Origin of the sequence: Sphingobacterium hungaricum (genome assembly GCF_015210005.1) — a bacterium.
Lineage (GTDB): Bacteria > Bacteroidota > Bacteroidia > Sphingobacteriales > Sphingobacteriaceae > Sphingobacterium > Sphingobacterium hungaricum.
Genome location: NZ_MU158698.1, coordinates 2,149,008 through 2,264,350 on the forward strand (window position 1 = coordinate 2,149,008; position 115,343 = coordinate 2,264,350).

Genomic DNA, 115,343 nt, shown 5'->3' on the forward strand with positions numbered 1-115,343 from the left:
ATCACGATTTGGAATTGCCTATCATGAACAGATAGCCTATATAAATACAACAGCCGCAAAATCCGTTAGCCAAGGAACGGCGATCGTGGGCATCGCTTTACTGTCTATCTCTTCTCTATTTATTTTATTTGTTTTTACATTTTTATATGCTTTCTTTATTTTGATTTACAGAGGACATATCGTTCGTTTTTTATTATTATTGAATAAAGAAAAAGACCACAGCATTGTTTGGGATATCGTACATCAGGTACAATATGTCGTTAAAAAGTACATTATCGGTTTGTTTATCCAAATGTTCTTGGTCGCTACGCTAACCTTTATTGCATTGTCAATAATCGGAGTAAAATACAGCTTGCTGCTTTCTATCATTACGGGTGTGTTTAATATTCTTCCTTACATCGGCATTTTTATTTCCGTCCTGATAATTTCTTTAATCACCCTGGCGACATCTTCATTGACCAATGTGGTATTTGTCGTCATCGCATTAATTGTCATTCATTTAATTGATAGCAATTTTATTGTCCCAAAAATTGTTGGATCCAAAGTGCAGGTAAATTCATTGTTTGCCATGATGGCGATTATTGTTGGAGAAATGCTTTGGGGAATATCAGGCATGTTCTTAGCGATTCCGATTCTGGCTGTATTGAAAATTATTTTCGACCGGATTACAGAATTGAAGGCCTGGGGATTTCTGTTAGGAGAGGAGGATAAGAAGGATGCTCCTTATAAAAATTTGCTGGAGCTCTTGACCAAACGGAAATGATGGTTTAGGAAATTGACGACCTAGAACATCAATAAAAAAGGCTTTTAAAATAAATTAAAAGCCTTTTTGTTTTCAAATTGATACTTCTATCACACTTTGATTTCAACTTCAACACCTGAAGGTAATTCAAGTTTCATTAAAGCGTCAACAGTCTTCGAGTTAGAAGAGTAGATATCCAATAAACGTTTGTACGCACATAATTGAAATTGCTCACGCGCTTTCTTGTTTACGTGTGGTGAACGTAATACGGTGTAAATTTTCTTCTCAGAAGGCAATGGAATAGGTCCACTAACTACTGCACCCGTAGGTTTTACAGTTTTTACGATTTTCTCAGCTGATTTGTCAACTAAATTGTAATCGTAAGATTTCAATTTGATTCTGATTCTTTGGCTCATGTTATTTATTTAATTATAATAGCCTTCCGTTAGAGCTATTCACAACGGAAGACTGGATTTGTTTTTTATACTTTACCTTTTGCTTTAGCGATAACGTCTTCTTGAACGTTACGAGGTGCTTCAGCATAATGATCAAACTCCATTGTCGAAGTTGCACGGCCTGAAGTGATCGTACGTAATTGTGTTACGTAACCAAACATTTCAGAAAGTGGAACCAATGCTTTGATTACTTGAGCTCCGTTACGAGAATCAAGACCTTGCATCAAACCACGACGACGGTTTAAGTCACCCATTACATCACCCATGTTTTCTTCTGGTGTAAGCACTTCTACCTTCATGATTGGCTCCATTAATACTGGATTACATTTAGGCAATGCTTCGCGGTATGCCATACGAGCAGCTAATTCGAAAGATAATGAATCTGAATCGACTGCGTGGAATGATCCGTCAATTAAACGAACTTTCATTCCTGATAATGGATAACCAGCTAAAACACCATTGTTCATTGAACCTTCAAAACCTTTACCAACTGAAGGGATGTACTCTTTAGGAATAGATCCACCGACAATTTCGTTTACGAATTGAAGAGGTGATTTTGTTAAATCGTAATCAGCATCTGCTGGAGAAATAACAACTTTGATGTCTGCAAATTTACCACGACCACCTGATTGTTTTTTGTAAACTTCACGGTGTTCTGTAGTTCCTGTGATAGACTCCTTGTATGCTACTTGAGGAGCTCCTTGGTTAACTTCTACTTTGAACTCACGACGTAAACGGTCGATTAAGATTTCTAAGTGAAGCTCGCCCATTCCTGAAATTACTGTTTGACCAGTTTCTTCATCTGATTTTACAACGAATGTAGGATCTTCTTCTGATAATTTACCTAAAGCAATACCTAATTTATCTACGTCAGCTTGAGTTTTAGGCTCAATTGCTAAACCGATAACTGGCTCTGGGAAATTCATGGATTCTAAAACGATAGGGTTTTTTTCATCACATAAAGTATCTCCAGTTTTGATATCTTTAAATCCAACTACTGCACCAATATCTCCAGCCTCGATGAAAGGGATAGGATTTTGTTTGTTAGCGTGCATTTGGAAGATACGAGAAATACGTTCTTTATTTCCTGAACGTGTGTTCAATACGTAAGAACCTGCATCTAATTTACCTGAGTAAGCACGGATAAAACACAAACGACCTACAAAAGGGTCAGTAGCGATTTTAAATCCTAAAGCTGCAAATGGCTCTTTTACATCTGGTTTACGGATGATTTCAGCACCAGTGTCAGGGTTAGTACCTTTAACACCTTCTGAATCCATTGGAGAAGGCAATAATTCCATTACCAAATCCAACATTGTTTGTACACCTTTATTTTTGAAAGAAGAACCACAAACCATAGGAACGATTGAGTTATCCAAAACTGCTTTACGCAAAGCATCAAGGATTTCGCGCTCTGTTAAAGAATCTGGATCATCAAAGAATTTCTCCATTAATGATTCGTCATAACCAGCTACTGCTTCTAATAATTTCTCGCGGTATTCAGCTACTTCTTCTAACATATCTTCTGGAATAGGAACTTCTGTAAAAGTCATTCCTTTATCTTCTTCATTCCAAACGATACCTCTGTTATTGATTAAATCAACAACACCTTTGAACGAATCTTCAGCACCGATAGGCAATTGCAAAGCAACTGCATCAGAACCTAACATTTCTTTAACTTGTTTAACAACTTTCAAGAAGTCAGCGCCAGAACGGTCCATTTTGTTAACGAAACCTAAGCGAGGAACATTGTAGTTGTCAGCTAGGCGCCAGTTAGTCTCTGACTGAGGCTCAACACCATCAACTGCAGAAAATAAGAATACTAATCCGTCTAATACGCGTAATGAACGATTTACCTCAACCGTGAAATCCACGTGTCCAGGAGTATCGATTACGTTAACTTGGTATTTGTTGTTACGGTAGTTCCAGAAAACAGTTGTAGCAGCAGAAGTAATCGTGATACCACGTTCTGCTTCTTGCTCCATCCAGTCCATCGTAGAAGCTCCTTCGTGAACCTCACCAATTTTGTGATTAACACCTGAATAGTATAAAATACGCTCAGTTGTTGTTGTTTTACCAGCATCGATATGCGCTGCGATACCGATATTTCTAGTGAATTTTAAGTCTCTTGACATACTATTTTTAAGCAATTAGCCAAAATTGGCTTTGTTTTAAAGTTTTTTTAAATAAATATACCGACTTAGTGGAAAGAAATAATCTAGCCTCTAGCGTCGGTATAGTCATTTTATTTGTTCACGATTAGAATCTGAAGTGAGAGAACGCTTTGTTAGCTTCCGCCATTTTATGCGTATCTTCTTTCTTCTTAACAGCAGCACCTTCACCTTTAGAAGCTGAAATGATTTCTCCTGCTAATTTCTCGAACATAGTTTTTTCTCCACGTCTGCGTGAATATGAAATTAACCATTTCATACCTAAAGCAATTTTACGCTCAGGACGTACTTCCATTGGAACTTGAAAGTTAGCACCACCAACACGACGAGATTTAACCTCTACAGCTGGCATTACATTATTCAAAGCTTTTTTCCAAGTTTCGATACCGTTTTCGCTTGTTTTTTGCTCTACTAATTCAATCGCATTGTAAAAAATATCATAAGCTGTAGATTTTTTACCATCATACATCATGTTATTTACAAAACGTGTTACCTGAGTGTCGTTAAACTTTGGATCAGGTAAAATGATTCTCTTTTTTGGTTTTGATTTTCTCATTTCTCTTTCCTCCGTTTACTTATTTCTTTTTACCTTTTGCTGGAGCTGCAGCTGCTTGTCCTGGTTTAGGACGCTTAGTTCCATATTTCGAACGACGTTGGTTACGACCAGCTACACCTGAAGTATCTAATGCACCACGGATAATGTGGTAACGAACTCCTGGTAAATCTTTCACACGACCACCACGAATCAATACGATCGAGTGCTCTTGTAAGTTGTGACCTTCACCTGGGATATACGCATTCACCTCTTTACCGTTTGTTAAACGTACACGAGCTACTTTACGCATTGCTGAGTTTGGTTTTTTAGGGGTAGTAGTATATACACGTGTACATACACCTCTTCGCTGTGGACATGAGTCCAACGCTGGTGACTTACTCTTATCAACCAGAGCTACTCTACCTTTTCTAACTAATTGTTGAATAGTAGGCATTTACCTGTTTTGTTTTTTAATTTATGTAAATTAATTTTTGAACCGCAAAGATAGTAAGAATATTTTGAATAATAAATAGTTAGCTATAAAATGTTTTTCGATTTCGAATTATTTTACAAAGCAAATTAGACGCTAGATTTGCTAATCTTCGGTTAAACTGCGCCAAGCTCAAGATTTTGAATGTCTAATTGCTGTCAAAGATTTTAAAATTAATTAATTCCTGATATTATTAGCTATATTTAATTAACGTAAAATATATACATAAATCCTCAAAATCATGAGCTATCTAACTTCCATTCAAAAGCTCTTTTTATATTATAAAAAATTAGCGGATAACACACTTGTTCAACTGAACGATGAACAATTATTTTGGCAATACAATACAGAAAGCAATAGCATTGCTGTTTTGCTGCAGCATGTCTCAGGAAATATGCTTTCTAGGTTTACAGATTTCCTGTCAACCGACGGCGAGAAGGACTGGCGCGACCGAGATGCGGAATTTGAAATGAAAGATCGGGACAGTTCGCGCATTATTGCCAAATGGGAAAACTCTTGGGAAGTTTTATTCGAAAATCTGGCACAATTGAAAGATGAAGATCTAGAAAAGATCGTTTACATACGCAATGAAGGGCATACAGTGACCGAAGCGATCAATCGGCAATTGATGCATTATCCTTACCATATCGGGCAGATCGTGATGCTGGGCAAAATGCTCACGGCTGCGAATTGGCGGACGCTTTCCATTCCAAAAGGTGCTTCAAAGAATTATAACGATGAAAAATTTGCGCAAGAGCCCCATTTTGCTTTATTTACCGATGAAATGCTTCGGCATTTGGACGGTTAGCTAAACAAACAGCCTTTGAAATTTTTCAAAGGCTGTTTTTATTTTCTTAACTACGAGCTTGGGTATCTCTTAAAAGCCCTAACGATTACCTTCCCATCTACAACATAACTAAGCTTCAGGATTTTTTCATTCAAAGTCAAGATAGTAAACTCAACATCTTCATAGTCGTTAGTTACCTCATTGTATTGAAAATCTTCAATCGTTAATTTATTGTTGATCTCATCTAACTCAAAGTCAAATGTTTTTGATGAGGTTGTATAGTTGCACATTGGAGCATTGTAATATTCGATTAATTCGCCATTTGCTTGAAAAGTGAATTTATGATACAATACACAAGCATCTTCAATTCTTTGAAAGGATTCAAATGTTGAATTTTCCGGATTGACTTCAGGATTTGGATCGTTCGTGTCTATTTGCCAAGAATTCAATAAATGAGTATTATCAATAAGATTTATTTCAGATTTACTGCAAGCAGACAAAACAGACAATACCGCAATGAAAATAAGATTCAGCGCCAGTTTCATAATTTGTCGTTTTAAATTTTAACTGAAACGATTAAATGGGTAATTATGAGACAGTGGCGATGAAATTTTTTAATAAATTAAATCACCACTTAATTTTTTTACAGTTAACTCATTAAGGTAAAATCAATCTGTCTTTTCTCCAGATCTACTTTCTTCACTATGATTTGGACCTCATCGCCCAATTGATATTTCTTTTTTGTTCGCTGTCCGATAATGGCGAAGTTCTTTTCGTCCAAGGTGTAGAAATCATCCGTGATGTCTCGCAAGCGAACCATTCCTTCACATTTATTCTCTTCAATTTCTACATACATTCCCCATTCGGTTACGCCCGAAACAATTCCTTTATATTCGACCCCGATTTGATCCTGAAGATATTCAGCTTGTTTGTATTTAATGGATGCGCGCTCTGCTTCAGCGGCTTTTTTCTCTTTTTGGGAAGAATGCTCAGACATTTTTTCATAATGCTCCGCATTGACGTTTTTGCCTCCATCTAAGTAAAATTGCAGCAATCGGTGCACCATCACATCCGGATAGCGTCGGATAGGAGAGGTGAAGTGGGTGTAATAATCAAATGCTAAACCATAATGGCTTGTGGCTTTCGTCGTGTAAATAGCTTTCGCCATCGAACGCACAGCTAGCGAAGTCAATAAGTTCTGCTCTTTGCTGCCTTCGATTTTGGTCATTAAGGCATTCAACGATTTTGCGGTTTCTTTATCCGTTTTAATGGTCAATTTATGTCCAAAACGAGATGCAAATTGTGAAAATGTAGTCAACGATTCTGGTTTTGGTGTATCATGGAAACGATAGACAAAAGTTAATTTGTTTTTGCCTTTTTCTTTCTTACCGATAAATTCGGCAACTTTCCGGTTAGCCAAAAGCATGAAATCTTCAATCAATTTGTGCGCATCTTTTCTGACTTTGGTGTATACGCCAATCGGTTTGCCCGTATCATCTAGCTGAAATTTGACTTCTTCGCTTTCAAAACTAATGGCGCCGTTCTTAAATTTCTTCTCACGAAGTAAGTAAGCAAGCTCGTTTAGCTTCAAAATTTCGTCCGAAAATTCTCCCGCTTTATTTTCTATGATTTCCTGAACTTCCTCATACGCAAATCTCCTGTCGGAATGAATGACCGTACGGCCAAACCATTCGCTATGCACATTTGCTTTCTCATCCATTTCAAAGACCGCTGAGAAGCATAATTTATCTTCGTTGGGCCTCAATGAGCAGACGCCATTCGACAGGCGCTCAGGCAACATCGGTATTACGCGATCTACAAGGTAAACTGAAGTCGCGCGGTCGTAAGCCTCGCGGTCCAATGCGGTGTCTGGGATTACATAATGAGAAACGTCTGCGATATGCACCCCAATTTCATAATTGCCATTGTCCAATTTTTTAAAGGATAGGGCATCATCAAAATCTTTCGCATCGAAAGGGTCAATCGTGAAGGTAAGGATATCTCTAAAGTCACGTCTGTTTTTCAGGTCCGCTGCTTGCACTTGTTCTGGAATTGCGTTCGCTTCTTCCTCAACATCTTTAGGGAACGATAAAGGGAAACCGAAATCTGCTAGGATAGCATTCATCTCGGTGTTGTTTTCGCCTTTCTTTCCTAGGACGCTTTTTACAGTTCCGATAGGGTTTTTCGCATTCTTCGGCCATTCCAAAATGGAAACTAGAACCTTCTCGCCATTCTTCGCGCCGTTCAGATTATTCAGTGGAATAAAGATGTCGTGCTGCATCTTTCTGTCGTCGGGAAGAAAGAAAGCATAAGATGACGAAATGTCAATTGTGCCGGTGAAATCTGTTTTCGCTCGCTGTACGATTTCCACAACTTCGCCTTCTCTCTTCCTTCCGCTTTTGCGTTCGTAAACGTGCACTTTGACGATGTCATTATGTAGCGCTTGGCGCAGCTTTCTAGGAGCGACAAAAATGTCATTCTCAAGTTCGTCTTCTGGGACAATATAAGCCGAGCCGTCAGCTGTCATGTCTACTTTTCCAATGACATAAACATTGAGTTTTTTGAGCTTAAATTTTCCTTTTTCGGGTTGCTCAAACAAGCCTTCTTTGGAGGCCTCGTTTAACACATCCGCAACCGCAACTTTCGTTTCATTGTCTTGGATATTCAGCTTCGCTGAAACTTGTTTGTAGTTTAAAGGTTGGTTGTCATTTTTCTCAAATACATCGACGATGAGTTTGGTTAAAACTTCTTTATATGGATTCTCTTTTTTTTCTTTCATGTGTTTATTTCTAATCTGTTTTTCAAAATCCAATCTGTCCGGTATAGTAGGGAAGAGGTTGCAGATTTCGAATCGGGCAAAAGGATAATTTATCTGTTTTGCGTTACTGCAAGATACTGAAATTATATGGGAATCTTGGAAGCAAGTCTGCAAGGATTTGAAAAATTCAAGCCGAGATTTATTGAAGTAAGTTTTTATTTATTTTAGCATCTATAAATAGCTAATTAATAATTTTTTATGCTTAGTATTTGCTAAAATATTTTTTCTTGTGATTTGTTAAATTGCTGTAAATCAGCATTGATTTAAAATTTATAAAAATTTGAACGTTTTTGCTAAAATTATTTATCTACTTCTAAAATTTAATTTGTAATTGTAAATTGTTAATAAACAGATTTATATTTTTCATTTTGCTAACTTTTAGCCTGTGAAAAATTTGTTTATTTAGCCATGAATTTGGATTCATTCTACAGTCTATTTTGCAAAAATGATTTTAAGGGATGAAATCGATAATATGTTGGTATGGGACAAATTTAATCTAAATTCTCACACTTATCGCATAAGCCTACCGCATTTACTGCAACTTCCTGAAGCTTGAAATTGGAAGGGATCTTGATTGTTGGAAGGCTAATTTCCTCCAGGCAAAAGATGCTATTGCAGGATGAACAAATGAAGTGAGCGTGCTGGTCATGGTGGTGATCTTGGGAACAATTTGTAGAACAAAGCGCATACGTTGCGGTACCATTCAAGTCAAAAATTTTATGCAGAATTCCTTTTTCTTCGAAGTTTGCAAGAATCCTGTAGAGCGTCACGCGGTCAATTTCAGTGCCAACAACCTTCTCCAATTCGGGTTGAGAAATGGCCGTTTGCTTGGCATTGATTAAGTCCAAAACCCGAAGTCTGGGTTGAGTCACTTTTAATTTATTTTCGCGCAATACACCTGAAAAGTCAGGTGTTGATTCGGTCTTATTCATGCCTAAAAGTACGCATTATTTTAGGCATAAAAAAGCCCTTTCCGACCAAGGGCTGAAAAGGGCTTTTACTGTATGTTTTTCTATTTATTTACCAGCTGCTTTTGCGTGGTCAGCCAAGAAAGTTGCCAATCCGCTATCCGTTAATGGATGTTTTAAAAGAGCTAAAATTGCTGATAATGGACCTGTCATTACGTCAGCTCCAATCTTCGCGCAACCCAAAATATGAGAGCTGTTACGAACAGATGCCGCTAAGATTTGCGTAGTAAAACCGTAGTTATCGTAGATCAATCTGATCTCTTCAATCAGCCCCAAACCATCTACAGAGATGTCGTCCAAACGACCGATAAATGGAGAAACATAAGTCGCTCCCGCCTTCGCAGCAAGCAATGCTTGACCTGCAGAGAACACAAGCGTGCAGTTTGTTTTAATTCCTTTTTTACTGAAATATTTTATTGCTTTGATACCGTCTTTAATCATCGGAACCTTCACAACAATCTTGTCATCTAACGCAGCTAATGCTTCACCTTCTTTAATCATGTTTTCATAATCCGTTGCGATAACTTCAGCACTTACATCCCCATCAACAATTTCACAGATCGCTTTGTAATGATTAATTACTTTTTCATCACCGCTAATGCCTTCTTTGGCCATTAAGCTTGGGTTTGTTGTTACGCCATCCAATACGCCAAGGTCTTGCGCTTCGCGAATTTGATCCAGATTCGCTGTATCAATAAAAAATTTCATCGTTTAATTATAAGGTTTTGTGTATATTAATTTAATGAAAACTAAATTTCTGTTTTGCTGTTACAAATGTAGGTATATTATCTTCAACATAAAATTTTAACTCAATTTCAAGAACAAGTCTGCACAGACTTTCGTATAATGAATATATTTAGATCCTTAGAATACCCAAATTTCAGATTACATACCATCGGCCAATCCATATCGCTCTTAGGAACATGGATGCAGCGCGTAGCCATCAGTTGGCTAGTCTATCAATTAACAGATTCCGTTTTCCTACTTGGTTTAGTGACGTTTATTTCGCTGTTGCCTTCTTTAGTTTTATCACCTTTTATCGGCAGTTTTGTCGACAAGCATAAGAAATATAAGCTTGTGCTCATCACGCAAGTATTGCTGATGATACAGGCGGGCGTGTTGACGTTAGTAGTTTATTTGAACTATGAGACGGTTATTATATTAGCGATTTTGGGTTTTATTCAAGGTGTCATTAATGCATATGACGTCGTTGGAAGGCAGGCTTTGCTGGTTTCTTTGGTCGACAATAAGAAGGATCTTCCCAATGCCATTGCGTTAAACTCTTCCGTTTTTAACGCTGCGCGAATGGTAGGGCCTGCGATTGGAGGTGTCTTGCTAAGTAAATATGGCGAGGCCACCTGTTTCTTTTTAAATTTTGTGAGCTACTTTGCGGTCATTACGACCCTGTTATTGATGAATGTGAAGGAAAAACCGATTCCAAATCTAGGCGGTGATAATTGGGACGGTTTTGTTGAAGGGTTTAAGTATCTAAAACGTTCGCCACATATTGCCTCGCTTATTATCTTGATGACGATGTCCAGTTTGTTTGTGATTCCTTATACTTCCTTGCTTCCAGCGATTGCAAAAGATTTGTTTAATGGAAATGAAGCAACTTTTTCCTGGTTCGAAAGTGCTGCCGGTTTGGGAGCCATGATCGGAGCAATCAACATGGCGCGCCTGAAATCTGGGGATAATTTGCGATACCGGGTGTTATTTGCGTCCTTATTAATGGGGATTGCGTTATTACTTTTGGCATTTTCGCATTACCTTCTTTCAGCGCTATTTTTTACGATATGTGTTTCATTTGCAATGATGATGCAGAATTCATCCATCAACACCTATATCCAAACTCACGCTGTTCCGGCTTACCGTGCGCGGACAATGAGTTATTATGTAATGGCATTTCAAGGAGTTTTTCCAGTCGGAAGTTTATTGATTGGTGGAATTGCTGAAATGATTGGCCTTAAGCATACTCTATATGTGATGGGGACTATTGGCGTCCTGATCTCCATCTCATACTATACGTACTTGCGGCTCCATATCCACCGAAAACTATTTAAGTTTTAATTTTCGGTTCGTTAGGGTTAAGGTTTTCTTTTTGTAATCAATTACCGCACCATATTGGCGAAGGATATCACCTCCCAATACGCCAACTACGGGGCTAAAGTTCATCTGATTGTATGCGTAATTGATCGTGCTTAAATCCAAAACAGCCGTCAGGTGATTTTTGATCAGCCAATTTTCCAACCTCAATTCAGGGATTTTCAGCATAAAACTCTCCATGCTATTTGTTCCCAATCCTGTCGAAATAATGTTGGTGGATTCGAAATCTTCATCTTGGATTCCAGCTTCGATTAATGTGTTTTTGTCCAAAACCGTTTTTGATGCTCCTGTATCCAAAACCATTTTAAATGTTTTGTCTAACAGATGAACATCAACAAGAATATGGAAACCATCACCCTCGAGGTTGATGATTTCCAATGGAATTTTTTGCATAAAATATGAATATGATAAACTAAAGAATGTTGCTCTCCGTTAAGACATCATTCATTTTACGAACAGCATTTGCGCTTTCAGCGAAAAGAGCTTGTTCATCGTCCGAAAGTTCTAAAGGAACTATGCGGTCCCATCCTTTATTGTTTATAATTACTGGAACGCCTAAGTTGATATTTTCTTGTCCGAATTCACCTTCCAGATAGACGGAGGCCGTGAACAATTTATTTTGATTGAGTACGATGCTTTCTACTACCGCTGCTGTAGCTGCTCCAGGTGCATACCAAGCTGAAGTACCGATTAAGGCCGTCAAAGTAGCTCCGCCGACCATCGTTTTTTTAACAATGTCTGCTTTCTCATCAGCGTCTAAAAAATTCTTGACAGGAATGCTGTTCCATGTTGCATGTTCGATTAAAGGAATCATCGTTGTATCGCCATGGCCACCAACAACAATTGCGTTTAAATCGTTTGCTGAAGCATTTAATTTACTTGCAAGCTGGTATTTAAATCGGGCTGAATCCAATGTTCCTCCCATTCCGATGATTCTATTTTTTGGTAGTCCGCTTGATTTTAATGCTAAATAAGTCATGGTGTCCATTGGATTGGAAACTACGACAATAATGATATCTGGCGAATGTTTAACTAGATTTTCGACAACAGATTTGACGATATTCGCGTTGGTGCCAATCAGTTCTTCTCTCGTCATTCCTGGTTTTCTAGGAATTCCGGAAGTAATCACTGCAACAGCAGAACCAGCGGTATGTTCATAAGAATTGGTCACTCCGGTGATTTTCGAATCAAAACCCAGAAGCGCTGCGGTTTGCATCATATCTTGTGCTTTACCTTCAGCTACGCCTTCTTTAATATCCAGAAGAACGATTTCTTCTACAATATTTCTTCTGACTAAATTATCTGCAGTGGTAGCACCAACTGCACCTGCTCCAATTACACTTATTTTCATCTTATCAATTTTAGGTATGCTGTTTAAAATGTAGCCTAAATATAGCAAAAAATTTAAGCATTAAGGTTTTTTAACTTGGATATGAGATTTCAGATAGGAGATTTGAGAAGTAAAACTTAATTTATTTTAGCTTTCTAAACTCTCATAACTTCCTTCAGCTCCAAATTAAAATGGATAACCAATTGCTAAGTTAAATACAAGGTTATCTCTTCTCCAATTTGAATTGCCGAAATCAATTTTATTGAAAACCCAACGGTCGGATTTTGCATTGTAAGGAACTCGGAAAGGAATTGCTAAATCCGTTCTTAAGATTAAGAACGATAAGTCAAATCGTAATCCTAAACCACCGCCAACAGCTAATTCGCTTAAGAAATCTTTGGAAATCTGGCCTCCTGGTTTATTTGGATCTGCATTTTGCAACCAAACATTTCCTGCATCAATAAATGCGGCCCAATGAAAGATTCCTGCAATTTTAGCGCGGTATTCTGTATTTAATTCTAATTTCAAATCTCCTGTTTGGTCAGCAAAGAAATTATCTTCTCCCAGATTCTCTGGCATTGACGAACCCGGACCTACCGCACGAGCTCTAAATGCGCGAAGACCATTCGGGCCTCCCGTAAAATACTGTTTCAAATAGGGTAGGGCTCTTGAATTTCCGTACGAATAACTTGTTCCGACCATAATCCTCGACGCAAGCTGGGCGTCAGGCCCCAGTTTTAGATAATGCCTAAAATCACCTTCCAATTTCACAAATTGAGAATATGCGGTATTAAAAACCCTTTTAATATTTCCTTCTTTATAATCTGCTCCTTGAATCAATCCCAATACGTTACCAGATAAATTTATTCCTCCCTTAAAGTACATCGTATTTCGTTTACTCTGGTCCATGGTATTGGTGTAGGTGTAATTGTAATTCGGGCCAAAAGTAAAAGTGGTATCGACGATATGGCGCAATGTTGGAACAGTATCCATTTGCGCTTGGTACTCTGCCGTAATGTTTCTAGGGCGCGCATAAATAATTTCTGCCAGCGCTAAATCATGTTGCTTACGGTCATTTTCTTTCCAATTGTAGCCATAATTGAATGAGAGCGAATTTAATGTATAAGCCGTTCGGCGATTTAAAAATTCATACCCAACTTTGGTATAGGTTTTAGGAATATAGCGATCTCCGGTTTGCCAATTGAATGGAGCAATCAGGCGTGGCCATACAATTCCGACCTCTGCTCCATAACGGAGGTAGCTGGAATTCAAATTCACGCTACCGCCTGTTTGAGTTTCGTATCCTCCAAAAACGGAAACAGTAAAAGTTTCTGCACCTTTGAAAGCATTTCTCAATTGCCAATTGACTGTTGCCTCCGTTCCATTGTAAACACTCGCAGTTTTTCCGATCACCTCAAAACGCAGATTCTTTTTCTGCAATGGCGTCAAGTAATAATAGATATCCATCGTGTTAGTAGAATCTGGATTATCTTCAAATGTGTTTTTCACAAACTTAAAGGCATTTAGATTTACTAAATGGTTAATCGTTAAGTTGTGGTCATGACGATTATATAACTCGCCTCGCTGAAAGAAAATATGGTTTTTAATGACTTTCTTTCTGAATGTGTTTTCTGGATCGATAATGTATAGTTGGTCATCATACAATTCCAATTGTCGTGGATTCGCACGTCTGTAGCCTGAACCCGTTAATTGATAATTCGGATATACGTAGATGTTCCCGATTTTCTGAGGTTCCTTAGCCTTTGCGGCAGTTTCTTTTTTAACCGTCAGATACATATCGACCTTGTGATTTCCAATAGTTGAATCCACTTCGATCAACAGATCATCTGGACTAAAGTAGTAGTAGCCTTGATCTTTCAGGTAATTATCGATGCGATCCCGTTCGTTCAAAATATTATCTAAGCTGTAATTTTTTCCGACAGCCAATAATGTTCCATCGCGCGTTTTAAGGATGTCTTTTCCCAAAGCTTTGGTGCTATCGACATCAAACTTAACGGATCCGATGCGGTATATTTTTCCTGGATAAGCATCATATTTTACTTTAGCGAACTTTCCATCAATGATGGTATCCGATAATACGCTCGCGTTAAAAAAACCAATATTTTCTAAACGATTTCTAACGATGTTTTCGTTGTATTCGCGGTTTACGTCACTTAAAAGCACCGGTTTCTCACCTTGTTTTTTGAGCCAGTTTTTGATAAAATTCTTTGTCGTATCAGGACCGCCACCTAAATTGTAGAATCCTAATTTATACCGCCAGCCCAATAATTTCTTATTTGGTTTTGGCATAAGCAATTCCTCCAGATTCCCTTCAAATGTTTTCTTGCGCTCTTTGTCCAAGGTGTCATTTTGTATTTCTACAATCCCTTCATCATACAAATGCTCGCCTTCAGCAAGATACTTCGTGCTGTTACAACTTGCAACTAAGAGCAAAGCGATAGGAATCAAAATACTGTATTTTACGTTATGATTCATTTTCTCTCCTTTCTTGTTCTTCATTCCGAATTGCTTTATTTGATGTATCTCGATCTGTTGTCGAAGGAGATGGATTATTTGTTGTCGAGTCTTGTTGCTGTTGCTTCAATTCTTCCTTTTTTCTTTCTTCCAAGCGTTTTCTGTATTCTGGACTATGGATCATTAAGCTATCGCGAATCACCTCACGGATGCTATCGCGGTAAACAGAATCTGTTTCCATACGTTCCGTGTCGAAACGTCTTCTGAATTGTTTGCTATCCACATTGTAATATTGTTCCAAAGCTTTTGAATTCATGAACAATTCCTTGAATTTGTCATAATTCATGTTGACTACAAAACCTAATCCTGTTTCGACAAACTGACCCATTAAAGTCGCTTGGTATTGATTTTTACGATAGACGCGCGCGATGTAACGACCGTCTTGCGATAATTGATAATCTAAGGAGATATCGCCCGCAATGTTGTTCGTTTGTTCGCCCGGACGTGCATTTCCTTCAACTTCGAAGTTCGATCCAATCGTGATTTTCAATCGGTCATCAAATAGCATTTTGGAAATACCGACATTTAAGTCTGTTCTATTTTGCGCTGTTCCGGTTAAGTAATCTTGTTCAGAATTTAAATTGAAATCCAATTCAACACCTTTCACTAAGTTCGAAGCCAAGTTGTTCAATTGACTCGTCAAGAACGAGCTAATTTGACCGCGGACAATCCCTTCGGCACCAGCACCTCCAGATAAACTTTCAAATGGATTCGCGGCCATAAATCTTCCCAGAACAATCAATGAAAAGACTTGCTTATTTAATTCTGCCGGATCTTCGCGCAAAGCAGAAAGTGCAATGTTTACTTTGCTCACGACATCTTGAGAAACCAAAGCGCTATTTTCATCCAAATCAATATCGAATGTAATCTCAGGTTTGAAGAGTTCACCGCTCAACATCAGCTTCACGTCAAATGGAATGCGCTGTTTATACAAATTCTGGCTTTCTGCACCAATTTGATTTTGTACAAGTTCTAGTGTCGCAAACTTGCCAGAATATAATGCCGTAATATCCAATCGGGCATCCAATGGATCTCCGTTCCAGGTAATTGTACTTCCTTTCTGGAAACCAAAATCTTTCGTCACCCCGCTGAATGTAAATGAGAAATCTCCTTTTTCAACCGTGAATGTTCCTGACATCGTAATTTTTTGACTTGCGTCAATTGTCGTGTTGATTTCTGCAATACCTTGAATATTCAATGCATTATTTGTTCCTTCATCCAAAATTACTTTAAACTTCGCTTCGCGATTGGTGGTTAGGTTCAATGCGATATCAAAACCAGACAAAGCCTCGCTAGCTGTAGTCATGGAATCTAACTTTGCAAAAACATTGTTGGATAATGTATCGCTTTTGTCAACAAATACAACGACACCATCTCGCTGAGCCACACCAGGATTTTCATTTGGAACAATAAATACAAAATCTGTATTTTCATTTGCAGTGACATTTCCGTCAATCGAAGGCTTGTTTAAATCACCACCGATGCGCAGGTTCGACGTCACATACATTTTTCCGAAGAACAAATCATTGTCCTCTCGTGTAGAATTGACGACTGCAAAATTATCAGTTGTCAGATTCAGCCCAAAAGCAAAATCCGTGTAGGTAGTTGTCTTGATTGTTCCATTTAGCTTCGCTAAATTTCCTCGAGGGTCTTTAATTTCAAATTGCCTGAATTGAATACCTTGATCGTTGAAATAAATCGATTGGTTATTCATTAAGAAGTCAGCGTTCAGCATTGACACATTCAAACGACCATTGTTGAATAGCAAACTTCCGTTAATCCTAGGTGCACTCGTAGTTCCAGTAATTTTCAGGCTTCCTGTAATATCTCCATCTGAATTTTGCAAGTTGCCCAAGCTGAATGCTTCAATAGTTTTCAAGCGCATTGGTTTTAAATCCAATGTAGCATCGATTTTTGCATCCTCGCCTGGAACCGAAATAAATTGACCAATTAGATTTACGTCATTTCCATTTTCGGTGATGCGCACATCCGCAGAAAATGTGTTTTCGGTTTCATTATTTACTTTGATGGCTACATTTCCGATCGTATCTGTTCCGAAGAAAAATTTGTCTATCGTTAAATCCGATACAAAAACTGGACTAGCATCCAAGCGACTGATGGTTGCGTTTCCATTGATTCCACCACCTAATTTTAAGGTTTCAGAATTCAACATTTCCGTCAGGGTTTCAATCCTAAAATTGTTGAAAATTAAATCGATAGGAGAGTTGGCTGTTGAATCCTGCGATTGGATCATCAGTTCCTGACCATCATGCGTTAATTTGAAATTGTTCGCTCGAATTCCATTCGTACCGAAGCTAATTTGGTTGTCTGGGACGATGTTCCAAGTATCATAATTCAGCATCAAGCCGTCTTCCTTCAAGCTTAATATGTAGTTATTATCAGCGACACGCATGTCAGCGCCAAGGTAGTAATTGTCTTTGCCTAATTTATCTTTGATCCATAAACCAAAATCTACATGATTCTCAATGACTGAACCACTGATGACCGTGTTGAGCAATTCGATGTTGCTGACTTTAATCCGTTTGATAAGGGATGAATAATACAGTGTGCTATCAACCGTGATAATATCCAAACCGACATTTTCAATTTCAGTTCCGCTATAAATTACCTTGGGTGCCAGTAGCTTGGCCATGATGCTTTTGTCTGCACTGTTGAAAGTTCCATCCAGCGTGATGTCTTGCATTTGTTCCAATTCCGGCAGGAAATTCCGAATAAATCGCGAATGATTCACGCGCGCCGAAAATTCAAATTGCTGAGGCGAATAGGTTTTTGCTTCCAAAGCTGTACCGCTCGGGTTGTAATACATGTGGATAATGTCTTCAATCGCCATCGGTAATTCGGCCAGTGTATACTTTCCAACCAAATGCGCATTCAAGAACTCAGAATCTAGCACAATCGTGTTTTTCGATGTGTCTGCTGTCGCGACTAATGAAACCGTATCCAACGAATATCGCTCATCGTTGAACGCAATCGATGAATTGCTGACGACAATCGATCCATTCAGAAAATTAAGGTCAGCTGTTTCAAAATCAGCATTGATCTTTCCGTGATAACGGAATTCATCATCCATCAACTTTAAGTTTTTCAGATTGACGCTGTCGATCATCAATTCCATGTTGACCTTTGGATATTGCTCTTTCATGTTTGCCGACAATTCCAAGTCGAAATCTATGTTTGGATCGGGGCTATTGATCGTTCCGGCGATATCGCCATTCGAAGCGGTTAAATCCAAGTTGATGTCATGGTACTGGTAGCCCAACGCATCCAAGCGATTTATTTTACCTTGAACATCAGCAACCATGGTCTTTGGATTCAATCCTTCCCCTTTGACATTGGCTTCCGCCGAAATAATTCCTAAAACAGAATCCTGATTTAGCAAATGGCCAAGGTTAAAGTCTGAAATCTGAACAAATGCATCGTAAGTCGTGTCTCTTGCGCCCATGTTCAAGTTTCCATTAACGACCGCATTTCCTTTTTCCGTAACTAATTTCAAATCTGCATTAAAACCAGATAATCCACCTTTAAAAGTTCCTGCAAGGCTGATCGAATTTGGAAGCTGAATGCTTTCTGGCAACATGGATTTTGCAATCAACTGATCCAAATCACGTTTGCTCGTGACCATTTTCTTTAAATTCAGGTCGATATTTAATTTATCGGGATCTGGAAGTCCTTTTATTTTTGCTGTCGCAATGATATGCGTATTCTGCAACGTTTTGAATTCAAATCTTGGAATGTTCAAGTCATTCAGGCTTCCTGAAATTTTGCTATCCACATAGAAACGTTTGTTCATCAAAGGTTTCATCACATCCATCGCTTGCAAATCCGGAGCAAAATAGTTGATATCGCTCATGTCGATGTAACTCTTAGCAATATTTGCCTCCACTTTTACAAGTTCTGGCTTTGTGCTCAGCACATCCAACGACGGATAGCTAACTTTGATGTAATCTTTGATGATTGATTTTGGCGTTTCCGCCAATAAGTTTTCAATAACTGCGCCTGTGTTTGTATAGACAAAATCAGCTTGCAATTTCTTGATCAGCAATCCTGAATGATCTTTAGCTGTTAAGTTTTTTAACGAACCCGAAATCGAATCCGAAGAATAATACAAGTCCTGAAGATTTCCTAAGAAATCCGTGATTTTGATATTTCCATAATCAAAGCCTTTCATGCGCGCTTGATTATCGTCTTTAAACCAAAGATTGGTTTTGTTGATTGCCACTTTATTTGCTGAAACAATCCAATTGACAGAAGAAGTACTTGTTGTATCCGATGCTGTCGCAGGTTCTGCTTTTTTGACCAGCTTTCCGAAAAGGATTTCAGAATCCGAACCATCCAACGCTAAATTGTTCAATCGAACGATTTCTTTGTTCAAGTCGAACTGTTCGATGTCTGCAACTAGGCTTTTAATATCAAATTTGGTTTTCATTGCCGATGAAGCATCTTCATAGCGGACAAAAATATTTTTTAGGTTCAGCGTTTCCATTCCGATATCGGGTAGAAGCGATGCGGTTTCCACACTTTCATCGGTAATTCCGAAATCCTCTGCTGTTGGCGTAGTTGCTTCAGTTGCCGGAGCCCATTGTTTGACTACCGCAGAAAGACCGTCGATATTGACTTTTGGCAAATCGAAAGCCATGTTATTTGTCAGGTCGAATTTCTTAATGCGCGTGTCGAGATGTTTTAAATTGATATCTGCAGAAGTTCCAATTACTTCATCGGAATACACAAAGCGGATGCGTTCGAGTAAAACATCTTTTATATCGAAAGTCAAGGCCGAAGAACTATCTGCAGTAGGGGCACTTTCTTCTTGCGAAGCAAATGCTTTAACGATGTAATCAAAATTAAAAGCGCCGTCGGGAAGCTTGCGATTGATTTTTGCGGTAATGCCTTCCAATTCAATCTCGTTAATCTCAACCGTGTTTTTTAATAACTTAAACATGTTGATGTCGACCAAAAGCTTTTCTCCAGCGATTAAGGTATCTTTGCTCTGGTCTTCAAAATAAATGTTTTCGAGAACCAATTTCTTTGGGAACGTAATGTTTACGTATCCGATATCCACAGGAGTGCCGATTTTATTTTCGAGATAAGTAGTTACTTTTCCAACTACATAATTTTGAACTGATGGAAGCCGTATAAGAAAGATAAGTAATAATAAAAGGGCTATTATTGAGCCCAAAATCCAAAGAATTGTTTTTAAAGCAATACGGCTAAATTTATTCAAACCTTAATAGTGTTTTTTTGTGTACCTCTAATTAACGTATAATAGGCTGAAATGTTTAAGTTAAATTCTAAAAATATTTCATATTAATACATTGCTAACAAAGATACTATTTGTTCCGTTTTTTGAAGAATTCTTCTTGCGAAGCGATTGATTATTAGCGTATCCGAGAATACTTCGTAACAGAAATTCCTAATTCTTTCCTAAATCCTGATTTATTCTTGTAAATCTGTATTTTTATCCAGCGTATGAAAGTGTTAATTATCGAAGACGAGCCGGCATTGCGAAGCACCATGCAAGATTTTTTACTGAACGAACATTTTGTTGTCGAATTGGCGGAAGATTATTATTCGGGATTGACAAAAATTACGAACTACGCTTACGATTGTATTTTATTGGATATCATGCTTCCCAATGGGAGCGGAATGGATTTATTAAAAGAACTGCGCGCGATAGGGAAGGATGATTCTGTGATTATCCTGTCGGCAAAGGATTCGGTCGAAGATAAAGTTATGGGCCTGGAACTTGGTGCCGATGATTATTTGGCGAAGCCATTTCATCTAGCGGAACTATTGGCTCGAATAAAATCGACAATTCGTCGCAAGAATGTACAGTTCGACCCAATGATTCGGTATAAAAATGTGAGCTTAAATACCGAAGACCGAGTGGTGTATGTTTCCGATGTGCCAATCAACCTTAATCGAAAGGAATTTGAGCTTATGCGTTATTTTATGAATAGGCCAGAGAAATTGATGCAGAAAACAACATTGGCCGAAGCTGTTTGGGGCGACCATATTGACCAAGCCGACCGATTGGATTTTATTTATTCGCAGATTAAAAACTTAAAGAAAAAGTTAAAAGATGCGGATGCTTTGGTGGATATCCAAGCGGTGTATGGGGTTGGCTATAAATTGATATAAATGCAGATTTCTCTAAAAAATTATACGTTACGTTACCTTATTCCAGGAATATTGCTGGTGATGGCTATATGGGCTTCCTTGTTTTATGCCTACATTCTGGATGAAGTCTATGACAATGTGGATGATGGATTGAAGAATCAGAAAATCGAAATCATTCGCGAAGCGTATGGAAATCCTGAACTCTTAGAAACCAAAGCTTTTGGAGTTAATCAATTTCGGATTGTACAAGTTGATGAAAAAGATTATTCGCCAGTGAATGTTTTTAGGAACGAATTTATTTACATGCCTTACGATGAAGAAGACGAACCTTATCGCATCTTAAAGACCGGTTTTTATGCCAAAGATGGCAAAACATATAGTCTAGAAATCCGTACGTCGACAGTCGAAGAAGATGATTTGATGCTGGACCTTGCGACGGCGTTGCTGGTGTTGTATATCGTGATTGTTTTAAGCATCTTTTTGATTAATCAATTTGTGCTTACGAAAGCCTATCGTCCTTTTCGCAAGATTCTGCAAAATTTGCAAGCCTATCGCTTTGGAGGTGTCAATAATCTGGCGAAGGTAGAATCGAATGTCATCGAATTTAATCAACTGAATACGGAAATCAATCAGATGATTCAACGAAATGAGGATGTATTTGCGGAGCAGAAGCGATTTATTGAAAATGCTTCGCATGAATTGCAAACGCCTCTAGCGATTACGATTAACCGACTGGATTTATTGATGGAAGATGAAGACTTGCCGGAAAAACATTTGGTTCAGCTGGCTGAAACAAAAGATGCCATCCATCGCATGGTAAACCTCAATAAATCCTTGCTTATGCTATCAAGAATAGAGAATCGGCAGTTTCAAGATGTTGAACAAATTTCTTTTAACGACAGTACGCGGGAAGTCATCAACGACTATGAAGACCTCATTGCTTTTAAACAGCTGGATTTGAGGCTGGAGTGCAAAGCTGATTTTTATGTCAGCATGAACCCAAATCTTGCTCAGGTATTGATATCAAATTTGCTCCGCAATGCAATTAAATACAATCATGCTGAAGGCGTAATAGCGATTGAGATTACGCAAGGCGAATGGAAGATTCGAAATTCTTCAACTGGGCTTCCTCTAAATGAAAAGTTTATTTTCCAGCGTTTTCATAAGCAATCTCAAGACGCTCTATCGAATGGATTGGGATTAGCCATTGTAAAATCGATTGTTGATTCCTATCCAGGATTGTCGATTGTTTATTCTTTCGAAAATAATTTTCATGTTTTTTCTTTAAACTTTAAAAATTCCTAAATCTTTCCCAATTCTGTCCTGACTTTTGTTGTATAAATTAAAAGAACAAGGATATGAAAACAGTAAGTAAAATTTTAACAGCCGGATTATTGGTTTTTGGATTGAACAGCGCACAAGCGCAAGATAAAATCATCAGATTCGAACAACTTCCTGCCAACGCACAATCTTTCGTGAAAGGTAATTTCTCTCAACAGGATGTCTCTTACGTTGCGGAAGAAAGAGAAAATTTAACCAAAGAATTTAAGGTTAGGTTAAAAAATGGAACGGAAATTGAGTTTGACGCAAAAGGAAATTGGAAAGAAGTAGACGGCGACCGTACGGCTATTCCAGCGAAGCTTGTCCCTGTTAAAATTCAGGACTATGTGAAGAAAAGTTTTCCTGAAACGCAAATCGTTAAAATCAAAAAATCTTCTCGATTGATAGAAGTTGAAATTTCAAATGATTTAGAGCTTGAATTTAATGCCAAAGGTGATTTCCTTCGCATAGATGACTAAAATAAGCACACAAATTTTAAATTAAAAAATATATAAAAAATGAAAAATCTATTATTAGCTATTCCCGTATTATTCGTTGCGTTATTCACTTCTTGTGAGAAAGAAAGCGTTGTCAGCGAAAATGAATTGCCTGCAACGGCTAAAACCTTCATCTCCACAAATTTTCCTTCTGCAAAAGTTTTGCGCGTAGAGAAACAAACTACAGCTTCGAGCAACGGCACCGAATATTCTGTTGACTTGGACAACCGCGTTGAAATTGATTTCGACAAAAACGGAAATTGGACAGATGTTGACGGAGAAGATAATGTTTCATTGCCAACAGGCTTTATCTTACCGGTTATTGTTACCTACATCGAAACTAATTACGCATCAACAACCATTAATGCTATCGAAAAAACAAGGGTAGGTTTTGAAGTTGATTTAGTGAATGGTTTGGATTTGGAATTCAACGCAAACGGTGAGTTTGTTCGCCTTGACCCATAATAAGCAATTCAAAATTAAAAAGTAAAAATTCAAAAAGATGTAAGTGCTTCGATTGGAAGCCCCCTAATCCATAGAGGAAGAACTTTTAGCTCGATACAATAAGAATGAGGCTGTATCAAAAGTAAAATTGAAGTTGGCTTTACAAAATAAAATTTGGCCATCAGATTAAGGTGACTGTTTACAAAGAAAAAACGGGCAATTTTCACATCGAAAATTGCCCGTTTTACTAACTTTAATCATTTGCTCAAAACTTAATTTGGCAAAAGATGTTCAAAATTGATTTATGATACAGCCTCATTTTTTTATCCCAAAAACTCACGCTGTTCGATAGCCTCCGCAGGGACACCCAGAATAGCACAACGGTTTTTTATTGTTGAATTTAAAATCTTCGCTGGCGCAAGGCTGTGACTTGTGCCTAAATAAAACACACGCGAAACGCGTGCGCTAGCAGAGGGAAATAACTTTGAAATTCGAGATAGCAAAGATTGCTCCGTAGGAGCAAAATATTTGTAGAAAAGAAGGCGCAATAATATCAGCGTGCCGTAGGTACGCAACAATTTTTCTGATTTTGTTGCGTACCTACGGCACGCATATATATATATTGACAATTTCTACAAACATTTAGCCTCTAACGAGGCTTTAAAATAAAACCCCCACTGGCGCAAGGCTATGACTTGTGCCTAGGAAAAAAAACACACGCGAAACGCGTGCGCTATCAGAGGGAAATAACTATGAAATTCGAGATATCAAAGATTGCTCCATAGGAGCAAAATATTTGTAGAAAAGAATGCGCAATTATATTAGCGTGCCGTAGGTACGCAACATTTTTTTTTGATTGTGTTGCGTGCCGTAGGCACGCATTTAATTTATATTGACGATTTCTACAAACATTCAGCCTCTAACGAGGCTTTAAAATAAAACCTCCGCTTGCGCAAGTCTCTGACTTGTGCCTAAGTAAAAACACACGCGAAACGCGTGCGCTAGCCGGGCTAACAGAGGATTAACAGCCAGAACTGTTTTTTACTTTTGAATTTTTACTTTTTACTTTGAAAGGTTTTTACACATGATTGAGTTTACTTTTTTTAGAACGTCACTTGATGATAATTTAATTTTGCTCCAATAAATAATCACAGCATCAACACCTTTGCAATTTAATTCATCATTTTTATCCAATACATAAAGTTCCCCTAAATCAAGGGGTATATTTTTATTAGATGCATTTTCTCTTATCATGTTGAAATAGTTTTTTTTCCCTCTATTTCCACTTAACATAATTATTATCTTATCTAGAAAATCAAATTGAGCAACATTATCTTTAAAAATGTAATTTAAAATCTCAACCTCATACTTATTTAAGCTATCAGATTCATCTAGGCCAGTTTTAGGAAGATTGACTATCAAGCTATCTGGTAATCTTACGGATGTATTCGATTGAGAAAATAAATTAATGTTTGTTACAAAAAACAGCATCAACGTTAGATAAAGTTTCATAAATCTTGATTTTTATAAAAATAGGGACTAATTCTTCTTCATAATTACAATTCTATCCTAAGATAAGATTTTTTTAAGTAGCTGTTTTAAATAGAACAGCCATTTATTATTTAAGCTTTTCGATAGCCTCCGAAGGGAGATATCGAACTATAGATAAACGGGATTTGCAATCCCGAATATATTTTAGCGGATTGCAAATCCGCTTTTATCATTGATTCTTGATGTCCCTTCGGAACATCAAGAATAGCGGAATATTTAGCCTCTAACGAGGCTTTAAAATAAAACCCTCCACTGGCGCAAGGCTGTGACTTGTGCCTAGGAAAAAAGCACACGCGAAACGCGTGCGCTAGCATAGGATTAACAGCCAGAACGGTTTTTTACTTTTGAATTTTTACTTTTTACTTTAAAAAGTTTTTTACTTTTGAATTTAAAGATTATAAGTATGAAAATTTTTGTAATAGCGTGTACACTCTTGGTTTTTGTTGGCTGTACATCATCCAATAAACCTGCTTCTACGACTACTGACGTTGCTTCGCAACAAGCTACAGCGCCGGCTTCCTCGGTAAATTCTCATGAGGAATCGACTCAAGGTTTACCAGAAAAGGCAACTTCATTGGTTAAAGAACATTTTGGTGCGCAAGAAATTAAAACGGTTCAGAAATTTAATGCACCTCGCCCAAGCGGAACTTTGTATGAAGTGAAGTTAGCAGACCAGACTGAATTGGATTTTGATATCAATGGTGAATGGATTGAAATCGATGGACATCAAGATAATCCGATTTCCATTTCTTACTTGAATCCTTCCATTCTAACTTATCTGACTACGAATTATCCTAATATTGGCGTTCTTACTGTCGAACGTACGCAGAAAGGATTTGAATTGGAGCTTGCTAACGATACAGATTTGTATTTTGATAGCAATGGCGTTTTCCAAAGAATGGAAAACTAAAAACAAAAAAGCTGAATGTAAAAATTCAGCTTTTTTGTTTCATCTATTTTAAGCGCTTATTTCTTTAAGTAAGCTTCAATTTCGCTTAAGCTCATTGCGTTTAGGCAATTCTCTTTTGTCAATCCACCTTTGCGGGCAACTTCAATTCCGAAATGCATGTCCCACAGTCCTTCCGTACGGTGCGCATCGGGATTGATGGAAAATAACACACCCTTGCTTACTGCATACCGATGCCAGCGCCAATCCATATCCAAGCGAAGCGGATTTGCATTGATTTCAATCACGACATTATTTTCTGCACAAGCGTCGATTACTTTTTTATAGTCAATTGGATAACCTGCTCTGGATAGCAACAAGCGTCCAGTTGGGTGACCAAGAATAGTTGTGTAAGGATTTTCTATGGCTTTAATCAATCGTGCAGTTGCCTTTTCTTCATCCATTTTCAGATTGCTGTGCACGGAACCCACCACAAAATCAAATTGGCTCAATAGCTCATCGGGATAATCCAAAGACCCATCAGATAAAATATCGGATTCTATGCCTTTTAAAATTTTAAATGGCGCGAGTTGTTGATTTAATTGGTCGATTTCTGTCCATTGCTGTTGAACGCGTTCTGAAGAAAGCCCATTCGCATACACCGCCGTTTTGCTGTGGTCACAGATTCCAAAATACTGCAATTTCAATTCGTTTTTGCAATAGTTAGCCATCTCCGACAGGGTATGAACTCCATCGCTGTAGGTCGAATGGTTATGTAAAGAGCCTTTTAAATCATCAAAGCGAATCAGTTCTGGCAATTTATGTTCTTTGGCCAAACCTAACTCATCGAAACCCTCGCGAAGTTCAGGTTCGATATAATCAAGACCTAGATAAGCGTAGCATTCTTTTTCAGTCGGAAAATTTGGAATCGGGTTTTGGATTTTTTGCAACTGCTCGATATGTGCTTCAGAACCAGTTCTGAACAATAGGTCGGTGCCAAAGGAATGAGGTTCGGAAGGATAAACCTGAAAAGAAAAATTGTTTTCATCTTTAAACGAAATAGAATTTTTAGTTTCCTCCAATTCCATTTCGTATTTCAGCTGAACTAACGCATTTTCTAATGCATCTCTACTGACATCGGCAATCAATTCAATCTGTTGCAAGACTTCTACTTTCCTTCTAAAATCTCCTGCAAAAGAAATTTGGGTTCCTGCCGGAAGCTGTTTAGTTAGAAACTCCAGCAAAGCATTCGCAGAAGGCAAAGCCCTCGCGTATAAAAACCAGCCTTCGCTTGCTGTCGCAAATTCAATTGCTTTTTTGATGTCCTCTTGAGTTTTATAGCCAAAACCTTTTGCGTCCTTCAATCGGTTTTCATTGCAGGCATAATACAATTCACCAACGGATTCAATATCCAAATCTTGCCATATTATCTTGATTTTCTTTGGCCCAAGGCCTTTGATTTTCATCATCTCCTGAATGCCGATTGGCGTTTTCTCCAAAAGTTCGGTCAATTCAGGGAAAGTTCCAGTCAGCATAATCTGTTGAACCTTTTCAGCAGTACTTTTGCCGATTCCAGGTTGCGCGCTCAATTCTTCGAAAGTCATATTCGCTATTGCGGAAGGAAGCTTTTCCAGTTTGAAACTAGCGCTGGCAATTCCTTTGACACGGAACGGATTTTCGTCGTAAAGTTCCATGAGCTGACTGCATAACTTAAATAACTTGGCGATTGCTTTATTGTCCATAAGAAAAATTGTATTCAATAAATTGAAGCGTAAAGTTACATAAATTGCTTAGCATTTACTTGCTCGATAGGGTTTGTGGTTGTAGAAAAGATAAGCTTATTGAAGGAAAATAGTACAATAATTAGTAATTGCTGTCGAGAATTTTATTACTTGTTTGTGAATCATTTAGTAAATTTATGAATAGTTAAAAGTAAAGGTAAAATGTAAATATTTCCAAATATGAAAATTTAGATTACGATGAAAAATACCTTTCATATGGTTGAAACTTCTTTAGAATATTATTTCGGCGATACCTCCAACAATTCTGTTGGTTTAATTTCTAAATTAGTGTAAATTAAGTGAGTATTATAAAATATAAAGTCAATTGGAACTCTTTTTTTAAATTAAAATAATTTTTTATGCCAAAACTGAGGTGTGTTTGCGATTATATAATTCCATTAGGAGAAATACCAAATGCTAATCAATAAATGATGATTTCAGATGTAGAATTGGAAAACTATACTTCGTATACGGATGCAGAGCAATTTTACATGGATTTGTACAAGGAGATGAAAATAGTAGTACACTGCTCAAATTGTGGAAGATTGCATATTTTTTACGATGGTTTTGATAAAGCTCAGGTTATTTACAAGTTAGAAGTAGAAAATAATAGTTGATTTGACATAGTGTAAAAGGTTTTGTCCATATCTTGAAAACACAAAAAAAGAGACCTTGTGAGTCTCTTTTTGATGTATACTAATAAATGAAAACTAATCTACTTCGGTAATCACTTTGTCCATAGGTTGCGGACGTTGGTATTTATTGATAATTAATCGAATACCACTGTTTTTTGTCAAGAATTTTATTGACCAGTTGACAAACGTGACCACTCTGTTTCTGAATCCGAAGATGGAGACCAAATGGACAAACATCCAAGTCATCCAAGCCAAAAATCCATTCATATGGAAACTTTTTAAATCCACTACAGCTCTGTTACGGCCAACAGTTGCCATCGAACCTTTGTCGAAATATTCGAAATCTTCGGATTCTTGAGCATTCATGTTGTTCATAATGTGCTGTGCAACATATTTTCCTTGCTGTTGCGCTGCTGGTGCAACACCTGGCAAACCACGAGGATATTTTTCGGTCATCATCGCTGCGACATCACCGATTGCATAGACATCCTGCATTCCGATTACTCGGCATTGGCCATCTGTCTGGATTCTGTTTCCGCGCTGAATAATTTCTTTATCCAATCCTTCTGGAAACTGCCCCATAACGCCAGCACCCCAAATAACTGTTTTAGTCGGAATACTTTCTCCGTTAGAAAGAGTAATCGTATTTCCGTCGTAATTGGTAACGGTTGTGTTTAAAACGATGTTGACACCCAATTCTTTTAGGTAACGTTCTGCATCGCGGGAAGATTTTTCAGAAAGAGCGCCCAACACTTTGCCCATCCCTTCAATCAGGTAGACATTCATTTCGTTGGAAGATAATTCTGGGTAATCTTTTTTCATCATGTGAAGCTGGATTTCAGCGATAGCGCCCGAAAGCTCTACACCTGTCGGCCCACCGCCAACCACAACGAAATTTAAATAACGTTCGCGGTCGCTCATGTTTTTGCGAAGCACGGCTTCTTCAAAGTTCTGCAACACGTAGCTTCGGATATTTTGAGCTTCCACAATATTCTTCATCGGTAGGGCATAACGTTCCACTTCTTTGTTTCCAAAGAAATTAGTCGTTGCTCCAGTCGCAATGATGAGGTAATCGTAGTCATAAGTGCCTACCGAAGTATGAACAAATTTATTTTCGTGGTCAATACGTTCAACCTCAGCCATTCTAAAACGGAAATTCTGCTGAGACTTAAACATTTTGCGCAAAGGAAAAGCAATGGAATCGGAAGCTAAAGTGCCTGTGGCAACTTGATACAGTAAAGGTTGGAATGTATGGTAATTGTTTCGGTCAATCAATAAAACTTCGACATCTCTGTCTTTCAGTTTACGCGCTAATTCAACTCCTCCAAATCCTCCACCAATTACGATAATTCTTTTGTAACTTCTTTCAGAACGATTTAATAACATGTGCTGTTTTTTTTATACTGCATTAATTAGTGCAAATATCCTAATTATAATCTATATGTACTAACAAATAGTTAGTATTTTTTCTCTCCTGTTAAGTTATTTTGCATCTTAAAATATAGTTAAGTGTTTGTTTTTCAGTTGTTTATTTGTGTATTTCTGTTTGTGTACTTTTTACACTATAAAATTAATTTATTGAAGACTTCCGCGAATTCTTACGGCGAGTCCATTATTTTCGTTTTTTAAGCGAATTTGGCAAGCCAAACGGCTGTCGTCTGTGACATCGGGCAAGGTATCTAACATATCCAATTCAATGTCTTCAGCTTCTGGAAGATTTTCGAATCCCGAAAGAACTTCCACATGACAAGTGGCGCATAAAGCCATTCCACCGCAGGTGGCCAAAATATCGTATTCTGATGCTTTCAATATTTCCATCAGGCTCAAATTCACATCCGTTGGCACTTCAAATTCCTGCGTTTTTCCATCCCGGTCTTCGACCGATATTGTGATTATATTATCCATATTTAAAAAGCGTTGACTCCATTGACTGTTGTGTATTTAAAACTGAGCTTCTGGTCAGGATACACATATTTAAACGCGCTTTGAACCATTAAAGCAGCCTCGTGGTAACCACATAAGATCAGTTTTAGTTTTCCCGGATAGGTATTGATGTCGCCGATCGCAAAGATTCGTTCGACATTTGTAGAATAATCAAATGTATCCACTACAATCGCATTTTTGTCAATGTTCAATCCCCAATCTGCGATAGGCCCTAATTTTGGGCTTAGCCCATACAAAGGAATAAAGTGTTCCGTGTCGATGACGACCGATTCTTTCTGTTTGTTTGTTAATTCGATTGCATTCAAAGAACCATTTCCTTGCAAAGCAACTAAATTGTGGGAAAGCAACAAGTTAATCTTTCCGGCCTGAGCCAATTGATAGACTTTCTCTGCGGAATCAGGAGCGCCTCGAAAACTATCGCTTCGATGCACCAACGTGACCTCCTTCGCAATATCGGCTAAGAAAACCGTCCAATCTAATGCGGAATCGCCACCGCCAGCTAAAACAATTTTTTTGTCTCTAAAATGTTCTGGATTTTTGACCATGTAATGCACATGCGCTTTTTCGAATTGCTCTAAATTTGCTAATTCAGGTTTTCTAGGTTCAAAACATCCAAGACCACCTGCGATCACAACAACTTGACAATGAATTAAAGTCCCATCCGAACCGACAACATGAAAGGAGCCATCTTCTTGTTTTCTTAATTCCTCAACTCGTTCGCCCAGAGAAAATGTTGCGTGAAACGGAGCAATCTGTTCCATCTGATTAGTTATCAATTCCTGAGCTTTGACAGTAGGGTAGCCCGGGATGTCATAAATGGGTTTGTGAGGATAAATTTCAGAAAGCTGACCGCCGACTTGAGGGAGTACGTCGATTAGGTGGCATCTCATTTTTAATAATCCTGCTTCAAAAACGGCAAATAAGCCAACTGGTCCTGCGCCTATAATGCATATATCTGTTGTGATCATGTTATTTTTGTTCTAAATTTTGATAAATCTTATTTAATATGCGAGTGAAATGTTCAAAATCCTCTTTCGTTAAATTTTCCCAAGCTTTTTCCCTGAATTTGGACACTGTTGGAGCAAGATCTTCTACTTTCTTTAGTCCCGCCTCAGTCAATTGCAAATGAAGACATCGTCGGTCAGAAGGATGTTCTATACGTTTAATGTAGTCTTTCTTAATGATTAAATCCACGATACGCGTCAATGTGGGTTGATCCTTGCCGCATTTATCTGCGAGTTCTTTTTGTGTTAAATCCGTGTTTTCGTACAAGGTCTTCAAAACGGCCCATTGATCAACTGTCAGATCGATTTCGTTCAATGAAAATGAAGCTTGTGCATATTGTTTTACGCGCCTCGCAGTTTGATCTAGAATTAACGAGTAATGGTTGAAATTTTCTTTTAGCATAACAATACTTAGTGTGACAAGTAAATTTACGCATTGTTTTCTGATTATCGAAATTGTCGGTATTAATTAACGTGAGTTCGGGATGAGAAAAAGTTTAAAATAGTTGGGATTTTAGACAAAAAAGGCTTGATTTTTGTACATAATTAGTTGACAACCAAATTATTACAATTATAAATCAAGCCCATGCTTAGAGATAAAGTTATTGAAATTTTCGTTAAGGTGGATGATTTCTGTAAAGAAATTCAGCCAATTTTGGAAGAAAAGCGAATCGAGGACAAAAAATTAGGTATGCGCAACCGTAAAACTGGACTTTGTCAAAGCGAAATGATCAGCCTTATGGTACTGTTCCATAACGGTCAGTTCACCAATCTGAAGTCTTTTTATGTACATTATGCTTTGCCGCATATGAAAGATCTGTTTCCCGGCCTAACAACTTATAACCGTTTTGTAGAACTGCAGCCCCGATGTGCCATGCTGTTTATGTTATTTGTAAAAATGCGCTGTTTGGGAAAAAGCAATGGCATCAATTTCATTGATTCAACGCACATCAAAGTGTGCCATAACAGAAGGATCCATCAGCATAAAGTTTTTAAAGATGTAGCCGAGCGTGGACAATGTTCAATTGGTTGGTTTTATGGCTTCAAGCTTCATTTGATAATCAATGACAAAGGGGATATTCTTTCATTTTACCTTACTAAGGGCAATGTAGACGACAGAAATCTAAAACATATGATGGATATGACCAAAGATATTTTCGGAAAACTGTATGGAGACAAAGGCTATATTTCTAAAGCAATGGCAGATATCCTTTGGGGAAATGGGGTCCAAATGGTAACAAAGCCAAGAAAAAATATGAAGGGAATGAACCTAAGCCAAACTGATAAAATTATGCTCAGAAAAAGAGCGATCATCGAGTGCGTGAATGATGAACTTAAGAATATTTGCAAATTGCAGCACACAAGACATCGCTCGGTAAACAACTTCTTGTTGAATATTTTAGGAGCTTTAGCGGCATACTCTTTTTTCCCTAAAAAGCCTTCTTTAAATATTCAGTTTGAGCAACAAGATAAACAATTATTCCTTGCTGCTTAAACCGAACTCACGTTAATTATTTATTATAAGACATAAAAAAAGCTTTGTAATTGTTTACAAAGCTTTCAATAGGTTTTAATCCTTTTATATTAGTAAATCCATTTGAATTTATAAGGCAATTCAGGAAGTTTCATTCGATCGGCCAAACGTAACAGACGATCAGGTAAGGACATTAAGTAATCACGCGCTTTTTCGCCTTTTTCATTTAAATTTCCAATTTGATCGATTTGCCAATCAGCATTTAATTCTTTTAATATCTGCACATAGTCAACTGCTGTGTAAACACCTAAACGTTGCGCAGCATCAGAAAAGTGTGAGAAAGCTTGCCCTTGAGGTTCGCCCGCTTCGCGCAATAAATGAGCCGGCATCACAATTTTTTTGCGCATCATATCTTCAAAAGCAATCATTACTTCACTAGGATCCACACGAAATGCATGTGTAATAAAAGACATATAAGCTTTTGCGTGACGAGCTTCGTCAGCGGCGATTACGCCACACATTTTTGCTAGCAGACGATCTCCATTATTTTTCGAAAGTGCAGCTACACGACGGTGAGAAACGTTAGTCGCTAATTCTTGAAAAGAGGTGTAAATAAAGTTCCGGTAAGGATCAGCACCGGTTCCGATATCGAAACCGTCTTTTATTAAATATTGTGTTGAGATTTCAAATTGACGCATGTTGATTCTTCCGGATAAGTATAAATACTTATTCAATAAATCGCCATGCCGATTTTCTTCTGCAGTCCACGCACGAACCCACCTCATCCATCCGCCTTGCTCATTGCGATCCACATCTTCAACCATTGTCAACCAAGATTCGTAAGTAGGCAATGCTTCTTCAGTAACGGTGTCACCGACCAAAACTGCAACAAGATCATACGGCAATTCGCGAGCACTCTCTTGCAACTCTTTTACTTCTTGAAAAAACGTGTCTCTGGAAGAATCTGGAAGAAAATCTGCAGGCTGCCACATATCCTCAACAGGTTTTAGGTATTCGCTCATTTCATTTAACATGAATGGCTCTAAGTATGTCATTACCTCTTTTCTGGATCCCTCAGGAATATTTAACGGTTTCTCTTGCATATCAACTACAAATGTAAAAAAAAGGGCTTAATAAAAAGTTTATATTTTGATAATACCAAATAAAATGCCAGTAATTAGCAAAGAATACAGAGAGTTGACTTGAATTCGTTTTTAATATTTTAACTTTGTAATTTAACAAAGGAATTAAAATTGAGTAATTACGATATAACACGTATCCGTTCGGATTTTCCTATCTTGAAAAGGGAAGTTAATGGTAAACCTTTGGTTTATTTGGACAATGGTGCGACGACACAAAAACCTAAGCAGGTCATCGACGCAATCGATCATTATTATGCAGATATGAATAGTAATGTGCATCGAGGTGTGCATTATCTAAGTCAGATCTCGACCGATGCATTTGAAGTGACGCGTCAAAAAGTAAAAGATTTTATTCATGCTGCGCAACTGCATGAAGTAATCATTACGTCAGGTACAACGCATGGAATTAATTTAATAGCCACTTGTTTTGGACAGGCTTTTATTCACGAAGGCGATGAAATTATTATCTCTGCGATGGAACATCACTCGAACATTGTTCCTTGGCAAATGCTATGCGATTTTAAAGGAGCTGTTTTGCGCGTGATTCCAATGGACGAACATGGAGAATTAGATCAAGCTGCTTATGCGAATCTTTTTAATGAACGCACGAAATTGGTTTCTTTCACCTATGTTTCCAATGCCTTAGGTACAATCAATCCAGTAAAGCAAATGATTGCGACAGCACATCAACACAATGTTCCTGTGGTTTTGGATGCTGCGCAAGCTGTTCAGCATATTAAAATCGATGTGCAGGATCTGGATGTAGATTTTATGGTGTTTTCTGGACATAAGATGTATGGACCAACTGGAGTAGGAGTTTTGTATGGAAAAGAAGCTTTGTTAAATGCATTGCCACCTTATCAAGGAGGAGGCGATATGATCAAAGAAGTGACTTTCGCAAAAACAACCTATAACGAATTGCCATTTAAATTCGAAGCAGGGACTCCGAATATTGAAGCCGGAATTTGTTTGGCCTTTGCAATTGATTACATCAATGAAATCGGCGTAGAAAATATTAAAGCATACGAAGATGAGTTGTTTGATTATGCGCATTCGCGCTTAAGAGAAATTCCCAATATCCGTTTTATCGGAACAGCTGAGAAGCGAAGTTCTGTGATTTCTTTTCTGATTGAAGGAACGCACCCGTATGATGTGGGCGTTATTTTGGATAAATTAGGAATCGCGGTTCGCACAGGACATCATTGTGCGCAACCGGTAATGGATCAATTCGGTATTCCCGGGACAATCCGTGCGAGTCTAGCACTTTACAACACAAAAGAAGATATTGATGCTTTGGTAAGTGGTTTGCAACGCGCGGCCAACATGCTACTATAATTATATGACGATCAACGAAACACAAGACGAACTTATAGAAGATTTTTCTTTCTACGAGGATTGGATGGAGAAGTACGAATACATTATTCAATTGGGCAAGGAACTTCCACTGATTGAAGAACAATATAAACAAGAGCAGTACATTATCAAAGGATGCCAATCCCGAGTATGGCTTCATCCGGAGTTTAAGGACGATAAAATTTATTTTACGGCTGATAGCGATGCGATCATTACAAAAGGGCTGGTGAGTTTAATGGTTAAAGTTCTTTCTGGCCATACTCCCAAAGAAATTGCGGAATCGGATTTATATTTTGTCAACCAAATTGGTTTGCAAGAACATCTTTCTCCTACACGCGCGAATGGATTGCTAAGCATGATCAAGCAAATGAAACTGTATGCGATCGCTTATTTGAATAAATAGCTAGACGGTAATGTTTTCTGCGAGGATAGGTTTCCCGTAGAAAATATTTGCCTTTTCCTCAAAATCGCTGGCTTGGTCTGTAGTGTAAAATTTGAGATTACACTGCTTGCTGCACAATTCTTCCACTTCAGGGTGGCGCTGTAAATATTCGACCAAACTATCTGCTACAATCTGCCCTTGAGAAATTATATTTATTCCGGCAGGAACAAATTCTTGAATCAACGGCAATAAAATAGGGTAGTGGGTACAGGCCAATAACAGGGTGTCAATAGCATTTGATTTTTCAAAAATCGCTTCGATATCTTTCTTTATGTAATATCTCGCGCCGTCTGAATCGATTTCATTATTTTCCACTAAAGGAACCCAAAATGGACAATCTTGTTGGAAGACTTCGACCTCTGGAGAAAACTTCTGAATTTCAATCGGGTAAGAATTTGACTTGACGGTTCCGGTTGTCGCAAGAATCCCTACTTTTTTTGTTTTGGTTAGAGAACCAATGATTTCAGTCGTTGGCCGGATAACACCTAGAACTTTTTTTCCGGGAGGTAGGTCATGTTGCTGGATGCTGCGCAATGCTTTTGCCGATGCGGTATTGCAAGCCAGAATGACCAAATTACAGCCCAAATCAAATAACTTGAATACACATTCTTTCGTGTATTCATAAACCGTTTGAAAAGATTTTGTTCCGTAAGGCACGCGAGCATTATCGCCTAAATAGATGTAATCGTATTGAGGCAATGCTTTTTGAATTTCTTTGAAAACGGTTAATCCGCCAAAACCTGAATCAAAAACGCCGATCGGACCAGCTGTCAATTTTTTATCCATAAAAAAAACGATGTACTGTTACGGTACATCGTTGTAAAATTACTTTAGAATAATGATTTATGCTAACAAATTTGGTTTTTCTTTGTAAGTCTTCCACAATAGCTCTCCAAACAAGGTGTTTGTCCAAGCAAACCAATGTCTAGTGAATTTTTTAGGATCATCTTTATGGAAAGATTCGTGCATAAAACCAGTATCACCATGCGTTTTCTTCAATGTTTGGATACAGTTCCTGATTTCATTATCATCATTTGACGTGAACGCACGCATAATGATAGACATTGGCCAAATCATATCGCGACCGATATGTGGACCGCCGATTCCTTCTGCCGCAGTTCCTTTATAGAAGAATGGATTTTTAGGTGACAACACATAATTACGAGTGCGTTGGTAAACCTCATCATTCACATTGATCGCATCCAAATAAGGCAAAGCCAAAAGACTTGGAACGTTCGCATCGTCCATCATTAAGTATGAACCATAGCCATCGACCTCAAACGCATAAATACGTCCGTGTTCAGGATGATCCACAATTCCATAACGATTTACAGCTGTCTCTACTTCAGTAGCCAAAGCTTCAAATTTCGTAGCTAATTCGTTGTTGTTCTTGACTTTTCTTAGAATTTCTGCAGATTGTCTTAAACTAACAACAGCGAAAAGGTTAGAAGGAATTAAAAATGGAAAAATACTGCAATCATCAGAAGGCCTGAAACTCGAAACGATCAATCCAACAGGATTAACAGGGTAACCATAACCATCAATTTGCAAGGTATCAGTTCCGCGAGGAGTCGTACGCTCAAATTTGTATGGACCTAAACTGTCTTTTCTTTGTTGCTCAACAAATGTCTTGTAAATATTTTTCTGAGATTCAACCCAAATATCATCAAATGGAGTTGTGTCATTTGTTTCTTTCCAATAAGCATACGCTAAACGGATTGGGTAACATAAAGAATCGATTTCCCACTTACGTTCATGCAAACCTGCTTTCATGTCTGTATGATCCGAAAACCATTCGCCTTCTTTCGTAGGATCGTTATAAAAAGCATTTGCATAAGGATCAATATTGATACACAGCGCTTGCTTGTTAATCAAGCCCAAAATCAAGTCTTGGATTTTTTTGTCTTTCTTCATGAAATGAAGGTACGGCCAAACCTGAGCACTGCTATCGCGTAGCCACATCGCATCGATATCGCCAGTGATTACATACGTTAATTTTTTATTGGCTGTAGATTCATCATACACAGTCGTATCTAATGTGTTTGGAAAACAATTGTTGAACAACCAGCCCAATTCTTTGTCTTTGACATTTTTTTGAAATTCTTTGATAACATCTTCAATTACTTTGCTTGAGAAATGTCGTTTGCTTTGTTCAACACGAACAGTCGGATATCCTAATTCGGCAAAAGATAATTTACTTGCCATCATTCCAGCGCCAATTAAAGCGGAGTTTTGAAGAAAAGTTCTACGTTTCATTCAGTTTATTGTCTATTTAGATTTAAAATTCTTACCAAGATACAATATTTATTTAAAACAAGGAAGAACTAAAATCGATTTAGCAATATGGACACGCATTTATGATAAGAAATATAATTTAAGTAATTTTGAAAAGTTTATTATTTAGGTATAGATATTGATGCTTGAATAAATTGTCATAAATAATTTAACATGCGTTCAAATTTCCGATTTTTTAAAATCTGTTTAACTTCTGTTTTAGTGCTTATCGCTAGCTTTTCAATTGCACAAGTTAAATATCAGCCTTATTCGTACCAATATTATCAAAAATTAAATAAAGATCTGTATTCTCCTGATACAAGATTGCACACTGCAGTAAAACCCATTCTGTTGAAAGATCAGTTATTAACGACCTCTGATTCCTTGCAAAATTTAAATCAAACTGAGTCTTCGAATTGGTTTATGCGCAAGCTTTTTAATGAACATTTGGTGGAAGTGAACAAAGAAGACCATAGTTTTTATTTGGATTTTCTTCCTGATTTTCAGATTGGGAAAGAGTTGATCGATGCGGATCGACGCACGACTTGGTTAAATACAAGAGGTTTTCAAGTCGGTCTAACAGTGAAAGATCGGTTTACTTTTTACGCCAATGCCTTTGAGAATCAAGCGATGTATCCAAGATATTTGGAAGAATACGTTGCTCGTAATGATCAGTCTTTAGGTCAGGGGAGCATCACTCAGCTTAAAAGTGGAACGTTGGATTGGATGTATGCTACGGCAAGCATGACCTATGATGTGGATGACTATTTGCAAGTCACCTTAGCTTACGATAAAAATCACATTGGAGATGGTTACCGTTCATTACTGCTTTCTGATTTTTCTTCTAATTACGCACAATTGAAGTTAACGGGTAAGATTGGAAATGTTCAATATACGTCCATTTGGGCTTACATGCTTGATCCTACAAATGCTAGAATCGCTGGCTTGGATACTTTAGGACGTTTTGGAGATGGCATAAAATGGGGAGCATTTCAATACCTAGATTATAATGTCACGAATAGACTTTCGGTTGGTTTTTTTCAATCAGTTATTTGGGCGAATCGCAATCAGGCCGGATATAGGGGCTTCGATTTTAATTATGCAAGTCCAATCATTTTCTTAAGACCTGTAGAATCTACCAATTCTACATCTCCGGATAAAATGTTCTTAGGATTAAATGCAAAATATAAGGTGCTTAGCAATGTGGCTGTGTATGGTCAATTTTTATTGGGCGAATTTACCGCTAAAGAATTTTTTGCTGGAAATGGTTACGTGCATAACAAATGGGGAACTCAATTGGGGGTAAGGGGATTTGATGCGTTTGGCGTTAAGAACTTGAATTTCTTAGGCGAATTCAATATGGTTAGGCCATATACGTATCAGCATTTTACATCAATTTCTAATTACAGTAATCATGGTGAGCCGTTGGCACATCCTAGAGGGGCTAATTTTAAAGAAGTATTGGGAATCGTGAATTATTCATGGAACCGATTTGATTTCTCTTTGCAAGGCGTATATAGTTTATATGGAACCGACCCTGAGGATGGAACAAATTATGGGGGGGATATTTTTCAATCCTACAGTACGTATCCTAATATGTACGGTAATTTTACTGGACAAGGAGTTCGCAACGACTTATATTACGGCGATTTGAAAGCGTCGTATGTTTTGAATCCAAAATATAACCTTCGTTTAGAAATGGGGTACACGCAACGTTACAATAGAACCGAAGGGCTTGCGACTCAAAAATCTGGAATCATCAACATTGGCTTACGTTCTACTTTTAGAAATTTCTATGGAGATATTTAATGAAATAGTATCTTTAAAGAAATCAACTTTATAAATAATGAAAAATATTCTAATTATAAATGGACCTAATCTGAATTTATTGGGGATCAGAGAAAAGTCAATTTATGGCGATCAAAGTTTTCAGGTTTATTTCGATTCATTGAAAGAGGATTTCGAAGAAAACGTGGAATTGAGTTATTTCCAAAGCAATATTGAAGGCGAAATCATTGATAAGATTCATGAGGTGGGTTTCGAATTTGATGGGATTGTGATCAATGCCGGAGCATACACGCATACTTCTGTTGCGATTGGCGACGCCATTGCTGCGGTGACAAGCCCTGTTGTTGAAGTGCATATTTCGAACGTTTACCAGCGAGAAGAATTTCGTCATCAATCATTCCTAGCTAAAAATTGCAAGGGAGTTATCTGCGGATTCGGATTGGAAAGTTACCGTTTGGGAATCTTGTCTTTTCTACGTTAATAATTTATTAATCAACCAAAACTTTTCTATTTGCAATCCTTGGGATTGCAAATCATTTTCTTTGACCTAACTATTGGCAGTTTTGCCCAACATTCGCCCTTAAAAATTTTATATGAAAAATCTTAAAATCCTAACCTTTGTCCTTCTTCAATTTTTTGTGCTTAGCAGTTTTGCGCAGACTTCGCTGCATATTGCAAGCTACAACATCAGAAACGATAACCAAGGCGATGCCGAAAAAGGCAATGGATGGAAATCCCGATTACCTGTTATTGCACAGCTGATCCAATTTAATGACTTTGATGTGTTTGGCGCGCAAGAAGTTTTAAATAATCAATTGAATGATTTGCTTCAGCATCTTCCTCAATATGCACATGTTGGTGTTGGACGCGACGATGGCAAAACCAAAGGTGAATACGCACCGATATTTTACAACAAAAATAGATTCAAGATTGTTCAAGAAGGAAATTTCTGGTTAAGTGAAACTACGGATAGACCAAATAAAGGATGGGATGCAGTTCTGCCTAGAATCTGTTCTTATGCAAAATTTGAAGAACTTGATAATGGAAAGACATTTTGGGTTTTCAACCTGCATTTAGACCATGTTGGAATCATTGCCCGTGAAAAAAGCTGTGAATTGGTTTTGTCCCAAATAAAGAAAATTGCTGGAAACGAAACTTCATTATTGATGGGTGACTTCAACGTGGATCAAAATAATAAGATTTACGAAATCTTGAATAAATCAGGCCTTCTGCATGATTCATACGAGATCTCTCCGTTAAAATATGCTTTGAATGGAACCTTTAATGCATTTGATCCGAACTTGATGACTGATTCAAGGATCGACCATATCTTCGTCACATCAAATGTGAAAGTTCAATCTTATGCAGTGTTGACGGATTCGTACCGCAGTCCGCAAGCTGTAGAAGCTGAAATCAAAAAGGGAGATTTTCCGAAAGAATTATCATTCAAAGATTATACAGCAAGATTGCCTTCCGATCATTTTCCTGTAGCAGTTAAAATCGAGATTCATTAATTTTTTAGCTTTGCTATCAAACAAAAGACGGATTGCATTGAAATGCAATCCGTCTTTTGTTTATTTTTTCTTTGTTACTTCTTTCGGTTTAGGTTTTCGAAAGATTAAATAAATTCCAACAGCTATAAATGGAATACTTAATAATTGTCCCATATTGTATTTCATGCCTTCTTCAAAAGCTTCTTGATTTTCTTTGAAGAATTCCAAAAAGAATCTAGCTGAGAATAGTAAAATAAAGAATAGTCCTAATAAAAATCCCGGTTTTGGTTTGTTGTTCTTAGAATAAACAGCCCAAAGAATCACAAAAATAATCAGGTAGGCAATGGCTTCGTACAGCTGAGCTGGATGGCGCGGAATAGCATCAATTTTTTTGAAGACTACTGCCCATGGCAAATCCGATGGCAAGCCAATGATTTCAGAGTTAAAGAAATTTCCTATACGAATAAAAGCGCCTGCAATTGGAACCACTAAAACCAGACGGTCTGCAATCCAGATAAAATCTGTTTTTGTTTTTCGGCAGAACAACCATAAAGCAGTTAGGATTCCGATTGCCCCACCATGACTTGCTAGACCTTGAAATCCAGTTAGCTCAAAATTTCCATTGACGATGCGGAATGGCAAAAACATTTCGAAGAAATGATTCTGGTAATAGTCCCATTCATAAAAAATACAATGCCCTAAGCGAGCGCCAATTAATGTTCCTAAAAATATATAAATACTTAATTGGTCCAAAAGCTCCTGTGATTTGCCCTCTTGTTTAAATACTTTAAGCATTAAAATATAAGAAACGACAAATGCTCCCAAGAAACACAAAGCATAATAACGAAGCCCAAAAGAACCTATTTTGAAAATCTCAGGATTGATATCCCAAGTTATAAAGTTTAGTAATGAATGCATAGTTTTTATTTTCGGTAGTAAATATAAAGCATTAATAGCAGAATCAAAATCGATTAGCCTAATTATTCAACGGCTCTTTTGTATTTTTGTATATTAGAGAAAATTAATTTAATACGCATTCCATGTCAGAAACAAAAAAAAGTAAAAAACATAAATCAGTAGTTACTAAAAAATCAGTTGAGTTTTTCGAAAAATACATTAACAATCCTTCGCCTACAGGTTTTGAATGGCAAGGACAGCGCCTTTGGTTAGATTATTTAAAGCCGTATGTTGACGAGACGTACATTGATAACTACGGAACTGCTGTAGGAATTATTAATCCAAAAGCCGAATACAAAGTCGTTATCGAAGCGCATGCTGATGAGATTTCTTGGTTTGTTAATTATATAACCAAAGATGGATTGATCTATGTGATCCGCAATGGAGGTTCTGACCATCAGATTGCGCCATCAAAACGCGTCAATATCCATACCGATAAAGGTTTGGTGAAAGCTGTTTTTGGCTGGCCCGCCATCCATACGCGCGCTGCGGAAAAAGAAGAAAGTCCTTCGATGAAAAATATCTTTTTGGATTGCGGATGCACCACAAAAGAAGAAGTCGAGGAGTTGGGAATTCATGTTGGATGTGTCGTGACTTACGAAGATGAATTTATGATTCTTAACGACCGCTATTATGTTGGCCGTGCCATGGACAATCGTGCTGGTGGTTTCATGATTGCTGAAGTTGCCCGTTTATTGAAAGAAAACAAAAAGAAATTGCCTTTCGGATTGTATGTGGTCAATTCGGTGCAGGAAGAAATTGGATTGAAGGGGGCGGAGATGATAGCCGACTACATCAAGCCAAATGTCGCCATCGTAACGGATGTTACGCATGACACCAATACGCCGATGATCAACAAAGTGACCCAAGGCGATCTATCATCTGGTAAAGGTCCTGTGATCAGTTATGCGCCTGCTGTACAAATCAATTTGAATAAATTGTTGATTCAGGTGGCAGAGAAAAATGATATTCCATTCCAAAGACAAGCAAGTTCTCGTTGGACAGGAACAGATACAGATGCATTCGCGTATTCAAACGGTGGAGTGCCTTCTGCGTTGATATCCTTGCCATTGCGTTACATGCATACCACGGTCGAAATGGTACACAAAGAAGATGTGGACAATGTAATTCGTCTGATATACGAAACGTTGTTAAACATTGAGAACAAGCAAGATTTTAGAACTTTTAATAAATAATTTAGAATAAAAAGAAATGGAAAACGGTGGAAATCCAAATAATTTGGAAGGACAAGAAATTAGCATCGAATTAAGCGAAGAAATGGCAGAAGGAACCTATTCCAATCTAGCTATCATTACACATTCCAATACGGAATTTGTAATTGATTTTGTTCGCGTGATGCCTGGGGTGCCGAAAGCTAAAGTCAAATCTCGTATCGTATTGACTCCCGAACATGCCATCCGCTTATTGAATGCGTTGCAGGAAAATGTGAAAAGGTATGAAGGTCAAAATGGCCCGATTGCTCCAAAAGATATTGCTTTTCCTTTAAACTTTGGAGGGCCTAAAGGAGAAGCATAATCTACCTTTTTTTAATCAACTTGTTTTGATCTGCTTTTGTTAAATAATCCTAGAACAAACGCAACAACTGCGAAGATCAAGATAATGTTAAACAAACCTTTTAGGGAGTAGAAAAAGATACCGATTCCCCAAGATGCTAAAAGAATAATGCCGAGTATAAATAGAAATTTGTACATAGTTTTTATTCTTACAAACAGAATGGAATGGGTTTTGTTTGAATTTTGGGGTTATTTTAAAGCTATTATTTTATATGGAGATACGAGAAAGAACATTAACAATTGAAGATTATAGAGATTTAAAAACTTCGATGGCAAAGGCTTACGCCGATGGCTCCGAGGTTTGGTCACGGGAAAATATTGAAGATTTAATTGAAATATTTCCCGAGGGACAGTTGTGTGTGGAAGTGGATGGACATGTTGTTGCTTGTGCTTTATCGTTAAAATTGGATTCCAAAAAGACGAATATTTTTGATTCCTATTACGAAATCATTGATGACGGTAAATTTACCAAACATGATGACGAAGGCGATACGCTGTATGGCATAGAAGTTTTCGTGCATCCAAAGCATCGTTCTTTGCGTTTGGGGCGACGTCTATACGATGCTCGAAAAGAATTGTGCGAACAGATGAACCTTAAAAGCATTATCGCTGGCGGTCGCATTCCGAATTACCACAATCACTCCGATAAAATGAGTCCGCGGGTCTATATTGAAAAAGTTAAGCGGAAAGAAATATTCGACCCTACGCTGACTTTTCAGCTGTCGAACGACTTTCACGTAAAGAAAATCTTGAAGCATTACCTGCCGGAAGATAAAGAATCGATGGAATTCGCAACTTTATTGGAGTGGAACAATATTTATTACGAACCGAATACACAGTCAATTTCGACGACAAAGAAAACAATCCGTATCGGAATTGTTCAATGGCAAATGCGTTTGTTCAAGGATATCGATGAATTCTACGATCAAATTGAGTTTTTTGTGGATGCAGTAAGTGATTACGGTTCGGACTTTGTCATGTTCCCCGAGTTCTTTAACACACCATTGATGAGCCCCTTCAATGATTTGCCGACGCGTACCGCAATGGAAAAATTAGCAGAGATGACTCCTGAAATTACGGCGAAGATTCAACAGTTTGCGGTGTCTTACAACGTCAACATTATTTCTGGGTCAATGCCTTTAATGGAGCGAGGCAAATTATACAATGTTTCTTATTTGTGCCATCGCAATGGAAAGCTCGATACATTCAAGAAAATCCACATCACGCCCAATGAATTTAAATATTATGGAATGGTGGGTGGAAATGAAGTAAAAGTATTTGATACGGATTGCGGAAAAGTTGGCCTGCTAATTTGTTACGATGTAGAGTTTCCAGAGTTGGGAAGAGTCTTAGCAGATCAAGGGATGCAGATTTTGTTCGTTCCTTTTATGACCGATACGCAAAATGGCTATATGCGCGTTCGCGCTTGTGCGCAAGCTAGAGCAATTGAAAACGAATGTTATGTAGCGATTGGCGGTTGCGTCGGGAATCTTCCTCGAGTAAATAATATGGATATTCAGTATTCACAATCTGCTGTGTTTACGCCTTCAGATTTTGCGTTTCCAAACAATGGAGTCAAAGCTGAGGCTACGCCGAATGCGGAGATGGTATTGATTGCTGACGTGGATTTATATGCGTTGCGCGATCTGCACGAATATGGAACTGTTAAGATCTTAAAAGATCGTCGAAAAGATCTATACGAAGTTGTTTTAAAGAATTAATTTTTTGAACAAAGAAAGAGGAGCAAAGAGTAAAGATTTAAATTTATCCTTACTCTTTACTCTTTAATCAATTAGTTTTGAACCAAGAACAACGATTTAAATTTATCCTTATTTCTTGTTCCTTATTCTTTGCTCTCTATTTTAGCTTTTCCTTCCATACCTGGAGATCCAGAATAAATCTGTCCTTGTGGAACACCGCGCAATCCGGCTGGAGCCATGCGCACCATTGAATAAATCTGCTGTACTTCCGAAGTTGGGTTTACGCGCAGTCCACCAGGTTGTATATCAATGTACAAATAGTTTTTTCCTTTTTTGTCAGTTGTTTGCGGAGCAATGCCATTCGCTGAATAGGTAAAGTTTACATCACCGCCATCACCATTTGGATTTGTTCTTGTTCCGTTAAACGCATCTTGGCCTTTGGCGATTACGTATAGCGAGCCAAGCTTTTGAATATTCATATCTATATCAAAATCCGACGCGTTATTCTGTCTTCCAATTCCATTGATAAATACACGGTTACCTAATTCAGCATACTTCACAACCAACTTAACATCTTTCTTTCCATAAAACTGAAGCGAAGAACGGTCTTTCATGATTAGCGTGTCGATATAGATTACTGCTGAAGAATCGCGCGTAGCACTGAAAACTTTCTTTTCTTTTTTGCCTAGCTCTAACTTTGATATATGCTGTGCATTGTCCTGAGCCTTTACTGCAGAAAAGCTAAGAGCGAATAAAAAAATCAATATATTTTTCATGTTATACAATTTTATAAAGAGTAGGACTTAAGTAAGTTACATAGGTTTAATCTGTTGAATATTTAACAATTAATTTTGCGGTTTTTTCTGAAGCTCCTGGCGAACCCAGCTTTTCTGCCAATATATCGTAGTTCTCCAAAACACTTTCTCGATGTTCTTTCTTATTGATCAAATCATCCAGTTCATCTGCAATATCCATGGTCGTACAATCATTTTGGATTAATTCCCTGACGGAAAGAAAACCGTTGATCAGATTCACTAACGAAATAAATTTGACTTTAATGACCGCTTTAGCAATCATGATCGAAAGCGGATTGGCTTTATAGACAACCACTTGAGGAACTTTTAAAATTCCAGTTTCTAATGTCGCAGTACCGCTTGTCACCACTGCTGCATCGGCGTTTTTCAGCAGATCATAAGTCTGGTTGAAAACCACCTTGATGGGAAGATCTCCCAAATACGATCGATAATAACTCTCATCAAAATTCGGAGCCCCGGCAACGACCAATTGGTGTCCAGGGAACAGATAATATAAACCCACCATTTCTGGCAATAGTTTATCAATCTCCATTTTGCGACTGCCTGGCAGTAATGCAATGATCGGTTTTTCATTCAGCCCATTATCAGCTCTGAAATTCGGATTGAATGTATACGCATCGATTGCATCAAGCAACGGATTACCTACATAATCGACTTCGTAATTATACTGTTTGTAAAAGTCAACTTCAAACGGCAGGATGCAGAATAAATGATCGACAATTTTTTTTATTTTATAAACACGTTTCTGGTTCCATGCCCACACTTTTGGAGAAATATAATAACAAACACGAATGCCATGCTGCTTCGCAAATGAAGCAATCTTCATATTAAATCCCGGAAAATCGATCAAGACCAGCGTGTCAGGTTTTTCCTTTAGGATATCCTGTTTGACAGTTTTTAAGTTTCGCGCAATAGAACGGATATTCATAACCACCTCCACAAAACCCATAAATGCCATCTGAGAAGTATGGATTAATGCTTTTTGATTCGCTTCTGCCTCCATTTGATCACCTCCAACAATGCGAAAACTCGCATCCGCATCCTCTTTTTTCAGTGCCTTAATCAGATTTGCCCCATGCAAATCCCCCGATGTTTCTCCTGCTATTAAGTAGTATTTCATTAATAATTCAAAATTCAAAAGTAAAAATTAAAAAAACCTTTATAGGTGTTACTTGCTTCGCTAGCGCATGAGTTTCTCATGTGCTTCTTTGCAAGTCAGCTCTGTAACTTTCATCAACCTCATCACTTCCATCACTACCTTTATCACTTTCTTCCAATTTCCATAAAGATACATAATCTATTAAATAGGATGCAAAACAAGAGCGGATTGCATAGTGAGCATGTGTTTTTATTTTAATTGCAGTATGGTCGCGTTAATCGAAATAAAAATCTCATATCTCACATCTCAAATCTAACATCTCATATCTCACATCTTATTTATGGAAATCCACTGCTTGCCGAATCCTATAGGTATAACCAATACATACGAAGATGGCCGAACTAAACCAAAAAACCGGAGGCGACAATGTTGCTAAAGGACGGAAAAAGAAAGATGCTGGAAAAGTTGATTTAACAGCAATGGTAGACTTAGCATTTTTGCTGATCACCTTTTTTATGCTGACAACTTCCTTGACAAAACCGCAGGCAATGGATGTTGCCATGCCGGATCGTGACAAAACCGACGTGCAAAGCACAATCGATGTTGCGGATAACCGCACCATTACGCTGTTGTTGGGTTCGGATAATAAGATACTTTGGTATTATGGCCAATTGGAAAAACCCATCTTTCCGACTGCAGTTGTAAACTATTCAAGGGATGGTCTGCGTAAAGTGATTACAGAAATGAAGGCCGAGGTGTTGAACAGAACGAAAGGTAAGGATTTGATTGTCCTGATTCGCCCAAGCGATAATTCCATTTCCCGCAACCTAGTTGATGCGCTGGATGAAATGAAAATCATGGATGTCAAGCGCTATATGATATCTAAAATCAATCAGAACGAAATTGCCCTGTTAAAAGATCATCAGCTGTATAGTGAATAAAAAAACTATGTTCTTTTGATGAAATAAGATAATGTTTTTCCGCTATTCAGGATTTTCCCAAAGATCATACTGAATTAAGGATAAAGGCGGATTTGTAATCCGCACTAGTATTCGGGATTATAAATCGGTATGCTAGCGCACGCGTTTCGCGTGTGCTTATATAAAATATAAAGCTTTTGCTTGGAGAATGCAATTTTACAGCCTCTTAGAGACTAAATGTTTGTAGAGATAGTTGGCTTCATTCATATTTCTAAGTGTTTGTGAAAGGCTATTTTCTGATGCTGACGCGTCTGGTAGTGCTGAATTTCGTTTCTTTTCTCAGTATTAGTTTCTGAACGTTTAGAGTGTGCCTTGGATTCTCTTTGCGCTCTGAATAGCTTTACGTCTACATTAATAAATAAATAGGAGGGTGTATACGCCTCCGTTTAACAATCTGTAATCCTTAATAAAATTTTAATTTCTCTTTAGGAAAAATAAATCTATTAAATTAATAATTTATATTATATTTGCACTTTATCACGGAAAACAGCAGTTAAATTCTAAGCATTAATTCAAAAGTCTTTTTAAGTTACGTCTAATAAGATCGTAGATACGGTGTGCGTCAATATGTTAGCATAAATTACTTTATTAAAATGAGATGAAAAGGGAATTACATCCGAACAACCCGCTTTTTCATTACGTTTCACCTGTAATGGAGGTTATTATCTTGGAATTCGAACAGGGAATTGCGACCACATCCGCTGTAGTCAAAGTCGAATCAGAAAATAATCAGGCGCAAGAATCATGGGAGGTTAAGCAGGAAAACAAAGGTATCCAATGGTAAACTCATTATATGTTTCTATATGAAAAGAAAATTAAATTTTGGAAGACTTGAAAGCAAATTATTAGTCATATTGGCTTTTCTATTTTGTTGGATATTTTTGCAATCCTGCAATAAGGATAGTTCAGTATCTGATTCTGTAACGCTTTCTGTGAAGCTTATTGGAGTTTCTAGTGATGATCAATCCCTTGGAGACAATGGAGTAGCCAAAACAGCATCAGTTTATGCATACCAGACGGTAAGTCAAATAAATGATGTTCAGTTTGCTTCCAGTCCATTTTCTGACCGATATGATTTTAATCTCACAGTAGCTAAAGACCAATTTGCGGAAATCGCTGGAAAGGAAACATTAAGTTTGTTAGGTAAAAATGTATCAACCAATTTGGCTGCGACTTTATCGCCATTAGGTACAAATGTGCATTACCGAATGGTGATTTATAAACATGATAACCCAAGTAACAGCAGTTCTGATGCGACTTATGTAGCCGATTATGAATATACTGCGGTTGGCGCTGTGGGTGGTAATCCTTCATTTTATTTAAATGACGGCGAATATTATACATTTATATTTTATTCAACAAATCAGACAGCAACACAGTCAATCAATGCCTCGCAAAAATTAAATAGTGCTACATTGCCTAATTTAGTTGGAGACCAGAATTTTATGTACCAGAGAATTACGCGATTATTATCCAAAGGGGATAATGTATTGGAAGTTGAATTAGTACATAAATTTACCGAAGTAACCATTAATTTGGACGCCTCTGACATCAGCGGAACCATCGAAAGTATTGGAACTATTACACTCCCTCATTACGCTCAGGCAAATGCAAACCTACTACAGGGGCGATTTCGTATGTGGGAACAGCGACAACAAAAGTTATTCCTTTTACTGTAGCAAGTAACAAAAAAACAGCTACAACCGGTTCAGTTAAAATCTGCCACCCAACAATTACTTCATTGAGTATCCCTTCGATGCGAATTGTCTCTCAAACCTCTGATAAGACAGCAACACCAGCCGCGATAACTGGGATTGCCATAAATCCAGGAATGAAATATACACTGAATGGAGCTATTGAACGAAAACCAATAGTGGTCGGCACTACGAGTTGGGCGCCCGCTAAATTAATGTATAACGGAGCGAGTACTACTAAGAAATACTATTTCGCCGCTGCGCAAAATTCGAGTAGTACTTATTGGAATCCATACACATTAGTTCCAACTACATCAAATGCAGCGAACCCGAAATATAGTGAAGCCACCGATCCTTGTACTTTGGTGACGACACATGGAGGGAATTGGATTTTACCTAGTGATGCGGATAGAATTACTTTAACAACATTAACAAACTCAAGTTCAACAAATAGTGTAAATTCAGACGGTATTACCTTGACGGGTTTTAGTGGAGTGTTTATAGGAACACCTACAGTTCCTACGGTTTCGACGCAAGTTGATAATTATTTTTTCATCTATAGAGCAGGATATGTTACCGGTACAGCGGCTCCAGTTACCAATGTAGGCCGTTATTGGACTAAAACTATACCAGATGGTACAGGCGCGTATCCATCTAATTCCTATAGGTATTTTAATGTGCAGGCTTCTCCAACAAAATCACTCAGTGAAGGTACCGGAGTTAGTGCAAGCTCAAATCTACATTACACAATTAGATGTGTAAAGCGAACATAGATAAGTCAATTTTAGAATCATAAAAGAAACGTATAAATTGTATAACTGTCAAGATATTGATCATGTCTAGGATGTTCCAAAGGAGCATCCCGTTTTTTTTTGGCTCAAAACATAAATCATTGTTCTTTATTCCTTAGTCTAAAATACTCTTCTATTCCCTAAGCTCCTTAAATAAAAATACCCCAATAGTCCACATATTAATGATCCGATCAGGATAGCAAATTTAGCTTCTTCGACAAATAAGGGGTCGGAGAATGAAAGCATGGAAATAAAAATGGACATTGTAAATCCAATCCCGCCTAATAACCCAACACCGAAGATGTGTTTCCATGTGGCTTTTGCAGGAAGTTGTGATAAACCTAATTTAATACATAGCCAGCATGTTCCGAAAATGCCAAATGATTTCCCTAACAATAATCCCAGCATAATCCCTAATCCCAAGGGCGAACTTAAGCCGCTGATCATTTCGGGATGAATCGTGATGTTGGTGTTAACCAAAGCGAAAAGTGGAATAATTAGAAAATTCACTGGTATGTTTAAGCCATGTTCTATTTTTTCTAGGGCTGATGTATTTGCATAAACTTTCGTTGGGATCGTCATTGCGACAAGCACACCAGCAATCGTTGCATGGATGCCTGAATGATGGATAAAATACCAAATAAAAATCCCTGGAATTAAATAGCACCAGATATTTCTGACGCCAAAGCGATTGAACAGAAAGAGCAAAGTCAAAATCGCACCCGCATAAATCAAATAATTATAATTTAATGATCCCGAATAGAATACGGCAATCACTAAAATAGCTAGAAGATCGTCGACGATTGCCAATGCCGCTAGGAAAATTTTTAAACTCGCGGGAACGCTTTTGCCGAGAATTGAAATCACAGCTAAGGCGAAAGCAATATCGGTTGCCATTGGGATTCCCCAACCATTGTTAGTCGGTTCGTTGTGGTTGAAAGAAATATAGATCAATGCCGGAACAATCGCGCCGCCCATTGCTGCAAAAATCGGAAGTGCCGCTTTTTTAGGGGACGATAATTCTCCCGTCAACAGTTCCTTTTTTATTTCTAAACCAACCAAAAGAAAAAAGACAGCCATCAAACCATCATCAATCCATTGCTTGAGTGTATAACTGAGATGAATACTGTTATTCTCGAATCCAATTTTGGTTCCCAATAGCTGATTGAATGCATCGGCAAGTGGACTGTTGGCAATGATTAAGGAGAGGATCACACAAATGCCCAATAAGATTCCGGCACCCGTGCTTGATTGTGTTAAATTTTGTACTCGTTGTTTGAATGTTGACATTTTTTCTCTAAAATTCAAGATTTATAAAAACTGTAAAGACGCACATGTATGCGTCTTTACCAATACTAATTTTAAAATTCGCGGAATATCTTTCAAATTCTCTTGCTTGAAATTTAGGCTTTATAATTAAACCATTTTATCATTTCTTTGAAACTTGCTTTCTTCCCATACATCAGGATTCCTACTCTGTAAATTCGCGCAGCGACCCAAGCTACGAAGATAAAGGTTGCGAAAAGAATAACAGCTGATGTGATTATTTCCCAAAGAGGAACGCCAAAAGGAATGCGAACAATCATTGCAATCGGAGAAGTGAATGGAATAAAACTTAACCAAGTTGCTAAAGTGCCATTTGGATCATCCGTTAAAACAGCAAACGATAAGGCATAAGTAATCAATAATGGCAATGTGATCGGCATTGTAAATTGATTGGCTTCGGTTTCAGAATCCACTGCCGAACCAACAGCAGCGAACAACGCGCTGTACAATAAATAACCGCCAATAAAAAATATCAAAAAGCAGGTAATAATTTCTGGAAAATTAATGGATTCTAAAGCCGTATTGAAATCAAAACCAGAGGATTGAGACACTTTTTCAACATCTTGAATAGGGGAGTTCTGTGTCATTTGAGCCGCCACATCTTCTTTGTTTATTAAAAATGTAGTAGCGACAGTCAATAGACCTGTGCTTAAGATAATCCACAGTAGAAATTGCGTAATCCCTACCATTCCTATCCCGACAATTTTGCCCATCATAAGCTGGAATGGTTTGACAGAAGAAATAATAACTTCGATAATTCGGCTGGTTTTTTCCTCGATCACGCCTCGCATCACCTGAACACCGTATAGAAATACAGCGAAATAAATGATTATACATAACACGAATGCAATCCCCATCGCAATTCCAGTTTGGCCATCTTTCTCTTCGCCAGTTGCCAACACTTCTTTGGAAGCAATAATCACATCTGAATTTACGCTTTTAATCGAGTCGGCATTAATGCCCATGCTTTTATACGCATTCGTTTTAATAATATCGCTGAGCTGATCACTTACTTTGCCTTGTATCGAGATATTTGGTTTGCCTGCTGAAAGAAATTCTATCTTACGGCTTTCGTAAAAATCTTTGGGAATGTACAGCAGGTTTGTATTTCCTTTGTCTTCGTTTTTAGGAAGAGCTGCAATTTCTTGTTGCAGGCTTTCGTTTGTGGTTACGAAAGTTAAATTTTTATTGTTTTCCAATTGATTTGCCACGGACCCCTGCTCATCAATCACGCGCACAAAAGCGTGTTTGTCTTCTTTACTTTTAATCGAAAAATAGATTACTGCAGCGTATCCGCCAATAAAAAGTATTGGAAAGATAAACGTGATCAGTAAAAAAGATTTCTTTTTAACCCGGCTTAAATACTCACGCTGTATAATTAATAAAATCTTATTCATAGGAAGGGGAGGTCGTTAAGTAATTAATGGAAGTAACTTGATGAATGAAAATATCGTGCATAGACGGGATAGTTTCAATAATCTGCTGGATATGGATCTGTGGAATCAAAGCCAAAAGCACATTGTTCAGCGAGGCTCCATCATGCAGTTTTATTTTAACCTTGGCATCTTCTCCAGGTTTATTCTCAACAATTTCAAATAGATCCGGAAAATTAAAAGCCGGCTCTTGTCCATCGAAAGCAGTGTAGTCAATCGTGAATGTATTCGTTTGGTATTGCTTTTTGATGTCTTTTACTGGGCCATCAAGGATTTTTTTCGATTTATTGATCAATGCGATATTGTCGCATAATTCTTCGACCGATTCCATTCGGTGTGTCGAATAGATAATTGTCGCGCCTTTTTGATTCAATTCTAAAATTTCATTTTGAATAATTTCTGCATTGACCGGGTCAAATCCAGAAAATGGTTCATCCAAGATAATCAGTTCTGGATCATGAATGACAGTAGCTACGAACTGAACTTTCTGTTGCATACCTTTACTCAAATCTTCGACTTTCTTATCCCACCAGGTTTCCATCTGCAATTTTTCAAACCAAAACTTGATCCGTTGTTTTGCATCCTGCTTACTTAAGCCTTTTAACTGAGCTAAATAAATCATCTGCTCGCCGATCTGCATCTTTTTATACAAACCACGTTCCTCAGGAAGATAACCGATGCGGTTAATGTGATCTTGGTTTAATGGCTGTCCATCAAATAAAATTTCTCCAGAATCTGGCGCAGTTATTTGGTTAATGATGCGGATTAATGATGTTTTTCCTGCACCATTTGGCCCTAATAATCCAAATATCTTTCCTGACGGAATAAAAATTGAAACATCATCCAATGCGCGATGGCTGGCATATTGTTTTACAATGTGACGAATATCTAACATGCTGCTAATTTAGTAGCCATAAAATAACAAAAAATATTTTGTACACGAGTTAAATAATCGCAATTCCTCGATTTATCTTAACTTTGTGCATGCTGATAAAAAATGCAGAATTTATTTGTAGCAATACAGAGGTAAGCAAATTACCAGAACCGTCGATTCCCGAATACGCTTTTATCGGGCGTTCGAATGTTGGGAAATCATCATTGATCAATTCAATTACAGGAAAAAAAGGTTTAGCAAAAACCTCGCAAAAACCTGGAAAAACACAGCTTATCAATCATTTTTTGATTGATAAAACTTGGTATATGGTCGATTTGCCAGGATATGGCTTTGCTGTAACCTCCAAAAAGAACCGCGCTGATTGGGAACGGTTTATCCGACGCTACCTGACACAGCGTGAAAACTTACAATGTGTATTCGTATTGGTTGATAGCCGACACGAACCTCAAAAGATAGATGTGGATTTTTGTTGCTGGTTAGGTGAAAAGGGATTGCCATTTATGCTGATTTTTACCAAAGCTGACAAACAGTCGGGCGTAAAATCGGACCAGAATATGGCGAAGTTTCGCAAAACCTTGTCTCAATGGTTTGAAGAAGTTCCTCCTACATTTTTGACCTCAGCTGAAAAGAAAGAAGGTGGGGATGCAATTATCGAAGTCATACGTGAAATCAATGCAAATTTTCAGAATCCACTAATACCTCAAGAACCGGAAGACGAAGAAGAATGAAGAAATACCTCTCTTTAGTTTTATTTGCCCATAGTATTTTTGCGCTTCCATTTGCTATTATCGGATTCTTCTTGGCATTAGATACAACGACAAATCAATTTAACTGGCTGTTGTTTGTGTTGATGCTGATTTGTATGGTGACCGCCAGAAATGCGGCGATGGCGTTTAATCGGTATTTGGATAGAGATATTGATGCGGCAAATCCGAGAACAGCGATACGGGACATTCCGGCAGGGAGAATATCAGCCAATCAGGCTTTGATCTTTACGATTATTAATTGTGCGATTTTCTGTATGGCGACTTATTTTATTAATCCGCTTTGTTTCGCGCTTTCTCCAATAGCGTTGTTTGTCGTTTTATTTTATTCATACACGAAAACGATTACACCTTTATGCCATTTGGTGCTGGGTTTGGGATTGGGACTTGCGCCGATTGGGGCTTATTTGGTCGTAACCGGAGCATTTAATATCATTCCTATATTTTATGGGTTGGCAGTTTTGACTTGGGTGAGCGGTTTTGATATTATTTATGCTTTGCAAGATGAAGAATTTGACAGAGAAAATGGACTGAATTCTATTCCTGCAAATTTTGGAGGAAAAAATGCATTGCGTATTTCTGAAGTACTGCATGTGCTGTCTTTTATCTTCGTTTTGTTGCCTGCCTTTTATATGGAAGTCGGGATTCTATATTATATAGGTGTGGCTTTTTATGGAGCATTATTAATTTATCAGCATCGCATTGTCAGCGTAGATGATTTATCTCGGGTGAATAGGGCATTTATGACGACGAACGGGGTGGCTTCCGTGATATTCGCCGTTTTTTACCTTTTGGATACTTGGTTAAAATAGAGGCATATTTTAAATTATTTGACTAAATATTGCGAATTTTATTGTCATTCCACTTTGAAATCCTAATATTTGCAGAAATCTTACTTTTAATTAATGGCAAAAAATTTACTGATAGTAGAGTCACCAGCGAAAGCTAAAACCATCGAAGGATATTTGGGGAGCGATTTCTTAGTGAAATCGAGTTATGGGCATATTCGGGATTTAGTCAAGACGGACGACGCCATTGATACGGCAAATAACTTTGAGCAGAAGTACGAAGTCCCATCGGATAAAAAAGCTGTTGTCAGCGAATTAAAGAAATTAGCAAAGGCGGCCGAGACGGTGTGGCTAGCGTCCGATGAGGACCGCGAGGGGGAAGCTATTTCCTGGCATTTGTACGAAACTTTAGGATTGAATGAAGGCAAAACAAAGCGTATTGTTTTTCATGAAATCACCAAACCTGCGATTTTAAAAGCCATTGAATCGCCAAGAAGTATAGATTATAATTTAGTAAATGCACAACAAGCACGCCGTGTATTGGATCGTTTGGTAGGTTTTGAATTGTCTCCGGTTTTATGGAGAAAAGTAAAACCATCGCTTTCGGCTGGTCGCGTGCAATCTGTCGCTGTTCGTCTTATTGTCGAACGAGAGCGAGAAATAAATAAATTTACTGCGGAAGCAGCTTTTAAGGTTGTTGCGATTTTTGGAACATCGGAGAATGGGAAAGAACAGTTTAAAGCTGAATTGCCCCAGCGCTTCAAAAAGAAAGAAGAAGCACAGAAATTTTTGTCGGATTGCATTGCGGCAGCATTTTCTATTGCTAGCTTAGAAAAGAAACCTGGAAAACGTACGCCTGCAGCTCCATTTACAACGTCAACATTGCAACAAGAAGCCAGTCGTAAATTGGGGTTCTCCGTTGCGAGGACAATGCAAGTTGCACAGCGTTTGTATGAAGCAGGACGTATAACCTATATGCGTACCGATTCTGTAAACTTGAGTGATACTGCGATTCAAGCAGCTGAAAAAGAAATCAACAAAGCTTACGGCGAAAAATACCATAAGCTTAGAAGATATAAAACCAAATCTGCGGGTGCTCAAGAAGCGCACGAGGCGATTCGCCCAACATATTTTTCTGATCACAGCATCGATGGAGATAATCCGGAAAAACGATTGTACGAATTGATTTGGAAAAGAGCGATTGCTTCGCAAATGAGTGAAGCGGAGTTTGAAAAAACAACAGCGAAGATTACTGTTTCTACACGTTCGGAAGAATTAGTAGCAACAGGAGAAATCATGACTTTTGATGGATTTTTGAAAGTCTATATGGAATCTTCGGATGACGATGATACAGATTTGTCGACCGACAACGATAGCGACAATGCTTTGTTGCCACCATTGCAAAAAGGACAAGATTTGTTCTTGCGGACGATGTCAGCAACTGAACGATTCTCAAGACCGCCTGCACGTTATACGGAGGCATCTCTGGTGAAGAAGCTGGAAGAATTGGGAATAGGTAGACCTTCTACTTATGCACCTACGATTTCTACCATTCAAAACCGAGGTTACGTTGTGAAGGAAGATCGCGATGGCAAAGAACGCCGTTTTGATGTTATCCTATTAGAGAAAGGTCAGGTTACCGAATCTACTAAAACAGAAATGACTGGTGCGGAACGCAATAAAATGTTCCCGACAGATATCGGTGTTTTGGTAAATGATTTTCTGGTTGAACATTTCAAAGATATTGTCGATTACCATTTTACTGCTTCAGTAGAAAAGGAATTTGATGAGATTGCTCAGGGAGAGAAAGAATGGACAAAAATGTTAAAGGATTTTTATGGTCCTTTTCATATTGATGTTCAAGATACGCTAGAAAATGCCGACCGGGCGACACATGAGCGCGATCTGGGCGTTGATCCGGCATCGGGCAAACCAGTTTCTGTGCGCGTAGGAAGATTTGGGCCTTTGGTTCAGATTGGCGCTGCGGATGATGAAGAAAAACCTCGATTTGCTTCGCTTCGAAAAGGTCAGATGATTGAAACGATTACTTTCGAAGAAGCGATGGACTTGTTCAATCTGCCGAAGAAAGTTGGTGAATTTGAAGATAAAGACATGACGGTAGCTATCGGACGTTTTGGTCCATACATTCGTCACGATTCTTCTTTTTATTCGTTGCCAAAAGGAGTTGATCCTTTGGATGTAACGAAAGATGAAGCAATTCAGATTATTCAGGAAAAAAGACAAAAGGACATTGATAAAGTGATTCGTGTATTTGAAGAGAATGCAGAAGCACAAATTGAAAATGGACGCTGGGGACCATTCGTTCGTTTTGGGAAACAAAACTTAAAGATTCCGAAAGGAACTGAAGTGGAGAAAATCACCTACGAAGATGTGTTGAAATGGGCTGAGGCAGATCCGAAAGCCAAATCAGCAAAAGGTGCAAAAGCATCGAAAAGTACAGCTAAGGCTGCGCCGAAAACAGCAAAAAAAACAACAGCACGTAAAACAGTTGCTAAAGCCAAAAAATAATTTTTATGAAGAAAGATCTTCCTGAAAATATTGTTCGTGAGATTTCGATTGCAGTTGTTCTGGAGTCTGAATCACCGACCGAAAAAAATTGGCATGTATATTTGGTCAATGAAAAATCTGAACCACTGAAAAATGTTTTCGTCACATCAAAAGGATATGGCGTAAAAGAAGGAAAAGATGTGAAAACGTCGACCCTGCGTCAATTTCTTGCTGATGTAGCTTCAAACTCTTTTATTAAGATCGAAGCGATCGACGAACAGGTTTTTGGATTAACGAATGAGTATTGGCTAAGTTATTACATTGACGAAGTCATTTATGATAAAAAATATATTTTCCTGCCGGAAAGTATTGTGGATAGCAATTTAGTACGGGTGCCTCTGGTGAATAAACCAGGTGTAGTTATAGGAGGAATGAATTAAAGATGGCGTCAAACAAAATCATTGCGATAGATGGCTTTTCCTCCTGCGGGAAAAGTACATTAGCCAAAGCGCTGGCAAAAAATCTCCACTTTGTATTTGTCGATAGCGGAGCCATGTATAGAGCGGTAACGCTTTATTTTATGCGCAATGGAGTTGACTTGCATAACCATGAGCAAGTTCAAGAAGCAATTGATGCAATCCATGTCGATTTGATTCCCAACGGAGAAACGACAAAAGTTTTACTAAATGATGAAGATGTTTCGGAAGCGATTCGCCAAATGGAGGTTTCGGAATATGTCAGCGAAGTGAGCGCGCTTTCTGAAGTTCGCAAAGCGATGGTTGCGCAGCAACAAAAATTAGGAAAAAGGCGCAACATTGTGATGGATGGACGGGACATCGGGACGACCGTATTTCCTCATGCAGATTTAAAAATATTTATGACCGCAAGTCCTGAAATCCGCGCTGAACGCCGCTTCAAAGAGTTGTCAGCGAAAGGTGAGCAGGTTACCATGGAGGAAGTTAAAACCAATTTAGCACATCGAGATCATATTGATAGTACTAGAACAGAGAGTCCTTTGCGCCAAGCCGAAGATGCTATTGTTTTGGACAATACAAGCCTGTCTCCTGAAGAACAGCTCCAATTTGTTTTAGATGAATTCCAAAAGATAAAATAATATCGGTTATACCATTTAAATTGTAATTTATTTGTTTTAAATTGGTATTTAAATATGCTTTTTATACTTTTAACTAGCAGCATGTAGATTCATATACATCAAAAAATTACAAATTTATGAACGGCACATTAATCGAAAAAGAAGAAATTACCAACTATAAAATAATTCCTGCAGCTCAAGACCATACCCAAGAATTGATGTCCAAACTTTTTTCGGCTCAGAGGTTAGGCAATGAATTTAAAGGAAAAACACGCATTGTATTTCAAACAGAAGATGGTCCAAAAATGATTGAAACAACTGTCTGGTCATTAACTGAGAAATATTTGCAGATTAAAGGTGGTGTTCTAATACCATTGAAAGCACTTTTGGAGGTAGAGTATTAGATTGAGTTTTGATACAATATTTCTCTGTTAAGTAATTAGATTCGCTTAATTTTAAGATTTATAGTTAGTGCTGTAGCTCTATTCATTTAATTTTATTTTTGTTAATTTTGGATAAAAGGATTTGTATGGAAGCTGAAATTTTAATATCGTATCCTGAATCACTTGCATTATCATTAAAAATGAATGATGCAGAATTCAAAAATGAAATAAAAACTTTATCCATCGTGAAATTGTACGAATTGGGTAAAATATCTTCTGGTATTTCAGCTCAATTATTAAATCTTTCTAGAATGGATTTTTTGGAGTTAATATCCAAATACAAAGTTTCGTATCTACAAGCCACTTCTGATGATGAGCTTGAATCAGATTTAAATAATGCCTAAGGTTGTTTCAAATACAACCCCTATTTTATCCCTGCTAAAAATTAGCAAGCTTCATTTACTTCATGACTTGTATGAAATCATTACTATACCAGAAGCAGTATTTTTAGAAATTGAGGCTGGTAAGCATTTAAAATCATACATTAATCTAGTAGAATTAAAATGGATAGAGATTAAGAAGATCAATAATCTGCAATCTTTAGATTTCTTTTTTGATTTGGATTATGGTGAAGCTGAAGTTTTGGTTCTAGCAAAAGAATTGGAGGCGGATTTAGTTATCTTAGATGAGAACTTAGGAAGACGTTATGCCCAACAGCTTGGATTGAATGTTACAGGAACTTTGGGAGTTCTACTAAAGGCTAAGCAAAGAAATCTTATTAAATCCGTTAGAGAATGTTTGCTCGAACTAATTGAAAACAATGTATGGATATCCCCAGCTATATGTGACAAGGTTTTACAGCTAGCAAATGAATAGTTTTTTACTCATAATAAAGTAAACCAATATCAGTAGCTAATAAACTGTTTTATGAAGATTTTAACTTTTTCTCTTGCTATCCTTGTGCTTTTGTTTTCTAGTTGCAAAAAATCAAACTCGGAAAGTGCTCCTCAACAATCTAAAGTTATCGTAGTTAAGAATGGTGTTCAATGGACAGAGACGAGAGCCACAGGGACTTTAAATACAAATAACCATATGGTTGCGATATCGATTACTCAAGATACAGAAACCTTCACATTCATTTTTCCAAAACCAATTGACACGGATGCTCAGAAAAAATTTGAAGCTTATTCATTGATTGTCCCTGCTATTGGTATGGCTTCAATCAGCGATTCATATCACCTTGACACTTCAAAATCAAATTCGCTTACTATTTTGGCTTTTGATTACATCACGAATCGCCTAGTTGGCAAATTTCAATTGAATCTAAAACAGGATGATAGCTATGTTGATGGCACAGCTAAATCATCCGTGTTTGAAGGAGAATTCGATATGAAATTTGACGAACAAGCATTATAAATGCTTGCTTAAATTTTCGCTTTCTTTTCGGCAGCTTCTTGATAATCTCCTTGGTCGGCATCCAACTTATTGTCTTCTTGCTGATGCTTCGCAATGGCTTCATATTGCAACTGAACAAATACAGGGAAGTGATCAGAATTGAAATTATCCATTCTTGTGATCTTGATTAATTTAAAATCCGAACTGCAGAACACATGATCCAGAGGGAAACGCATAAGCGGATATTTTGCATGGAAGGTATTGATAAATGCCCGTCCTCTTCTAGGATCCAATAATTCTGAAATTTTCAAAAATAACGTAGTTGTATAGCTCCAAGCCACATCGTTCAAATCCCCAAATACGATGACTGGAATTTTTGATTCTTTCGCTAAGTCTGCTACAAGCAACAATTCTTTATCGCGCTCAGTCGAACGTGGATTTTCATTCGGCACGGGAGGAGTCGGGTGTAAGCCATATAACTGAACCCATTTCCCATTGGGCAATTGAATTTTTGTATGTACTGACGGAATATCGTCTTCGACAAGGTATTTCACTTCAGAATCTTTCAGCGGTAGTTTGGAGAAAAATAGCATCCCGTAGGTGTTTTCTAAAGGAACTTTTATCGAGTGGGGGTAATCATTGTCGAGAGAAGCTACAGCTTTATTCCATCGCTCATTGGTTTCCAACAAAAACACAACATCTGGATTTGCTTTCGCAATGACATCCAGACAGCCTGAATGATTTTCGTTAAATTCATACACATTAGAAATAAACAATTTCAGCTGTTGGTCCGGTTTGATTCCTTTTGCTTGCAACACTTGCTTTTTCCATAAAGGTGTAAAAGGAAGGATTTGATAAATTAAATATGCGGAGCTCAGCAAGAGAGCGATTTTTAGAATTAATGAAAAGCTATTTTGCGGAGCAACATAAAACAAGAGCAACAAAGCTACTATGTGCAACACCAATTTTTGCATGCGAGGATACTCAAATACCCGAAATGTCCAATAATCATTTTTAATAAGAGGCAGAATGCTGATGATAAGAAGGAGGCAAGATAGAATGTATGTGAAAATAAGCATGTAGAGTAAACAATAATTTTGTTAAAATGTTTAAAGCAGTTCAAGTTGTATCAAACAAAAAACCTCTCCAAATTTGAAGAGGTTTTAAGTACCTAGGGCGGGAATCGAACCCGCACTCCCTTAACGGGAACAGGATTTTAAGTCCTGCGTGTCTACCAGTTCCACCACCTAGGCAGGTGATTGAGCGAAAGACGAGATTCGAACTCGCGACCCCAACCTTGGCAAGGTTGTGCTCTACCAACTGAGCTACTTTCGCTTGGTGTGGTGCAAATATAGAGAGAAAATGCAAATTTGGAAAATATTTGTTTAACATTTTTTTATTCTGAACTTAACCTTCTCACTTTGTGGTAAATAATTTCATAAAATTCATCTAATTCTTGTATTTCGGTATATTGGAGTTATTTTTGCATTGGTTTTAGGTAATTAATCGACAGACTATGAAATTAAAAATATACTATTTTCTATTCCTTATCCTTTTGACTAAAGCGGTTTCGGCCGATACGTATCCGGAGGTAATTTTTGATAATAGCCTGGTCAAGGGAAGTTATGCTAAAAGTCAGGTTACTTATTTTGGCAACAGTTGGGTCGAAAATGTCAATAGAAATCTCTTGGTTTCTGATACGCTGTTTTTTACGCCAGGTAACTCATTATCGCTGAAATACATTTCGAATCCAATCGGTCATTGGTCTGCGGAAGTTAAATATAGCCGTCAGAAATTTCATTATCGCGTCAGCAAATCAGATTTTTTGACTGTAAAAATATTTGTTCAATCAAATCATACCTCTGCTCAAGACCTTCCAAAAATTGCTTTGCAACAAGGAAGTCAAGAAAGCCAACGTTTATCATTAGTGCCCTATATTGACGATTTTCAGCACAACATGTGGATCAGCGTGCGCATTCCTGTCAAAGATTTTGTTAACCTTCAGTTTGAAAATCCCATTTCCGCAGTTGTGTTTTCGGAAAATAAAACCAGCATGAATACACACCATCTTTTTGTTGACCAAATTGAATTTTTGCCACAGAATTATTCCAACACTTTGTTGTCGTCGCCAGCTATTTTATCAAAAACTACTGCTTACGACCAACAAATCCATCTGCAATGGCAATTACCTTTGACGCCAAGTATTCGCTATATTAAAATCTATCGCTCGGATGACAATGTCACTTTCGACCCAGTAGCTATTCGTCCGATTTACATGCAAGGATCGTTGGATTATGTGCCCGAGCTCAATAAGACATATTACTATAAAATTGCGTGGGTCGATTATAACTACAAAGAATCTCCATTTTCTGCTGTTCAAGAGGTGAAAACAAAAGTGCTGAACAATGATCAGCTCTTGGATTTAATTCAATTCTCGCACATTAACTATTTTCTAGAAAATTACGACATCAATAGCGGAATGTACTTGCCTTACCGAATTAAAGATAAACCCATTGTTTCGCTGAAAGAAACCGGGTATGCGTTGCTTAGTATGATTGTAGGCGTGGAGAAAGGTTTTATTCCTAAAAGTACATTCGCGAATCGGATCAATCGGATTGCGAAATTTTTAGGAAATGCTCAAAATCGGTACGGAATTTTCCCGGCTTATTTTGATGGTAGGAAAGGACTTCCAGAATATGTTGACGATAAGCCAACTTATGACGTGCTGGCGACAACTTCGATTATTCAGGCATTGCTGTTAAGCAAGCAATATTTGAAAAAGGATGCGCAGGCTGATACGTCCTCATTTAAGCAAATCGATGAGCTATGGAACCAGATTGAATGGACGAAATTGACTGTAGATCACTCCAATGATGTGCTGAAAAGCGAATTGTCTGGTGTTTCTGATCAATTTAATCTGGGAAATCTTGGAGGAATTAATGAGAGCATGAATGCCTACATGCTGGCTATGGGTTCTACTTCGCAACCTTTGCCATTATCTGCTTATGAGAATGGCGTTAGGCATGTGTACGATAACAATTTTGCAGAACTGCATGTTCCCAGAGATTCTCTATCTCAAGCCTATTCATCGATTATCAAGAATTTAGAACTTAAGAAAGATAGTGCGAAAGTAGAAGCGATTAATGGTATTCCTGCTGTAGAATCGAACGGAAATCTATACGTGCTTTCGGATGAAATTACAGATTCAATAGCAAAGATTTCCATTTATAAGGACACAATTATGTATGGATTGGATTTAAAGTTCGGTGACTTGAATCGGAATTTATTAAAAGTGTATACGCCTTTTTTCACAATCAACCCAAATACAATTAAAGAAGGAAACCAAAACTATACGGAATTGCTGAATAACTTTACCAAAGCGATTAAACGCAGAGATAATGAAATAGGCGTCGGGACGACGAATTCAGAAATTTGGGGCTTTTACCAGCGCAGAGACAGCACGCAAAGTTTTAGGATCAATCCTGCCATTGGTGCGTCGTCCATGTTCTTGAATAAAGAATTGGGATTGAAAACGTTATTGGCGCTCTATAAAGAATACGCCGATGTATTATTTACGGAATACGGTTTCAGAGCCTATTTAGATTTGAGGAATTCAGATGTTTCGGATGAGTACATGGCATTGAACCAAGCTTCTGTTGCGATACTTATCGAAAATTCGCGTTCTGGACTGATATGGAATCTGTATAAGGAGATTCCTGAAATCAAAAAATTGGAAAGCAAATTATTTTCTGCGAAATAGAATTAGCAGTTTAATAGGTTAATTTAGCTCAATTCCCTATATTTACGGGAATTAATATTTCTTACAACCTTTGTTCAAACAAAATGAGACAACTAAATTTATTATTTATAGTATTCCTTTCATCAGCAGTATTGTTTTCTTGTAAACAAAAAGAATTGCAAGTCAAACCAGGCGCAGTAGTATCAAAAGATGGCACAGATGATGGATTGAAAAACGTAAAGACAGAATTTGATAATGCCACTAGAACAACTGAAGGGATCTCATTTACATTATCTTCTGATTTATTATTTCCAAGCAACTCATCGTATTTAACGGATAAGGCTAAAGGTGAATTAAGTAAATTGGCTAAACTATTGAACGAAGATAAAAGTAAGAAAATACGCGTAGACGGACATACGGACGCTACTGGAGCCGCTGATTACAACCTTTGGCTTTCAGATAAACGCGCTGCTTCGGTAAAGAAATTTTTAGAAGATTCTGGAGTTTCAGCTAGTCGCATTACCACGAAAGGTTTGGGATTGACAAAACCTATTGCTGATAACAAAACACCAGAAGGAAGACAGCAGAATCGTCGTGTTGAAGTCATTATTTTAAATTAATCAATTCAAAATATACTCTGAATAAGGAAGTCTTGAATAAAGGCTTCCTTATTTTTTTTTGTCTCGTTTCGAATGTGGAAAAGATGCTAGAATTATTCATTAAATTTGATATCTTCAAGAATTAAGGATAAGCATGTATATAGTATTTGATACAGAGACAACAGGATTACCGAAGCGGTGGGATGCGCCAATTTCTGATGTAGATAATTGGCCTAGATGTATTCAGATTGCTTGGCAGATCCATGATGAAATGGGCGAGATGATCGCTCATGAAGATTACTTGATTAAACCCGATGGGTTCAATATTCCCTACGATTCGGAGAAAATACACGGAATTTCTACGGCTTTGGCCGAAGAGCAAGGTATTCCTATTCAAGACGTACTAAACAAATTTAATCTGGCGCTTGCTCAGGCAAAATTTGTCGTCGGTCAAAACATTGGCTTTGACTTGAATATCATGGGGGCGGAGTTTTACCGCTATCAACAAGAAACAGCATTGGGCGATATGCCTATTCTGGATACCTGTACCGAAAAAACCGCAGAATTAGTAAAAATTCCGGGAGGTAGAGGCGGACGTTTTAAGTTGCCAACCTTGACCGAGTTGCACTCGTATTTATTTGGTGTTCCTTTTTCTGAAGCGCATAATGCGACTGCCGATGTGGAAGCGACTACGCGTTGTTTCCTTGAGCTGGTTCGCCGAGAGGAATTTTCTGCCACAGAATTGCAACAGGATTCAGGCTATTTTGTTGAGTTTAAGGAACACAATCCTTCGACTGTTGAACCTGTTGGTATACAACATGTCAATTTAAAAGCGGCTTCGGAATCTATTCGCAAAGAAACCGCACCGGCGGATGCGGGTAAGCAGGTTATTCCTACGGAATTATCGGAGGCATTAAAAGCTGCGCCATTTGCTCATTTGCACAATCATTCGCAGTTTTCTGTCCTTCAATCCACGATTTCAATTGCTGGACTGGTCGATGCTGCGGCAAAAAATAATATGCCTGCTGTCGCAATGACTGACCACGGCAACATGATGGGCGCTTTTCATTTTGTCAGCAAAGTTTTAAGCTACAACAAGGATCATGCGGATAATCCCATTAAACCGATTGTCGGATGTGAATTTTTCGTTTGCGATGACCGCAGAGATAAAACGCGCAAAGACAATGGATATCAGATTGTTTGTTTGGCTAAAAATAAAAATGGCTATCATAACCTAGCCAAAATGGCATCTAAAGCCTACACTGAAGGATTCTATTATGTTCCTCGGATTGACCGCTCGGTGATTGAAGAATACAAAGAAGACATTATCGTTTTGTCGGGAAATCTACAGGGAGAAGTTCCAAATAAATTATTAAACATTGGTGAAAATCAAGCTGAAGAAGCTTTAATCTGGTGGAAGGAGCAATTTGCTGGCGACTTTTACATCGAGCTTATGCGGCATGGTCAAGAGGATGAGAATCGGGTGAATGAGTCGCTTGTTCAGCTCGCGCGCAAGCACGATGTAAAGCTTATTGCTACCAACAATACGTATTATGTAAATCAGCAAGATGCGCATGCGCACGATATTTTATTGTGCGTTAAAGACGGAGAAAAACTTTCGACCCCTAAAGGCCGAGGAAGAGGTTTCCGTTTTGGTTTGCCTAATCAAGAATATTATTTTAAATCGTCGGAGCAAATGAAAAAAGCATTTGCCGACTTGCCCGATGCCATCATCAACATCGAAGAGATTTTGAATAAAATCGAAATTTATTCGCTGAACCGTGATGTGCTTCTTCCGAAGTTTGAGATTCCCGAGCAGTTTCTTTCTGCCGAAGATGAGGTTGATGGAGGAAAGCGAGGAGAGAATGCATTTTTAAAACACCTCACGTATGTTGGTGCTGAAAAACGCTATTCGGATTTAACCGATGACATCCGCGAACGGCTGGATTTTGAGCTTTCCGTTATTGAAAACACGGGATATCCAGGGTACTTCTTGATTGTTCAGGATTTTATTGCTGAAGCAAGAAATATGGGCGTTTCTGTTGGACCGGGACGTGGGTCTGCTGCGGGTTCCGCAGTGGCGTATTGTTTGGGGATTACCAATATTGACCCGATTGAATACGATTTGCTATTTGAGCGTTTCTTGAACCCCGACCGTGTTTCCATGCCCGATATTGATATTGACTTTGACGATGAGGGTCGTGGAAAGGTTATGGATTACGTAATCAATAAATATGGTGCTTCGCAAGTTGCGCAGATTATTACCTACGGAACCATGGCTGCCAAATCGTCGATTAAAGATACAGCACGTGTCTTGGAATTGCCTTTATCAGACGCGAATGAAATTGCGAAACTTATCCCGAATCTGAAATTGAGCAAGATTTTTCAGTTGGAAGAGAAGGCTTTAAAATCGGCTTTGCGTTCGGATGAGTTGGAAGCGGTCAATAAATTAAAGAATTTAGCAGATGGCGCAGGCTTAGAAGCTGAAACCATCAAACAAGCTCGAGTGCTTGAAGGTTCGATGCGAAATACAGGTATTCACGCCTGCGGTGTAATCATTACGCCGGATGACATTACAAACTTTGTTCCTGTTTCGCTGGCAAAAGATTCAGCCTTATATGTTACCCAGTTTGACAACTCGGTCGTAGAAAGTGCCGGCTTGCTGAAAATGGACTTTTTGGGGTTAAAAACATTAACACTGATTAAAGATACGGTGGCCAATGTCAAATTAAGCCACAATATCGAAATCAATCCGGACGAATTTCCGATTGATGACGTGCTGACCTATGAATTGTTCCAGCGCGGGGAAACGGTTGGGATATTCCAGTACGAATCTCCCGGTATGCAGAAGTACATGAAGGAATTAAAACCGACAGTATTTGCCGATTTAATTGCCATGAATGCGCTCTATCGTCCGGGACCAATGGATTATATTCCCAGTTTTGTTAAACGTAAGCACGGAATTGAACCCATTACCTACGATTTAGATGCTTGCGAAGAATACCTGAAAGAAACGTACGGAATTACGGTTTACCAAGAGCAAGTTATGCTTCTTTCGCAAAAGTTAGCAGGGTTTTCCAAAGGCGATGCCGACGTTTTGCGTAAAGCAATGGGTAAGAAGCAAAAAGATGTTTTGGATAAAATGAAACCGAAATTTGTGGCTCAAGCTGCGGAGAAGGGACATAATCCAAAAACATTGGAAAAAATCTGGACGGATTGGGAAGCCTTTGCGAGTTATGCATTTAATAAATCACACTCCACATGCTATGCATGGATTGCTTACCAAACTGCGTATTTAAAAGCACATTATCCGGCAGAATACATGGCTGCGGTTCTTTCCAATAACATGAACGACATTAAACAGGTAACATTTTTCATGGAAGAATGTCGCAGGATGGGTTTAGTGGTTTTGGGACCTGATGTCAACGAATCCCATTACAAGTTCACAGTAAATGACCAAGGTGCTATTCGTTTTGGAATTGGGGCTGTAAAAGGTGTTGGTGCTGGTGCAGTTGATACCATAGTACAAACTCGTGCAACTGGACCTTATAAGTCTATATTTGACTTCGCCAAGCGAATTGATTTGCGCGCAGCGAATAAAAAAGCATTTGAAAGTTTGGCTTATGCTGGTGGATTTGATGAGTTCAAGAATACGCATCGAGCTCAATATTTCAATGTGGACAACGATAACCTATCAGGAATCGAGAAAGCAGTTCGGTTTGCGCAGCGATTTAAAGAAAATGAAAATTCGGCTCAAGGAAGTCTTTTTGGTGGGGGCGGAGAGGCTACGGAATTGCCAGAACCGATTTTGTCACCCTGTCAACCTTGGGGCTTAATCGAAAAGTTAAAATATGAAAAGGATGTTATCGGAATTTACTTGACAAGCCATCCTTTGGATAATTTTAAATTTGAGCTTAAACATTTCTGCCAGAATACGCTGACAGATTTGAAGATGATTCAAAAGGTAAAGGCTCCTGAAGTGTCGAATGAAGTATTGCTGGATTTTAACCGAATCAAAAATAAAGAAGCGGTCATAGGTGGAATTATCGTTAGCGCGAGCCACCGGATTGCTAAAAATGGGAATCCATTTGGGTCTTTCGTGATTGAAGATTATGGGGACTCTTATGAAATCATGGCTTTTGGTGAGAATTACATCAAGAACAAAGATTACATGCAGGAAGGATATTTTGTTCAAATCCGGGGTTTGATTCAAGAACGCTTTAAGCAAATCGGAAATTGGGATTTTGAATTGAAGAATATCCAATTGCTTTCTGATTTAAAAGAAAAGCTTGCAAAATCTGTGATTTTAGAATATCCTTTGGAATTGCTGACGGATGACTTTGTGGAGCGTGTGGAAGAATTGGTTTCCAAAGCGCAGGAAGAAGGCAAACAAGCTTATTGTCAATTTAAATTTAAGATTTTTGATAATCAGGATCAATATGCGATTGAGATGCCTTGCAATAAACAGAAGCTGGTCTTGACCAATGAATTTTTGGATGGGATAGAGGAAATCGCTTACCTGTCATATAAATTAAATCGATAAGGTATCGATTATAATTACTGAGATATTAAAATCAGATTACAATTGATTTTTTATCTTTGTTAAACAAAAAGAGAAAATAAATATTTTTTAAATAAAAGTAATATGGCATTAGAAATCACAGACAGCAATTTTAATGAAGTAGTTTTAAATTCTGACAAACCAGTTTTAATTGACTTTTGGGCAGAATGGTGTGGTCCATGTCGCATGGTAGGACCAGTGGTTGACGAAATCGCTACCGAGTTTGAAGGACAAGCAGTTATTGGAAAAGTAAATGTGGATAACAATCCTGAAATTTCTGTAAAATACGGAATTCGCAATATCCCAGCTTTATTGTTTTTCAAAAATGGAGAAATTGTTGACAAGCAAATTGGTGCAGTTCCTAAATCAGTATTGATTGAGAAATTGACAAAACAATTGTAAGGTTTACCCTTAAACGAATTGAACCGCTTAAATAAAATTTAAGCGGTTTTTTTTTGAAGTAAAAAGGCTTTTAAAGTAAAAATTCAAAACCTTTTAAAGTAAAAATTAAAAAGTAAAAATTCAAAAATCCTTTCTGGGAGTTAGTAATTTCGCTAGCGCACGCGTTTCGCGTGTACTTAAATAAAATTACAAATTTGCTCCGTAGGAGCTACCGCTTTGTAGCATGTTAAAAAAATAATAGAGGCGTGCCGTAGGTACGCTCCCTTTCGGAATGGGGTAATGCCTACGGCACAATCTTTCTTAATGGAATTAGATGCTACAAAACGGTTGTGCCTACGGCACATTTAGATAGTATCGCAGAATTTATTTAGGAAGATATCAAAAACGTCATTTTAAAGCCTCGTAGAGGCTGAATATTTGTAGAATGATCGATTAGAATTAAAGGCGTGCCGTAGGTAAGCAACCGAATAGACAGATTGTTTTCAACTAATTGTTGCGAACCTACGGATCGCTGATTGCAGAATGTATTATTTGCTACAAATATTTTGCACCTACGGAGCAATGTTGAAAGATATGCTAGCGCCCGTGTTTCGCGTGTGCTTTATAAATAAGAACTTATTGCCAGCAGATAATACACCTTAAAGCCTCGTAGAGGCTGAATATTTGTAGAATGATTGATGGAATTAAAAGCGGTGACGTAGGTACGCAACCGAATAGACAAATTGTTTTCAAATAATTGTTGCGAACCTACGGATCGCTGATTGTAGACCATATTATTTGCTACAAATATTTTGCTCCAACGGAGCCATGTAAAAGAGGGCGCTAGCGCACGCGTTCCGCGTGTGTTTATTTAAATTGCAAATATGCTCCGTAGGAGCTACCGCTTTGTAGCGCGCAATAACCACAAACAATTGCGTGCCGTAGGTACGCACCTAAATTGTTGAGGCTTTACCTAAAGTACATTTTTCATATAATCCGCCCTATTATTCAAGATTGTAAATCCCGATTTATGTAAAGTTCTACATCTTCCTTCAGACGATATCGAAAAGCTACATCCAACCTAGAAAACAAATCCTTGCTCCTTATTCTTTACTCATTGATCCTAACATAAAAAAACCTGCAATCCGATTGCAGGTTTTTTTATGAATTGACTATTTATTAATTCGAGTAGCTTGTAACGACTTGGTCGATTTGCCATGCATCGTCTGCTAAAGTCATCGTTACATAATCTGTGCGTGTGAAGTTATCGTATTTCATCTGCACTTTTGCGATTGTGTAATTGCTGTCCGATTCTATAATTTGGTAGCTTGATGCACAGTTCTGAACGTATCCTTCTTGAGCGCTCAAGAATTTAACGACTTGTTTCTTGTTAAAGTTTTGCGTTTTCGAACCATTCATTCTGTGTTGGAAATGATCGGCGAAGATATATTCCCCCTGAGCGGTTTTTCCTAGAGTCGCTGTTTCGATATACGCATCGACTAAGTTGATGGCTTTGGTGATTTTAGCAGGACTTTCTTTTTCTGTTGCGAATGAAGTAAATGAGAAAGCCATTAGTACAGATGCTGTGATGATTTTGATTAGATTTTGCATGATGTTGAGTTTTTAATGTTGTTAATATTTTTTATTTGTTGTTATTTTCTGATTCAAAAGTAGCTCAGAATGCGCTCCTAGCATACAACAATTGGGTTAACGAACTTAAAAACTCGGTGAAAGGGATTATTTATTCGGTCAAATTATTTTGCTTGGATAAACCTGAATCGGTGAAACTCATGTTTAATGGCAAGAAGGAAAATCATTCGCTAAATGAATATGTTAAATAAGATTTTTTTGTATTTTGCATGTTCACATAATCAATCAACTATGAATCTATCCACAGGTGCTGACAAGAATCGGTGTTCATGGCTAATGCTGCTTTGTTTTTTAAGCTGCTCTTTAGTAAGTTTTGCCCAACCTAAGGCGACAATCAATGGCGATTTTCCAGATCCGACAACCATTTTTGCAAATGGAAAATACTATACTATTGGAACTTCTAGTGAGTGGGGACCCCATTTCCCAATTTATACTTCCGATGATTTAAGAAATTGGACACAGACAGGTTTTGTGTTTTCTTCAGCTCCTGAATGGACTCAATCTTCGTTTTGGGCACCAGAATATTTTTACAATGAAGGAATTTATTATGTGTATTATTCCGCAAAGCGAAAATCCGATGGCGTATCCTGCATTGGCGTAGCCACGTCCAAATATCCTGATCGGGATTTCGTAGATCATGGCGTGGTCGTTGATTATGGTACAGAATCCATTGACGCATACGTCGTCAAAGAAGGCAATCAGCTGTACATGACTTGGAAAGCTTATGGCTTAGACAAGCGTCCGATAGAATTAATTGCTAGCAAACTTTCTGCCGATGGATTTCGTTTAGAAGGCGAGCCATTTTCTTTGCTTCAAGATACTGCTCGTGTTGGGATTGAAGGGCAGGCTTTCGTTAAAAAGGACGGATACTATTACATGTTTTATTCAGCTGGTGCATGTTGTGGTGTGGGCTGTGATTACAATGTGCAGGCTGTTCGTTCTAAAACGATTCAAGGGCCTTACGAACGGGTAGGAGCACAAGTTCTGCTTGGGGAGAATGAGGACTGGAAATGCATGGGCCACGGTACTTTTGTTGATGGCAAAGATGGAAAGCTTTATTACCTATTTCATGGCTATAGCAAAATCGGTACGACCTATACAGGAAGGGAAGGACTGTTAGCCGAACTTCAATGGTCTGCGTCAGGCGAACCTTCTTTTGTATTTCTACCGTCTACACAATTAAATAAAGGACAAGATGTCCAATTCGATTTAAGTAAAAAATCAAAAACGAAGCCTTTTTTACAATGGGATTTTAGGTATTCTAAACCGAAGTACAGCTATACGGCTAATGGCTTGCAACTGGAAGGTACAACCGCTTCTGACAATCCAACTGGAATTGCAATGACTTTGCGTCCGACGAGCAAGGTGTATGAAGTAGGCACTTCCATCGATTTATCGAAAAGCAGCAATACCGCACAAAAAGGTGTTGTGATTTATGGGGACAAAGATCGCTCGATAGGACTTAGTGTGTTAGACAATACCATCCAGTTCTGGTTGGTGAAAGATGGAAAGAAGATGTTGATAAAAGAACAAGCGATTGCTGCCGGATTGAAGAAATTAGAAATCAAGCTAGAGTTGGCCGCGGATTTACAGGTTCGCGCTTATTATAAGGAATCATCGGATTGGGTGGAAGTTGTTCCTGCAGATGCGAAGCTTGCGAGCATCAATGGAATTTCCCCTTGGGATCGAAGTCCTCGCCCAGGAATTCATTTTGAAGGAAAAGAAACAGATAAGGCAGTATTCCAGAGCCTATACTTAATCAATAAATCATAAGCTTCTTTTTGATACATGAGTAAATATTTAATAAGCATTGAGCAGCTGCGGACTTCTTTTGCAGCGGGCTTACTGTTGCTGAGCTGTTTTTCGATTTCTTGCTCGACGCCTAAACAAGTAGCCTACGATCATGAATTGCAGCGACTGAAAACAGTATCCAAGCAAACTTTGGCTGCGAATGTCGATGAATTTAATGCGTATAAAGGAAGGCCAGAATCAGATGGACCATTTAATGCTTCGAATAATAAAGCATTCCTCGAAGAGAATATTCCTTTATTTCTAAGTTCTGATGAAGGAATGACCAAAGTGTACAATTACCGATGGTGGATGGTCAGCAAGCATTTGAAAGAATATGACGATCCTATCGACAAGCGCAAATATTGGGTCGTTACGGAGTTTTTTGGCGTAAAGCCTTGGGCATCATTGAGCGGAGCAATCACTTGTCCGGCCGGACATCAGTTCTATGATGTACGCTGGTTGCGGGATCCAAAGTTTTTAAGTTCCTATGCCGAGTATTTTATGAAGGGCTCAGCTTCCAAATTGGATCAGCGCGAGAACGGAAACTTCCTGACCTATTTAAGCCGTCCCGAAAGTCATCATTTCTCCAGCTGGATGATTGATGGAGTTGAAGCGCATTTGAAAATCCATCCAAATGCGAACTGGACAAAAGACCTGTTGCCTTGTATGGAAAAGCATCAACATGGATGGGACAGTCTGTTTACTGTTCACAATGCTGGAGCGAAAACAGCCGGCATGTACAAGATTTTAGATTTGTACGATGGAATGGAGTTTAGTCTTTCTGCTGTTTTAGGCTTGATTCAAAGCAAAGATGCCTATGCTATCTATACTCCAGAAAGCTGGAAAGAATACTATTTGGGATGGGAAACAACAAGCAAAGCGGCTGAAAGCAAACAAGCAAAAGATTTTCCTAAAGCGTTCCGAAAAGGATATCCCGATTATTATCTAGTCCGTCCTTCTGTCAATTCCTATGCTTACGCCAATACGCAATCGCTAGCCAATCTGTATAACTTAGATACCGAAAAGAATAGCAATCCAACCATTCAGCAAAAAATAAAGCTGTATGAATCAAAAGCGAAATCCATTCAGGAAAATCTCCTAAATGTTTTATGGAATGAAGAAGATCAATTTTTCAACACCTACAGTGCAGGAGATAATGAATTTGGCGTTGGAGATTATGAGGCGCATGTGCGTGAGTCGGTCGGATACACGCCTTGGTATTTCAATATGATTCCTTTTGAGGATCATCAAAAATATGAAAATGCATGGGCTATGTTTTCTTCGGAAAAAGGATTTTACAATGCGAAGGGGATGACCACGGCTGAAAGACAGCACCCCTATTACAACGAGCAGGCTTATGCTTGGAATGGACGTGGCTGGCCATTTCAAAACTCAATAGTCTATAAAGCATACGCAAATTATCTGCGAAATTACAAGAAAGAAATAAAGGATTCTGAACGGGAGCTCTTATTTGATTATATCCAAAAACTGGCGGATATGCATGGTTCGGATCAGCTGAATATCGGTGAATGGTATATTCCTAGCGATGGACAGACCTTCGGAGGCGAACAAGATTATTTCCATTCTACATTTCCGGATATTGTTATCGAAGATTTGTTAGGCTTTAAAGCTTCTCACGAGAATAAATTTACGTTAGAGCCTTTGTTGCCCGAAGATAAATGGGATCATTTTTATTTAGGAAACTTGCGTTATCACGGCCATGATGTGGATGTTATCTGGAAAAAGGATTGGGATACCAATAAGCCCGGAGATCAAAGCATGCTTTGTGTTTGGGTCAATAATAAATTGGTTAGCACAAGTCCGGAACTAAATGCTAAACTAAAAATTGATCTGCCGAAATAAGAGGTTTAGTCACGATATAAACTATGTTTTCATATTGAATAAGGTCATCCATTTTGGGATGACCTTATTCATTTAGTTTCTCCACTCGACAATATCTTCTGATAAACTGCTAAATAATTCTGACACATTCTCTCTTTGGAGAATTTATTTTCAACTTTTTGGCGGCAATTTCTTCGATCGATCGAGTCGATCTCTTTTATCCGTTCGATCGCTTCATCTACAGTATGGACAAGAAATCCATCTACAGCATCATCGATCAATTCAGGCATGCTTCCTTTAGCAAATGCGACTACGGGCGTTCCGCAAGCCATCGCTTCCACAACGGATAAGCCGAATGGTTCGCTGAAATGTATAGGATGCAGCAAACAGCTGGCATTCGCCAATAATTCGTTCCGTTTATCTTGTCCAACGCTGCCGATATAGTCTATCTCGCCTTGCTTCAAATAAGGTTCTACAGTATGTTTATAATAGTTTTCATCCTGAATAATCCCTGCAAGAATCAATCGTTTATTTAATGAGCGCGCAATTTCAACAGCTTCTTTTGTTCCTTTATCGGGATGTATGCGTCCATAGTAGAGCAAATAATCCTGAGGATCAGCATTAAAATGAAATTGATCGAGATCGATCCCATGATACACCGTATCGATATAATCCAGATCATCTACTCGGTCTGCATTGCTTATGGAAACGTAATGCGTACTGCCGTTGTACTTTTTATAAACCGGCAAAATCCTTTCCGACGAAATCCCATGAATAGTTGTCAGGAGTGGAGTTTTTACCAGTTTGGAATAGGATAGGGGCAAAAAATCAAATTGGTTATGGATAATATCAAATTGATCCGCATGCTCGAAACATTCCGAAATATGCAAGCATTCCCATACTTTCGCATCGATTGAACGATCCTCTTCATAGCCTGAAGGGCTAACAGATTTCAATGTTGCATGAGTCATTGAATTTGCTGTCGCAAATAACGTGACATCCATCCCGGCTTTTACCAATTCTTCCGTAAGTAGCGACGTGATTAATTCCCAAGGGCCATAGTGGATAGGTGGAGTGCGCCAGGCAATTGGCGAAAGCATTGCGATTTTCATACCTAATGAACCAAACCAAAGGGCATTTTGTTTTTGAGGATTAAGCCTGTGGCATGTTTAGAATTCAAAAAGCTGTTGATTGTCAGGTGCCATTAAGTATTTTGTTTTTTCTTAGCAGAAGCTCAAGCTATTTGTTATTTTTGAAACAGTCTTATTGATAGCAGGTTACTCTTAGAATTTAATTTGCTCTTAATGATTCGCTAAACTACAGCTAAGCCATAACCCCATGAAACAGCACTGCCTTTACATCGCCTTTGTATTTAGTTTTTTTCTTCAATCAGCCCATGCTCAGCTATTGAAACCTGGTTTCGATAAGGAAGAATACATCGAAACGCTAAAAATAAATCACAAAGTACATATTGCGCTGGATAAATGGAGCGAGAGCAAAACTGTCGCTGACCCTTCGTCCTTTAGATTTGAGTACCGTTCGCCGGTTGTTGCTTTTGATAATATCTGGGATCTGTGGATCCATAAAGACAAGTCGATAGCCTTGATTTCAGTACAGGGAAGCATTCAGACCGAAGCAAGCTTTTTGGCAAATCTGTATGCAGCCATGATTCCTGCAAAGGGAGAGCTCCAGCTTGATGATGATTTTCTATTTAAGTACAAACTGGCAGAACACCCAGATGCAGCGGTACAGGTAGGCTGGTTTGTCGCAATGGCTTATCTTTCCAAAACCATTGAAGCGAAGATTGATTCTTGCTATCAAGCGGGCATTAAAGATTTTATATTGACCGGACATAGCCAAGGCGGAGGGATTACCTACATGCTCAATGCCTATCTGGAAAATTTAAAACTCGATAATAAACTGCCACAGGATATCCGTTTCAAAACCTATTGCAGTGCAGGGCCAAAGCCTGGGAATTTATTTTTCGCTTATGATTATGAGAAAATGACCGATGGCGGATGGGCTTTCAACGTTGTCAATACAGCCGATTGGGTGCCTGATGTTCCTTTCTCTGTGCAGACAGTAGATGATTTTACGGCAGTCAATCCATTTCGCCATGCGAAATCAATGATCAAGAAACAGAAATTTCCGAAGAACATAGCCTTAAAAAGAGCTTACAATCAGCTGAGCAAACCTAGCCAAAGGGCACAGAAAAACTACGAAAAGTATTTAGGGAGAATGGTCTCTCAAGCCGTCCGTAAGCAGATTCCAAATTTCAGGTCCCCTGAATATGTCAAAAGCAATTACTACGTCCGTACCGGAACTACTAAAGTATTGTATGCAGATGAAGCTTATTTCAAGCTTTACAGCAATGACCCGAATAATCCAAATATCTGGCAGCATCATTTGCCCCTGCAGTATTTATATTTAGCAGAAAAGTTGCAAAGTGAAAATTAAAAAACTTTTCAAAGTAAAAAGTAAAAATTCAAAAGTAAAAAACCTTTCTGGCTGTTAATCATTTCGCTAGTTATGCTAGCGCACGCGTTTCGCGTGTGCTTTATAAATAACAATCCGCTATTCAGGATGTTCCGAAGTGTCATCCTGAATTCCTGATAAAAGCGGATTTGTAGTCCGCTCCGCTACTTCGGGATTAGAAATCCCGATTTATCCTAAGTTCGACATCTCCCTTCGGAAGATATCGAACAGCTTTGTTGCTATAGACCTCTTAAATTATATTTAACGCCAATATTTGTCCAAATGCCTGGCATCGGAACGGCACCAGATTCAATGTAAGTAACGTCAAAAATATTCTGAACATCTGCATAGACATGGAAGTTAGAAAAGGTATATCCCGCTCTAAAATCAGATAGAAAATATTCAGTAGACGATGCTCGTTCATTATAGCGATTCGCTGTGCTTAACAATAGGTTTTTATATTGAAAAGAAAGGTTCAAAATAGCCTGATGCTTTAAGTTTTCAGCCACATACCTAGAAATGAAATCTCCTGTCCGCTCAACAACTGATGGTTTTAAATAATTATAACCAAGATTAATGCTGTAATGCGTGTAGTCGTTGGTTGAGAATTTATACTTAAACGAGGTATTGATTCCATGAATTTTGTTGTTTCCAACATTCATGCTTTGGTACGTTGTACCAACCGTATTTATCCAATCAATAAAATCGGAAATATCGCGGTAGAAATAACCTGCCTGTACTTGGAAATTGTTTTTTGAATAAGATATAGCGGATTCTGCCTGCCATGCGTTTTCCGAAACAAGATCTGGGTTTCCAATGCTTGATTGCTGTATGTATAAATCCGTGAAAGTTGGGATGCGCTGGCTTGAACCAACATTGGCCATTAATTTCCAATCGTCGCTTAGCATGTATCCTAAATCAATTCCTGGAAAGACTTGCCAACCATACTGCGTGTTGTAGTTGATGTACGCGCCGACATTCAACAATAGGTTCTGAAACTTATCTGTTCTAAATTCTGTGTACGCCCCATAATTTTTGCGGTCATGGGCGCCCATGTTATTGCTGGCGATATTTTCGAATCGGGATTCAATGCCTAACCCAAAATCACCAAACCCAGTTTCATAACGGCTATTTAGTTCCATCGAAAACACATTGTTGTAGTGCAAGGATCTGTACAAGTCTAGGTTAGTTCGGATGTAGCGATAATCATCTTCGTTATATCGGTTGCTGATTCGAGGTGATAAATAGAAGTTTGGAGATAGTTGATGCGTACTCGAAATAGTTGCCAACAAAGTTTCGACGATTTCCTGAGCTTCTTTGTCATTTGGCGCTGCATAATACCCATTTGCACCGAAATCATTGTAAATGTAACCCACAGAACTACTGATTTTATTTAGCTCATTCAGATCCACATTTCCCTCATAATATAATTTGGTGTTTTTCGAGGCCGAATTGTATCGCTGTCCATTGGAAAACTCATGTGATGCATACAATTGATGGGTCTGGTTTTCTTTTTTCAATGTTCCGCCCAATTGATAGCCATTTCCGAAATAGATTCCGGATCTACCTTCTTCAGGTTCGACATCCTTAAAGGAAGTCCCCGCATAAGCATGCGCGATAATTGAATTGGAATCCACATCCTTGGTAATGATGTTGATGGCTCCTGTTAGTGCATTGATTCCATAGATCCGAGCGGCAGGGCCTCTCAATACTTCGATGCGCTCGATCGCATCTAAAGGAATTGGAATGTTCATGCTATGGTGTCCAGTCTGAGGGTCTGAAATTTTTACTCCATTTAATAGGATTAAAGTTTGGTCAAAACTTCCTCCATCGACGCTCACATCAGCTTGAGTGCCGAATGGACCGCGCTGACGTACATCAACACCGTTTAAAAACGATAAAACTTCGTTGATAGAACGAGCGGGCAATTTTGCGATTTCTTCTTTTGAGAGAATCTCAATGTTCCGTGTGGTTTTTTTAAATGGAATCTGCAGACGATTTTCTTTGATGAGAATTTCATCTATCGCGCTAGTATCTGAAACAGCAGTTTGAGCAAAAACAAAAAACGGTGCTGCCGACAGAACTACTAAAAAAAATTTTTTCATAAATTGATTTTTTGCTCGGCAAATCTATAAAATTTTCCGAATTAGAATTTTTAAATCATAAAAAACTTATTGCCACTCTTCTCTTCCCAATCTTTTTGTCTTTACATTTTCAGTACTATCCCTGACAAATGTATGTTGCGTATTCGCTTTAGAAAGTATGGGTTGACCAGCGTCTACCCATGCGGAAAACCACAATGAACTAACCATTAGAATGCTTTCTTTCATTCTTCGTTCAACCATTCCGTTTAAAGCTTCGTGGTAAGCGTTGCAATAAAAATCAGAATAGGTCCATTGGATTGATCCATTCAGATTGCTGTAGGATCTTTGTTGTGATTCGGGTATTTCCTTCGATAATTTCCTTTCCGTTTGCAGTACTTCATCAACTAGTTCGTTACTTTCTTTAACTATTTTCCAAGCCTGTTCCAAAGGATCGGTGATGTATATGGCTTTGCCAACCAATAGGTCGTAGGAGCCCACATAGAGCTGAGGCAATCGGCTTTCCCAGAATGCGTGGATGCCTATTTGTCCAGTTTCTTGACCGTTGTAATTCCGAGTGGTATGCAACGGAACATGCGCATCGGCGACGTAATGTCCCAAATCTGCAGAATATCGAATGATTTTGGAGGTATTCCTTTCGGAAAATGCGCGAACGAGATTTTGGTAAGTCAGATTGATTTGCCAAGGGACAATTCCGATAGCCAACAATTTTCGTTCTTCATATTTTTCAATGGCGTCAGACCAATGTATTGGGATTGAATCTACCGAGTCGGATTGGAAATCATCCAAATCGATATAGTGGCGGGGCGATTCATTCGTGTCACTGTAACACCTTTTGTCGGCATCAACCGCTCGTTCGGTAATTTCGTCGATATGTTCTTTGTAAAAAGCTGCTAATTCTTTGGGCAAAGAGTATACGGAATGGCGATTTATTAATTTGTGCGCAAAAAATCCCCATGACGATAAAAGAATTGTCGTCAAAAGCAATAAGCTGCTGATTATCAAATTTTTCATTCCTATTTGACTGTTACTAAAGTATAAAAAATGTTATAAATATGTGAATTCATCTAAAAGGTTTAGCTTGCATGTTTAAATTTTCGTTACTTTGTTTAAACCGTGTTTTAAATAAGGAATGAAAATACTTTATGCAGTTCAAGGTACCGGAAATGGACATTTATGCCGGGCAATCGATATTATTCCCTGTTTGCAGAAACATGGAGAGGTAGACGTGCTGGTCAGTGGAATTCAGGCAGATATCTGTTTGGATTTTGAGGTTAAATACCGTTTGCATGGCTTAAGTTTTATTTTTGGAAAATCAGGAGGGGTAGACCTATGGAGGACCTTTTTAAGCAGTACAGTCCGAAAATTTATTCAAGAAATCAATTCATTACCAGTTGAGCAATATGATTTGGTCATCAATGATTTTGAACCTATTTCTGCATGGGCATGTCAATCCAAAGACATTCCTTGCATTGGTTTAAGCCATCAGATAGGCGCTTTAGATCCATCGAGTCCAAAGCCAGAAGAAAGCGATATGCTTGGAAAGTTTATCATGAAAAATTATGCTCCTACCTCGAATTCGTATGGATTTCATTTCAAGTCTTATTCAGAAAAAATTTTCACGCCTGTTATCCGCCAATCAGTTCGTGAACTGACGCCGAGCGATCTAGGGCATTATACGGTTTATTTGCCTTCCTATGATGATGCTCATTTATTAAAACAACTTTCAAAATTTCCTGACGTGCAATGGGAGGTTTTTTCGAAGCATAACAAAAAGGCATTTTCGGTGAAGAATGTCTCCATTAACCCGATCAATAGCGACGCATTTATAAAAAGCATGGCTTCTGCTTCCGGAATTTTGTGCGGAGCAGGTTTTGAAACACCTGCAGAGGCGTTGTTCCTGAACAAAAAGTTAATGGTGATTCCCATGAAAAATCAATACGAGCAACATTTGAATGCAGCCTCACTGGAAGAGCTTGGGGTTCCAGTCGTTAAGAGCTTGAAAAAGAAATATGAATATGCAATTGAAGCTTGGCTAAATGGCAAAAGCCGAATTAAAGTTGATTTTCCAGACAATACGCAACAAATAATTGATAAAATAATACGTAAACACTCACCTAATGAAAAATCTATTTAAACTAATTTTTGTAAGTATCAGCACTTTTTCTTTTGCGCATGCGCAAGGTCTTCAAAACTCGGTTGATTCGGTTTCTTATGCTTTGGGTCAAGATATTGGCCGGTCATTGGTTGGTACTGGCGCGACGCTTAATGCAGAAGTTTTGTTGCAATCACTGAATGAAGCCATTTCTGGAAAGCCAAGTCTATTTAATGAGGAACAAAGCATGACCATTATTCAGACTGCAATGCGGAAAGCCTATGAAGAGAAAGCTGCGAAAGCAATAAAAGTCAATGAAGATTTTTTGGAGTCCAATAAAACAAAACCCAATATCGTCGTTACGCCAGAAGGCTTACAATATGAGGTTCTGGTTCAAGGAACTGGTGCTAATCCATTAGCGACTGATGAAGTGGAAGTTCATTATGAAGGAAAATTAATCGATGGAACGAAGTTCGATAGTTCTTACGACCGAAATGAACCTATTGTACTGACCTTAAACCGTGTCATTGAAGGCTGGAAAATTGGAATTCCATTAATGAAAGTAGGTTCGAAATACCGTTTTTATGTTCCTGCTAGTTTAGGTTATGGCGAACGCGCACAAGGTGAAATTCCTGCATTCAGCACCTTGATATTTGATGTTGAATTATTGAGTATCAAAGAAAAAGTAGATGAACCAGAATAAGCTAGGGAATTCTGACTTAAAGGTATCAGCAATCGGCTTTGGAGGAATGTCTTTGAAGCCGGCTAATAAATCGGAAAATCAGCGGATTCTTTCGGAAGCTCTGGATGTCGGCATCAATTATTTTGATACCGCGGATTTGTATGATCAGGGGGAGAATGAAGTCTTGTTGGGAGAAGCGTTAAAATCATACCGAAATGCTGTTTGCATCGCTACGAAAGTTGGGAATAAATGGCGTGAAGATGGTTCAACTTGGGATTGGAAAGCGTCTAAAAGTTATATTTTACAAGCTGTAGAAGATTCGCTAAAAAGACTAAACACAGACTACATCGACCTGTATCAATTGCACGGCGGAACTATCGAAGATCCAATTGATGAAATCATCGAAGCTTTTGAAACCTTAAAAAGTCAAGGTAAAATAAGGGAGTACGGTATTTCTTCTATCCGTCCAAATGTAATCAAAGAATACTTAAGCAAATCAAAGCTGACTTCGATCATGATGCAATATAGCCTGCTTGATAGACGTCCTGAAGAATATTTTGAACTGATCGATCAACATCACGTTTCAGTAATTTCACGCGGTGCTGTAGCCCAAGGACTCTTGATTGACAAACCTGCAAAAACGTATCTATCTTATGTTGAAAATGAGGTAAAGCAAGCGCAAAAGATTGTACATGATTTTGCGAAGCAACAGGAGGTTTCCGCTCAGAGTGTTAGCCTTGCTTATGTCTTAGCCCATTCTACAGTCGCCAGCGCTGTTGTTGGCATACGCACTACCGAACAGATGAAAGATTTGTCGAAAACAATTCAAGAATTAGATAATTTGAGTGCGCATGAACTGCTTGAACTTTCGAGCGCATTTAAAACCATTCAATACGCTGATCACCGTTAATCAAGAATTAGAAAAATATTTCTGTTTTATTTTTTCCAAATCTTCCGGCGTGTCGATCGCATCATTGGCGTGAGACGATATCGCTGTTTTGATTCTATAACCATTATCGATCCAGCGCAACTGTTCTAAAGATTCAGCCTCTTCTAAAATGGATTTCGGCAGTTGGATTAATTCCCGAAGCACTTCAGTTCTGTAGCCATAAATGCCAATGTGATTATAATAAGTCAGGTTATTCAACCATTCTTTTTTAGCATATCCTCTTAAAAAAGGAATGGCTTGTCTCGAGAAATAAACCGCCTCCAATGCATTATTTAAGACAACTTTAGGCTTGTTTTCATTAAATAAATCATCTTCTGTCAAGACTTGATGTACTAAAGTTGCAATTTGAGTAGATTGTTCTTCGAAACAAGAAGCTAATAATTCTATCTGTTGCGGATTAATGAAAGGCTCGTCGCCTTGGATATTAATAGCAATGTCAAATCCTGAGATTTTCGAAATCACTTCCCCACATCGATCCGTTCCTGATTGATGGTGTTTTTCGGTTAAAATCACATTTCCTGCAAAATTACGGACATGCTCAGCTATTCGTTCATCATCTGTTGCCACAATGACTTCATTCAGGCATGTCGCATGTTTAGCTTGATTGTACACACGCTTAATCATTGACATACCGCCGATATCCACCAATGGTTTTCCGGGGAAACGGGTAGAGTCGTAGCGAGCAGGAATTATTCCGATTATTTTCATGATTTAAAAATAAAAATTAATATCGATTTTTTACAACGGAATATGAAGTGCAAAAAAAATGCGCAGGGATTAACTGCGCATTTACTAAATAACTAAATGACTTTTAGCCTAAATAAGATTTTAAAATTTTACTGCGAGAAGTATGACGAAGACGTTGTAAAGCTTTGTCCTTAATTTGACGTACGCGCTCTCTCGTTAGGTTAAATTTCTCTCCGATTTCTTCTAACGATAATTGATGATTAGAACCTAAGCCAAAGAACAAAACGATAATTTCGCGTTCTCTTTCTGTCAATGTAGAAAGAGATCTTCTGATTTCTTCAGACAAAGATTCATCGATCAATGAACTATCCGTTTCAGGATCATGATTTTCAAGAACATCTAGCAACGTGTTTTCCTCACCTTGAACAAATGGCGCATCCATAGAAACATGTCTTCCGGAGTTACTTAAAGTATCCGACACTTTGTCTACTGTTGTTTCTAAGATATCAGCTAATTCTTCAGGAGAAGGTTCACGCTCATATTCTTGTTCTAATTTTGAAAAGGCTTTACTGATCTTGCTTAAAGAACCCACTTGATTCAACGGTAAGCGTACGATACGCGATTGTTCAGCGATAGCTTGTAAAATGGATTGACGAATCCACCATACAGCATAAGAAATGAATTTAAAACCTTTAGTTTCGTCAAAACGTTTCGCTGCTTTAATAAGGCCTAAATTACCTTCATTAATCAAGTCACCTAAGGTTAAACCTTGATTTTGATATTGTTTTGCTACCGAAACGACGAAACGTAAATTTGTTTTTGTCAGTTTTTCTAATGCTACTTGGTCACCCTCGCGGATACGTTGAGCTAAAATAACTTCTTCCTCTGCAGTAATTAAATCAACTTTACCAATCTCATGTAAATACTTATCAAGTGATTGTGATTCACGATTGGTTATCGATTGTGTAATTTTGAGTTGTCTCATCTATTATATAAATACCTTTCCCTGTAAAATGTTTGCAAATATATGATTTTTTTCTCTAGAAAATCTAATATTAGTGTAATTTGAATACTCATTATTAGATTGTTAAGGTAGATTTTGTAACTATAAGGTAACTACAAAAACTGTTCCAACATTTAATTTTTTGGTTTATTTATTTAATTAATAATATTTGCTTGTTTATTAAATCAGCATTGGTACAAATTAAGGATTTGAATTCAAATTAACAGAATAATCATTAAATTTAATTATGAAAGCTTTAACGTTGAAACAGCCCTTCGCTACCTTGATCTGTTTAGGGATAAAAGATGTTGAGAATAGGTCATGGCAAACGGCTTATCGAGGCAAATTATTAATCCACTCTTCGACGAAGCCGTATGGAAATTTAAAGGATTCGCTATTGATCGAAAAATATGACCACATCGATTTTGAATACGAAAAGCTTGACTCCATCGAATTTATAAATTCTGCTATTGTTGGGGAAGTCGAATTGATTGATATTGTTACAGACTCGACAAGCCCTTGGGCGCAGCAAGGCAAATATCATTGGCTATTAAAAGATCCATTGCTATACGAACATCCAATATTAAATGTTAAAGGACATTTAAATTTATGGAAATTTAACATGTAAAATAATTTACTTGCCAGAGTAAATTCTTAATTTTGAGACAATGTATCGAACATAATGCCCAGATGTTAGTAATACAGGTTGTAAAGAATCTACTAAAATAAGTTCTTCATGGATTTAATTATGAAACCCTGGCCATGGTATATTGGAGGCCTGCTTGTTGCCATCGTTATGCTAAGCTTGATCTTAGTTGGCAAAAATTTTGGATTTTCTTCTAACTTTCGAGTGATGTGCTCGGCGCTTGGCGCAGGAAAATATAGCAGTTTCTTTAATTTCAATTGGAAAAGCCAGCGTTGGAACCTGCTGTTTTTATTTGGTTCCATCTTAGGTGGTTTTATTTCTAAATATGCACTGTCTGATGGGCAATCTCCTGCTATTTCTTCCGAGACAGTTGCGCAGTTGCATGATTTAGGATTTTATAGTGCCGGCAATTCGTATTATCCGGTTGAATTATTTGATAATTTATCAACTTACAACGTGATTTTATTGGCAATAGGTGGTTTGCTTATCGGTTTTGGGACACGTTATGCCGGTGGATGTACTTCCGGGCACGCGATTTCAGGTTTAAGTGATTTACAATTGCCATCACTCATTGCGGTTATCGGCTTTTTTATCGGAGGCCTGATTATGACTCACGTATTGTTTCCTTTTATATTTTAACCATGAGAAACTTAACTTACATCTTCCTCGGGATTATTTTTGGCGTTGCCATGTACAAAGCAGAAGCGGCATCATGGTTTAGGATTTATGAAATGTTCAATTTTCAATCCATCCATATGTTTGGCTTTATCGGGACAGCTCTGCTGATCGGATTAATTGGAGTTCAATGGATCAAGCGAACTCATAAAAAAGATATCGATGGACATGCTATACAAATTGCGCCGAAGGAAAAATCGATCGCACGTTATTTATTTGGCGGAGTTCTGTTTGGCTTAGGTTGGGCATTAGTTGGCGCTTGCCCGGGACCTATTTTTGTTCTATTAGGAGCAGGTTTAGTACCAATGATTATTGTGATAGTTTTCGCTCTGATCGGGACATTTTTGTATGGAATTTTAAAAGATTATTTGCCTCATTAATAGGTAAATAATCTTTTAAACAACCAGAGAAGAATTCTTTAGCTCATTCGATAACCTCTTAGAAATTCCACAACTTCCATTTTCTTCTTGCCCTCTAATTGAAGATTTAGGATATGCAGAAAACCATCCTTTGCGGCAATTTTGATGAATGTTTTGCCATCAGATAAAATTGTTCCAGGTTCTACAGAAGGTGTTGCAATTTCTTTTGCTGTGGCATAAATTTTCAAGACTTTATTGTCAATGTAAGAAAAAGCAGCAGGATAGGGGCTTAATCCACGAATCAAATTGTACACATCATCAACGGGTCTGTTCCAGTCAATTTTACAATCCTCTCTAAATATTTTTGGTGCTTCTTTTAATTCTTGGCCTTGTTGCGCTTCCTCCTGAGGTATTGGCTTCAGCTGGTTTTGTTCAATCGCTTCGATTGTTTTTAGTAATGTTTCAGCACCGGCTTGCATCAATTCATCATGCAATTCGCCTGCGTTTTCATCTTCGCGAATCGATACTTCTTTAGAAAATAAAATATTTCCTGTATCGATTTTATGCTGCAGTAAAAACGTAGTGACACCCGTTTTTGTTTCGCCGTTAATTAGCACATGATTGATGGGCGCAGCTCCTCGATATTGTGGCAACAATGAAGCGTGTACATTAACCGTTCCCAAAGGAGGCATATTCCAAACCACTTCGGGCAACATGCGAAAAGCAACAATGATTTGTAAGTCTGCCTTGAAGGATTCAAGCGCAGCAAGAAATTCTGGATCTCTTAGCTTTTCAGGTTGCAGTACAGGAATGTTGTGCTGTACCGCATATTGCTTAACCGCAGATTCATGAAGTTTTTGCCCTCTTCCGGCAGGTTTATCGGGCGAAGTAACTACTGCGACGACTTCTTTATTTGATTTTAATAGGGCATCTAAGGACGCAACAGCAAAATCTGGTGTCCCCATAAAAATTATACGCATTCTCGAAAAATATGATGATTTGACACTAAATATTAAACCTTGTCAGCTGACAAATTTTATTAACTTTGCTAAGTTACAAATTTTATCATCTTGAATTTTCCGTTTTTTTTAGCAAAACGAATTACATTTGTTGGTCAGAGAACCTTCTCAAAATTGATCGTGAGAGTCACAATTGGAGCATTGACGCTGGCCATCATTGCAATTATTTTGTCAGTCGCGATTCTCAATGGTTTCAAGGGCGGAATAACGGATAAACAGCGTGGATTTTTTGGCGATGTCATTGTAACCAAATATGATTTAAACTCTTCTTACGAGAATACGCCTCTTGCTTTAGATTCTACAGAAATCAATGAAATCAAACAGCTTCCTAATGTTGTAAATCTTTATCCATTTGCAACCAAAGCAGGAATTATGAACGTGAATGGTGAAGTTGAAGGGGTTTTGCTGAAGGGAATCGACAAAGATTACGACCAAGAATATTTGTCCAAAACACTTTTAGAAGGCGATACAATTGATTTCATCCACGACGAGGATGCGGAAAATAAAATATTGTTATCCTCTTATCTGTGCAATCGCTTACACCTGAAAGTTGGCGATGAGTTCCTTATGTATTTTATCCAAGAGCCTATTCGGAAGCGTAAGTTTAAAATTCAGGGTGTCTATTCAACAAATTCGGATGAACTGGATAAAATTTATGTAATTGGTTCACTGAACTTAATTCGACGCTTGAATAATTTGGGGCCGAATGAAGCTGGAGGTTACGAGATTCGGATAAATAATTTTGCTTTATTGGATTCAACAACTCGCTTGGTTGATGAAACCTTACCGCTAGAATTAACAGCCACAAATGTCGTTGAACAATTGCCGGATATTTTCAATTGGCTAAATATGCTGGATATGAATGACAACATTATTTTTGCCTTGATGGTGATTGTCGCAGTCATCAATATGATTTCAGCTTTGTTAATCAGCATCTTAGAACGGTCGGCAATGATTGGAGTCTTGAAAGCATTGGGTATGGCCAACAAAGGCATCAAGAAAATATTTTTATACAATTCACTCTACTTAATCGGTTATGGATTGGTTTTGGGAAATGGAATTGCCTTGGCAATCTACCTTTTTCAACGCTCCACTCGTTTTTTTAAATTGGATCCATCGATTTATTACATCGAATACGTACCCATGTTTATTCATTGGTACGATGTCGTATTATTAAATGGCGCATTAATTGTGATTGCGCTGTTGACGATGTTTATTCCTTCGATGCTTATTTCGCGCATTTCTCCGATTAAAACCTTGCAATTCAAATAGCTGAAACATTATTAGAATCGTAATGTTTACTTTAAATTAGCTTCTTAATGATTTCCTAATTTTGAGAGGCCGTTTTATTATATTATATTGTCATAATAGTTAATAAGTTTCTAAAATTTTTGCATGCTTGAACATATACAAAAAGCTTTCGAAGCACCGATAACAAACCCAGTTTTGGCGTTTGCGCTAGTGCTTTTTATTATTTTGCTATCACCGATTTTACTTAGGCCAATTAAAGTCCCGGGCATTATCGGATTGATTATCTCTGGTGTAATCATCGGTCCTCATGGATTGAATTGGTTAGAACAGAATGCGGCCGTTCGTTTATTTTCTACGATTGGATTGCTCTACATTATGTTTATTGCGGGCATCGAATTGGATATGAATGAATTCCGGAAAACGAAAAACAAGAGTTTGCTTTTTGGATTTTTCACGTTTATTATCCCGATTTGTATTGGATTTCCAGTCTGTCATTATATCTTAGGCTACGACTTGTTGCCGAGTATTTTGATTGCCAGTATGTTTGCGACCCATACTTTGGTGAGTTATCCAATCGTTACAAGCTACGGGATTTCGAAAAATGAAGCTGTCGCGATCACGATTGGCGGGACGATTTTAACCGATACGGCGGTGTTGATTATTTTGGCGGTAATTACTGGTGCTTCGCAAGGAAATATCAATAGCCAGTTCTGGCTTACTTTGGCGCTCTCTTTTGCCGTTTTTCTATTCATTATGTTTGGCATCATTCCTCGTATTGCCAAATGGTTTTTCCAAAAGATTGAAAGTGAAAAAACGGCTCACTATATTTTCGTGTTAACCGTAGTTTTCTTTGCTGCATTTATGGCTGAAATGGCTGGATTAGAACCGATTATTGGTGCTTTCGTTGCAGGGTTGGCATTGAATAAACTAATTCCGCATTCGTCGGCTTTGATGAACCGAATTGAATTTATCGGGAATGCTATTTTTATTCCTTTCTTTTTGATTAGTGTAGGAATGATTGTGGATGTCAGTGTGTTATTTAAAGGGCCGATGGCAATTATTATTGCGGTGACATTGACCATTGTCGCGATTTCTGGAAAGTTCTTAGCTGCTTGGGCGACACAATTGTCTTTTAAATATTCAAAAAGTCAGCGAAATCTAATCTTTGGATTAAGCAACTCGCACGCTGCCGCGACCTTAGCAGTTATCATGGTGGGGTACAGCAACGGCATTATTGACGAAAATGTGCTGAACGGTACAATTATTTTGATCTTGATGACCTGTATTGTTGCATCGGTAGTGACAGAAAATGCGTCGAAAAAAATTGTTTTGGCGGGTGAACAGGATCATACAGGCGTAGAAGAAATTCAGGAGAAGGATGAGCAAATTATTATTCCAATTGCAAACATGGATACGATGGAGCCGATTTTGGATTTTGCAACTTTAATAAAATCGAAGAAATCACCATTTCCATTAAATATTTTGAGCGTCGTTCCCGACAATGACCAAGCTGAAAGAAATCTGGCAAATGCCAGAAAAAATTTAGATAATACTGCAAAATATGCATCAGGCTCAGAAACGGATGTAGAATTGATTTCCACAATCGATCATAACATCGCTGGGGGTATCAGCAGAACCGAACGCGAATTGGCTGCGAATTGCTTAATTCTCGGTTGGCCGAGTGCAACCTCATTTATCGATAAAATTGTTGGTGAAAAGGCTGAAAGTATCCTGAACCGCACAGATGCGAATTTGTTTATGTGTCGATTCAACAAGCCTTTTGTAACTCAAAAAAGCGTCATCATTTTTGTTCCACCTTTGGCGGAATCAGAATTAGGATTTGATTTTTGGATGGAGAAAATGATTTTGCTAGCAACAGAATTGTCCTTACCTATTCAATATGTCTGCAACCAGCGCACAGAGAAAGCCATAGTTGCCAACCTGGAAAGTTTGAAAACAAGCGTTCCTGTCACGTTCTCGAATTATGAAAATTGGGATAACATCAATGGACTGACTTCATTCTCTGACGATAATGCCATTTTGGTATTTGTTTCTGCAAGAGAAAGCGAAGTGTCTTATCGCGATTCATTGGATGGTTTGGCCAAACGCATCGGCAGGTATTATAAAAATCAAAATGTTATTCTTCTATTCCCGAGCCGGATTAAAAATCAGCACATTGACGAATACGAAGATGTTCAAACCGCACCTATCTTCAGAAAAATCAGTAAGGAAATAGGCAATATGTTTACTAAAGAAAAATAAAAAAGTATGGCTAAGATTACAATCGAAAATGCTGTTCTGCAAGTTCCGGAACACGCCACAATACCTTTTATTATCGGAGATGGTATTGGCCCTGATATTTGGAATGCCTCAGTTCGCGTTTTTGACAGCGCGATTGAAAAAGCTTATCAAGGAAAACGGAAAATTGAATGGAAAGAAGTTTTGGCTGGTGAAAAAGCATTTAATGAGACCGGAGAATGGTTGCCCGAGGAAACTTTAAATGTCTTGAAAGAATATTTGGTAGGAATTAAAGGGCCATTGACTACGCCAATTGGCGGTGGCATTCGCTCCTTAAATGTTGCTTTACGCAAAGAATTGGATTTGTACGTCTGCCAACGTCCCACGAAATGGTATGAAGGAGTTCCTTCGCCAGTAAAGCATCCTGAATATGTCGATATGATTGTCTTCCGCGAAAATACGGAAGATATTTATGCAGGAATTGAATTTGCTGCCGGGACACCGGAGGCTGAAAAAGTTCAGAATTATTTGAAGGAAAAATTGCATGTTGACTATAATTTCTCGGATACAACCGGTGTAGGTATAAAATTGGTGTCGGAGGAAGGTTCCAAACGCCTCGTCCGTTCAGCGATTGAACATGCGATAAAACACAATAAACCATCTGTAACGATTGTTCATAAAGGGAACATCATGAAGTTCACCGAAGGTGCATTTAAAAATTGGGGATTCGAAGTTGCTGAAAATGAATTTGCAGATCAAACCTATACTTGGGGGCAGTGGGAAAAAACAAAGAATTCTCAAGGACAGGAAGCGGCGAACAAAGAACAGAAAGAAGCTGAATTGGCCGGAAAAATCATTATCAAAGATGTGATTGCGGATAATTTCCTGCAACAGATTTTATTGAATCCTAGAGATTTTTCTGTAGTTGCGACATTAAACTTAAACGGAGATTATATTTCGGATGCTTTGGCTGCGATAGTGGGAGGGATTGGCATTGCTCCCGGAGCAAATATCAATTATAAAACTGGCCATGCTGTTTTCGAAGCAACGCATGGGACGGCACCGAGATTTGCGAATACAAATACAATGAATCCGTCTTCAGTTATTTTAAGTGGTGTAATGATGCTTGAATATATGGGATGGCAAGAAGCTGCTGATGCCATTGTTAATGGCTTGTCGCAAACCATTAAAGACAAGACAGTCACCGTAGATTTCTACAACTTAATGGATGACGCAACGCTTGTCAAAACGAGTGAATTTGCAGATTTTATTATCGAGAAATTGTAGCTTAAACAAGAATGGCGGAAATAACTAATTTCCGCCATTCTTGTTTTAATTGCTTAGGTAGCTAGCCTTTACAGTGATATTTGCTGTCTTCGCCCTAGACGTTGTATTGAATACGCCTCCGTAAGAAAAATCTTCATTATCGTTCTGGCCTGTGATTTGGAATATTCCTAAATCAGCTTTTACCAAACTTCCTAAACTTGTGCCTGCTTCAATCGCAATATTATCTGCTCGCTGACGTGCATTTGCCGATGCCTGAGAGATTAATTCTAATTTCAAGTCTTCCAGTTTGGAATAATAATAATTCGGATAATTCGAGGACAATTCAATTCCTTGAGAAATCAACGATGATATTTCACGAGATGCATTATCCACTTTGTCCAATTCTTTGGACTCTATGCTCACCGTTTGCATCAAATTATATCCGTTAAATACATTGGAACTGTTGCCTTGCTCGTTAGTCTGGTAGGTAAATTCGCGATTGATATTGATTGCTGTAAAAACAATTTCTTTTTCACTGATTCCCTTCTGCAACAAGAAATTCTTCACTAAATCCCTATCATTTTTCAGTTGTTCTGACGCTGACGTCAAATCCATGGATTTTCGGCTAAACGAAGCAGACCATTTTACAATATCAGATTCGAAATCTTTTTTCGCATTTCCGGTTACGTTTATGCTATTCGTGCTTCTGAATTTATACTTGTACGCATTTCCCAAAATGAAAGCAAAAATAATCAATGCAATTCCACCAATAAGAGCGATAAAGAGACCGTTGTATTTTGTATCATTCATAATTTTCAATTTCAATAACATATGCAAAACTCGTGCTACGTTTTAGCTAAAATTAATGAAAGCAAAAATCTACTGAAAACAACACTTTTCTAAGAGCCTATATATTTATTTTAATGCAAAAAAGTATCATTAAAAGATAGTAAGTTTCTAATAATGAAATATGTATAATCGTATATAAATTATTTGTTACAACAATAAACAGCTTTAATTTTTATTGATTAGTTTTGTTATTCAACATAAAAAAAAGACAGTATTTGTGGCATTAATATTTAAAGATGATCGACCAGTTGTTAGGCTAAGAGCGTTTCGCGCAATAGATGATCCTAAAACTTGTGAGCGCTTTATAGAGGGGCATGCTCATGTCTTAACGGCGATAGGAGTACAAAAAGTAACTTCTTCAAAAAATGATTGGATGTACAATCCAGCCGCATTTGTTTTAATTGTGGAATCTCTCGATGGAGAAAATGTGTATGGCGGCGCGAGGATTCACGTAGCTGGAGGATCGCAGCCTTTGCCGATCGAACAGGCTACAGGAAATATGGATCCTAAAATTTATGATCTCGTATGGGGTTATGCACAAGAAGGAACTGGAGAGGGATGCGGGTTGTGGAATTCGAGGGAAATTGCGGGATATGGAATAGGGAGTATATTTCTAACAAGAGCGGCCATTGCAATCGCACCTCAGATAGGAATAAAATCGTTGTTTGCCCTTTGTGCTCCATACACGATTAATCTAACCAAAAGTGTTGGTTACCGAATGGAAACTAGCGTAGGAAATAATGGAACTTTTTATTATCCCAAATTAGATTTACTTGCAACCACGATGATTCTGGACGATGTAAGCAATCTACAATTGGCCTCTGATGAAGATAGAAATGCAATACATGCGTTGCGTTCACATGGGGACGTTGTCCGAATAGAAGTTCTTCGTAATAAGGAGATCGAAATCCAATATAAGCTACAATTGGACAACATGGACAAATGGGATCTAAAGTCAATCATTGCCAATTCGAAGAAGGGTTCCAATGAGGGAGCTCAAATTAATGAAAATGATATTCCAATCTTGTAATACAGTAGTATGTCAGAAAGTATAGAAGTAAAGTTTCCTTATAGACCTGCATTTATTAGGGTGATAGACGAAAATGATAGGGAAGAACTGGTTAATCTAAAAAAAAATGAGGCTGTTTTTATTTATGACGAAATAGACCGTCAGATTAAAGAACTGATCAAATGCCGTTTTCCATCTTTTTCGGGCGATGAGCATGAGTATAAAGCGTTGTCTGAAGATATATTAGATGGACGTAGCACAGAAGAGTTTGGGGTTTGGGTTTATTATCCATGGCGAAAAACACTCGTGCATATTCTGGATGAAGAGGAGTTTGTGGAAGTAAGAACGAATCGAAATCAATTAAAGATAACAAAAGAAGAAAGTGCCGAACTTTCCAAGAAGAAAGTTGGAATTATAGGATTGTCCGTAGGCCAGTCTATTGCTTTGACGATGGCGATGGAGCGTACTTGCGGTTTATTGAGACTAGCGGATTTTGATGAGTTAGATCTTAGTAATTTAAATCGATTAAGGACCGGAGTCTTTAATTTATCTGTTCCTAAAGTGGTCATTGCAGCTAGAGAAATTGCTGAGATAGACCCTTTTTTGGCGATTGAAATTTTTCCTTTGGGTGTAAATACGGGAAATTATGCAGATTTTCTGAATGGAGATGGAAAATTGGATTTATTGGTTGAAGTTTGCGATAGTTTCGAAGTAAAATTGGAAAGCAGATTTAGAGCAAAAGAACTACAAATACCTGTGGTCATGGATACTAATGATCGTGGGATGTTGGATATCGAGCGATTTGATCTTGAACCTGAACGTCCCATTTTACATGGTCTGATAGAAGATTTGACCTTAGAAAAACTACCACAATTAAGTGGAGAAGAGAGGATGAGCTATTTGATGAAAATAGTGGATGCTGCTAAACTTTCAGATCGAATGAAACGTTCTCTGCCGGAAATAAGACGTACGATCAGTTCTTGGCCACAGCTAGCATCCGAAGTTGTGTTGGGGGGAGCGATAACGACGTCTGTTTCTCGAATGATCTTACTTGGAAATCAAGTGAAATCAGGTCGCTATTATTGCGATATTGAAGAATTGTTGAATAATAACTAGCTGATTAATTAAATCATCTATCTATGGGCTTTAAGTTTCTTTTCGTTTTCTTAATGACACTATCGTCTTTTCTAACTGTGCATGCAGCAGAAACGTATGAATTTGTTAAAGAGGACAAGACAGAATATATTGGACGGGATGTGTTCATCTTTAAAGATCCGTCCAACAAATTACGTTTTGAAGATATCTTGCAAATGCCTGATTCGTTTGTCCAAAGTGATCAGGTTGTACCAAATTTAGGAATCTCCAATGATAATAACTGGCTTCGTTTTCAGATTAAAAATCTTTCGGATGCTGAGCGTTTAGTCATCAATCTTTCGCACACCAATATAGACGAAGTTGTTTTTTATACGATAAAAAATAATGTTGTCGACAGCAGCAGCGTCCGTTCTGGAAGCGGTTTAAAAGACAGGGATTATCCACATCAATTGTTTCTTTTTGAAGTTGATTTGAAGAAGGGCGAAGAAGTAACTTGTTATTTTAAGCTTAAGAGTTTCACGCAGCTATCGGCTCCGATATCTGTCCATACGCCGAAAGGAATATTCGAAACGTTGCTCGAAATGGATGTTTTTTCTGCTCTGTATGTAGGGTTGATGCTGTCGATGATTTTGTACAATATTTTTTTGTATTTCTCTACAAATGAGTCGCATTATGTCATTTACGTCAATTACATTTTGTGGGTTACCGCCGCTCAACTTGCCGTTCTCGGACTTTTTGAACCAATTTTCGGTTTCGAAAACCAATGGATTTCAAGCAGGTTGTTGACGTTTACGGGTGCGATGTCGGGCATAGGTGCCATATTTTTTGTTAAATCATTTTTGCAAACATCATCTAGCGCTCCAAAGTTTGATAAATTATTGAACGTCTTTCTATTAGGTTATCTTGTCGCGATTGCGCTTTTGATCGCTGGATACATCATTCCTTCTTACAAGATGATCAACATTGTTGCTGGAGGAGGTTCAACTATTGTCTTATTATTGGCATTCAGGTTGTCCAGCCAAAAATTTCAGCAAACAAAATTTTTTCTACTTGCATGGTGTATATTTTTGATCAGTGTATTGATTTATGTATTGAAGGATTATGATGTGCTTCCTTATAACTTCTTTACGCTTCGTTCGGTTCAAATCGGTTCAGTAATTGAAGCAATCATACTTTCATTCGCCTTAGGCGATAAGATTAATATTTATCGAAGAGAAAAAGATGAGTCTCAAGCGCGTGAATTAATCAGTTCGCTGGAGAATGAACGATTGATCCGTGAACAGAATGTTATATTAGAACAAAAGGTTGAAGAAAGGACCTTAGAGTTAACAGAAACAAACGAATCATTGCAGACTACGTTAACGCACCTGAAAGAAGCGCAATCGCAACTTGTTGAATCCGAAAAAATGGCTTCATTGGGGCAGCTTACCGCTGGTGTTGCTCATGAAATAAATAACCCGATTAATTTTGTGACCTCAAATGTTGCCCCACTAAAACGAGATATTGCAATGATCTGGCAAACTTTAGAAGAAGTTGAGCGTTTAGCTTTTAACGAATCTTTGACAGTTCAAGAGAAATTAGAGCAGATTCGAGCATACAAGGAAGATATTGACATTGATTATTTAAAAATTGAAGTCGATTATTTATTAAAAGGAATGCATGATGGCGCACATCGCACAGCGGAAATTGTAAAGAGCCTCAGGGTATTTTCACGCGTTGATGAAGCAACCCTAAAATTTGCCGATGTAAATGAGGGTTTAGAGTCCACTTTAGTCATTTTAAGCAGCATGATTAAAGAAGGCGTTGAGGTAGATAAAAAATATGGAGATCTGCCAAAAATAGAATGCTACGCAGGAAAACTCAATCAAGTATTTATGAATATTTTGACAAACGCGGTGTTTGCCATCCATAAAAAATATGAATCTAAAGCTGGAGGAAAACTAGAAATCGAAACAGGGATGTATACGGATGAGGCATTCATATTTATTAAGATTGCGGACAATGGTATTGGAATTCCTAAAGAAGTGAGAGAAAAGATTTTTGAGCCATTTTTCACAACAAAAGATGTGGGCGAAGGAACTGGCCTCGGAATGTCGATTGCTTACAATACCATAGCCAAACATCATGGGAAGATTGTCGTAGAATCTGTAGTCGGGGAAGGAGCTACATTTACTTTGATTATTCCAATTCTTCAAAATAAGTAACAACAATTGTGTCCGAAATGATGCAATATAATTAACTTCGTTATGTATTTGGTATAAAATACCTATGACTATCAGAATATGCAGAAAGAATTAGAAATATTATATGTTGATGATGAAATAAACAATTTAATTGGATTCAAAGCCAATTTTAGATACGGTTATACGATTCATACGGCCACCAATACTGCGCAAGCGGAACAGATACTTTTGGCTAATCCAGATATCCGTATCATATTTTGTGATCAGCGCATGCCAGATGAATTAGGCGTCGATTTTTTGAACCGCATAAAGAAAGATTTTCCTCGTCCTATTCGAATTCTTCTAACTGCTTTTGCCGATATGGATACGGTCGTTGATGCGGTGAATAAAGGCCATATCTTTAGATTTGTTCGTAAGCCTTGGGTAGAAGAAGAAATCATTTCCTCAATTGAAGAAGCCGACAAATTCTACATGGCAAATTCATTGCTGGATATCCGAAATGAAGAATTGCAGAAAGCGTATGACGAATTGGATAAATTCGCTTACAGTGTCAGCCATGATCTCCGTGATCCGCTGACAGGCGTTCTTTCTGCAGTTAAACTTGCTTTAGAATTTGATCAGATAGAGCACATTCATAAGCTCTTGTCGTTAATGAAAGATTCGTTGACGCGCTTAGATGCGTATATCGACAGCCTTCGCGATTATTATTTATTGAGGCGCGGAGATTTGCTTTTATCGAATATTGAGTTTAATACGCTTTTCGAAAATATTTCTCAATTCTATAAAATGTACACGCAGAACAATCATGTTGAATTCGACATTCATGTGGAACAATTTCAGCTGTACAAAAATGATAAGGCTGTTCTCGAATTGATTTTGCACAACCTTCTTTCCAATGCATTTAAATATCAACGTCAGGATTACGATAAGCAGTTAGTCCGCTTATCGGTAAACGTTTCGAAAGACCATGCGACTATTGTTGTTCAAGATACAGGAATTGGTATTTCCGAAGATCACCTCGACGATATTTTTACGCTGTTTTTTAGAGGCAGCGATCAGGCGAAAGGTATGGGATTTGGTCTATACAATGTACAGAGCGCTTTGCTAAAATTGCAAGGAACCGTTGAGGTGAATTCTGAACTAGGTGTCGGAACAACATTTACAGTAGTTATTCCGAGCAAATAATAGGTATAGCTATAAACTGAGCAACTTAAGAAAGCAATTTTTGTCGAAGTAAAAACTCCAATTGCTCATTGGTGACTTCCAATTTGGAATAAGTCTCCATAATCGTTTTTCGTTCTGAATAAAGCTCATAAGCACGTTGAATGGTCTCGTCCAGCTCTTCTTCGCTCCAAGGCTTATTTAAGTAATGAAAGATTTTTCCTTTGTTTACAGCATCAACAACCGCTGCCATATCCGTATATCCAGTCAACAATATTCGCATTGGTTCAGGATTTATCTTTATGACCTCTTCCAAGAACTCTACGCCGGTCATTTCAGGCATGCGCTGATCCGTAATAATGATATCGATGGGATTGTCTTCAACAATCTTAAGCGCTGCAGATCCACTGATGGCTGTGAATACCTTATATTTAATACGAAATGTTGCCTTAAAAGAAACCAAATTATTCTCCTCGTCGTCGACATATAATATTGTGATTTTATTTTTCTTGCTCTCCATGAGTTCCACGTTTTGTTCTGAAAGGAAAATGTTCACCAAGTTACCAAAAGTCTTTTAAGATTAAAAGCACTTTTGCGTTTTATACTGTCGCAAATTTCCGTTTTAATGATTGGAATCTACAAAATGCAATTTATTATATTGGTTATGAGTCCCTTTTTTGTTGGGGATTTAATGTAACGATTCTGATGAATTTTAGCGTGTTTTGCTATTCAAGCTATTTTTATAAAGCATGAGCGAAAATATCAAATAATTAATTCATCGTTCTAAAAGTGCTTGGTGTTTGTCCAACACGTTGTTTGAACAAACGGGTAAAATGTTGTGGGTATTTAAAACCCAATTCGTAAGCTATTTCATTGATCGATTTATTCATGTCAAATATCTTGCTTTTGGCAATATCGATTATCTTAATTTGAATGTATTCCTGAGCAGATTTTGCAGTTTCTTTTTTGATCAAATCACCAAAATAATTTGCTGAAAGATTTAATTTATCAGCAAAATACGTGACCGACGGCAATCCATAAACTTGAGGCTGTTCTGATTTAAAATAGGCGTTGAGCAACTCTTCAAAATTTTGGATAATACCGACATTAACGAAGTCACGGGTAATAAACTGCCGATCGTAAAACCGCATGCAGTAATTTAAGAAAAGCTCAATGTTCGAAACGATGAGATTTTGGCTGTGCTTATCGATTGCCCGTTCCAATTCATATTCTATTTTAGCAAAACAATCCAATATAATTTTACGCTCTTTTTCCGAAAGGTGCAAGGCTTCATTTACCGCATAATTAAAAAAACTATAAGAATCCATGTTTCTTCCTAAGGAAGTTCCGTGAATGAGATCAGGATGGAAAACCAAAGCGATGCCTTGTGGCTGGTAATATTCCTCTTTATTTTCTCCGATCACCTGTCCTGGGCCTAAAAAGATGAGCGTCCCTTCTTCGTAATCATAGTTTTTTAGTCCGTAGCGCAGGTCGCCGCAATGGATCTGTTTTAGAAATACTGTATAGAAATCATATTGCAGGGTGCGCAGTTTGCGTGGCTCTGCCTTTTCTAAATAGACAACGCTGACCAAAGGATGCAAGGTTTCATTATTGTTGAATACATTGTATTCTTTGATGCTCTTAAAATTTAAAATCTCGTCCATAATCCTCTTATTTTCTAATCAAATTTAACAAATCCTGAGCGTCGAATCGATAACTTCATTGCTAATCAGTAATAATGGTAGAGAGCCTGGTGCTCGAACAAATTGGCACACACATCCAAAAGGACAAGTTTTGCTTGTGCTGGAAGGGGAGGGCTGGTATCAAGAGAAAGGAAAAACTGCCCAAGCAATTAAAAAAGGAGATGTCGTGAATATTCCTGACAATGTGGAGCATTGGCACGGTGCTTCGGCAGATCATGGATTAGTGCATGTCGCTATTTCAAATTATCAAGGAGAAGAAAATGTGACTTGGCTTTCGCCTGTCACGGAAGAAGAGTACGATAGCGTACATTAATACATTTACAAAAAATATATGAACAGATTAAGTATTTACACAATAGTTTTGACCATGCTTTTTAACGTACAGAATAGTCAAGCACAAGAGACAGGAATGCTGGATGATAAACAAAAATCCATTGTATTGATTTCATCTTTTGCTTCGAAAGGCGATGTTGCTAATTTGGAAATTCAATTGAACAAAGGCCTAGACGCTGGATTGACCATCAATGAAATTAAAGAAATGTTAGTACATCTCTATGCATATGCAGGTTTTCCAAGAAGTTTGAATGCATTAAATCTTTTTAAGAAAGTTGTTGACGAACGCATTGCAAAAGGTATCACTGACACGGAAGGAAAATCATTTGGATTGCCAAAGCAACATGCTCGTAAATACGAACAAGGGCGAAAAACATTGGAAGAAATCAGTGGAGCGAAACAACCTAAACCAGCACTAGGGTACGGTGAATTTGCACCTCGCGTTGACGCATTTTTGAAAGAGCATCTGTTTGCTGATCTTTTTGAAAGTGATGTCTTAAATTACGCACAAAGGGAGTTGGTAACTATCTCAATTTTAGCGACAATTCCAGGCTTGCAAGCGCAATTGCGTTCACACATTGGTGTAGGAATGAATACAGGGTTGAAAGAAGCAGAGCTAAAGGAAGCTTTTCACTTAATCGGTGGATATGATGCTGCGCAAGGAGAAATCGCATTAACGGAATTAAATACTGTAGTTAACAAGAAATAAAAAATGAAAGTCGTATATCTTTTTTTTCTGCTTTTTATAAGCTTTACGATGAATGTTCTGGCACAGTCCAATGAGCAGATTATTCGCCTTTCGGAAATAGAAATCTTTCCCGAACACTTGGAAGCCTACAATGCGATTTTAAAAGAAGAATCAGAAGCATCTGTCCGGCTAGAAAAGGGAGTCATAGCGATTTTCCCAATGTACCAAAAGGAAAATCCAAATCAGATACGAATTATAGAAATCTATGCTAATCAAGAGGCCTATCAATCGCACTTAAAAACAACACATTTTATCAAATATAAAACTTCGACAATGGAAATGGTCAAATCATTGAAGTTGGTCGATATGGAAGCCATTGATCCCAAAAGCATGGCTATGATATTTGGGAAATTGAAGGAATAAAACAGGAATTTAAAATTGCACGGAATGAACAATTAATTTATGTATTGAGAACTTAAATCCTACTCAAAATTTTGATAAATCTACTCTCTTTGAGTAAGAAAATTTAATAAAGAGACGTAGTTCATATTTTTAAAAATTACTCATCAATTATTTAGAATTATGCTAAACTGCATTGCGTGTAAGTTATTAGTCCATTTTTAAATTATATTTAATAAAATCTTTCCCCGATGAGTAAAGAATCAACATACAGTAGAAGGGCCTTTTTGAAAGCTTCTGGAGCATTTGTGATGCTGGCAAGCATTCCATATTCGCTAAAAGCGATGTATGTGGATGTGGATAAGCTAACTGTTGTGCCAAAGCAAGCACTTTCAATTACGGTTAGTATAAACAAGAAATCCTATTCCGTTCCTGCAGATACAAGGACAACTTTGTTGGATTTGTTGCGTGAAGAATTGCATTTGACTGGCGCGAAAAAAGGATGTGACCATGGACAATGTGGTGCTTGCACCGTGCATGTGGATGGTGAGCGAGTTTTAAGCTGTCTGACTTTATCAGCCATGATTCAGGGAAAAGAAGTAACTACGATTGAAGGTTTGGCGGATGGCGAAAAACTTCATCCCATGCAACAGGCTTTTATCGAATGCGATGGATTTCAATGTGGCTATTGTACGCCTGGACAGATTATGTCGGCCGTAGCTTGTGTCAAAGAAGGTCATACAGGCTCGGTTGCTGAAATCAAAGAATTTATGAGCGGCAATCTTTGCCGTTGCGGAGCATATAACGGAATTGTTCAATCCATACAAAAAGTAGCAAACGCATGAGACCATTTAGTTTTACTAAAATAGACAATGCAGCGAATGCATTAGCCGCTAAAAAGGAGAAGAGCCAATTCATTGCCGGAGGCACAAACCTCGTGGATTTAATGAAGAAAAATATCGCTCAGCCTGAACAAGTGCTTGATGTGACCACAGCTTTATCTTCAGAGATCGAAGATTTTACCAAAGGAATCCGTATTGGAGCAATGGCTCGAAACAGTGCGCTGACGACTAACGCAATCGTTCTTGAAAAATACCCTTTAGTTAGCAAAGCTGTGTTGGCAGGTGCTTCACCTCAGATTCGGAACATGGCTTCCACCGCTGGAAACTTACTGCAGCGCACACGCTGTCCGTACTTTTATGATGTGACTACAGCTTGCAACAAACGCAAGCCGAACAGCGGATGTAGCGCATTGGAAGGAGAAAATCGGATGAGTGCGGTGATCGGCTATAGCGAACAATGCGTGGCTGTTCATCCTTCAGATTTATGTGTTGCTTTAGCTGCGCTAGATGCAAAAGTGAATATCGAAAACAGTAAGAATAAAAAATCAGTCATTTCCTTTGGCGACTTTCATCGTTTGCCTGGGAATGAGCCTAATCGAGATAATAATTTGCCTGAAAATGCATTGATTACATCCGTTGAAATTCCATCAAATGGATTTCAAAAGCATAGCGCTTATCTGAAGATCCGCGATCGGGATTCCTATGCCTTTGCCTTAGTTTCTGTTGCTGCGGCGTTGGAACTTCAAGGTACTCGTATAGTCGCGGCTCGGTTGGCATCAGGTGGAGTAGCGCATAAACCTTGGCGCTGGTACGATGCAGAAGCTTTTCTAAAAGGTAAAGAGGCTACAGCGGCCAATTTTAGCGAAGCAGCGAATATTGCTGTTCAGGATCTAAAACCCTTGGCGCATAATGGATTTAAAAAGGAGATGCTGCAAGGTGCTATTGCGACAGCATTGCAACAATGTTTAACTGTTTAATGGTACCCTCATGGAATTTTTAAATACGATAGATAAAAAAGTGAAAGAAGGCCGTGTAGAGGGCGTGGATAAAGTAACGGGTAAAGGCAAGTTTGCGGCAGAATATACAGTTGAAAATGTTTGCTATGCTGTATTGGTGGGCGCAAACATTCCGGCAGGAAAAATTACAAGTTTTAATCTCGATCAGGCTAAACAAGTATCCGGGGTATTGGATATTCTGACACATTTGCACCGACCAGAAGTTCCGGGTTTCGCAACGGAGGAATTGATCAAGTCTTCCCGTTTTGGCTTGCCTATATTTCATACCGATCAAGTGTATTTCAAAGGGCAGCCAATTGCTTTGGTTATCGCAGACACTTTAGAAGATGCGACCTATTCGGCATCGTTGGTTGAGGTTCAATACGCTGCAACGCCTTTTCGAGTTGATTTTGATGCGGCTCGAGAAACGGTAGGATTAACGGAAGCAGGCAAGGAGCGAGGCGCAATGGCTGCATGGGCAAATGCACCACATACGGTAGAAGAAGAATACAACATCAAATCGCAGGTGCATAATCCAATGGAAATGCATGCGACGATTGCGCAGTGGACGGCGAATGACCGTCTGGTTTTACATGATAAGAATCAGGGAGTGAATAATGTGCAGAACGTTTTTGCTAATTTATTGAAGATCCCGAAAGAAAATATAGAAGTTTTCTCCGAGTTTGTCGGTGGAGGTTTTGGTTCTGGATTGCGTGTTTGGCCACATGCCTTAGCGGCAATTTTGGGAGCGAAGCAAGTCAATCGTCCAGTCAAATTGATGCTGACACGTCCGCAGATGTTTGCAGGAACAGGTTATCGTCCAGCTTCTTGGCAGAAAATAAAAATCGGTGCAGATGCTTCAGGAAAATTTCAAGGCATCTTTCATCAAGCCAAAAATGCGACATCGCTCTATGAAAATTTCAATGATGGCATTACACGCGTCACGCGCTTGATTTATGATTTCGAAAATCTGAAAGCTGAAGCAGCTATTGTTCCGCTGAATTTAAGTGCGCCAACGTGGATGCGAGGTCCTGGTGATTGTACGGGTGATTTTGCAATTGAATCTGCGATTGACGAACTGAGTTATAAATTGGGTATAGACCCTGTCGAACTTCGGTTAAAGAATCTGGCGATTGCAACGAATCCCGAAACGAAATTGCCTTGGTCAACGAACTTTTTAAATGAATGCGTTATGCAAGGAGCGGAGCGCATCAATTGGTCGGAGCGTAAAAGTCAGCCTGGACAATTGGTCGATGGCGATTGGAGTACAGGCTATGGAATGGCCGTAGGTGCATGGAATGCGGGAAGAGGAAATGCCAGTGCAGCAATTAAAATGGAACGTGATGGAACGATTACCGTACAAACGGCGATGACCGATATCGGAACGGGAACCGGAACGGGAATGGTCAATATCGCACATGATACAACAGGGATTCCGAAAGAAAAAATCAAGATTGAATTGGGGCATTCAAGCCTGCCGCCTGCACCAAGTCAAGGAGGAAGCAATGGTTTGTCGTCCGTTAGCGGTGCGGTCGTAGCGGTGAGTCTAGCTCTAAAATTAAAATTGGCGGAGTTTGCTGCTTCGCAGAATGAAATTTACAAAACTGCAAAAGAGGAAGAAATCTTGCTTTCGGAAAATGGACTATCTTTTCAAAAGAACAATCAACATTTTATATCTTATGCCGACATCTGGAGCAAGAATGGCTTAACAATGGTAGAGGTTGAGGCGAGTTCTGGTCCAGGAACAGAAAGACAAAAATATTCCTTCTGTTCTTCAGCTGCTCATTTTTGCAAGTTAAAAGTCAATACAAAAACAGGTAAGGTCAAATTGGAACGCATGATCTGCATTGCGGATGGCGGAAAGATCGTGAATGATCAAGCCGCTGCCAACCAAATGTCGGGAGCTGCGGTAGGCGGAATCGGAATGACCTTGATGGAAGAACAACAAATCGATACTCGTTTAGGCGGTTTGATAGCGGATGATTTGGCTGGATACCATTTCGCTGTGAATGCTGACGCCCCAATCATTGAAGTAGGCTTTATCGGAAAACCCGATCCGAATATCAATCCGACAGGAGCGAAAGGGCTTGGTGAAGTAGGGATTATCGGTACTGCGCCCGCCATTGCCAATGCAATTTATAATGCCATTGGAAAACGGTTTAGGGATTTGCCAATTACACCGGATAAGATTTTGTTGGGATAATGCCTATAGCTTTAAGCTTTAGGCTTTAAGCTATAGGCATTGACAAGTTGACTAAAATTGTAGAAGCGACGGATGATATAAAAACATTTTGCTTTGCAAGAAAAAATCCCTTTTGGAAATAAAATAAATATTCGATATTTAGAAAACGTTGGGGGGATAAATTTTAACGATGCTTTTCCGTTCTTTCGAATAGTCGAATGAACTCGAATAATGCTTGTTTAAAATTATTTTGGCCTTCAAAAAACAACGGGATAATCTAATTATGCAATCAAACGATAAGCAACTGACCGAGCTAAGCGACGACGAGTTACTCCAACAGAAGAAAAAGTTAAAATCTGAAAAGATTTCAAATGCTGTAATCTTAGGATTTATGGTCGGAGTTGCTGTTTTTAGTACTTGGAGAAATGGATTTGGATTGTTTACATTTTTTCCTTTGTTATTTGTACCCTTTGCATTGAATCATACAAAAAAGGTTTCGGCTTTAGAAGCGGAACTAAGAGCACGTAATTTATCATAAAGCGAATTTTAAACTTACTTTCCAACCCACTGTATTAAGGATGTTTCTTAAAGAACTGAAATTACTTTTAGTCGCTCTGTTTCTTGGGTTAAATTCCCAAGCTCAACATGTTGGGTTTAGAGAAGGCTAAAACAAAGATTCATTATTTCGCGCTTGCGCAGAAATATTCCCAGAAGATATTAAAATCGATTATATAAAGTCTTATCAAGATGCCGATGAAGCTGGGAAGGACTTTATGCTCCTGATGATTTCTTTACCAACAAGCAGTAAGAAGGACCTGATTGAAAATTACGAAAATAAAAAAGCCGAAATTGAAAAACTTCAACAGGAATATTCGAAATTAATCCCTGAATATTACGTTGTAGAAATTGAATTTGAACTAGAAAGCAAAATATTGACAGTTCCTGAGCAGATTTCGATCAACATTTATTCCTTTAGCATAGAAGATTCCGACTTGACCGGAGAACCAATTCAAAAATATACAACCATTTCGCAGAATCGAGATCTTCTACCAAATTCGGAAGAACTAGATACTGTTTTAAAATCGTTAGCATGGAGCAGAGAGACACTTGCAAGAATCAAATCTTTACTCGATGAGGCAAACTGTATTTCCATAGAAAATGGAGAAATTACAACCATCGGAATTGCCTGTAGTGGTATGGGGGTGTATTCTTACAAATTATTTGACAAGCCCTTAAATCAACAGCAAAAAGAAACGTATGACGATCGTTGCCAATATATTTATTACAAGGATCATGTTGTATTGGAATATAGCAGCGGAGCGTTTGGTCAGGAATGTTTCGAAAGGGAATAGATTCTTAAGTTGTTGGATTTTATTTTTAATCTTAGATCAACGTTGCTTTAACGTGACTGATTTTGTTTTCCTTAACTATGAAATCAAATAATCCTCTGGTTTTTTCCTTTGGAAAATTACCTGTAAATTCCACAAAAAAACCTGCAATCAGATTTGAACTGATTGCAGTTTTTTTTGTTGTTATTCTGTTTTTTTTAGTTCGAGTAGCTTGTAACTACTTGGTCGATTTGCCATGCGTCATTTGCTAAAGTCATAGTCACATAGTCTGTGCGTGTAAAGTTGTCGTATTTCATCTGAACTTTTGCGATTGTGTAATTGCTGTCCGATTCGATAATTTGGTAGCTTGATGCACAGTTCTGAACGTATCCTTCTTGAGCACTTAAAAATTTAACGACTTGTTTCTTGTTGAAGTTTTGCGATTTCGACCCATTCACTCTGTGTTGGAAATGATCTGCGAAGATATATTCTCCCTTCGCTGTTTTTCCTAAAGTCGCCGTTTCAATATAAGCATCAACTAAGTTGACAGCTTTCGTAATTTTAGCAGGGCTTTCTTTTTCTGTTGCGAATGAGTTGAATGAGAATACCATTAATACAGATGCTGCGATGATTTTGATTAGATTTTGCATGACGTTGAGTTTTTTGTGTTGTTAATATTTTTTATTTGTTGTTATTTTCTGATTCAAAAGTAGCTCAGAAAATAGCCCTAGCAGATAGCTATTGGGTTAACGAACTTAAAAACTCGGTAAAAGGGATTATTTCTTCGGTTAAATTATTTAACGGGATATTTGCAAGGTTGATGAATTATGTAAGTTTAGAATAAATGAATATTTTATCCTTCAACGTTTCATGAAAAGCTGTTAATCCTATTTTTTTTAGATTTAAATACATCTAGATTTAATCACATAAAACAAAACCGCCTAAAAAATTAATTTTAGACGGTTTTTTATTCTTCTATTTATCTTTTATAAAACAGCTTGTTCTTTTGTGGTATTGACCTCATCTGATTGCGCTAACAAAGTGCGCTCAGTGGATGGTTTGACGATTTTGGTATTGGCCATGTATTCTTTGTTATCTGCATAGATAAATAACAATGAGCCATCTTTGATTGTATTGATAATGGGTTTAGTTACTTCTCTTGGAAGTGCAGGACAGCCGTAGCTTCTTCCTAAACGACCTGTAGATTTAATGATGGATTCACTGCAGTAGTCAGCGCCGTGAATAACAACAGCTCTTGCTTTCGCTTGGTCATTGATGCCTTTTTCTAATCCATCAATTACCAATGAATACCCGTTGCCACCTTGATAGGTATTTCTTGTAACATAAAATCCTAAAGAACTCTGATACGAACCATGACGGTTAGAAAATGCAGTTGCATATTTTTCACCGCTGTTTCTTCCGTGAGAGACAATGGTATGGTATAAGACTTTCTTGTTCTTCATATCCAACACGACCATGCGTTTGTCAGTAGAAGGCAACGTAAAGTCGATAATTGTGAATATGTCTTTATTCTTAGACGAAAGCGTATTGTATCCCTGCATTGCTTTTTCAAATGCATCAAATTTTAATACAGAAGCTAAATCCATGCTTTGGTATAAAGATTCAATAAGGGAAGGAGTGGGTTCGCTGATGTCGCTTGTTTGTGGTTTTTTTACTTTTATTTCCTTTTGTACTGACGGGCTTGAAGAGACCAATAATAACGTAAGGATAACTAAAAATATACTTCTCATAATCAATTTTCACTTGTTCGCCTACAAAGGTAGAATTCTAGAACTACAAAAAGTGTTAAGAAATGTTAATGTTACTATCTGTTAATCAATTACAATCACTAATGCGTTCAATGTTTTTGCCCAATCATATACGAATTTCGCGTGTGAAGAAGCATTACGGACACACATGTGAGAACGAGGAATGGTTCCTAAGCTCCAGCTGTATTCGATAATTGCGCCTTTTGGATTGTTGACAGGAACACCATGTACATACGCGCCATTCGTGAAACGGCTCGCGTAAGGAGCGAAGCCCTCAATGCTAGTTGTTCCATCTTTATGGTAATACATTTTCGCTTTTTTCTCCTGAATGACAAACATTCCAGTCGGAGTCTCCATTGCGTAAGGCGGTTTATGCCTTCCTGTCGTTGCCGGATTCATGCTGCGTACAATCCAGCCTTTATCCGTTTTCTCCAATGTACAGATATTTTGGTTAGTTACATCAACCACAACCACATGATTGAATGTCGCTGAATCACCAATATTTTTCACATAGCGTTTTGGAACATCGTAGGTTCCCTCGAAAGAAATTCCTTCCACTTTCACCATGTCCAATGTATCGCTGCTCGCTAGCTTAACCAAAAAACCATCCCGACCATAGCGAACGGGAGCGTCCGTTTCTCCAACAACATATAGTGGAGCAGATTGATAACGCTCAACACCTAAGGTGTCGGAAACACGTTTGTATGCATTCCTTTTGTAGTTCTTTACAACAGGAGCTTCGCGGTTCTTGTTTTTATAGTTTTGTAAAATGGCGTAGGTTCCTTTAGCATTCAGAAAATTCTCGACCGTGGCTAATTTCTCTTTGATTTTCTCCCATTGAAATACACGCGTGGTATCTTCATAGGGATAGGTATCCTCCAATGTATGCTTATTGTAGCTTAAATCTTTTTCGATTTTAATATCTGCAGCAGTTCGGGCTCTTAATCGTTCCTTTTCTTCTTCTTTGCGAACTTGCTCAATGGAATCCTTTTTACGCTCTTCGGTTTTGTCAGTTTCAACAGGTTTGTTTTTACAAGCCTGTAGTACGATTAACAGAAAAACAAGGTATAAACTGTATTTAATTAAATTCATTAATTTCCTTAATAGGTTTGTTTATTGCTTTGTACGCAAATATAGACAATACCTTGATTTATACCTTGCTTTATTTTTATTCTTGTCAGCAAATCGCTAGTTGTATTCAAATCCCCAATCAATTCCCTTGTTGATTGCAGGAACACCAGATTTCATCCAGTTTGGAGCAGGTGTGCCTTTTAAGTAATGGTCAAAAAATTGTGCTTCGCGAATCTGAATATCTTTACGATTTTGTCTTTGCATTAAATTGTGTTCATCGCCATTGTAATTTAACATCCAGACAGGTTTCTGCAAACGTCTTAAGGCTGTAAACATTTCAATCCCTTGATACCAAGGCACTGCTCCATCATTGTCATTGGCCATAATAACGACCGGAGTATTTACTTTGTCCATAAAGAATAATGGTGAATTCTCAATGTACAGCTCGCGGTTTTCCCAAAGTGTCTTACCTATACGGCTTTGCGTATTTTCATACTGGAATTGACGTGACATGCCTGATTGCCAGCGAATTCCGCCATAAGCTGATGTCATGTTGACAACAGGTGCGCCAGTCCAAGCAGCAGCGTACATGTTGGTGCGCGTAATTAAATGGGCTACTTGATATCCACCCCAACTTTGTCCCTGAATTCCCATCTTAGTCGAATCAACCCAGCTATTTTGAGCTAAATAACGCATGCCCGAATTAATGTATTCTTCAGCAGATTTTCCTGGATAGCCATCTTCATACGAAATGTCTGGTGCGAAAACCAAATACTCATTCGAAACAAAATAGGGGATATTCAACCGTGAAGGTGTAGGTGCAGGAGCTTGATAACTGTACAGACCATCACTTAGTTTTTCATAAAAATAAGCAATGATTGGATATTTTTTATTCGGATCAAAGTTCTCCGGTTTGTATAAAATACCTGAAGCTTCATGACCGTTTGGCGTAACCCAATTGACCAATTCCGCTGTTCCCCAGTTGTAATCTTGCTGTTGTGGATTGATGTCTGTTACGCGGGTTTCGTTCTTGAAATTAGTCGTATAGAATAGATTTGGCGATAATTCGTAATTCTCTTTAGTATAAATAAAATGTTCAAGATCGGTCGAAGCACTTAGTTGGCGAATCGTGAATGGAACTAATACAATTTCTTTTGGATTGCTATTCTTGTCCGGATGTGTTTGAAACAAGCCACTAAATTTGGTTTTCGTGTCAAATGCGTCTAAGTAAATATTTCCTTTTTTATTTAATAGTGACGTTCTGTATCGCGGATTATCATTTGTCGAAAAGTCCTGGTAGCGTAAAACGATGTTGTTGATGCGGCCGTAGGCTTGCGTTACATTTTTCTTCTCTTTCCCAACGAAATCAAAATACCAGATGTCGTATCGGTCGTTAATGTAAACTCCATTGCCGTCTGTAGACCATGCGGCGATGCCGTAAGAACCCGGTAAAGCGGGGACATCATTTTCTTCATCGACGAAACTTACCGGTAAATTTACATTCAATTGAATGGTGCTGTTTTTTTCAACCGAATATGAAAACCAATTTCCAGTTTCACGGTCGAAATAAACCACATTTTTTCCGTCAGGAGAAAGATAGGCTTGTCCATTCAAGTTCGATTTCACAGTTTTCTTCTGTCCGTTCAAAGTCGAAATAAGATAGACATCCGAGTTCGTAGAGCCTTGCCATTGCGCAGCAATGCGATTTCCGAAATCAGTACTTGCTAAGACCCATTCATTATTCGCCTCATCCGTCGTACTTACCCGATTGAATGTGTCATCCACAAGCGAAAGAATGGAAGACCCTTGTTTTGGAGAGACAACCGCTAAGTAGTTCCGCGATTGGTCCCGCTTTAAATTAGCCAATTGCTGCGGTTGCAAGTAATCATCTTGCCAGCTCCAAATATCGACTTTCGCGTGTTCGAATTCGACCAAAGTTGTGTCTTTTACTCGTGGTATCGGTGCTAAACCTAGAAAAAGTTTCTCGCCATTTGCGCTAAAGTTTAAGTTTGCATCAGGGCTCACGTACCAATTTGCAGGAACGCCAGTAGAATTTTGAGCAGCTATGATGCGCGCAGTATCCAATGCTGAGGTATAATAGTACACCTTGAAATCTTTCAGCAATGATTTTTCGGGAGTTTTATCGGCAAGAAATACAACCTGCTGTGATTGGTCATCAAAGGTGAAATTTTTGTAGTTTCCTTTTCCGTTGCTGATTTTCTTGATGCTTTTCGATTCTATCGAATAGATGTAGACGCCGGGATCCGTCGAAACGCTATCTTTTTCATCTACTTTCTTTGAGAAGATCAAATGCTGTCCATCTCCGCTGAATTCATAGGCGTCAGCCTTCCAGAAATTGACTGTATCTCCTGTCGGAAGATGATAAAGAGTAAGAACGGTCTCTGCTTTCGGTTTTTTTGAGGATGCTTTGTTCGTCGAAGTTGAATCGGTACTATCTACTTTCGCTTCAGGCCTTATTTCGCTTAAGAAAGCTAAATAATCCTGCTGAAATAAGGGAAGCTTGTAAGATTTTAATGCAGGATATTTCTGTTGTGTCTGCGTTTGTAAGTTAGCAATCAACAGCGAATCTTTTGGCATTTCATCCGGCTTCTTCTTTTTGATTTTCGCTTGGTGAGTCTCTTGAAATGTAGGTTTTATCGTCGAAATAAAAAAGGTTTCGTTATGTGTGAGATTTGGATTCGAACCTCTGTCCACCTTCAGGATCAATTCGTTTTGTTTATTCTTTACTTCAACTGTAGCGTCGCCTTCTTGCGGGACGATGCTGTAGAATAGGATATTCCCCGTCTTGCTGATCTTGGCATTAGACAGACTTTTCCAGTTGTCATAAACCGTATGATCTATGGGTTTCTTTTGCGCAAAGGAATTTGAAATACCCAGGCTTAACAAAAACAATAAGCAATGTTTAAACTTCATTATGTTCGTTTAATATTTATAAAATCGTGTTTTTCAACTGTAAATATAAGAGTTAATGAGGAATTTGGTTTGTTCATCCTCAGTAACAATTCTGCTAGCAACTTCTTCCCTGCAGATTTAAATAAACCTTAGCTGGCTGTTTACCTGATGGAGAATCTAGCCGATGACCGAAAGTCAGGAACAATTCCGTATCTGTCAATTACTTTAACTGATTAGAAACAAGCACAGCTATCTGAATTTACTTTCGAATGGTTTGATTAAATTCTTTACATTTGAATTAATATCTATATTCGATAGGCCTATAATCATAATTTAAGACTATTAATCAAATGAATACTTTTGATGAAATCTTTTTCAAAGATATTTTTCATACTTACTACGATAAAATTTTTTTGGGGTTTTATAAAAGAACAAATTCATATGAGATTGCTCAAGATTTAACGCAGCTTACATTTATCAAGTTTTGGAATTATAGGGATTCTCATGATTTTAATCTATCTGCGGAAATTCAGCTGTTTCGAAAAGCGAAACTGATTTTTATCGATTGGCTTCGCAAACAAGCAAATGAACGAGAATTGATGAAATCAATCAAAGAGAGCGGTAAAATCAACTTTGAAGAGATACAAGTCGATTTAAAAAATTCCTTATCGCATGCTGTCGATCAACTGCCACCGATGCGCAAGAAAGTTTTCTTGCTTTCTTACATTGAAGGATTTAGCCATAAAGAAATTGCAGAGAAATTAAATATCTCCATACGTACGGTTGATGGACATGTGTTAAAAGCGCTTCAACAATTGCGAAAAATTCTTGCCTTAATTTTCATTTTGCAAAATATAAATTAATTTATTTTTCACAGAGTAGGTAGTTTGAGCATTTGAAACGTATTGCTATATAAAATGCTTAAAAATTGTGAATAAAGACCAGGTAGAAAAGTTTCTTTCAAATAAATGCACTTACGATGAATGTCTTGAAATGGCATCCTATTTCGAAAAAGATACGGAGGCATTAGATGCATTGGCTTTATTCGAAGAGCTTGGAGAAGAAAAACTAAATTTTAGTCTTGAAGCGGATAAGGAAAAATTCTTAAATGACTTATTTCCTACTGATCAGCCTGCGAAAAGAAAACCTTGGATTCCTTACCTAAGTTATGTAGCTGTTCTGTTTATTCTTCTGTTTTCTTATCTGACGTTTAGCCCAAATTCTACATTGAAATTTATCAATGAATCACATACATTCAGCAACTATTCATCGACCAACAAACTGTTTTATTTTCCGGATAGCTCCTACGTATTGCTTGCGCCTCAATCGGTTGTAAATTATGCGGATGATTATGCAGAAAAGCGGATCGTCAATCAGTTAAGTGGAAAAGGAATTTATTCAGTTCGAAAAAATCAATCAAATGCTTTTCGAGTTGTTAGCAAAGGGATTGAAACCAAGGCAATAGGAACTGTTTTTACCGTGAATGAATTATCTGAAAATTCAATCCAAATCAAATTG

General features: G+C 38.1%; 105 protein-coding genes and 2 tRNA genes (2 of these 107 cut by a window edge). 62 read left to right on the forward strand and 45 right to left on the reverse strand.

Annotated elements, in window-relative coordinates; genetic code table 11:
* Positions 1 to 763: the 3' portion of an AI-2E family transporter gene (locus tag C4F49_RS12560; RefSeq protein WP_196936180.1), read on the forward strand. 341 nt of this gene lie to the left of the window's left edge; 763 of the gene's 1,104 nt are visible here — the last part of the coding sequence; the start codon falls outside the window, past its left edge; its stop codon occupies positions 761 to 763.
* 89 nt (positions 764 to 852) lie between these two features.
* Here the strand turns inward: C4F49_RS12560 and rpsJ are convergent, their stop codons facing one another.
* From rpsJ to rpsL, 4 genes are all read right to left on the reverse strand, one after another.
* The gene (gene rpsJ, locus C4F49_RS12565; protein ID WP_196936181.1) at positions 853 to 1,158 is read right to left on the reverse strand and encodes a 30S ribosomal protein S10; all 306 of its coding nucleotides are present in this window, start codon (positions 1,156 to 1,158) and stop codon (positions 853 to 855) included.
* A 65-nt stretch (positions 1,159 to 1,223) separates the two neighbouring features.
* Complete coding sequence (gene fusA, locus C4F49_RS12570; protein WP_196936182.1) at positions 1,224 to 3,332, reverse strand: elongation factor G; 2,109 nt, start codon at positions 3,330 to 3,332, stop codon at positions 1,224 to 1,226.
* Between the two features lie 124 nt (positions 3,333 to 3,456).
* On the reverse strand, positions 3,457 to 3,924 hold the full coding sequence (gene rpsG / locus C4F49_RS12575) for a 30S ribosomal protein S7 (RefSeq protein WP_196936183.1): 468 nt from the start codon (positions 3,922 to 3,924) through the stop codon (positions 3,457 to 3,459).
* Between the two features lie 19 nt (positions 3,925 to 3,943).
* On the reverse strand, positions 3,944 to 4,357 hold the full coding sequence (gene rpsL / locus C4F49_RS12580; protein WP_002993550.1) for a 30S ribosomal protein S12: 414 nt from the start codon (positions 4,355 to 4,357) through the stop codon (positions 3,944 to 3,946).
* Positions 4,358 to 4,634: 277 nt separating this feature from the next.
* On the opposite strand from rpsL, the gene C4F49_RS12585 reads away from it, so the two are divergent.
* Positions 4,635 to 5,201 (forward strand): DUF1572 family protein, encoded by a 567-nt coding sequence (locus C4F49_RS12585; RefSeq protein ID WP_196936184.1) that lies wholly within the window; start codon positions 4,635 to 4,637, stop codon positions 5,199 to 5,201.
* Positions 5,202 to 5,251: 50 nt separating this feature from the next.
* On the opposite strand, the gene C4F49_RS12590 is transcribed toward C4F49_RS12585, so the two are convergent.
* From C4F49_RS12590 to fsa, 4 genes are all read right to left on the reverse strand, one after another.
* On the reverse strand, positions 5,252 to 5,725 hold the full coding sequence (locus tag C4F49_RS12590; protein ID WP_196936185.1) for a lipocalin family protein: 474 nt from the start codon (positions 5,723 to 5,725) through the stop codon (positions 5,252 to 5,254).
* A gap of 104 nt (positions 5,726 to 5,829) precedes the next feature.
* Complete coding sequence (rnr, locus tag C4F49_RS12595; protein ID WP_196936186.1) at positions 5,830 to 7,959, reverse strand: ribonuclease R; 2,130 nt, start codon at positions 7,957 to 7,959, stop codon at positions 5,830 to 5,832.
* A 530-nt stretch (positions 7,960 to 8,489) separates the two neighbouring features.
* On the reverse strand, positions 8,490 to 8,930 hold the full coding sequence (locus C4F49_RS12600; protein WP_196936187.1) for a Fur family transcriptional regulator: 441 nt from the start codon (positions 8,928 to 8,930) through the stop codon (positions 8,490 to 8,492).
* A gap of 84 nt (positions 8,931 to 9,014) precedes the next feature.
* Positions 9,015 to 9,674, reverse strand: a complete 660-nt coding sequence (gene fsa, locus C4F49_RS12605; RefSeq protein WP_196936188.1) for a fructose-6-phosphate aldolase — start codon at positions 9,672 to 9,674, stop codon at positions 9,015 to 9,017.
* Positions 9,675 to 9,812: 138 nt separating this feature from the next.
* Between fsa and C4F49_RS12610 the strand changes: the two genes are divergently transcribed.
* Positions 9,813 to 11,033 carry an MFS transporter gene (locus C4F49_RS12610; RefSeq protein WP_196936189.1) on the forward strand — a complete coding sequence of 407 codons (1,221 nt, stop codon included), beginning with the start codon at positions 9,813 to 9,815 and terminating at the stop codon, positions 11,031 to 11,033.
* Here the strand turns inward: C4F49_RS12610 and C4F49_RS12615 are convergent.
* The 4 genes from C4F49_RS12615 to C4F49_RS12630 all read right to left on the reverse strand — a co-directional run bounded on the left by C4F49_RS12615 (position 11,019) and on the right by C4F49_RS12630 (position 20,014).
* Complete coding sequence (locus tag C4F49_RS12615; protein ID WP_196936190.1) at positions 11,019 to 11,462, reverse strand: retroviral-like aspartic protease family protein; 444 nt, start codon at positions 11,460 to 11,462, stop codon at positions 11,019 to 11,021. The genes C4F49_RS12610 and C4F49_RS12615 overlap by 15 nt on opposite strands.
* Positions 11,463 to 11,481: 19 nt before the next feature.
* Positions 11,482 to 12,420, reverse strand: coding sequence for a malate dehydrogenase (locus tag C4F49_RS12620; protein ID WP_196936191.1), 939 nt, complete (start codon positions 12,418 to 12,420; stop codon positions 11,482 to 11,484).
* Between the two features lie 165 nt (positions 12,421 to 12,585).
* Positions 12,586 to 14,919: a translocation and assembly module lipoprotein TamL gene (gene tamL, locus C4F49_RS12625; RefSeq protein WP_196936192.1), complete on the reverse strand. Its 2,334-nt coding sequence runs from the start codon at positions 14,917 to 14,919 to the stop codon at positions 12,586 to 12,588.
* Positions 14,885 to 20,014, reverse strand: a complete 5,130-nt coding sequence (locus C4F49_RS12630) for a translocation/assembly module TamB domain-containing protein (protein ID WP_231388305.1) — start codon at positions 20,012 to 20,014, stop codon at positions 14,885 to 14,887. Before C4F49_RS12630 ends, tamL begins: the two co-directional genes overlap by 35 nt.
* A gap of 407 nt (positions 20,015 to 20,421) precedes the next feature.
* On the opposite strand from C4F49_RS12630, the gene C4F49_RS12635 reads away from it, so the two are divergent.
* From C4F49_RS12635 to C4F49_RS12650, 4 genes are read left to right on the forward strand one after another with little or no spacing between them, the layout of a single operon-like run.
* A complete protein-coding gene (locus tag C4F49_RS12635; RefSeq protein ID WP_196936194.1) occupies positions 20,422 to 21,093 on the forward strand; it encodes a response regulator transcription factor in 672 nt (223 codons plus the stop codon).
* Positions 21,094 to 22,377, forward strand: a complete 1,284-nt coding sequence (locus tag C4F49_RS12640; protein ID WP_196936195.1) for a sensor histidine kinase — start codon at positions 21,094 to 21,096, stop codon at positions 22,375 to 22,377.
* 53 nt (positions 22,378 to 22,430) lie between these two features.
* Positions 22,431 to 22,871 carry a PepSY-like domain-containing protein gene (locus tag C4F49_RS12645; protein WP_196936196.1) on the forward strand — a complete coding sequence of 147 codons (441 nt, stop codon included), beginning with the start codon at positions 22,431 to 22,433 and terminating at the stop codon, positions 22,869 to 22,871.
* 39 nt (positions 22,872 to 22,910) lie between these two features.
* The gene (locus C4F49_RS12650) at positions 22,911 to 23,354 is read left to right on the forward strand and encodes a PepSY-like domain-containing protein (RefSeq protein WP_196936197.1); all 444 of its coding nucleotides are present in this window, start codon (positions 22,911 to 22,913) and stop codon (positions 23,352 to 23,354) included.
* A 302-nt stretch (positions 23,355 to 23,656) separates the two neighbouring features.
* On the opposite strand, the gene C4F49_RS12655 is transcribed toward C4F49_RS12650, so the two are convergent.
* Both C4F49_RS12655 and C4F49_RS12660 read right to left on the reverse strand, forming a co-directional pair.
* A complete protein-coding gene (locus C4F49_RS12655; protein WP_196936198.1) occupies positions 23,657 to 23,962 on the reverse strand; it encodes a hypothetical protein in 306 nt (101 codons plus the stop codon).
* Positions 23,963 to 24,395: 433 nt separating this feature from the next.
* Complete coding sequence (locus tag C4F49_RS12660) at positions 24,396 to 24,845, reverse strand: DUF8192 domain-containing protein (protein WP_196936199.1); 450 nt, start codon at positions 24,843 to 24,845, stop codon at positions 24,396 to 24,398.
* Between the two features lie 442 nt (positions 24,846 to 25,287).
* Between C4F49_RS12660 and C4F49_RS12665 the strand changes: the two genes are divergently transcribed.
* Complete coding sequence (locus C4F49_RS12665) at positions 25,288 to 25,794, forward strand: PepSY-like domain-containing protein (RefSeq protein ID WP_196936200.1); 507 nt, start codon at positions 25,288 to 25,290, stop codon at positions 25,792 to 25,794.
* A 56-nt stretch (positions 25,795 to 25,850) separates the two neighbouring features.
* On the opposite strand, the gene C4F49_RS12670 is transcribed toward C4F49_RS12665, so the two are convergent.
* Positions 25,851 to 27,512: a DNA polymerase/3'-5' exonuclease PolX gene (locus C4F49_RS12670; RefSeq protein WP_196936201.1), complete on the reverse strand. Its 1,662-nt coding sequence runs from the start codon at positions 27,510 to 27,512 to the stop codon at positions 25,851 to 25,853.
* A 470-nt stretch (positions 27,513 to 27,982) separates the two neighbouring features.
* Between C4F49_RS12670 and C4F49_RS12675 the strand changes: the two genes are divergently transcribed.
* On the forward strand, positions 27,983 to 28,168 hold the full coding sequence (locus C4F49_RS12675; RefSeq protein ID WP_196936202.1) for a hypothetical protein: 186 nt from the start codon (positions 27,983 to 27,985) through the stop codon (positions 28,166 to 28,168).
* A 93-nt stretch (positions 28,169 to 28,261) separates the two neighbouring features.
* Here C4F49_RS12675 and C4F49_RS12680 read toward each other — a convergent pair whose 3' ends face one another.
* The 4 genes from C4F49_RS12680 to C4F49_RS12695 form a co-directional block, all read right to left on the reverse strand.
* Positions 28,262 to 29,572, reverse strand: a complete 1,311-nt coding sequence (locus C4F49_RS12680) for an NAD(P)/FAD-dependent oxidoreductase (RefSeq protein ID WP_196936203.1) — start codon at positions 29,570 to 29,572, stop codon at positions 28,262 to 28,264.
* Between the two features lie 189 nt (positions 29,573 to 29,761).
* Positions 29,762 to 30,091, reverse strand: a complete 330-nt coding sequence (locus C4F49_RS12685; RefSeq protein WP_196936204.1) for a 2Fe-2S iron-sulfur cluster-binding protein — start codon at positions 30,089 to 30,091, stop codon at positions 29,762 to 29,764.
* A 2-nt stretch (positions 30,092 to 30,093) separates the two neighbouring features.
* On the reverse strand, positions 30,094 to 31,098 hold the full coding sequence (locus tag C4F49_RS12690) for an NAD(P)/FAD-dependent oxidoreductase (protein WP_196936205.1): 1,005 nt from the start codon (positions 31,096 to 31,098) through the stop codon (positions 30,094 to 30,096).
* Between the two features lies 1 nt (position 31,099).
* Positions 31,100 to 31,537 (reverse strand): MarR family winged helix-turn-helix transcriptional regulator, encoded by a 438-nt coding sequence (locus tag C4F49_RS12695; protein ID WP_196936206.1) that lies wholly within the window; start codon positions 31,535 to 31,537, stop codon positions 31,100 to 31,102.
* Positions 31,538 to 31,720: 183 nt separating this feature from the next.
* Here C4F49_RS12695 and C4F49_RS12700 point away from each other — a divergent pair, with 183 nt between their 5' ends.
* A complete protein-coding gene (locus C4F49_RS12700) occupies positions 31,721 to 32,629 on the forward strand; it encodes an IS982 family transposase (protein ID WP_196934848.1) in 909 nt (302 codons plus the stop codon).
* Positions 32,630 to 32,718: 89 nt separating this feature from the next.
* On the opposite strand, the gene C4F49_RS12705 is transcribed toward C4F49_RS12700, so the two are convergent.
* Complete coding sequence (locus C4F49_RS12705; protein ID WP_196936207.1) at positions 32,719 to 33,711, reverse strand: acyl-ACP desaturase; 993 nt, start codon at positions 33,709 to 33,711, stop codon at positions 32,719 to 32,721.
* A gap of 150 nt (positions 33,712 to 33,861) precedes the next feature.
* On the opposite strand from C4F49_RS12705, the gene C4F49_RS12710 reads away from it, so the two are divergent.
* Together C4F49_RS12710 and C4F49_RS12715 are read left to right on the forward strand one after the other, a co-directional pair.
* Positions 33,862 to 35,085 carry an aminotransferase class V-fold PLP-dependent enzyme gene (locus C4F49_RS12710; protein WP_196936208.1) on the forward strand — a complete coding sequence of 408 codons (1,224 nt, stop codon included), beginning with the start codon at positions 33,862 to 33,864 and terminating at the stop codon, positions 35,083 to 35,085.
* 4 nt (positions 35,086 to 35,089) lie between these two features.
* Positions 35,090 to 35,506, forward strand: coding sequence for a SufE family protein (locus C4F49_RS12715; protein ID WP_196936209.1), 417 nt, complete (start codon positions 35,090 to 35,092; stop codon positions 35,504 to 35,506).
* Here the strand turns inward: C4F49_RS12715 and murI are convergent, their stop codons facing one another.
* Positions 35,507 to 36,331, reverse strand: a complete 825-nt coding sequence (gene murI / locus C4F49_RS12720) for a glutamate racemase (RefSeq protein ID WP_196936210.1) — start codon at positions 36,329 to 36,331, stop codon at positions 35,507 to 35,509.
* A gap of 57 nt (positions 36,332 to 36,388) precedes the next feature.
* Complete coding sequence (locus C4F49_RS12725) at positions 36,389 to 37,801, reverse strand: glycoside hydrolase family 125 protein (RefSeq protein WP_196936211.1); 1,413 nt, start codon at positions 37,799 to 37,801, stop codon at positions 36,389 to 36,391.
* A 192-nt stretch (positions 37,802 to 37,993) separates the two neighbouring features.
* On the opposite strand from C4F49_RS12725, the gene C4F49_RS12730 reads away from it, so the two are divergent.
* The 3 genes from C4F49_RS12730 (at position 37,994) to C4F49_RS12740 (ending at position 41,121) form a co-directional block, all read left to right on the forward strand.
* Positions 37,994 to 39,628: a gliding motility protein RemB gene (locus tag C4F49_RS12730; protein ID WP_196936212.1), complete on the forward strand. Its 1,635-nt coding sequence runs from the start codon at positions 37,994 to 37,996 to the stop codon at positions 39,626 to 39,628.
* A gap of 37 nt (positions 39,629 to 39,665) precedes the next feature.
* Positions 39,666 to 40,088 carry a type II 3-dehydroquinate dehydratase gene (gene aroQ / locus C4F49_RS12735; RefSeq protein WP_196936213.1) on the forward strand — a complete coding sequence of 141 codons (423 nt, stop codon included), beginning with the start codon at positions 39,666 to 39,668 and terminating at the stop codon, positions 40,086 to 40,088.
* 112 nt (positions 40,089 to 40,200) lie between these two features.
* The gene (locus C4F49_RS12740) at positions 40,201 to 41,121 is read left to right on the forward strand and encodes an endonuclease/exonuclease/phosphatase family protein (protein WP_196936214.1); all 921 of its coding nucleotides are present in this window, start codon (positions 40,201 to 40,203) and stop codon (positions 41,119 to 41,121) included.
* A 60-nt stretch (positions 41,122 to 41,181) separates the two neighbouring features.
* Here C4F49_RS12740 and lgt read toward each other — a convergent pair whose 3' ends face one another.
* A complete protein-coding gene (gene lgt, locus C4F49_RS12745) occupies positions 41,182 to 42,018 on the reverse strand; it encodes a prolipoprotein diacylglyceryl transferase (protein ID WP_196936215.1) in 837 nt (278 codons plus the stop codon).
* A 122-nt stretch (positions 42,019 to 42,140) separates the two neighbouring features.
* Here lgt and C4F49_RS12750 point away from each other — a divergent pair, with 122 nt between their 5' ends.
* The 3 genes from C4F49_RS12750 to C4F49_RS12760 all read left to right on the forward strand — a co-directional run bounded on the left by C4F49_RS12750 (position 42,141) and on the right by C4F49_RS12760 (position 45,352).
* The gene (locus tag C4F49_RS12750; protein ID WP_196936216.1) at positions 42,141 to 43,253 is read left to right on the forward strand and encodes a M42 family metallopeptidase; all 1,113 of its coding nucleotides are present in this window, start codon (positions 42,141 to 42,143) and stop codon (positions 43,251 to 43,253) included.
* 16 nt (positions 43,254 to 43,269) lie between these two features.
* Positions 43,270 to 43,593: a DUF3467 domain-containing protein gene (locus tag C4F49_RS12755; RefSeq protein ID WP_196936217.1), complete on the forward strand. Its 324-nt coding sequence runs from the start codon at positions 43,270 to 43,272 to the stop codon at positions 43,591 to 43,593.
* Between the two features lie 250 nt (positions 43,594 to 43,843).
* The gene (locus C4F49_RS12760; RefSeq protein ID WP_196936218.1) at positions 43,844 to 45,352 is read left to right on the forward strand and encodes a bifunctional GNAT family N-acetyltransferase/carbon-nitrogen hydrolase family protein; all 1,509 of its coding nucleotides are present in this window, start codon (positions 43,844 to 43,846) and stop codon (positions 45,350 to 45,352) included.
* Between the two features lie 122 nt (positions 45,353 to 45,474).
* Here C4F49_RS12760 and C4F49_RS12765 read toward each other — a convergent pair whose 3' ends face one another.
* Together C4F49_RS12765 and lpxB are read right to left on the reverse strand one after the other, a co-directional pair.
* On the reverse strand, positions 45,475 to 46,107 hold the full coding sequence (locus C4F49_RS12765) for a hypothetical protein (protein ID WP_196936219.1): 633 nt from the start codon (positions 46,105 to 46,107) through the stop codon (positions 45,475 to 45,477).
* Between the two features lie 46 nt (positions 46,108 to 46,153).
* On the reverse strand, positions 46,154 to 47,266 hold the full coding sequence (gene lpxB, locus C4F49_RS12770; protein WP_196936220.1) for a lipid-A-disaccharide synthase: 1,113 nt from the start codon (positions 47,264 to 47,266) through the stop codon (positions 46,154 to 46,156).
* A 371-nt stretch (positions 47,267 to 47,637) separates the two neighbouring features.
* Here lpxB and C4F49_RS12775 point away from each other — a divergent pair, with 371 nt between their 5' ends.
* The 4 genes from C4F49_RS12775 (at position 47,638) to C4F49_RS12790 (ending at position 50,692) form a co-directional block, all read left to right on the forward strand.
* Positions 47,638 to 48,186: an ExbD/TolR family protein gene (locus C4F49_RS12775; RefSeq protein WP_196936221.1), complete on the forward strand. Its 549-nt coding sequence runs from the start codon at positions 47,638 to 47,640 to the stop codon at positions 48,184 to 48,186.
* 637 nt (positions 48,187 to 48,823) lie between these two features.
* The gene (locus tag C4F49_RS12780; RefSeq protein ID WP_196936222.1) at positions 48,824 to 49,009 is read left to right on the forward strand and encodes a hypothetical protein; all 186 of its coding nucleotides are present in this window, start codon (positions 48,824 to 48,826) and stop codon (positions 49,007 to 49,009) included.
* A gap of 19 nt (positions 49,010 to 49,028) precedes the next feature.
* Positions 49,029 to 49,904, forward strand: coding sequence for a hypothetical protein (locus tag C4F49_RS12785; RefSeq protein WP_196936223.1), 876 nt, complete (start codon positions 49,029 to 49,031; stop codon positions 49,902 to 49,904).
* Positions 49,865 to 50,692 (forward strand): hypothetical protein, encoded by an 828-nt coding sequence (locus C4F49_RS12790; protein WP_196936224.1) that lies wholly within the window; start codon positions 49,865 to 49,867, stop codon positions 50,690 to 50,692. Before C4F49_RS12785 ends, C4F49_RS12790 begins: the two co-directional genes overlap by 40 nt.
* A 138-nt stretch (positions 50,693 to 50,830) precedes the next feature.
* Here the strand turns inward: C4F49_RS12790 and nhaA are convergent, their stop codons facing one another.
* The 3 genes from nhaA to C4F49_RS12805 all read right to left on the reverse strand — a co-directional run bounded on the left by nhaA (position 50,831) and on the right by C4F49_RS12805 (position 54,364).
* On the reverse strand, positions 50,831 to 52,000 hold the full coding sequence (gene nhaA, locus C4F49_RS12795; protein ID WP_196936225.1) for a Na+/H+ antiporter NhaA: 1,170 nt from the start codon (positions 51,998 to 52,000) through the stop codon (positions 50,831 to 50,833).
* 113 nt (positions 52,001 to 52,113) lie between these two features.
* Complete coding sequence (locus C4F49_RS12800) at positions 52,114 to 53,433, reverse strand: ABC transporter permease (RefSeq protein WP_196936226.1); 1,320 nt, start codon at positions 53,431 to 53,433, stop codon at positions 52,114 to 52,116.
* A complete protein-coding gene (locus C4F49_RS12805; RefSeq protein ID WP_196936227.1) occupies positions 53,426 to 54,364 on the reverse strand; it encodes an ABC transporter ATP-binding protein in 939 nt (312 codons plus the stop codon). Before C4F49_RS12805 ends, C4F49_RS12800 begins: the two co-directional genes overlap by 8 nt.
* A gap of 89 nt (positions 54,365 to 54,453) precedes the next feature.
* On the opposite strand from C4F49_RS12805, the gene yihA reads away from it, so the two are divergent.
* The 9 genes from yihA to C4F49_RS12850 all read left to right on the forward strand — a co-directional run bounded on the left by yihA (position 54,454) and on the right by C4F49_RS12850 (position 61,316).
* On the forward strand, positions 54,454 to 55,092 hold the full coding sequence (gene yihA / locus C4F49_RS12810) for a ribosome biogenesis GTP-binding protein YihA/YsxC (protein ID WP_196936228.1): 639 nt from the start codon (positions 54,454 to 54,456) through the stop codon (positions 55,090 to 55,092).
* Positions 55,089 to 55,940, forward strand: coding sequence for a UbiA-like polyprenyltransferase (locus C4F49_RS12815; RefSeq protein ID WP_196936229.1), 852 nt, complete (start codon positions 55,089 to 55,091; stop codon positions 55,938 to 55,940). The genes yihA and C4F49_RS12815 overlap by 4 nt, the downstream gene beginning before the upstream one ends.
* 93 nt (positions 55,941 to 56,033) lie before the next feature.
* On the forward strand, positions 56,034 to 58,445 hold the full coding sequence (topA, locus tag C4F49_RS12820; protein WP_196936230.1) for a type I DNA topoisomerase: 2,412 nt from the start codon (positions 56,034 to 56,036) through the stop codon (positions 58,443 to 58,445).
* A 5-nt stretch (positions 58,446 to 58,450) separates the two neighbouring features.
* Positions 58,451 to 58,864 carry a hypothetical protein gene (locus C4F49_RS12825; RefSeq protein WP_196936231.1) on the forward strand — a complete coding sequence of 138 codons (414 nt, stop codon included), beginning with the start codon at positions 58,451 to 58,453 and terminating at the stop codon, positions 58,862 to 58,864.
* A 2-nt stretch (positions 58,865 to 58,866) separates the two neighbouring features.
* Positions 58,867 to 59,538: a (d)CMP kinase gene (cmk, locus tag C4F49_RS12830; protein ID WP_196936232.1), complete on the forward strand. Its 672-nt coding sequence runs from the start codon at positions 58,867 to 58,869 to the stop codon at positions 59,536 to 59,538.
* 116 nt (positions 59,539 to 59,654) lie between these two features.
* Entirely contained in the window at positions 59,655 to 59,921 is a 267-nt protein-coding gene (locus C4F49_RS12835; RefSeq protein WP_196936233.1) for a hypothetical protein, read from the forward strand.
* Positions 59,922 to 60,046: 125 nt separating this feature from the next.
* Positions 60,047 to 60,304 carry a UPF0175 family protein gene (locus tag C4F49_RS12840; protein WP_196936234.1) on the forward strand — a complete coding sequence of 86 codons (258 nt, stop codon included), beginning with the start codon at positions 60,047 to 60,049 and terminating at the stop codon, positions 60,302 to 60,304.
* Complete coding sequence (locus C4F49_RS12845; RefSeq protein WP_196936235.1) at positions 60,297 to 60,776, forward strand: PIN domain-containing protein; 480 nt, start codon at positions 60,297 to 60,299, stop codon at positions 60,774 to 60,776. The genes C4F49_RS12840 and C4F49_RS12845 overlap by 8 nt, the downstream gene beginning before the upstream one ends.
* A 51-nt stretch (positions 60,777 to 60,827) precedes the next feature.
* Positions 60,828 to 61,316, forward strand: coding sequence for a hypothetical protein (locus tag C4F49_RS12850; RefSeq protein WP_196936236.1), 489 nt, complete (start codon positions 60,828 to 60,830; stop codon positions 61,314 to 61,316).
* A gap of 8 nt (positions 61,317 to 61,324) precedes the next feature.
* Here the strand turns inward: C4F49_RS12850 and C4F49_RS12855 are convergent, their stop codons facing one another.
* From C4F49_RS12855 to C4F49_RS12865, 3 genes are all read right to left on the reverse strand, one after another.
* Complete coding sequence (locus tag C4F49_RS12855; protein WP_231388306.1) at positions 61,325 to 62,269, reverse strand: endonuclease/exonuclease/phosphatase family protein; 945 nt, start codon at positions 62,267 to 62,269, stop codon at positions 61,325 to 61,327.
* 194 nt (positions 62,270 to 62,463) lie between these two features.
* Positions 62,464 to 62,548: transfer RNA gene (locus C4F49_RS12860), tRNA-Leu, on the reverse strand.
* Between the two features lie 9 nt (positions 62,549 to 62,557).
* Positions 62,558 to 62,630: transfer RNA gene (locus C4F49_RS12865), tRNA-Gly, on the reverse strand.
* Between the two features lie 181 nt (positions 62,631 to 62,811).
* Here C4F49_RS12865 and C4F49_RS12870 point away from each other — a divergent pair.
* From C4F49_RS12870 to trxA, 4 genes are all read left to right on the forward strand, one after another.
* The gene (locus tag C4F49_RS12870; RefSeq protein ID WP_196936238.1) at positions 62,812 to 65,055 is read left to right on the forward strand and encodes a glucoamylase family protein; all 2,244 of its coding nucleotides are present in this window, start codon (positions 62,812 to 62,814) and stop codon (positions 65,053 to 65,055) included.
* A gap of 83 nt (positions 65,056 to 65,138) precedes the next feature.
* Positions 65,139 to 65,654, forward strand: a complete 516-nt coding sequence (locus tag C4F49_RS12875) for an OmpA family protein (protein ID WP_196936239.1) — start codon at positions 65,139 to 65,141, stop codon at positions 65,652 to 65,654.
* A 133-nt stretch (positions 65,655 to 65,787) separates the two neighbouring features.
* Positions 65,788 to 70,176: a DNA polymerase III subunit alpha gene (gene dnaE / locus C4F49_RS12880; protein ID WP_196936240.1), complete on the forward strand. Its 4,389-nt coding sequence runs from the start codon at positions 65,788 to 65,790 to the stop codon at positions 70,174 to 70,176.
* Positions 70,177 to 70,278: 102 nt separating this feature from the next.
* Positions 70,279 to 70,596 (forward strand): thioredoxin, encoded by a 318-nt coding sequence (gene trxA / locus C4F49_RS12885; RefSeq protein ID WP_196936241.1) that lies wholly within the window; start codon positions 70,279 to 70,281, stop codon positions 70,594 to 70,596.
* A gap of 1,158 nt (positions 70,597 to 71,754) precedes the next feature.
* On the opposite strand, the gene C4F49_RS12890 is transcribed toward trxA, so the two are convergent.
* A complete protein-coding gene (locus C4F49_RS12890; protein WP_196936242.1) occupies positions 71,755 to 72,186 on the reverse strand; it encodes a nuclear transport factor 2 family protein in 432 nt (143 codons plus the stop codon).
* Between the two features lie 35 nt (positions 72,187 to 72,221).
* On the opposite strand from C4F49_RS12890, the gene C4F49_RS17980 reads away from it, so the two are divergent.
* The 3 genes from C4F49_RS17980 to C4F49_RS12900 are packed head-to-tail and all read left to right on the forward strand — an operon-like array spanning position 72,222 to position 75,879.
* Complete coding sequence (locus C4F49_RS17980) at positions 72,222 to 72,416, forward strand: hypothetical protein (protein WP_231388307.1); 195 nt, start codon at positions 72,222 to 72,224, stop codon at positions 72,414 to 72,416.
* Between the two features lie 40 nt (positions 72,417 to 72,456).
* Positions 72,457 to 73,998 carry a glycoside hydrolase family 43 protein gene (locus tag C4F49_RS12895; RefSeq protein WP_196936243.1) on the forward strand — a complete coding sequence of 514 codons (1,542 nt, stop codon included), beginning with the start codon at positions 72,457 to 72,459 and terminating at the stop codon, positions 73,996 to 73,998.
* A gap of 15 nt (positions 73,999 to 74,013) precedes the next feature.
* Positions 74,014 to 75,879: an MGH1-like glycoside hydrolase domain-containing protein gene (locus C4F49_RS12900; RefSeq protein ID WP_196936244.1), complete on the forward strand. Its 1,866-nt coding sequence runs from the start codon at positions 74,014 to 74,016 to the stop codon at positions 75,877 to 75,879.
* 68 nt (positions 75,880 to 75,947) lie between these two features.
* Here the strand turns inward: C4F49_RS12900 and C4F49_RS12905 are convergent, their stop codons facing one another.
* Positions 75,948 to 76,970, reverse strand: a complete 1,023-nt coding sequence (locus C4F49_RS12905; protein WP_196936245.1) for a glycosyltransferase family 4 protein — start codon at positions 76,968 to 76,970, stop codon at positions 75,948 to 75,950.
* A gap of 226 nt (positions 76,971 to 77,196) precedes the next feature.
* Here C4F49_RS12905 and C4F49_RS12910 point away from each other — a divergent pair, with 226 nt between their 5' ends.
* Entirely contained in the window at positions 77,197 to 78,315 is a 1,119-nt protein-coding gene (locus tag C4F49_RS12910) for a lipase family protein (RefSeq protein WP_196936246.1), read from the forward strand.
* 257 nt (positions 78,316 to 78,572) lie between these two features.
* Here the strand turns inward: C4F49_RS12910 and C4F49_RS12915 are convergent, their stop codons facing one another.
* Together C4F49_RS12915 and C4F49_RS12920 are read right to left on the reverse strand one after the other, a co-directional pair.
* The gene (locus tag C4F49_RS12915; RefSeq protein WP_196936247.1) at positions 78,573 to 80,438 is read right to left on the reverse strand and encodes a TonB-dependent receptor plug domain-containing protein; all 1,866 of its coding nucleotides are present in this window, start codon (positions 80,436 to 80,438) and stop codon (positions 78,573 to 78,575) included.
* A 66-nt stretch (positions 80,439 to 80,504) separates the two neighbouring features.
* On the reverse strand, positions 80,505 to 81,449 hold the full coding sequence (locus C4F49_RS12920) for a zinc dependent phospholipase C family protein (RefSeq protein WP_196936248.1): 945 nt from the start codon (positions 81,447 to 81,449) through the stop codon (positions 80,505 to 80,507).
* A gap of 118 nt (positions 81,450 to 81,567) precedes the next feature.
* Here C4F49_RS12920 and C4F49_RS12925 point away from each other — a divergent pair, with 118 nt between their 5' ends.
* The 3 genes from C4F49_RS12925 to C4F49_RS12935 are packed head-to-tail and all read left to right on the forward strand — an operon-like array spanning position 81,568 to position 84,122.
* Entirely contained in the window at positions 81,568 to 82,572 is a 1,005-nt protein-coding gene (locus C4F49_RS12925; protein WP_196936249.1) for a glycosyltransferase family protein, read from the forward strand.
* The gene (locus C4F49_RS12930) at positions 82,556 to 83,233 is read left to right on the forward strand and encodes an FKBP-type peptidyl-prolyl cis-trans isomerase (protein WP_196936250.1); all 678 of its coding nucleotides are present in this window, start codon (positions 82,556 to 82,558) and stop codon (positions 83,231 to 83,233) included. Before C4F49_RS12925 ends, C4F49_RS12930 begins: the two co-directional genes overlap by 17 nt.
* Positions 83,220 to 84,122, forward strand: coding sequence for an aldo/keto reductase (locus C4F49_RS12935; RefSeq protein WP_196936251.1), 903 nt, complete (start codon positions 83,220 to 83,222; stop codon positions 84,120 to 84,122). The genes C4F49_RS12930 and C4F49_RS12935 overlap by 14 nt, the downstream gene beginning before the upstream one ends.
* Here C4F49_RS12935 and kdsB read toward each other — a convergent pair whose 3' ends face one another.
* Together kdsB and C4F49_RS12945 are read right to left on the reverse strand one after the other, a co-directional pair.
* Positions 84,123 to 84,869, reverse strand: coding sequence for a 3-deoxy-manno-octulosonate cytidylyltransferase (gene kdsB, locus C4F49_RS12940; RefSeq protein ID WP_196936252.1), 747 nt, complete (start codon positions 84,867 to 84,869; stop codon positions 84,123 to 84,125).
* Positions 84,870 to 84,972: 103 nt separating this feature from the next.
* Positions 84,973 to 85,833, reverse strand: a complete 861-nt coding sequence (locus C4F49_RS12945) for a sigma-70 family RNA polymerase sigma factor (protein WP_196936253.1) — start codon at positions 85,831 to 85,833, stop codon at positions 84,973 to 84,975.
* A 265-nt stretch (positions 85,834 to 86,098) separates the two neighbouring features.
* On the opposite strand from C4F49_RS12945, the gene C4F49_RS12950 reads away from it, so the two are divergent.
* The 3 genes from C4F49_RS12950 to C4F49_RS12960 all read left to right on the forward strand — a co-directional run bounded on the left by C4F49_RS12950 (position 86,099) and on the right by C4F49_RS12960 (position 87,552).
* A complete protein-coding gene (locus C4F49_RS12950; RefSeq protein WP_196936254.1) occupies positions 86,099 to 86,479 on the forward strand; it encodes an ASCH domain-containing protein in 381 nt (126 codons plus the stop codon).
* Between the two features lie 108 nt (positions 86,480 to 86,587).
* Complete coding sequence (locus C4F49_RS12955) at positions 86,588 to 87,136, forward strand: YeeE/YedE family protein (RefSeq protein WP_196936255.1); 549 nt, start codon at positions 86,588 to 86,590, stop codon at positions 87,134 to 87,136.
* Between the two features lie 2 nt (positions 87,137 to 87,138).
* The gene (locus C4F49_RS12960) at positions 87,139 to 87,552 is read left to right on the forward strand and encodes a DUF6691 family protein (RefSeq protein WP_196936256.1); all 414 of its coding nucleotides are present in this window, start codon (positions 87,139 to 87,141) and stop codon (positions 87,550 to 87,552) included.
* A 38-nt stretch (positions 87,553 to 87,590) separates the two neighbouring features.
* On the opposite strand, the gene fmt is transcribed toward C4F49_RS12960, so the two are convergent.
* Complete coding sequence (gene fmt / locus C4F49_RS12965) at positions 87,591 to 88,511, reverse strand: methionyl-tRNA formyltransferase (RefSeq protein WP_196936257.1); 921 nt, start codon at positions 88,509 to 88,511, stop codon at positions 87,591 to 87,593.
* Positions 88,512 to 88,670: 159 nt separating this feature from the next.
* On the opposite strand from fmt, the gene C4F49_RS12970 reads away from it, so the two are divergent.
* The 3 genes from C4F49_RS12970 (at position 88,671) to icd (ending at position 93,326) form a co-directional block, all read left to right on the forward strand.
* Positions 88,671 to 89,822 (forward strand): ABC transporter permease, encoded by a 1,152-nt coding sequence (locus tag C4F49_RS12970; protein WP_231388308.1) that lies wholly within the window; start codon positions 88,671 to 88,673, stop codon positions 89,820 to 89,822.
* Between the two features lie 123 nt (positions 89,823 to 89,945).
* Positions 89,946 to 92,063: a cation:proton antiporter gene (locus tag C4F49_RS12975; protein ID WP_196936259.1), complete on the forward strand. Its 2,118-nt coding sequence runs from the start codon at positions 89,946 to 89,948 to the stop codon at positions 92,061 to 92,063.
* Between the two features lie 6 nt (positions 92,064 to 92,069).
* Positions 92,070 to 93,326 carry an NADP-dependent isocitrate dehydrogenase gene (gene icd, locus C4F49_RS12980; protein WP_196936260.1) on the forward strand — a complete coding sequence of 419 codons (1,257 nt, stop codon included), beginning with the start codon at positions 92,070 to 92,072 and terminating at the stop codon, positions 93,324 to 93,326.
* 45 nt (positions 93,327 to 93,371) lie between these two features.
* On the opposite strand, the gene C4F49_RS12985 is transcribed toward icd, so the two are convergent.
* Positions 93,372 to 94,115, reverse strand: coding sequence for an SIMPL domain-containing protein (locus tag C4F49_RS12985; RefSeq protein WP_196936261.1), 744 nt, complete (start codon positions 94,113 to 94,115; stop codon positions 93,372 to 93,374).
* Between the two features lie 256 nt (positions 94,116 to 94,371).
* Between C4F49_RS12985 and C4F49_RS12990 the strand changes: the two genes are divergently transcribed.
* The 4 genes from C4F49_RS12990 (at position 94,372) to C4F49_RS13005 (ending at position 99,626) form a co-directional block, all read left to right on the forward strand.
* Positions 94,372 to 95,184 carry a PX domain-containing protein gene (locus C4F49_RS12990; RefSeq protein ID WP_196936262.1) on the forward strand — a complete coding sequence of 271 codons (813 nt, stop codon included), beginning with the start codon at positions 94,372 to 94,374 and terminating at the stop codon, positions 95,182 to 95,184.
* 9 nt (positions 95,185 to 95,193) lie between these two features.
* Complete coding sequence (locus C4F49_RS12995) at positions 95,194 to 96,279, forward strand: Rv1355c family protein (RefSeq protein ID WP_196936263.1); 1,086 nt, start codon at positions 95,194 to 95,196, stop codon at positions 96,277 to 96,279.
* 23 nt (positions 96,280 to 96,302) lie between these two features.
* Positions 96,303 to 98,462, forward strand: coding sequence for a sensor histidine kinase (locus tag C4F49_RS13000; RefSeq protein WP_196936264.1), 2,160 nt, complete (start codon positions 96,303 to 96,305; stop codon positions 98,460 to 98,462).
* 78 nt (positions 98,463 to 98,540) lie between these two features.
* Complete coding sequence (locus C4F49_RS13005; protein ID WP_196936265.1) at positions 98,541 to 99,626, forward strand: sensor histidine kinase; 1,086 nt, start codon at positions 98,541 to 98,543, stop codon at positions 99,624 to 99,626.
* Between the two features lie 25 nt (positions 99,627 to 99,651).
* Here the strand turns inward: C4F49_RS13005 and C4F49_RS13010 are convergent, their stop codons facing one another.
* Both C4F49_RS13010 and C4F49_RS13015 read right to left on the reverse strand, forming a co-directional pair.
* Entirely contained in the window at positions 99,652 to 100,122 is a 471-nt protein-coding gene (locus C4F49_RS13010; protein WP_196936266.1) for a response regulator, read from the reverse strand.
* Positions 100,123 to 100,372: 250 nt separating this feature from the next.
* On the reverse strand, positions 100,373 to 101,266 hold the full coding sequence (locus tag C4F49_RS13015) for a helix-turn-helix domain-containing protein (protein ID WP_196936267.1): 894 nt from the start codon (positions 101,264 to 101,266) through the stop codon (positions 100,373 to 100,375).
* Positions 101,267 to 101,324: 58 nt separating this feature from the next.
* Here C4F49_RS13015 and C4F49_RS13020 point away from each other — a divergent pair, with 58 nt between their 5' ends.
* From C4F49_RS13020 to C4F49_RS13055, 8 genes are all read left to right on the forward strand, one after another.
* Positions 101,325 to 101,618, forward strand: a complete 294-nt coding sequence (locus tag C4F49_RS13020; protein ID WP_231388309.1) for a cupin domain-containing protein — start codon at positions 101,325 to 101,327, stop codon at positions 101,616 to 101,618.
* Positions 101,619 to 101,636: 18 nt separating this feature from the next.
* Positions 101,637 to 102,347 (forward strand): carboxymuconolactone decarboxylase family protein, encoded by a 711-nt coding sequence (locus tag C4F49_RS13025; protein ID WP_196936268.1) that lies wholly within the window; start codon positions 101,637 to 101,639, stop codon positions 102,345 to 102,347.
* A 48-nt stretch (positions 102,348 to 102,395) separates the two neighbouring features.
* The gene (locus tag C4F49_RS13030; RefSeq protein ID WP_196936269.1) at positions 102,396 to 102,749 is read left to right on the forward strand and encodes a putative quinol monooxygenase; all 354 of its coding nucleotides are present in this window, start codon (positions 102,396 to 102,398) and stop codon (positions 102,747 to 102,749) included.
* Between the two features lie 227 nt (positions 102,750 to 102,976).
* Positions 102,977 to 103,570 carry a (2Fe-2S)-binding protein gene (locus C4F49_RS13035; RefSeq protein WP_231388310.1) on the forward strand — a complete coding sequence of 198 codons (594 nt, stop codon included), beginning with the start codon at positions 102,977 to 102,979 and terminating at the stop codon, positions 103,568 to 103,570.
* Positions 103,567 to 104,544, forward strand: a complete 978-nt coding sequence (locus C4F49_RS13040; protein WP_196936270.1) for an FAD binding domain-containing protein — start codon at positions 103,567 to 103,569, stop codon at positions 104,542 to 104,544. The genes C4F49_RS13035 and C4F49_RS13040 overlap by 4 nt, the downstream gene beginning before the upstream one ends.
* A gap of 10 nt (positions 104,545 to 104,554) precedes the next feature.
* On the forward strand, positions 104,555 to 106,765 hold the full coding sequence (locus tag C4F49_RS13045; RefSeq protein WP_196936271.1) for a xanthine dehydrogenase family protein molybdopterin-binding subunit: 2,211 nt from the start codon (positions 104,555 to 104,557) through the stop codon (positions 106,763 to 106,765).
* Between the two features lie 262 nt (positions 106,766 to 107,027).
* Positions 107,028 to 107,282: a hypothetical protein gene (locus C4F49_RS13050; RefSeq protein ID WP_196936272.1), complete on the forward strand. Its 255-nt coding sequence runs from the start codon at positions 107,028 to 107,030 to the stop codon at positions 107,280 to 107,282.
* A 244-nt stretch (positions 107,283 to 107,526) separates the two neighbouring features.
* Positions 107,527 to 108,096, forward strand: a complete 570-nt coding sequence (locus tag C4F49_RS13055; protein ID WP_196936273.1) for a hypothetical protein — start codon at positions 107,527 to 107,529, stop codon at positions 108,094 to 108,096.
* 194 nt (positions 108,097 to 108,290) lie between these two features.
* On the opposite strand, the gene C4F49_RS13060 is transcribed toward C4F49_RS13055, so the two are convergent.
* From C4F49_RS13060 to C4F49_RS13075, 4 genes are all read right to left on the reverse strand, one after another.
* Positions 108,291 to 108,722, reverse strand: coding sequence for a nuclear transport factor 2 family protein (locus C4F49_RS13060; protein ID WP_196936274.1), 432 nt, complete (start codon positions 108,720 to 108,722; stop codon positions 108,291 to 108,293).
* A 336-nt stretch (positions 108,723 to 109,058) separates the two neighbouring features.
* The gene (locus C4F49_RS13065) at positions 109,059 to 109,823 is read right to left on the reverse strand and encodes a murein L,D-transpeptidase catalytic domain family protein (protein ID WP_231388311.1); all 765 of its coding nucleotides are present in this window, start codon (positions 109,821 to 109,823) and stop codon (positions 109,059 to 109,061) included.
* An 81-nt stretch (positions 109,824 to 109,904) separates the two neighbouring features.
* Positions 109,905 to 110,933 (reverse strand): L,D-transpeptidase, encoded by a 1,029-nt coding sequence (locus C4F49_RS13070; protein ID WP_196936275.1) that lies wholly within the window; start codon positions 110,931 to 110,933, stop codon positions 109,905 to 109,907.
* Between the two features lie 96 nt (positions 110,934 to 111,029).
* Entirely contained in the window at positions 111,030 to 113,846 is a 2,817-nt protein-coding gene (locus tag C4F49_RS13075; RefSeq protein WP_196936276.1) for a S9 family peptidase, read from the reverse strand.
* A gap of 329 nt (positions 113,847 to 114,175) precedes the next feature.
* On the opposite strand from C4F49_RS13075, the gene C4F49_RS13080 reads away from it, so the two are divergent.
* Both C4F49_RS13080 and C4F49_RS13085 read left to right on the forward strand, forming a co-directional pair.
* Entirely contained in the window at positions 114,176 to 114,688 is a 513-nt protein-coding gene (locus C4F49_RS13080) for an RNA polymerase sigma factor (RefSeq protein WP_196936277.1), read from the forward strand.
* Between the two features lie 67 nt (positions 114,689 to 114,755).
* Positions 114,756 to 115,343: the 5' portion of a FecR domain-containing protein gene (locus C4F49_RS13085; protein ID WP_196936278.1), read on the forward strand. Its footprint extends 432 nt past the window's final position; the window shows 588 of its 1,020 coding nt (coding positions 1-588); its start codon is at positions 114,756 to 114,758; its stop codon lies off the right edge, out of view.

Excerpts from the sequence above, each read along its gene's own strand:
- rpsJ (WP_196936181.1), bottom strand. The coding sequence starts at position 1,158 with ATGAGCCAAAGAATCAGAATCAAATTGAAATCTTACGATTACAATTTA.
- fusA (WP_196936182.1), bottom strand. The coding sequence starts at position 3,332 with ATGTCAAGAGACTTAAAATTCACTAGAAATATCGGTATCGCAGCGCAT.
- rpsG (WP_196936183.1), bottom strand. The coding sequence starts at position 3,924 with ATGAGAAAATCAAAACCAAAAAAGAGAATCATTTTACCTGATCCAAAG.
- rpsL (WP_002993550.1), bottom strand. The coding sequence starts at position 4,357 with ATGCCTACTATTCAACAATTAGTTAGAAAAGGTAGAGTAGCTCTGGTT.
- C4F49_RS12585 (WP_196936184.1), top strand. The coding sequence starts at position 4,635 with ATGAGCTATCTAACTTCCATTCAAAAGCTCTTTTTATATTATAAAAAA.
- C4F49_RS12590 (WP_196936185.1), bottom strand. The coding sequence starts at position 5,725 with ATGAAACTGGCGCTGAATCTTATTTTCATTGCGGTATTGTCTGTTTTG.
- rnr (WP_196936186.1), bottom strand. The coding sequence starts at position 7,959 with ATGAAAGAAAAAAAAGAGAATCCATATAAAGAAGTTTTAACCAAACTC.
- C4F49_RS12600 (WP_196936187.1), bottom strand. The coding sequence starts at position 8,930 with ATGAATAAGACCGAATCAACACCTGACTTTTCAGGTGTATTGCGCGAA.
- fsa (WP_196936188.1), bottom strand. The coding sequence starts at position 9,674 with ATGAAATTTTTTATTGATACAGCGAATCTGGATCAAATTCGCGAAGCG.
- C4F49_RS12610 (WP_196936189.1), top strand. The coding sequence starts at position 9,813 with ATGAATATATTTAGATCCTTAGAATACCCAAATTTCAGATTACATACC.
- C4F49_RS12615 (WP_196936190.1), bottom strand. The coding sequence starts at position 11,462 with ATGCAAAAAATTCCATTGGAAATCATCAACCTCGAGGGTGATGGTTTC.
- C4F49_RS12620 (WP_196936191.1), bottom strand. The coding sequence starts at position 12,420 with ATGAAAATAAGTGTAATTGGAGCAGGTGCAGTTGGTGCTACCACTGCA.
- tamL (WP_196936192.1), bottom strand. The coding sequence starts at position 14,919 with ATGAAGAACAAGAAAGGAGAGAAAATGAATCATAACGTAAAATACAGT.
- C4F49_RS12635 (WP_196936194.1), top strand. The coding sequence starts at position 20,422 with ATGAAAGTGTTAATTATCGAAGACGAGCCGGCATTGCGAAGCACCATG.
- C4F49_RS12640 (WP_196936195.1), top strand. The coding sequence starts at position 21,094 with ATGCAGATTTCTCTAAAAAATTATACGTTACGTTACCTTATTCCAGGA.
- C4F49_RS12645 (WP_196936196.1), top strand. The coding sequence starts at position 22,431 with ATGAAAACAGTAAGTAAAATTTTAACAGCCGGATTATTGGTTTTTGGA.
- C4F49_RS12650 (WP_196936197.1), top strand. The coding sequence starts at position 22,911 with ATGAAAAATCTATTATTAGCTATTCCCGTATTATTCGTTGCGTTATTC.
- C4F49_RS12660 (WP_196936199.1), bottom strand. The coding sequence starts at position 24,845 with ATGAAACTTTATCTAACGTTGATGCTGTTTTTTGTAACAAACATTAAT.
- C4F49_RS12665 (WP_196936200.1), top strand. The coding sequence starts at position 25,288 with ATGAAAATTTTTGTAATAGCGTGTACACTCTTGGTTTTTGTTGGCTGT.
- C4F49_RS12670 (WP_196936201.1), bottom strand. The coding sequence starts at position 27,512 with ATGGACAATAAAGCAATCGCCAAGTTATTTAAGTTATGCAGTCAGCTC.
- C4F49_RS12675 (WP_196936202.1), top strand. The coding sequence starts at position 27,983 with ATGATTTCAGATGTAGAATTGGAAAACTATACTTCGTATACGGATGCA.
- C4F49_RS12680 (WP_196936203.1), bottom strand. The coding sequence starts at position 29,572 with ATGTTATTAAATCGTTCTGAAAGAAGTTACAAAAGAATTATCGTAATT.
- C4F49_RS12685 (WP_196936204.1), bottom strand. The coding sequence starts at position 30,091 with ATGGATAATATAATCACAATATCGGTCGAAGACCGGGATGGAAAAACG.
- C4F49_RS12690 (WP_196936205.1), bottom strand. The coding sequence starts at position 31,098 with ATGATCACAACAGATATATGCATTATAGGCGCAGGACCAGTTGGCTTA.
- C4F49_RS12695 (WP_196936206.1), bottom strand. The coding sequence starts at position 31,537 with ATGCTAAAAGAAAATTTCAACCATTACTCGTTAATTCTAGATCAAACT.
- C4F49_RS12700 (WP_196934848.1), top strand. The coding sequence starts at position 31,721 with ATGCTTAGAGATAAAGTTATTGAAATTTTCGTTAAGGTGGATGATTTC.
- C4F49_RS12705 (WP_196936207.1), bottom strand. The coding sequence starts at position 33,711 with ATGCAAGAGAAACCGTTAAATATTCCTGAGGGATCCAGAAAAGAGGTA.
- C4F49_RS12715 (WP_196936209.1), top strand. The coding sequence starts at position 35,090 with ATGACGATCAACGAAACACAAGACGAACTTATAGAAGATTTTTCTTTC.
- murI (WP_196936210.1), bottom strand. The coding sequence starts at position 36,331 with ATGGATAAAAAATTGACAGCTGGTCCGATCGGCGTTTTTGATTCAGGT.
- C4F49_RS12725 (WP_196936211.1), bottom strand. The coding sequence starts at position 37,801 with ATGAAACGTAGAACTTTTCTTCAAAACTCCGCTTTAATTGGCGCTGGA.
- C4F49_RS12730 (WP_196936212.1), top strand. The coding sequence starts at position 37,994 with ATGCGTTCAAATTTCCGATTTTTTAAAATCTGTTTAACTTCTGTTTTA.
- aroQ (WP_196936213.1), top strand. The coding sequence starts at position 39,666 with ATGAAAAATATTCTAATTATAAATGGACCTAATCTGAATTTATTGGGG.
- C4F49_RS12740 (WP_196936214.1), top strand. The coding sequence starts at position 40,201 with ATGAAAAATCTTAAAATCCTAACCTTTGTCCTTCTTCAATTTTTTGTG.
- lgt (WP_196936215.1), bottom strand. The coding sequence starts at position 42,018 with ATGCATTCATTACTAAACTTTATAACTTGGGATATCAATCCTGAGATT.
- C4F49_RS12750 (WP_196936216.1), top strand. The coding sequence starts at position 42,141 with ATGTCAGAAACAAAAAAAAGTAAAAAACATAAATCAGTAGTTACTAAA.
- C4F49_RS12755 (WP_196936217.1), top strand. The coding sequence starts at position 43,270 with ATGGAAAACGGTGGAAATCCAAATAATTTGGAAGGACAAGAAATTAGC.
- C4F49_RS12760 (WP_196936218.1), top strand. The coding sequence starts at position 43,844 with ATGGAGATACGAGAAAGAACATTAACAATTGAAGATTATAGAGATTTA.
- C4F49_RS12765 (WP_196936219.1), bottom strand. The coding sequence starts at position 46,107 with ATGAAAAATATATTGATTTTTTTATTCGCTCTTAGCTTTTCTGCAGTA.
- lpxB (WP_196936220.1), bottom strand. The coding sequence starts at position 47,266 with ATGAAATACTACTTAATAGCAGGAGAAACATCGGGGGATTTGCATGGG.
- C4F49_RS12775 (WP_196936221.1), top strand. The coding sequence starts at position 47,638 with ATGGCCGAACTAAACCAAAAAACCGGAGGCGACAATGTTGCTAAAGGA.
- C4F49_RS12780 (WP_196936222.1), top strand. The coding sequence starts at position 48,824 with ATGAAAAGGGAATTACATCCGAACAACCCGCTTTTTCATTACGTTTCA.
- C4F49_RS12785 (WP_196936223.1), top strand. The coding sequence starts at position 49,029 with ATGAAAAGAAAATTAAATTTTGGAAGACTTGAAAGCAAATTATTAGTC.
- nhaA (WP_196936225.1), bottom strand. The coding sequence starts at position 52,000 with ATGTCAACATTCAAACAACGAGTACAAAATTTAACACAATCAAGCACG.
- C4F49_RS12800 (WP_196936226.1), bottom strand. The coding sequence starts at position 53,433 with ATGAATAAGATTTTATTAATTATACAGCGTGAGTATTTAAGCCGGGTT.
- C4F49_RS12805 (WP_196936227.1), bottom strand. The coding sequence starts at position 54,364 with ATGTTAGATATTCGTCACATTGTAAAACAATATGCCAGCCATCGCGCA.
- yihA (WP_196936228.1), top strand. The coding sequence starts at position 54,454 with ATGCTGATAAAAAATGCAGAATTTATTTGTAGCAATACAGAGGTAAGC.
- C4F49_RS12815 (WP_196936229.1), top strand. The coding sequence starts at position 55,089 with ATGAAGAAATACCTCTCTTTAGTTTTATTTGCCCATAGTATTTTTGCG.
- topA (WP_196936230.1), top strand. The coding sequence starts at position 56,034 with ATGGCAAAAAATTTACTGATAGTAGAGTCACCAGCGAAAGCTAAAACC.
- C4F49_RS12825 (WP_196936231.1), top strand. The coding sequence starts at position 58,451 with ATGAAGAAAGATCTTCCTGAAAATATTGTTCGTGAGATTTCGATTGCA.
- cmk (WP_196936232.1), top strand. The coding sequence starts at position 58,867 with ATGGCGTCAAACAAAATCATTGCGATAGATGGCTTTTCCTCCTGCGGG.
- C4F49_RS12835 (WP_196936233.1), top strand. The coding sequence starts at position 59,655 with ATGAACGGCACATTAATCGAAAAAGAAGAAATTACCAACTATAAAATA.
- C4F49_RS12840 (WP_196936234.1), top strand. The coding sequence starts at position 60,047 with ATGGAAGCTGAAATTTTAATATCGTATCCTGAATCACTTGCATTATCA.
- C4F49_RS12845 (WP_196936235.1), top strand. The coding sequence starts at position 60,297 with ATGCCTAAGGTTGTTTCAAATACAACCCCTATTTTATCCCTGCTAAAA.
- C4F49_RS12850 (WP_196936236.1), top strand. The coding sequence starts at position 60,828 with ATGAAGATTTTAACTTTTTCTCTTGCTATCCTTGTGCTTTTGTTTTCT.
- C4F49_RS12855 (WP_231388306.1), bottom strand. The coding sequence starts at position 62,269 with ATGCAAAAATTGGTGTTGCACATAGTAGCTTTGTTGCTCTTGTTTTAT.
- C4F49_RS12870 (WP_196936238.1), top strand. The coding sequence starts at position 62,812 with ATGAAATTAAAAATATACTATTTTCTATTCCTTATCCTTTTGACTAAA.
- C4F49_RS12875 (WP_196936239.1), top strand. The coding sequence starts at position 65,139 with ATGAGACAACTAAATTTATTATTTATAGTATTCCTTTCATCAGCAGTA.
- dnaE (WP_196936240.1), top strand. The coding sequence starts at position 65,788 with ATGTATATAGTATTTGATACAGAGACAACAGGATTACCGAAGCGGTGG.
- trxA (WP_196936241.1), top strand. The coding sequence starts at position 70,279 with ATGGCATTAGAAATCACAGACAGCAATTTTAATGAAGTAGTTTTAAAT.
- C4F49_RS12890 (WP_196936242.1), bottom strand. The coding sequence starts at position 72,186 with ATGCAAAATCTAATCAAAATCATCACAGCATCTGTACTAATGGCTTTC.
- C4F49_RS12895 (WP_196936243.1), top strand. The coding sequence starts at position 72,457 with ATGAATCTATCCACAGGTGCTGACAAGAATCGGTGTTCATGGCTAATG.
- C4F49_RS12900 (WP_196936244.1), top strand. The coding sequence starts at position 74,014 with ATGAGTAAATATTTAATAAGCATTGAGCAGCTGCGGACTTCTTTTGCA.
- C4F49_RS12905 (WP_196936245.1), bottom strand. The coding sequence starts at position 76,970 with ATGAAAATCGCAATGCTTTCGCCAATTGCCTGGCGCACTCCACCTATC.
- C4F49_RS12910 (WP_196936246.1), top strand. The coding sequence starts at position 77,197 with ATGAAACAGCACTGCCTTTACATCGCCTTTGTATTTAGTTTTTTTCTT.
- C4F49_RS12915 (WP_196936247.1), bottom strand. The coding sequence starts at position 80,438 with ATGAAAAAATTTTTTTTAGTAGTTCTGTCGGCAGCACCGTTTTTTGTT.
- C4F49_RS12920 (WP_196936248.1), bottom strand. The coding sequence starts at position 81,449 with ATGAAAAATTTGATAATCAGCAGCTTATTGCTTTTGACGACAATTCTT.
- C4F49_RS12925 (WP_196936249.1), top strand. The coding sequence starts at position 81,568 with ATGAAAATACTTTATGCAGTTCAAGGTACCGGAAATGGACATTTATGC.
- C4F49_RS12930 (WP_196936250.1), top strand. The coding sequence starts at position 82,556 with ATGAAAAATCTATTTAAACTAATTTTTGTAAGTATCAGCACTTTTTCT.
- C4F49_RS12935 (WP_196936251.1), top strand. The coding sequence starts at position 83,220 with ATGAACCAGAATAAGCTAGGGAATTCTGACTTAAAGGTATCAGCAATC.
- kdsB (WP_196936252.1), bottom strand. The coding sequence starts at position 84,869 with ATGAAAATAATCGGAATAATTCCTGCTCGCTACGACTCTACCCGTTTC.
- C4F49_RS12945 (WP_196936253.1), bottom strand. The coding sequence starts at position 85,833 with ATGAGACAACTCAAAATTACACAATCGATAACCAATCGTGAATCACAA.
- C4F49_RS12950 (WP_196936254.1), top strand. The coding sequence starts at position 86,099 with ATGAAAGCTTTAACGTTGAAACAGCCCTTCGCTACCTTGATCTGTTTA.
- C4F49_RS12955 (WP_196936255.1), top strand. The coding sequence starts at position 86,588 with ATGGATTTAATTATGAAACCCTGGCCATGGTATATTGGAGGCCTGCTT.
- C4F49_RS12960 (WP_196936256.1), top strand. The coding sequence starts at position 87,139 with ATGAGAAACTTAACTTACATCTTCCTCGGGATTATTTTTGGCGTTGCC.
- fmt (WP_196936257.1), bottom strand. The coding sequence starts at position 88,511 with ATGCGTATAATTTTTATGGGGACACCAGATTTTGCTGTTGCGTCCTTA.
- C4F49_RS12975 (WP_196936259.1), top strand. The coding sequence starts at position 89,946 with ATGCTTGAACATATACAAAAAGCTTTCGAAGCACCGATAACAAACCCA.
- icd (WP_196936260.1), top strand. The coding sequence starts at position 92,070 with ATGGCTAAGATTACAATCGAAAATGCTGTTCTGCAAGTTCCGGAACAC.
- C4F49_RS12985 (WP_196936261.1), bottom strand. The coding sequence starts at position 94,115 with ATGAATGATACAAAATACAACGGTCTCTTTATCGCTCTTATTGGTGGA.
- C4F49_RS12995 (WP_196936263.1), top strand. The coding sequence starts at position 95,194 with ATGTCAGAAAGTATAGAAGTAAAGTTTCCTTATAGACCTGCATTTATT.
- C4F49_RS13000 (WP_196936264.1), top strand. The coding sequence starts at position 96,303 with ATGGGCTTTAAGTTTCTTTTCGTTTTCTTAATGACACTATCGTCTTTT.
- C4F49_RS13005 (WP_196936265.1), top strand. The coding sequence starts at position 98,541 with ATGCAGAAAGAATTAGAAATATTATATGTTGATGATGAAATAAACAAT.
- C4F49_RS13010 (WP_196936266.1), bottom strand. The coding sequence starts at position 100,122 with ATGGAGAGCAAGAAAAATAAAATCACAATATTATATGTCGACGACGAG.
- C4F49_RS13015 (WP_196936267.1), bottom strand. The coding sequence starts at position 101,266 with ATGGACGAGATTTTAAATTTTAAGAGCATCAAAGAATACAATGTATTC.
- C4F49_RS13025 (WP_196936268.1), top strand. The coding sequence starts at position 101,637 with ATGAACAGATTAAGTATTTACACAATAGTTTTGACCATGCTTTTTAAC.
- C4F49_RS13030 (WP_196936269.1), top strand. The coding sequence starts at position 102,396 with ATGAATGTTCTGGCACAGTCCAATGAGCAGATTATTCGCCTTTCGGAA.
- C4F49_RS13035 (WP_231388310.1), top strand. The coding sequence starts at position 102,977 with ATGAGTAAAGAATCAACATACAGTAGAAGGGCCTTTTTGAAAGCTTCT.
- C4F49_RS13040 (WP_196936270.1), top strand. The coding sequence starts at position 103,567 with ATGAGACCATTTAGTTTTACTAAAATAGACAATGCAGCGAATGCATTA.
- C4F49_RS13045 (WP_196936271.1), top strand. The coding sequence starts at position 104,555 with ATGGAATTTTTAAATACGATAGATAAAAAAGTGAAAGAAGGCCGTGTA.
- C4F49_RS13050 (WP_196936272.1), top strand. The coding sequence starts at position 107,028 with ATGCAATCAAACGATAAGCAACTGACCGAGCTAAGCGACGACGAGTTA.
- C4F49_RS13055 (WP_196936273.1), top strand. The coding sequence starts at position 107,527 with ATGATTTCTTTACCAACAAGCAGTAAGAAGGACCTGATTGAAAATTAC.
- C4F49_RS13060 (WP_196936274.1), bottom strand. The coding sequence starts at position 108,722 with ATGCAAAATCTAATCAAAATCATCGCAGCATCTGTATTAATGGTATTC.
- C4F49_RS13065 (WP_231388311.1), bottom strand. The coding sequence starts at position 109,823 with ATGAGAAGTATATTTTTAGTTATCCTTACGTTATTATTGGTCTCTTCA.
- C4F49_RS13070 (WP_196936275.1), bottom strand. The coding sequence starts at position 110,933 with ATGAATTTAATTAAATACAGTTTATACCTTGTTTTTCTGTTAATCGTA.
- C4F49_RS13075 (WP_196936276.1), bottom strand. The coding sequence starts at position 113,846 with ATGAAGTTTAAACATTGCTTATTGTTTTTGTTAAGCCTGGGTATTTCA.
- C4F49_RS13080 (WP_196936277.1), top strand. The coding sequence starts at position 114,176 with ATGAATACTTTTGATGAAATCTTTTTCAAAGATATTTTTCATACTTAC.